The sequence below is a fragment of the Trichocoleus desertorum ATA4-8-CV12 genome (genome assembly GCA_019358975.1).
In the GTDB taxonomy this organism is placed as follows: Bacteria; Cyanobacteriota; Cyanobacteriia; order FACHB-46; family FACHB-46; genus Trichocoleus; species Trichocoleus desertorum_A.
Map to the genome: position 1 here is coordinate 1 of JAHHIL010000002.1, position 115343 is coordinate 115343.

General features: G+C 50.3%; 107 protein-coding genes. 71 read left to right on the forward strand and 36 right to left on the reverse strand.

The features are described 5' to 3' along the window. Nucleotides 1–108: 108 nt before the first annotated feature. Nucleotides 109–360: a hypothetical protein gene (locus tag KME12_02555; protein ID MBW4486651.1), complete on the reverse strand. Its 252-nt coding sequence runs from the start codon at nt 358–360 to the stop codon at nt 109–111. Between the two features lie 36 nt (nt 361–396). Between KME12_02555 and KME12_02560 the strand changes: the two genes are divergently transcribed. Further along, complete coding sequence (locus KME12_02560; GenBank protein ID MBW4486652.1) at nt 397–660, forward strand: pentapeptide repeat-containing protein; 264 nt, start codon at nt 397–399, stop codon at nt 658–660. A gap of 122 nt (nt 661–782) precedes the next feature. On the opposite strand, the gene KME12_02565 is transcribed toward KME12_02560, so the two are convergent. After that, nucleotides 783–5672 carry a translocation/assembly module TamB domain-containing protein gene (locus KME12_02565; protein MBW4486653.1) on the reverse strand — a complete coding sequence of 1630 codons (4890 nt, stop codon included), beginning with the start codon at nt 5670–5672 and terminating at the stop codon, nt 783–785. Between the two features lie 161 nt (nt 5673–5833). Here KME12_02565 and KME12_02570 point away from each other — a divergent pair, with 161 nt between their 5' ends. The 6 genes from KME12_02570 to KME12_02595 all read left to right on the forward strand — a co-directional run bounded on the left by KME12_02570 (nt 5834) and on the right by KME12_02595 (nt 11697). Further along, nucleotides 5834–6007, forward strand: a complete 174-nt coding sequence (locus tag KME12_02570; GenBank protein ID MBW4486654.1) for a hypothetical protein — start codon at nt 5834–5836, stop codon at nt 6005–6007. Between the two features lie 38 nt (nt 6008–6045). Then, nucleotides 6046–6429, forward strand: a complete 384-nt coding sequence (locus KME12_02575) for a DUF3110 domain-containing protein (protein ID MBW4486655.1) — start codon at nt 6046–6048, stop codon at nt 6427–6429. A gap of 6 nt (nt 6430–6435) precedes the next feature. After that, a complete protein-coding gene (gene murQ / locus KME12_02580; protein MBW4486656.1) occupies nt 6436–7413 on the forward strand; it encodes an N-acetylmuramic acid 6-phosphate etherase in 978 nt (325 codons plus the stop codon). 162 nt (nt 7414–7575) lie between these two features. After that, nucleotides 7576–9099 (forward strand): site-2 protease family protein, encoded by a 1524-nt coding sequence (locus KME12_02585; protein MBW4486657.1) that lies wholly within the window; start codon nt 7576–7578, stop codon nt 9097–9099. Between the two features lie 107 nt (nt 9100–9206). Then, nucleotides 9207–10028: a hypothetical protein gene (locus KME12_02590; GenBank protein MBW4486658.1), complete on the forward strand. Its 822-nt coding sequence runs from the start codon at nt 9207–9209 to the stop codon at nt 10026–10028. A 154-nt stretch (nt 10029–10182) separates the two neighbouring features. Beyond that, nucleotides 10183–11697 carry a hypothetical protein gene (locus KME12_02595; GenBank protein ID MBW4486659.1) on the forward strand — a complete coding sequence of 505 codons (1515 nt, stop codon included), beginning with the start codon at nt 10183–10185 and terminating at the stop codon, nt 11695–11697. Here the strand turns inward: KME12_02595 and KME12_02600 are convergent. From KME12_02600 to KME12_02615, 4 genes are all read right to left on the reverse strand, one after another. Beyond that, the gene (locus tag KME12_02600) at nt 11650–12594 is read right to left on the reverse strand and encodes an alkaline phosphatase family protein (protein ID MBW4486660.1); all 945 of its coding nucleotides are present in this window, start codon (nt 12592–12594) and stop codon (nt 11650–11652) included. The two genes, KME12_02595 and KME12_02600, sit on opposite strands and share 48 nt — an antisense overlap. Nucleotides 12595–12599: 5 nt before the next feature. Beyond that, complete coding sequence (locus KME12_02605) at nt 12600–13382, reverse strand: ABC transporter permease (protein MBW4486661.1); 783 nt, start codon at nt 13380–13382, stop codon at nt 12600–12602. 167 nt (nt 13383–13549) lie between these two features. After that, the gene (locus KME12_02610; GenBank protein MBW4486662.1) at nt 13550–14338 is read right to left on the reverse strand and encodes an ABC-2 family transporter protein; all 789 of its coding nucleotides are present in this window, start codon (nt 14336–14338) and stop codon (nt 13550–13552) included. Next, complete coding sequence (locus KME12_02615; GenBank protein MBW4486663.1) at nt 14335–15318, reverse strand: ATP-binding cassette domain-containing protein; 984 nt, start codon at nt 15316–15318, stop codon at nt 14335–14337. The genes KME12_02610 and KME12_02615 overlap by 4 nt, the downstream gene beginning before the upstream one ends. Before the next feature lie 179 nt (nt 15319–15497). Here KME12_02615 and KME12_02620 point away from each other — a divergent pair, with 179 nt between their 5' ends. After that, a complete protein-coding gene (locus tag KME12_02620) occupies nt 15498–16085 on the forward strand; it encodes a hypothetical protein (protein ID MBW4486664.1) in 588 nt (195 codons plus the stop codon). 298 nt (nt 16086–16383) lie between these two features. Here KME12_02620 and KME12_02625 read toward each other — a convergent pair whose 3' ends face one another. Both KME12_02625 and KME12_02630 read right to left on the reverse strand, forming a co-directional pair. Next, nucleotides 16384–17256 (reverse strand): aldo/keto reductase, encoded by an 873-nt coding sequence (locus KME12_02625; GenBank protein MBW4486665.1) that lies wholly within the window; start codon nt 17254–17256, stop codon nt 16384–16386. 192 nt (nt 17257–17448) lie between these two features. Beyond that, entirely contained in the window at nt 17449–17709 is a 261-nt protein-coding gene (locus tag KME12_02630) for a TIGR02450 family Trp-rich protein (protein MBW4486666.1), read from the reverse strand. Nucleotides 17710–17891: 182 nt separating this feature from the next. On the opposite strand from KME12_02630, the gene KME12_02635 reads away from it, so the two are divergent. The 4 genes from KME12_02635 to KME12_02650 all read left to right on the forward strand — a co-directional run bounded on the left by KME12_02635 (nt 17892) and on the right by KME12_02650 (nt 20975). Beyond that, entirely contained in the window at nt 17892–18347 is a 456-nt protein-coding gene (locus KME12_02635) for an NAD(P)H-quinone oxidoreductase subunit N (protein MBW4486667.1), read from the forward strand. 247 nt (nt 18348–18594) lie between these two features. After that, nucleotides 18595–19806: a transposase gene (locus KME12_02640; GenBank protein ID MBW4486668.1), complete on the forward strand. Its 1212-nt coding sequence runs from the start codon at nt 18595–18597 to the stop codon at nt 19804–19806. Between the two features lie 135 nt (nt 19807–19941). After that, nucleotides 19942–20544 carry a VWA domain-containing protein gene (locus KME12_02645; protein ID MBW4486669.1) on the forward strand — a complete coding sequence of 201 codons (603 nt, stop codon included), beginning with the start codon at nt 19942–19944 and terminating at the stop codon, nt 20542–20544. 14 nt (nt 20545–20558) lie between these two features. Beyond that, complete coding sequence (locus tag KME12_02650; GenBank protein ID MBW4486670.1) at nt 20559–20975, forward strand: hypothetical protein; 417 nt, start codon at nt 20559–20561, stop codon at nt 20973–20975. Nucleotides 20976–21025: 50 nt separating this feature from the next. Here KME12_02650 and KME12_02655 read toward each other — a convergent pair whose 3' ends face one another. The 3 genes from KME12_02655 to KME12_02665 form a co-directional block, all read right to left on the reverse strand. Beyond that, on the reverse strand, nt 21026–22759 hold the full coding sequence (locus tag KME12_02655) for a diguanylate cyclase (protein ID MBW4486671.1): 1734 nt from the start codon (nt 22757–22759) through the stop codon (nt 21026–21028). 28 nt (nt 22760–22787) lie between these two features. After that, nucleotides 22788–24173, reverse strand: a complete 1386-nt coding sequence (locus KME12_02660) for a TIGR03279 family radical SAM protein (GenBank protein ID MBW4486672.1) — start codon at nt 24171–24173, stop codon at nt 22788–22790. A 101-nt stretch (nt 24174–24274) separates the two neighbouring features. Continuing rightward, a complete protein-coding gene (locus KME12_02665; protein ID MBW4486673.1) occupies nt 24275–25102 on the reverse strand; it encodes an undecaprenyl-diphosphate phosphatase in 828 nt (275 codons plus the stop codon). A gap of 518 nt (nt 25103–25620) precedes the next feature. Here KME12_02665 and KME12_02670 point away from each other — a divergent pair. From KME12_02670 to nadB, 4 genes are all read left to right on the forward strand, one after another. After that, nucleotides 25621–26307 (forward strand): DUF3120 domain-containing protein, encoded by a 687-nt coding sequence (locus tag KME12_02670; protein MBW4486674.1) that lies wholly within the window; start codon nt 25621–25623, stop codon nt 26305–26307. 202 nt (nt 26308–26509) lie between these two features. Then, on the forward strand, nt 26510–27529 hold the full coding sequence (locus KME12_02675) for an adenylate/guanylate cyclase domain-containing protein (GenBank protein ID MBW4486675.1): 1020 nt from the start codon (nt 26510–26512) through the stop codon (nt 27527–27529). A gap of 282 nt (nt 27530–27811) precedes the next feature. After that, complete coding sequence (gene psbU / locus KME12_02680; protein ID MBW4486676.1) at nt 27812–28243, forward strand: photosystem II complex extrinsic protein PsbU; 432 nt, start codon at nt 27812–27814, stop codon at nt 28241–28243. A 173-nt stretch (nt 28244–28416) separates the two neighbouring features. Then, a complete protein-coding gene (nadB, locus tag KME12_02685; GenBank protein ID MBW4486677.1) occupies nt 28417–30174 on the forward strand; it encodes an L-aspartate oxidase in 1758 nt (585 codons plus the stop codon). Nucleotides 30175–30262: 88 nt separating this feature from the next. Here nadB and KME12_02690 read toward each other — a convergent pair whose 3' ends face one another. Together KME12_02690 and KME12_02695 are read right to left on the reverse strand one after the other, a co-directional pair. Then, nucleotides 30263–30727 (reverse strand): hypothetical protein, encoded by a 465-nt coding sequence (locus KME12_02690; protein MBW4486678.1) that lies wholly within the window; start codon nt 30725–30727, stop codon nt 30263–30265. 219 nt (nt 30728–30946) lie between these two features. Continuing rightward, entirely contained in the window at nt 30947–32194 is a 1248-nt protein-coding gene (locus KME12_02695) for a transposase (GenBank protein ID MBW4486679.1), read from the reverse strand. Between the two features lie 29 nt (nt 32195–32223). Between KME12_02695 and KME12_02700 the strand changes: the two genes are divergently transcribed. Next, a complete protein-coding gene (locus tag KME12_02700; GenBank protein ID MBW4486680.1) occupies nt 32224–32364 on the forward strand; it encodes a ribbon-helix-helix protein, CopG family in 141 nt (46 codons plus the stop codon). A gap of 288 nt (nt 32365–32652) precedes the next feature. Continuing rightward, nucleotides 32653–33450, forward strand: a complete 798-nt coding sequence (locus tag KME12_02705) for a tetratricopeptide repeat protein (protein ID MBW4486681.1) — start codon at nt 32653–32655, stop codon at nt 33448–33450. Nucleotides 33451–33543: 93 nt separating this feature from the next. Here the strand turns inward: KME12_02705 and KME12_02710 are convergent, their stop codons facing one another. Continuing rightward, on the reverse strand, nt 33544–33945 hold the full coding sequence (locus tag KME12_02710) for a hypothetical protein (protein MBW4486682.1): 402 nt from the start codon (nt 33943–33945) through the stop codon (nt 33544–33546). 251 nt (nt 33946–34196) lie between these two features. Beyond that, entirely contained in the window at nt 34197–34292 is a 96-nt protein-coding gene (locus tag KME12_02715; GenBank protein MBW4486683.1) for a photosystem I reaction center subunit XII, read from the reverse strand. Between the two features lie 800 nt (nt 34293–35092). Here KME12_02715 and phoU point away from each other — a divergent pair. The 5 genes from phoU (at nt 35093) to KME12_02740 (ending at nt 40959) form a co-directional block, all read left to right on the forward strand. Next, nucleotides 35093–35749 carry a phosphate signaling complex protein PhoU gene (gene phoU / locus KME12_02720; GenBank protein ID MBW4486684.1) on the forward strand — a complete coding sequence of 219 codons (657 nt, stop codon included), beginning with the start codon at nt 35093–35095 and terminating at the stop codon, nt 35747–35749. Nucleotides 35750–36462: 713 nt separating this feature from the next. Then, nucleotides 36463–38814, forward strand: coding sequence for a ribonuclease R (locus KME12_02725; GenBank protein ID MBW4486685.1), 2352 nt, complete (start codon nt 36463–36465; stop codon nt 38812–38814). An 18-nt stretch (nt 38815–38832) separates the two neighbouring features. Continuing rightward, nucleotides 38833–39465 (forward strand): UbiX family flavin prenyltransferase, encoded by a 633-nt coding sequence (locus KME12_02730; GenBank protein MBW4486686.1) that lies wholly within the window; start codon nt 38833–38835, stop codon nt 39463–39465. 132 nt (nt 39466–39597) lie between these two features. Next, nucleotides 39598–40407, forward strand: coding sequence for a hypothetical protein (locus KME12_02735; GenBank protein MBW4486687.1), 810 nt, complete (start codon nt 39598–39600; stop codon nt 40405–40407). 120 nt (nt 40408–40527) lie between these two features. Beyond that, complete coding sequence (locus KME12_02740) at nt 40528–40959, forward strand: hypothetical protein (protein ID MBW4486688.1); 432 nt, start codon at nt 40528–40530, stop codon at nt 40957–40959. Between the two features lie 289 nt (nt 40960–41248). Here KME12_02740 and KME12_02745 read toward each other — a convergent pair whose 3' ends face one another. Then, complete coding sequence (locus KME12_02745) at nt 41249–42454, reverse strand: hypothetical protein (GenBank protein MBW4486689.1); 1206 nt, start codon at nt 42452–42454, stop codon at nt 41249–41251. Between the two features lie 235 nt (nt 42455–42689). Between KME12_02745 and KME12_02750 the strand changes: the two genes are divergently transcribed. From KME12_02750 to KME12_02765, 4 genes are all read left to right on the forward strand, one after another. Then, complete coding sequence (locus tag KME12_02750; GenBank protein MBW4486690.1) at nt 42690–43265, forward strand: shikimate kinase; 576 nt, start codon at nt 42690–42692, stop codon at nt 43263–43265. 133 nt (nt 43266–43398) lie between these two features. Then, nucleotides 43399–44292, forward strand: coding sequence for an acetylglutamate kinase (argB, locus tag KME12_02755; GenBank protein MBW4486691.1), 894 nt, complete (start codon nt 43399–43401; stop codon nt 44290–44292). 4 nt (nt 44293–44296) lie between these two features. Further along, nucleotides 44297–45316 carry a lysophospholipase gene (locus KME12_02760; protein MBW4486692.1) on the forward strand — a complete coding sequence of 340 codons (1020 nt, stop codon included), beginning with the start codon at nt 44297–44299 and terminating at the stop codon, nt 45314–45316. 22 nt (nt 45317–45338) lie between these two features. After that, on the forward strand, nt 45339–46367 hold the full coding sequence (locus KME12_02765; protein MBW4486693.1) for an alpha/beta fold hydrolase: 1029 nt from the start codon (nt 45339–45341) through the stop codon (nt 46365–46367). Here the strand turns inward: KME12_02765 and KME12_02770 are convergent. Beyond that, entirely contained in the window at nt 46364–46840 is a 477-nt protein-coding gene (locus KME12_02770; GenBank protein MBW4486694.1) for a hypothetical protein, read from the reverse strand. The genes KME12_02765 and KME12_02770 overlap by 4 nt on opposite strands. 307 nt (nt 46841–47147) lie before the next feature. Here KME12_02770 and KME12_02775 point away from each other — a divergent pair, with 307 nt between their 5' ends. From KME12_02775 to KME12_02800, 6 genes are all read left to right on the forward strand, one after another. Beyond that, nucleotides 47148–47675: a hypothetical protein gene (locus tag KME12_02775; protein MBW4486695.1), complete on the forward strand. Its 528-nt coding sequence runs from the start codon at nt 47148–47150 to the stop codon at nt 47673–47675. Nucleotides 47676–47740: 65 nt separating this feature from the next. Further along, nucleotides 47741–48640 (forward strand): DUF3153 domain-containing protein, encoded by a 900-nt coding sequence (locus KME12_02780; protein MBW4486696.1) that lies wholly within the window; start codon nt 47741–47743, stop codon nt 48638–48640. 38 nt (nt 48641–48678) lie between these two features. Then, a complete protein-coding gene (locus KME12_02785) occupies nt 48679–49767 on the forward strand; it encodes an AI-2E family transporter (GenBank protein ID MBW4486697.1) in 1089 nt (362 codons plus the stop codon). 174 nt (nt 49768–49941) lie between these two features. Then, nucleotides 49942–50292, forward strand: a complete 351-nt coding sequence (locus KME12_02790; GenBank protein ID MBW4486698.1) for a LapA family protein — start codon at nt 49942–49944, stop codon at nt 50290–50292. Between the two features lie 137 nt (nt 50293–50429). Next, on the forward strand, nt 50430–51260 hold the full coding sequence (locus KME12_02795; protein ID MBW4486699.1) for a segregation/condensation protein A: 831 nt from the start codon (nt 50430–50432) through the stop codon (nt 51258–51260). A 344-nt stretch (nt 51261–51604) separates the two neighbouring features. Further along, on the forward strand, nt 51605–52804 hold the full coding sequence (locus KME12_02800; protein MBW4486700.1) for an NDP-sugar synthase: 1200 nt from the start codon (nt 51605–51607) through the stop codon (nt 52802–52804). A gap of 112 nt (nt 52805–52916) precedes the next feature. Here the strand turns inward: KME12_02800 and KME12_02805 are convergent, their stop codons facing one another. Continuing rightward, a complete protein-coding gene (locus tag KME12_02805; GenBank protein MBW4486701.1) occupies nt 52917–53345 on the reverse strand; it encodes a hypothetical protein in 429 nt (142 codons plus the stop codon). 404 nt (nt 53346–53749) lie between these two features. On the opposite strand from KME12_02805, the gene KME12_02810 reads away from it, so the two are divergent. Continuing rightward, nucleotides 53750–55540 (forward strand): alpha/beta hydrolase, encoded by a 1791-nt coding sequence (locus KME12_02810; GenBank protein MBW4486702.1) that lies wholly within the window; start codon nt 53750–53752, stop codon nt 55538–55540. Between the two features lie 84 nt (nt 55541–55624). On the opposite strand, the gene KME12_02815 is transcribed toward KME12_02810, so the two are convergent. Beyond that, complete coding sequence (locus tag KME12_02815; protein ID MBW4486703.1) at nt 55625–56749, reverse strand: transposase; 1125 nt, start codon at nt 56747–56749, stop codon at nt 55625–55627. A 415-nt stretch (nt 56750–57164) separates the two neighbouring features. On the opposite strand from KME12_02815, the gene KME12_02820 reads away from it, so the two are divergent. After that, entirely contained in the window at nt 57165–57917 is a 753-nt protein-coding gene (locus tag KME12_02820) for a class I SAM-dependent methyltransferase (GenBank protein MBW4486704.1), read from the forward strand. Between the two features lie 19 nt (nt 57918–57936). Next, nucleotides 57937–58863, forward strand: coding sequence for a tRNA pseudouridine(55) synthase TruB (gene truB, locus KME12_02825; protein MBW4486705.1), 927 nt, complete (start codon nt 57937–57939; stop codon nt 58861–58863). Here the strand turns inward: truB and KME12_02830 are convergent. After that, on the reverse strand, nt 58836–59189 hold the full coding sequence (locus tag KME12_02830) for a hypothetical protein (protein ID MBW4486706.1): 354 nt from the start codon (nt 59187–59189) through the stop codon (nt 58836–58838). The two genes, truB and KME12_02830, sit on opposite strands and share 28 nt — an antisense overlap. A 113-nt stretch (nt 59190–59302) precedes the next feature. Here KME12_02830 and KME12_02835 point away from each other — a divergent pair, with 113 nt between their 5' ends. The 4 genes from KME12_02835 (at nt 59303) to KME12_02850 (ending at nt 63198) form a co-directional block, all read left to right on the forward strand. Next, on the forward strand, nt 59303–61243 hold the full coding sequence (locus KME12_02835; GenBank protein MBW4486707.1) for a S9 family peptidase: 1941 nt from the start codon (nt 59303–59305) through the stop codon (nt 61241–61243). A gap of 69 nt (nt 61244–61312) precedes the next feature. Further along, on the forward strand, nt 61313–62164 hold the full coding sequence (locus KME12_02840; GenBank protein MBW4486708.1) for an ABC transporter ATP-binding protein: 852 nt from the start codon (nt 61313–61315) through the stop codon (nt 62162–62164). Next, entirely contained in the window at nt 62161–62706 is a 546-nt protein-coding gene (scpB, locus tag KME12_02845; GenBank protein ID MBW4486709.1) for an SMC-Scp complex subunit ScpB, read from the forward strand. Before KME12_02840 ends, scpB begins: the two co-directional genes overlap by 4 nt. Before the next feature lie 135 nt (nt 62707–62841). Next, nucleotides 62842–63198, forward strand: coding sequence for a DUF760 domain-containing protein (locus KME12_02850; protein MBW4486710.1), 357 nt, complete (start codon nt 62842–62844; stop codon nt 63196–63198). 101 nt (nt 63199–63299) lie between these two features. Here the strand turns inward: KME12_02850 and KME12_02855 are convergent, their stop codons facing one another. Continuing rightward, nucleotides 63300–64508, reverse strand: coding sequence for a trypsin-like peptidase domain-containing protein (locus tag KME12_02855; protein MBW4486711.1), 1209 nt, complete (start codon nt 64506–64508; stop codon nt 63300–63302). 428 nt (nt 64509–64936) lie between these two features. On the opposite strand from KME12_02855, the gene KME12_02860 reads away from it, so the two are divergent. From KME12_02860 to KME12_02910, 11 genes are all read left to right on the forward strand, one after another. After that, nucleotides 64937–65707: a M23 family metallopeptidase gene (locus KME12_02860; GenBank protein MBW4486712.1), complete on the forward strand. Its 771-nt coding sequence runs from the start codon at nt 64937–64939 to the stop codon at nt 65705–65707. 45 nt (nt 65708–65752) lie between these two features. Further along, nucleotides 65753–66619, forward strand: a complete 867-nt coding sequence (locus KME12_02865; protein ID MBW4486713.1) for an inositol monophosphatase — start codon at nt 65753–65755, stop codon at nt 66617–66619. 68 nt (nt 66620–66687) lie between these two features. After that, nucleotides 66688–67635, forward strand: a complete 948-nt coding sequence (locus KME12_02870; protein ID MBW4486714.1) for a DnaJ domain-containing protein — start codon at nt 66688–66690, stop codon at nt 67633–67635. Then, a complete protein-coding gene (locus KME12_02875; protein ID MBW4486715.1) occupies nt 67635–68864 on the forward strand; it encodes an ATP phosphoribosyltransferase regulatory subunit in 1230 nt (409 codons plus the stop codon). Before KME12_02870 ends, KME12_02875 begins: the two co-directional genes overlap by 1 nt. Before the next feature lie 85 nt (nt 68865–68949). Beyond that, nucleotides 68950–69174: a ferredoxin family protein gene (locus KME12_02880; GenBank protein ID MBW4486716.1), complete on the forward strand. Its 225-nt coding sequence runs from the start codon at nt 68950–68952 to the stop codon at nt 69172–69174. A gap of 202 nt (nt 69175–69376) precedes the next feature. Further along, nucleotides 69377–70108: an ABC transporter ATP-binding protein gene (locus KME12_02885; GenBank protein MBW4486717.1), complete on the forward strand. Its 732-nt coding sequence runs from the start codon at nt 69377–69379 to the stop codon at nt 70106–70108. An 82-nt stretch (nt 70109–70190) separates the two neighbouring features. Next, nucleotides 70191–70682, forward strand: coding sequence for a M67 family metallopeptidase (locus KME12_02890; protein ID MBW4486718.1), 492 nt, complete (start codon nt 70191–70193; stop codon nt 70680–70682). A gap of 54 nt (nt 70683–70736) precedes the next feature. After that, nucleotides 70737–71909, forward strand: coding sequence for a molybdopterin-synthase adenylyltransferase MoeB (gene moeB, locus KME12_02895; GenBank protein MBW4486719.1), 1173 nt, complete (start codon nt 70737–70739; stop codon nt 71907–71909). Nucleotides 71910–72687: 778 nt separating this feature from the next. Continuing rightward, a complete protein-coding gene (locus KME12_02900; GenBank protein MBW4486720.1) occupies nt 72688–72885 on the forward strand; it encodes a hypothetical protein in 198 nt (65 codons plus the stop codon). Nucleotides 72886–73053: 168 nt separating this feature from the next. Beyond that, nucleotides 73054–74079, forward strand: coding sequence for a zinc-binding dehydrogenase (locus KME12_02905; GenBank protein MBW4486721.1), 1026 nt, complete (start codon nt 73054–73056; stop codon nt 74077–74079). 89 nt (nt 74080–74168) lie between these two features. Beyond that, a complete protein-coding gene (locus KME12_02910; GenBank protein ID MBW4486722.1) occupies nt 74169–74759 on the forward strand; it encodes a hypothetical protein in 591 nt (196 codons plus the stop codon). A 25-nt stretch (nt 74760–74784) separates the two neighbouring features. On the opposite strand, the gene KME12_02915 is transcribed toward KME12_02910, so the two are convergent. Continuing rightward, complete coding sequence (locus KME12_02915) at nt 74785–75129, reverse strand: Dethiobiotin synthetase (protein MBW4486723.1); 345 nt, start codon at nt 75127–75129, stop codon at nt 74785–74787. Nucleotides 75130–75454: 325 nt separating this feature from the next. Here KME12_02915 and KME12_02920 point away from each other — a divergent pair, with 325 nt between their 5' ends. The 7 genes from KME12_02920 to glmU all read left to right on the forward strand — a co-directional run bounded on the left by KME12_02920 (nt 75455) and on the right by glmU (nt 85022). Next, nucleotides 75455–76642, forward strand: coding sequence for a DegT/DnrJ/EryC1/StrS family aminotransferase (locus tag KME12_02920; protein ID MBW4486724.1), 1188 nt, complete (start codon nt 75455–75457; stop codon nt 76640–76642). A 4-nt stretch (nt 76643–76646) separates the two neighbouring features. Then, nucleotides 76647–77561, forward strand: coding sequence for a cyanoexosortase B (crtB, locus tag KME12_02925; protein MBW4486725.1), 915 nt, complete (start codon nt 76647–76649; stop codon nt 77559–77561). A 56-nt stretch (nt 77562–77617) separates the two neighbouring features. After that, nucleotides 77618–78421, forward strand: coding sequence for a cyanoexosortase B system-associated protein (locus tag KME12_02930; GenBank protein MBW4486726.1), 804 nt, complete (start codon nt 77618–77620; stop codon nt 78419–78421). Between the two features lie 187 nt (nt 78422–78608). Then, entirely contained in the window at nt 78609–79904 is a 1296-nt protein-coding gene (locus KME12_02935; GenBank protein MBW4486727.1) for a polysaccharide export protein, read from the forward strand. Nucleotides 79905–80032: 128 nt separating this feature from the next. Next, a complete protein-coding gene (locus KME12_02940) occupies nt 80033–82228 on the forward strand; it encodes a polysaccharide biosynthesis tyrosine autokinase (GenBank protein ID MBW4486728.1) in 2196 nt (731 codons plus the stop codon). A gap of 327 nt (nt 82229–82555) precedes the next feature. Further along, nucleotides 82556–83602, forward strand: coding sequence for a two-component system response regulator (locus tag KME12_02945; GenBank protein ID MBW4486729.1), 1047 nt, complete (start codon nt 82556–82558; stop codon nt 83600–83602). A 52-nt stretch (nt 83603–83654) separates the two neighbouring features. After that, nucleotides 83655–85022, forward strand: a complete 1368-nt coding sequence (gene glmU / locus KME12_02950) for a bifunctional UDP-N-acetylglucosamine diphosphorylase/glucosamine-1-phosphate N-acetyltransferase GlmU (protein MBW4486730.1) — start codon at nt 83655–83657, stop codon at nt 85020–85022. A gap of 47 nt (nt 85023–85069) precedes the next feature. Here the strand turns inward: glmU and KME12_02955 are convergent, their stop codons facing one another. Together KME12_02955 and KME12_02960 are read right to left on the reverse strand one after the other, a co-directional pair. After that, the gene (locus tag KME12_02955) at nt 85070–85369 is read right to left on the reverse strand and encodes a hypothetical protein (protein ID MBW4486731.1); all 300 of its coding nucleotides are present in this window, start codon (nt 85367–85369) and stop codon (nt 85070–85072) included. A gap of 188 nt (nt 85370–85557) precedes the next feature. Then, on the reverse strand, nt 85558–87336 hold the full coding sequence (locus KME12_02960) for an NAD+ synthase (protein ID MBW4486732.1): 1779 nt from the start codon (nt 87334–87336) through the stop codon (nt 85558–85560). A gap of 163 nt (nt 87337–87499) precedes the next feature. On the opposite strand from KME12_02960, the gene KME12_02965 reads away from it, so the two are divergent. After that, on the forward strand, nt 87500–87988 hold the full coding sequence (locus tag KME12_02965) for a hypothetical protein (protein ID MBW4486733.1): 489 nt from the start codon (nt 87500–87502) through the stop codon (nt 87986–87988). A gap of 19 nt (nt 87989–88007) precedes the next feature. On the opposite strand, the gene priA is transcribed toward KME12_02965, so the two are convergent. Beyond that, entirely contained in the window at nt 88008–90524 is a 2517-nt protein-coding gene (gene priA, locus KME12_02970; protein ID MBW4486734.1) for a primosomal protein N', read from the reverse strand. An 825-nt stretch (nt 90525–91349) separates the two neighbouring features. Between priA and KME12_02975 the strand changes: the two genes are divergently transcribed. The 4 genes from KME12_02975 (at nt 91350) to KME12_02990 (ending at nt 94370) form a co-directional block, all read left to right on the forward strand. Then, nucleotides 91350–92534, forward strand: coding sequence for an RNA polymerase sigma factor, RpoD/SigA family (locus KME12_02975; GenBank protein MBW4486735.1), 1185 nt, complete (start codon nt 91350–91352; stop codon nt 92532–92534). Between the two features lie 117 nt (nt 92535–92651). Then, nucleotides 92652–93170: a GNAT family N-acetyltransferase gene (locus KME12_02980; GenBank protein ID MBW4486736.1), complete on the forward strand. Its 519-nt coding sequence runs from the start codon at nt 92652–92654 to the stop codon at nt 93168–93170. A gap of 142 nt (nt 93171–93312) precedes the next feature. Further along, complete coding sequence (locus KME12_02985) at nt 93313–93519, forward strand: glycogen debranching protein (GenBank protein ID MBW4486737.1); 207 nt, start codon at nt 93313–93315, stop codon at nt 93517–93519. 83 nt (nt 93520–93602) lie between these two features. Next, a complete protein-coding gene (locus KME12_02990; protein ID MBW4486738.1) occupies nt 93603–94370 on the forward strand; it encodes a proteasome-type protease in 768 nt (255 codons plus the stop codon). Nucleotides 94371–94377: 7 nt separating this feature from the next. Here KME12_02990 and KME12_02995 read toward each other — a convergent pair whose 3' ends face one another. Genes KME12_02995 through KME12_03005 form a run of 3 tightly spaced genes read right to left on the reverse strand, consistent with a single transcriptional unit; the run spans nt 94378 to nt 97728 of the window. Next, on the reverse strand, nt 94378–95280 hold the full coding sequence (locus KME12_02995) for a transglutaminase family protein (GenBank protein MBW4486739.1): 903 nt from the start codon (nt 95278–95280) through the stop codon (nt 94378–94380). Between the two features lie 50 nt (nt 95281–95330). Next, on the reverse strand, nt 95331–96281 hold the full coding sequence (locus tag KME12_03000; protein ID MBW4486740.1) for an alpha-E domain-containing protein: 951 nt from the start codon (nt 96279–96281) through the stop codon (nt 95331–95333). A gap of 13 nt (nt 96282–96294) precedes the next feature. Then, nucleotides 96295–97728, reverse strand: a complete 1434-nt coding sequence (locus KME12_03005; GenBank protein MBW4486741.1) for a circularly permuted type 2 ATP-grasp protein — start codon at nt 97726–97728, stop codon at nt 96295–96297. A gap of 34 nt (nt 97729–97762) precedes the next feature. Between KME12_03005 and KME12_03010 the strand changes: the two genes are divergently transcribed. Beyond that, entirely contained in the window at nt 97763–98485 is a 723-nt protein-coding gene (locus KME12_03010; protein MBW4486742.1) for a zinc-ribbon domain-containing protein, read from the forward strand. A gap of 22 nt (nt 98486–98507) precedes the next feature. Here KME12_03010 and KME12_03015 read toward each other — a convergent pair whose 3' ends face one another. Further along, nucleotides 98508–99596, reverse strand: a complete 1089-nt coding sequence (locus KME12_03015; GenBank protein MBW4486743.1) for a potassium channel protein — start codon at nt 99594–99596, stop codon at nt 98508–98510. 163 nt (nt 99597–99759) lie between these two features. Between KME12_03015 and KME12_03020 the strand changes: the two genes are divergently transcribed. Beyond that, complete coding sequence (locus KME12_03020) at nt 99760–100437, forward strand: TrkA family potassium uptake protein (GenBank protein ID MBW4486744.1); 678 nt, start codon at nt 99760–99762, stop codon at nt 100435–100437. Here KME12_03020 and KME12_03025 read toward each other — a convergent pair. Next, nucleotides 100434–102083: a sodium:proton antiporter gene (locus tag KME12_03025; protein MBW4486745.1), complete on the reverse strand. Its 1650-nt coding sequence runs from the start codon at nt 102081–102083 to the stop codon at nt 100434–100436. The two genes, KME12_03020 and KME12_03025, sit on opposite strands and share 4 nt — an antisense overlap. A gap of 270 nt (nt 102084–102353) precedes the next feature. Here KME12_03025 and KME12_03030 point away from each other — a divergent pair, with 270 nt between their 5' ends. Continuing rightward, nucleotides 102354–103538, forward strand: a complete 1185-nt coding sequence (locus tag KME12_03030) for an aspartate aminotransferase family protein (GenBank protein ID MBW4486746.1) — start codon at nt 102354–102356, stop codon at nt 103536–103538. Nucleotides 103539–103842: 304 nt separating this feature from the next. On the opposite strand, the gene cax is transcribed toward KME12_03030, so the two are convergent. Further along, complete coding sequence (cax, locus tag KME12_03035; protein MBW4486747.1) at nt 103843–104937, reverse strand: calcium/proton exchanger; 1095 nt, start codon at nt 104935–104937, stop codon at nt 103843–103845. A gap of 102 nt (nt 104938–105039) precedes the next feature. On the opposite strand from cax, the gene KME12_03040 reads away from it, so the two are divergent. The 3 genes from KME12_03040 (at nt 105040) to KME12_03050 (ending at nt 107531) form a co-directional block, all read left to right on the forward strand. After that, nucleotides 105040–106074, forward strand: coding sequence for a VOC family protein (locus KME12_03040; GenBank protein ID MBW4486748.1), 1035 nt, complete (start codon nt 105040–105042; stop codon nt 106072–106074). Nucleotides 106075–106085: 11 nt separating this feature from the next. After that, nucleotides 106086–106547, forward strand: coding sequence for a hypothetical protein (locus tag KME12_03045; protein ID MBW4486749.1), 462 nt, complete (start codon nt 106086–106088; stop codon nt 106545–106547). An 84-nt stretch (nt 106548–106631) separates the two neighbouring features. Beyond that, nucleotides 106632–107531 (forward strand): sugar ABC transporter permease, encoded by a 900-nt coding sequence (locus KME12_03050; GenBank protein ID MBW4486750.1) that lies wholly within the window; start codon nt 106632–106634, stop codon nt 107529–107531. 3 nt (nt 107532–107534) lie between these two features. Here the strand turns inward: KME12_03050 and KME12_03055 are convergent, their stop codons facing one another. Beyond that, entirely contained in the window at nt 107535–108224 is a 690-nt protein-coding gene (locus KME12_03055) for a DUF2834 domain-containing protein (protein ID MBW4486751.1), read from the reverse strand. Between the two features lie 129 nt (nt 108225–108353). Between KME12_03055 and KME12_03060 the strand changes: the two genes are divergently transcribed. After that, nucleotides 108354–108686 (forward strand): divalent-cation tolerance protein CutA, encoded by a 333-nt coding sequence (locus KME12_03060; GenBank protein ID MBW4486752.1) that lies wholly within the window; start codon nt 108354–108356, stop codon nt 108684–108686. 132 nt (nt 108687–108818) lie between these two features. Here KME12_03060 and KME12_03065 read toward each other — a convergent pair whose 3' ends face one another. Continuing rightward, nucleotides 108819–109538 carry a PEP-CTERM sorting domain-containing protein gene (locus KME12_03065; GenBank protein MBW4486753.1) on the reverse strand — a complete coding sequence of 240 codons (720 nt, stop codon included), beginning with the start codon at nt 109536–109538 and terminating at the stop codon, nt 108819–108821. A 720-nt stretch (nt 109539–110258) separates the two neighbouring features. Here KME12_03065 and KME12_03070 point away from each other — a divergent pair. Then, complete coding sequence (locus tag KME12_03070) at nt 110259–110600, forward strand: hypothetical protein (GenBank protein ID MBW4486754.1); 342 nt, start codon at nt 110259–110261, stop codon at nt 110598–110600. Between the two features lie 46 nt (nt 110601–110646). Here the strand turns inward: KME12_03070 and KME12_03075 are convergent, their stop codons facing one another. From KME12_03075 to KME12_03085, 3 genes are all read right to left on the reverse strand, one after another. Beyond that, nucleotides 110647–111915 (reverse strand): inorganic phosphate transporter, encoded by a 1269-nt coding sequence (locus tag KME12_03075; GenBank protein ID MBW4486755.1) that lies wholly within the window; start codon nt 111913–111915, stop codon nt 110647–110649. Between the two features lie 47 nt (nt 111916–111962). After that, nucleotides 111963–113840 carry an EamA family transporter gene (locus KME12_03080; protein ID MBW4486756.1) on the reverse strand — a complete coding sequence of 626 codons (1878 nt, stop codon included), beginning with the start codon at nt 113838–113840 and terminating at the stop codon, nt 111963–111965. Nucleotides 113841–114194: 354 nt separating this feature from the next. Further along, entirely contained in the window at nt 114195–115232 is a 1038-nt protein-coding gene (locus tag KME12_03085; protein ID MBW4486757.1) for a diguanylate cyclase, read from the reverse strand. Nucleotides 115233–115343 lie beyond the last annotated feature (111 nt).

Sequence of the window (115343 nt, forward strand, 5' to 3'; positions counted from 1 at the left end):
ACGTTGCTTTAATCGTGTCATTGAACATCGTTGGAGGATTTCCTTCACTAGCAAGCTTGAGCAAGGGAGGGAACTCCCGGCTCCATTCTTGCTAGTGTGACTGGTATCTTATTTATTGGCAAGCCCCCAAGCAGGAATTTTTTGCATTCTGCCGTCGATCAGCAGCAAGCAACTGTAGATCATTGGCCAGATGCCCATGATATTGAACAAAGCAATAATCAAGGGGTTAATGCCATTCCAATCGCCTGTAGACAGCTTTTGAATCAAGTTCAGCGTGTCTGGTTGGTTGGGAGGCGCTAGCAAAAACGCATAGGCGATCGCCCCACCCCAAAGCAGCCAAAGTCCTAGTTTTCTACCCATGCCTGATCTCAAAGTTACACATTATTAAGTAAATCAATTTTAAGGAGGGAACCTGAGAAGCCGCCTCTATATCATCTTAGTGGCGTCAATCTCAGTGAGGCGAAGTTGAGTGGCGCTGATTTGCAGGAGGCGAATCTGTCCACCGCAAATTTTACTAAAGCCAAGCTTCGGGGCGTCAATCTGACCGGAGCCGACTTGACGGGGGCGAACCTAAATCGGGCTTACCTCGGTCGCGCCGAACTGGATTGGAGCCAAGCAGATTTGAGTGATGCCAGTCAGTGTTTTAGGCGTCAAGATTGAGGGCACAGAATTTAGTGGGGTTACCCTGCCCGAAATGACTCGCCGCTACCTGTGTTTGGTCGCCAGTGGCCATACGCCTTGGAGTCAAAAAAAACTCAAGAAACCTTGAACTGTGAGCAGGACTAGAAGCGAGTTTCGTATTCTAGGACTGCTCGGCTGTCTCCCGAAAGATCTGTAGAGCCGCGCAACAGAAATTCCTCGCTGAGACGATAGCGCAAACCAAACTGGGTAGGCTGGTCTGCGGTTAGCACCCGAAGCACCGAAGCGGAAACGTTTTGAGTGATGTCCACACTTGCCTCTGCTGCTAGGCCCAAGGTTGAGGAACGTGATTCTTCGGAAGTGACGATGGTCGGGAACAGTCGAAATTCACTCAGTCCTAGGGCGTTACCAATGACCCCTTGAATGTTGGTCAGTAGGGCTGAGCCCGCCAAGTTCGCTAGACCTAGAGTGCTATCGCCGCGTCCCAGGGTATTGACGAAACCACCCCCTAAGAGTCCAATGATTTCGTTGCGGCTCCGTGAAGGGCTACTAGTGAGTTCTAAGTTGTCAAACAGTTCGCTTGCAGGCCCGGTGGCTGTCGCTTCGATGCGAACCGTTTGCAGTGCCCCTAAACTGGTCGCTGGCACATCTTCCACTTCGGAAGGCGACAAGGTAGAAACTGTGCGGCTGCGGGTCACTTCGGGTACAGAAGTAATCAACTGGATATCTAAAGTAGGGTCTAAACCTTGGTCTGGCGTAAATACTGCGGTTTGGGGATAACCTCGGGCTAAAGTAAAGCGAGTGGTAAAGAGATTGACTTGACCTGTACGCAGGCGAATCGTGCCATCGGGCCGCAAGTTGTTTAAGGTGCCGTTGAGGGTAATGTCACCGGAAGCAATAAAGTTCAAGATGGGCTGACGGACAATTCGCAGATCATTGCCTAAGGTGAGCCGGAGATCGTTAAAGCGGGGGACAGTAGCGGATTCAGTTTCGCTATTCAGGTTAGTCGTGGTGGCCGTAGCTGTGGTTGTGTCACTTGTGTCTGGTAGTTGAACTTGGCCATTGGCCAGTCTAATTTCACCGCCAATTCTCGGTTCTAGAGCGTTACCAGTCACGATGACCTGACCTTCTACGCCCCCTCGGTATAGGCCTTTGAGATTGAGAGAAATTCTGTCGAGGTTGGCGGTTAGGGGAGTGGCGGCATCTGGGCTACCGGGGCGGAAGTCTTCAAAGATGGGGAGAATGCCTTGAGCGACGACTTGCCCTTGGCTAAATTGTCCTTGAATTCCTTCGACAAGGATGCGATCGCGATCGAAGCGAATTGTGCCATTGACATTGGTTAAAGGTTCGGGGAGGGCTTGAGCCGTAAAGGTGGCATCTTGGAAGGTGGCAATCCCAGTCGCGATCGGTTGCTCTAAAGTGCCCCGGACTTGTAAGTTCACCTGTCCTTGGCCATCCACCCAGGCGGCTTGAGGCGTGAGTGCGTTTAAGAGTGCTAAACCCTCATTTCTCACATCTACATTTAAGCTAATTTCGTTGCTGGTGGGTGGAGTGCTGAAGGGGAGTGCTACCGGAATACTACCAGAAACGGTAAGAGGCTCTGGGCCGTTGACAAGCACAGTACTGCCAAAGTTGAGGCGGGCATTGTTGTAATTAAAACTGCCCCTAGCGGTCTCGATGGAAGTACCGTTTAGGGTGCCCTCCGCTAAACTCAGCTCTCCCACTGCTTGCGGATTCATCAAGCTGCCTGCCAACGTGGCAGTTGCATTGAGTTCTCCGGTGATGTCCAAAGGCAAAGTAACAAATTGATCCAGCGTTTCTAGAGACAAGTTCTCAATCTGTAATTGACCTGACTGAGTTTGGCCGCCAACTTGTCCGGAGAAGGCAACTAAGGTGTCTCCAGATTGGAATCGCAGCGGTAACAGGGTCAGGACGCCGTTCTCAAAGTTGCCGTTTAGTAACACTAAGTCGGCGGTGTACTCGTCCCACTGCCAGTCTTGCCCTTGAACATCAAAATTAAGTGAGATTCCAGCTTCGGGAGAACCAGCGAAGCTAATGTTGCCTGTGAAATCACCTTCTAGATCAGCTAAGTCAGGCAGAGGAGATGCAGCGTCACGCAGAGCTACTTGCTGGCTGAGTAACGTCTCGATTTCGGAGAACCGCCGGAGTTGGGTTTGCAAAGGTGTTTCTGGTAAACCAACTGCTACGGTCTGGACATCAGCTGCCCTAGCATAGGTCGGTGCGCCTAAGCCACGGGTAATGTCTTGCAGCTCAAACCATTGAAGGGTAGCCAATATATCTTGTAGGGACCCTTGGGCGACATCTATCTGACCCTTGAACTGTGGGCCTGCAGCCGTTTGCAGCACGTTGCCTGCGAGGAGATACTGGCTTTGACCGATCCGGAGTTCGCCACCTGTCAGGGCAGCAATGCCATTGGCGTAGCGGAAGCGGCCCCGGAACTCATCGCCTACAATCGTGCCGAGCGCAGGTTTGGCGATCGCAACTTCACCCACGACCGTCGATTGCTTCAAGTTGACATCAAAGTTACCGCTGAGCAGCCCTGCGACATTTCCTAAACCTAGCTGGGCACCTGGAGCCAAATTCAACGCCGCCAGTGGGAAGCTCTGGACATTCACGAGCAACTGATCGCCTTGGGCTTTGCCTTGAGCGATCGCCTCATCTCGCTGGATAAAGAAAGCTCTGGGTTGGTTGTTGGGATCGAGGGCTAGTTCTACGCGATCGCGATCGCCTGCCACGGCTAGATTCACCCCTTGTCCCGTCACCATCACGTTGCCCGTCAGAACAGGTTCAAAGGGCACACCATTGAGAGCAAACTGATTGAAGCGCAAGTTGCCTGCGACGTTGGGAGCTGTAGGGGTGCCTGTCAAGCGTCCCGTAAAGTCGGCTCGGCCTGCCAACTGCAAAGTCTCAGGAACTTCAAAGGGTAAAGCATTGAGCGCATAGTCACGCGCTTGCACATTCAAGTTTAGGCTGGTAACTTCTGGGGCATTCTCGCCTTCTGTGCGTACGGCAATGATGCCACTAGCACTGACGTTAGGAGCGGTTGCTTCTTGTACCAGTAAGTTTTCTCCTGTCCAACGTACGGTCGCAAGCAGCGGTTGTTGCACGATCGCCAGCCCTTCAGAGAGGCGTACCCGACCTGCTGCCTGAATCGCACTCAGATCAAAGGCTTCTGTGGTACCTGCCAACTGCAAAGCCCCACTCAACTGCCCCCGCAAGTCAGGCGAAAGACGCGGGAGCTGAATTTGTGACACATCTGCCAATGCCTGCCAACGGCCTTGATTCAAACTAATGTTATTGAGCGCAACGGTGCCCCCAACCACATTCAGAAACGCTTTGCCCGCTGCTTGAATCGCATTTGCCTGAGTATTATCGGTCGTCCCTGAGAGGGCAATTTCGCCCCTAAGTTGGCCGCGAAACTGGGAAGGGACTTGCTCAAACCAACTCAGTTGAACGTCCTGGGCTTTGACCAAAGCTTGCCAGCGGCCTTCTGCAAACTGGGCGTTGGCGCTGACGATGCCACCTGCGGCGTTGGGAGCTTGAGCCTGTACCACCGTTTGCAGATTGCCACCCAAAGGCCCATAAATCTGGGCTTTGCCGCTGACCAGGCCAATACTGGTAGGCAGTTCAGTGCCATAAGTTTGGGCGATCGCATCTCCAGGTAAGTTCTGGCCTGCAAAATCTAAAACTAGGCCGCCTTCTTCCCCAAACTTAATGCCACCGCTGCCCGTGACTGTACCGCCAACTTCTGGCGTGGCCTTAATTTGGTCGAAGATGACCTTGGACTCTGCTGTGACCAAAGCAAAGTTAGTGCTGATGCGACTGAAATCAACTTTGTCAATGCGAGCAGTTTTGGTGGTGACGACCGTTCCTGCGAGGACAGGCTTCTCGATCGGGCCACTCAACCGGAAAGCCCCCCGCACTTCTCCCGCTGTGGCAAAGGGCAACTCCTCCACTTTGAGGGTGTCGAGCAAATTAGCCACACTCACTGGGTTGAGACGTCCCCGCAAATCGTAGTTAGACTGCGTGTTGAGCGTGCCCACCACCTGGATCGGCAGTTTGCCATAGAACGTGCTGACGTTTTCTAGAGCAATTTGCTGTCCTTGGAAGCGCACAAAGCCTTTAGCCTGCCGAAACGGTTGGGGGACTTGCCTCACCTGAGCCGTGACGGTTTTTAGTTCCGCACGGCCCTCTAGTTTTACAGGCTCATCTGGGTTAGCCTGCACAGCGATCGTGCCATCTACGCGACCGCCTTGAAAATCCAGGGGTAGGTCAAGAATGCGGCTGATATCGGATGCCAGGAGATCTTGCGCCCGAATTTGTAGCTTTGTCTGCTGAACTCGCAACTGAGATTCGCCCTTCAGCCTCAGGTTGCCTCCGCGCAACGGTTGGCCGCTAGCCTCAAAAGCAATGCGCTGGTTTTGGTCAAAAAAGTTAGCTGCACCATTAACTTGCTGAAAGGCGATCGCCACTTTGTCCCGCTTAGTAGCTGGGTAGGGAATCAGGACGATGCCCGCATCCCGAAACCGAATTACATCTAGATCAGTTTTGATCAGCCCCGCTTCTTCTTGAGCTTTAACGCGCGTAGAAATCCACTCGCCACTTTTTGCTTGCTCTACATAAATGGTGGGTTTGACTAAAGTAATGCTGGGCTTTAGGGTTCGGGTAAACAATAGCTGTAAAAGATTGAATTCAACCTCTACCGCCGCAACGCCGAGGCGATCGGGATCAGTGGGTGTGGCAGGAACCGCAGAAGCACCAAAGCGAATGCTATTGAGATCAAAGCGATCGACTTCTCCTAGCTCTACAGGGCGGCTCAACGTTTGACTGAGGTTTTTTTCAATTAAAGGCGCGAGGTCATTGTGGACAAAATTCCAAGCCCACCAAGCACCACCCGCAATGCCAGCAAGCAAAAGAACTCCTACGGTAGCGCTGGAACGACTGAATAACAGTAGCCACAGGCGTCGGTTAGGAGGAGTAGGTTCGTTACCCGAAGGGGGAGTTTGGGTCATCTCATCTGCAACATCAGCAAGCTGGGGAATGCCAATAAGAATCTATCCCACGATGCTCAAATTCCCAAGCAGAAACCAAAGTTGAGTTACAAAAACCAATACATTCCTTTAGAAGTAATTTCGGCAAGTCAGCAGGATAAAGTGGCATTCCCCAAGCCAGCATGACTCAGATTTGTCGGCGCAAGTTTCACAAGTTGGTAATTCTCTCGTTGCGCTCTGCAAGCCGATCGGGTGGTTCTCTAGCTCACAAGGCCAATAGTCAAGATCCCGGTGACGTAGCCCTCGCTGGATTGGCTGGAGCTATCTCAACATGCACAGGGCGCGATCGCCTCTAAGATAGGAAAGAACTGTGGTCACAAAATGCTTAAAGCCCATGCGTGTGTTCGTTCTACTTTTTAATGCCCGGACGGAAAACGAAGGAATTCACACGATTCAGATCCAAGACCCGGAGCGGGGTGAACGGAATGTGGTTCTGATGTTTGAATCGGAAGATGATGCCACTCGATTTGGCTTGTTATTGGAAGCCCAGGACTTTCCAACTCCAATGGTGGAGACGTTTGAACTAGAAGAAATTGAAGAATTTTGCCGAGGAGCTGATTACGACTGTAATTTAGTGCCAGAAGACACCTTGGCGATGCCACCAGAATCTAATGTGGATCAAACCGATTGGCAAGAAGAAGGGGCAGAACCCCCGGTTCTAGAAGCTCCAGATTCGGAGATCGAGCGCATTCGTCGTCGTTTGGAAGGACTTCTGTAAGTAATCATGTCTCAAGACTCCCACCCTGCCAACGCCGTCAATGGCGAACAGCTCCCCCATCATTTTCCCGATGAGCGCGGCTACTTGCTAACGGAACAAGTGAATCCTAACAGCCAAAATCTGGATCAATTAAGTGCTCTAGAGTTGGTGGAGTTGTTTAATCGCGAAGATGCTCAAACGATTGCAGCGATCGCGTCAGCTCGGCAAGAACTAGCTCTAGCAATTGAGCAAACCGCTGTGGCATTGCGGCAAGGGGGACGGCTGTTTTACATCGGTGCAGGTACCAGTGGTCGTCTAGGAGTCTTGGATGCTGCTGAATGTCCTCCCACTTTTTGTACACCGCCCGAATTGGTGCAAGGCATCATTGCGGGTGGAGCGGGGGCTTTGGTGCGGAGTTCGGAAGACTTAGAAGACTGCGCTGAAGATGGAGCAGAGGCGATCGCCCATCGTCATGTCACCGAACTAGATGTGGTAGTAGGAATTACAGCGGGGGGCACGACACCCTACGTTCACGGCGCTTTACAAGCGGCGCGGCAACGGGGAGCGACGACGATTTTTATGGCTTGTGTGCCAGCGGAGCAAGTCTCCGTCAAAGCAGACATTGACATTCGCTTGATCGTAGGGCCAGAGGTATTAGCAGGCTCTACTCGCCTTAAGTCTGGTACGGTTACCAAGCTAGCGCTCAATATTTTGTCTACTGGGGTGATGGTGCAACTGGGCAAGGTCTACGGCAATCGTATGATCGATGTTTCCGTCACTAACAAAAAGCTGCACGATCGCGCTTTGCGAATTCTTCAAGACCTAACTGATCTCAGCCGGGAAGAAGCAGGCTGGTTGCTAGAGCGCAGCGGTCGCTCGGTGAAGTTGGCGCTGTTGATGTATTGGACGGGTTTATCGCGCGAAGAAGGCGATCGCCTTTTAGTCCAACACCAGGGCAACTTGCGCCAAGCGGTGTTGGGCTACCAGCAATCTCTCAAATCGTAATTCGGGGTACAGGCTCAGCTACAGTAGTATTTATACGTACCTGCTCCCTTTTTGAAAAATTTTTAGCTAAACCGAGAATAGCTCTCGATTCCTTTCAGCAGGAGCAGCGTGTAAGCTACTGCCTGACTCTGTCGGGTTCTGTCTCAGGAGCAAACGATAACTATGACTACTGCTGCGTCAGAAGCCTCTGCCATCATCTTAATGGTCCTAGCCACTCTAGGAATTTTGGGTTGGGGATTTTACCGAGCCAAACCTTTTGGCAAGCTGGGGATTCTGGCTTGGCTACAGTCTGTGGTGCTGATGTCACCTTGGCTGCTGTTCTTTGGACTATTTGCCGCTGGCATTTACCTCAACTTAGTCGGCATTTTGTTTTTGATCGTGGCCTCGACTGGGCTGTATGTTCTCTTAGGGAAGCAATTGCGGGCGGCAGGCCAAGACACGGTCCTGCGGGAACGAGCCGCTGCCATGCTAAAGGCGCGTCAGGACGCCAATGCTGGGCCTACTAGTCATGAAGGTCATGAACCTGGGCAACCCGGAGCCGAATCTACGCTGACTCCGCTAGAGACAGAAGCGTTGCCGATTCCAGCCGAAGATCTCAAAGCAATTCAAGGCATTTTCGGGATTGATACCTTCTTTGCAACTGAAACGATTCCTTATCAAGAGGGAGCCGTTTTCAAGGGTAATCTGCGCGGGGACGTGGATGGCGTGTATACGCGCCTAACTGAGAGTTTGCAGGAACGCTTGGGCGATCGCTATCGCTTATTTTTGGTGGAAAACCAAGAGGGTCGGCCAGTAGTAATCGTGCTGCCGAGTCGCAACGATCCCAAGCCCACCACGTTACCGCAGAAGCTTTTGGCTTTGTCGCTGGCGATCGCAACGGTTGCCACTTGTTTAGAAACAGGCGGCATTCTCCTAGGTTTCGATTTCTTTAGCGCTCCGGAACGCTTCCGCGAAGTTTTACCAATCGGGGGCGGAATTCTGGCAGTGTTGGCAGCTCACGAAATCGGTCATCGGGTTCTAGCGCGCCGTCACCAAGTTCGGCTCAGTCTCCCGTTCTTCTTTCCGACCGCACAATTAGGCTCTTTCGGAGCTTTAACCCGATTTGAATCGATTGTGCCGAACCGTACGGCTCTGTTTGATGTCGCGTTTGCGGGGCCAGCCGCAGGGGGTTTGCTTTCTTTGTTGATGCTAGTCACGGGGCTGGTGTTGTCCCATCCGGGTAGTTTGTTTCAGGTGCCAGCAGACTTCTTCAAGGGTTCTATTTTGGTTGGCACTTTGGCCAAAGTCATCTTGGGATCTGCGTTGCAAAACTCGCTAGTAGATGTCCATCCCTTAACCGTGATTGGCTGGCTGGGCTTAGTGGTGAGCGCGCTAAACTTGATGCCTGCTGGCCAATTGGATGGTGGTCGTGTCGTGCAAGCTATTTACGGTCGTAAAACTGCGGGTCGAGCCACGGTTGCGACTTTAGTTCTTTTGGCGATCGCCGCTTTTGCCAATGCACTGGCTTTGTATTGGGCGATCATCATTTTGTTTCTCCAGCGAGATTTAGAACGACCCAGCCTGAATGAACTATCTGAACCCGACGATGCCCGTGCAGGTCTAGGGTTGCTGGCCTTGTTTTTGATGATTGCCACGCTCTTACCCCTCACGCCTAGCTTGGCAGGTCGCTTGGGAATTGGTGGCTAAACTCATCAAAAAGCCTGTTATTCTAACTGACATCATCCATAATTTGAATAGGGTGCTCCTAAATTAGTTCCTGCATCTGCATCCCTAAGGTATGACACCGAATCGCTATGGCCGCACCACATCCGATTTTAGTAATTTTAGACTTCAATGCTCTGGAAGTCGGAAAAACTAGAGAGTGGCAGGAATTCTCGCGGGTAGGCGAGTGTTTTATTCCACAAGTGGTTTTTGACGAAATCCGTTATCTCCATGACCGGGCACCAGAGGCAAGCTTGGAGCAAACGGCCAGAGAGTTTATCCGTTTCTTTCCAGATAGTGGTTGGCATATGACCGCTATCAGTGCTACTCATGCTTCGCTCAAGCCTGCTAGTGGTGAGTCTTTTAGCAAAAAGGCTAGGCTGTCTTTAGCGGTAGCCCAAGCGGCTTATGGGTTGTCTCGCAACCATCCTGGTTCGTTGGTCGTTTTAGTGACAACTGACCAGTCTTTGTTGCAACGGGTGCAGGGAGTAGAAGCTCCCAATCTTTGTGGGATTACAGCGGCAGCTCTGCGACAATGGTGCCGAACTGAACGACAACCTTTGGCCGTGGCTCAGCAGTTGCGCCAAATGGCGACGACATCGGTGGTAGGTGCAGGCAAAGTGGGTGCAGACAACGTCAGCACTTCCTCGAACAAATCTGCTACTGCCACGACTCCCAAATCGCGATCGCATAACGTAGTCAGAATGAGCCCAAACCCATCTCGTCGTCAGCCTACTTTCTCGAATGCACCCGGCGCGATCGCCCAGGTGTTTTCCACAATGTTGATGTTAGGAGCGCTGGTTCTCGCGGGCTCAACCGCTTGGTATCTCCTCCAACCCGCAGGCTTTAATCAGTTTTTGCAGAAAGCAGGGTTGCCCACTCTGCCTAATCAAATCACTCCTCCTAAAAAATAGAAACCTCCAACGGAACTCATCTAGGCGATCGCTGTCTGAAATTTTGTCAGGCTAGCGTAGATTGTTATGGCAGCGTCTTAAAATTGCCGAGTCAGTCATGCTCATTGGTGCTGCATCGTCAGCGTGAGTTTGGTGAGTTCTTTTGAGGTTTTCTATGCGACCCCCGACCCCACATCGTTTTGCACCACATCGCCGTACAGAAGTGACGACTGGTCAACCACGGACATCTCCGCGCCTTGCCGCTGTGCTTTTGTGGGCAGGCATATGGACGGTTGGTTCTGGTGTTAGTTGCTTGAGTGCCGCGATCGCCGCTGATGCTTCCCCTCGGTCTTCCCGCCAGCCGAAGCCGACGTTGAGTCAGCCAGATCCAACGGTTTTACTAGCCCAGCGAGGGCGAGGACGAGGGCGAGGCGGGGATAACGAACTTTTACCTAGCACCCCATTTCCGCTTCCTGTCGCTAACTTGATTCGCCAAGACTTAGCTCGTCGCGTGAATGTCCCGCCTGGTCAGTTGCGAGTGACTTTAGCTGAGCCCAAAGTCTGGAAGGATAGCTGTTTAGAATTAGCTGCTGCTAATGAAATTTGCCCCCCAGCTCAAGTTCCCGGTTGGCAAGTTACTGTTTCAGATGCTCGGCAAACTTGGGTCTACCATAGCGATCTGAATGGACAAATCTTGCGTCTAGACACTGATACTTCTAAGGCCGATTTACCCCAGGCGATCGCAGCTAGCGTGACTCAAGCAGCGGCTCAGCAATTGGGAATTGCAGCGACTCAAGTTCAGATTGCCAATTTTGCCAAGCAAACCTGGAGTAATGGTTGCTTAGGTTTGGCGACCTCTGGTGAGTTTTGCACTCAAGCCGAAACTCCAGGCTGGCAAGTCATAGTCGCAGGGCGATCGCAGCAGTTGGTTTATCGCACGAATGAATCTGGTTCAGTGATCAAGTTAGATACAGCGGCCAGTGGTCTTTACCCAGCGAATTTACCCCAAAGTGTTTCTAGAGCAGTCTTGCAGGCTGCGGCTCAGCAATTGCGGGTACCTAATACCCAGTTGCAAATTGTGCAGTCCGAAAAAACGACTTGGCCTAATTCCTGCCTAGGTTTGTCTGAACCAGGAGTATTTTGTGCCGCCGCTACCGTTCCTGGCTGGATCGTCGCCGTAGAGAGTGGGGGACAACGCTTAACCTATCGCACCAATGACTCTGGCTCTCTGGTGAAGTTCGATCGCCAAGCTAGTAATGTTAGTCGCCCGACCGGACTGCAACCAAATCTGATGGGTGGCAGTGAATTCATTCCCCCCTTAACTACAGGAGTGGTCTTCCGAGTGGTCACCAGTGGCGGCATTGCAGGGCAAACGTCTGCGATCGCTTTGCAAGCGAATGGTCAGCTGATCCAAGGTCAACTACAACCCAATGGTGCTGTCACTCCGGTGAAAGTAGTGCAAGTCTCTCCGGCTGAGGTGCAACGCTTTCGGCGATTACTCGAACAGCAAAACTTTGCTCAATTCAATCGACACAGCTACCCCGCTCCTCAGGGAACCGCTGACTATTTCACTGTGACGCTGTCTGGGCCTACTGTAACGGCTCGTTATGCCGACATGGTGCAAAATCAATTGCCAGCAGAGTTACAAAACGTGGTGCAAGCTTGGAGCCGCATTGCCGCTAAGCTGTAGCAACTCCATAATTTTAGGCGTAATGCCTGTAATGTCCTGCACAGGCTGAAAGGCGATCGCTTGAGGGCCAATCACAATCAGCGGCACCGGATTTGCGGTGTGATGCGGATGGGATAAGTCCTCAATATTGCCGTGGTCACTGCTAATCACCAGGTTGACGTGAGGTTGTAGATGCGCCACGACACTCTCAACAAATGCATCTACTAATCGCAAAACTTGAGTGATTTGGGCTTTGTCCTGACTATGGCCTGCGTAATCAGGGAGATAGCACTCAAACAACGTTAAATGGTGTTGGCTCCCAATCGCAGCCAATCTTTGTCCTGCTGTCGTGGGTGTGAGGGGAGGAACATGACCGCCCCGCTGATTCACATACTCGCCCGTAATATCCCAAGAAATTGCCATTTGGCGATCGCCCCTTCCCCCCATGCGAAAAGGCACCCCAGCCGTCAGGGCTAAAAGCGTACCTACCGAATAACGTCGCCGTCGTTGGGCGATCGCCTCAAAATAAGCGGGTGAATACAGATTGGCATGGGTCACAGATCCGCCCCAGTTCAGCACCTGCTTAAACATGCCGTGGGCTTCGATCAAGGTTCGTAAAGAGCCATTGGCAAAGGCGCTGAGATGGCGTCCCATAAAAGCGGGCGCATTACAACCTGTAAATAAAGCAGTTTGTCCTGTAGCACTCTGAGGCAGCCCTGGCACTCCGAGGATGGCATCAATGGGTTGCAACAATAGCCCTGCTCGGCAAGCCGTTTGTCCAGTCAATAACGGCCCGCCTAAAAGCTGCGTTAAAAATGGCATTGCCGCGATCGCCGCCAAGGGATTAGTTGCTTGTGCTTCTCCCAACCCCACTCCATCTAAAAATAGAAAAATAAATCGCGCTGCTGAGTCATCCATGCCGCTTAACTAGATGCACTGGTGTAAAAGCGCAGAGCAAACTGCCAAAACAGGCGAGAGGCCAGGAACAGAGCTACAGCTAACAGACCTGCTCCGAGCAACCATACCAGTTCGACTCGACCCAACAAAGCTTCTGAAGGAATAGTGGTTAAAAAGGCCACAGGCACAATGAAAGTGAAGAAAAACCGATAGGCGACCGGATAAGCGACCATGGGATACCGACCCGCTTCTAACAAGCCGCGCAAAACCTCGGTGACGTTATAGATTTTGACAAACCAGATACTGGTAGCTCCCAACATGAACCACAAGCTGTAGAGGCTGATAAACCCAAACAGTAACGGCACAGCACCCAATAAATAAGCCGAGAGGCCAATTCCTAGTTGTTGCCCAGCATACCCAATTACTAAGCAGCCAAAAACCACATCTGGCAATCCCCAGGGAGAAACGGTGCGAGTCGAGAGCCAAAATTGACTATTAATCGGCTTCAACAGCACAAAATCCAGTGTGCCCTGCTGCACATGCTGCACAATGTGATTTAAGTTCGGGCCGAGAAAGGTACTCGAAAAGCCCTGAAACACAGTGAACACCCCCAACACCACCAAGGCTTCCGCCCAAGACCAGCCTTCAAAGGTGTAGCCTGTCCGATAAAACAAAAACAGCCCAAACAAGCTGCCCGCTAAGTTGCCCAAACTCGTAAAAGCTGACAGCACAAAGTTGAGCCGATACTCCATCTCCGCCGCGATCGCCGTTCCCCAAAACAACCGCAACACCCGCCCATAACGTTGTATCCCTTTCTCCCTCATCCTTCATCCCTCATCCTTCATCCTTCATCCCTCTTTCTCTCATCCCTCTTTCTCCGATCCCTCATCCTTCATCCCTCATTCTTCCTTCTGACTCCTCACCCGTCTCTCCTCACCCTTTTCATCCCTCATCCTTCCTCCCTCATCCTCCCTCCTCAAGCTCCCATCCCCGAATATTGCTTCAGTCCTTGCCGCCAGAGCCAACGATTTAGCCCCAAAAACAGCAAGCTCCAACCTGCCATGACTAGACATCCTTGGCCGAAATTAACAGGTAAACCTATGAGCAAGCTAGCGGGAAAATGAATCATGTAAGGAAACGGAGTCCACAGAACCACATTGCGAACTGCGGGTGGAAACATCTCTAGCGGTGCTACCAAACCGGATAAAAAGAGATAAAGCAAAAACCAGAACTGCTCGATCGCACTGGCCCGCTCGATCCAAAAGGCGCAGAGGGCAAAGGTATGTTGGATCAGAAAACGCAGGGCAAAGGCGATCGCAGTTGCCAACAAAAACAGCAAAATATTGCTCAGAGGTGGAATCCAGGCCGCTTGCGGATACAGCAGAAAAAACAAAATAATTAGCCCCAACACAAAGGGCAGACGCGCCAATCGTTCTGCCACATGAGAGGTGACGTGATGCCAAACCGGATCGAGCGGTTGTAGGAGTCGTGGAGATAGCTTGCCTTCTACTACTTCTTTCTCAAATTCCCAAATTACCCAAACGACCGTAATCTGTCGCACGATAAACACGGCCAAAAAATAGCGCACAAAATCGAGCGGAGACAAACTCAACTGTCCGCCTTGGGCAGCTTGAATCCAAACTCCCATCAAAATCAGGGGTAAGGAACCCGACAAAGCCCACAACAGCAGCTCCGCTCGGTACTCCAACATATAGGCGTAGTAAACCGAGAGCAAAGCTTGAGCAATTTTCCAGGCTCTCCTCATACCGCTGCTCCTGCCCGGAATAACTGACCGATCACTTCTTCTATCGGGGGGTCTGTGACCGCTAGGTCTACCACCTCTAGTTCTGCGAGAATGCGAGCCACTGTACGGGTTAAAGATTCCTGGGGCACAACAAAGCGCACCATGCGGCCATCTACCGCCTCGATGTCTCCGTAAGCCAACAACTCCGCTTTAGATTTGGGCTGGGCTAACTCTACTTTGACCTCACGGCAGGGGGCAAAGCGCTCTGACAAGCCGTCTAAGCTACCGTCATAAATTAACTGTCCTTGATGGATCACTAGCACCCGCTTACATAGTGCTGTGATGTCTGCCATGTAGTGACTCGTCAGCAGGACAGTCGCTCCATAGCGCTGGTTATATTCCCGCAAAAAGTCCCGCACACTCACCTGAGCGTTGACATCCAAGCCTAGGGTGGGTTCGTCTAAAAATAAAACTTGAGGATGGTGGAGCAAAGCTGCCAAAAGTTCTGCCTTCATCCGTTCGCCGAGAGATAGCTTCCGTACAGGTTGGGTTAACTTGGCTTGGAGGGACAGCATTTCGGCCAATTCGCCAATCCGATACTGAAGTTCTTTGTCAGAAATGCCATAGACCGCAGCATTGATTCTCAAAGAATCTAATGTGGGCAAGTCCCAAATCAGTTGTTGTTTTTGGCCCATGACCAGCGTGATGTTTTGTAGAAAGCTGGCCTCACGCCGAAAAGGGATCTGCCCTGCCACTCGCACTTGCCCCGATGAAGGGTGAATTAGCCCAGTCAGCATTTTGAGTGTAGTGGTTTTGCCCGCACCGTTAGCTCCCAAAAAACCAACCACTTCACCCGCTTCTATCTGGAAAGAAACTTGCTGAACTGCTTGCACTAAGCGGTAGTTACGTCGTACGAAGTGAAGCAATGTTCCCTTCAGACCTGGCTCTTTGACCGCTACAGGATAGACCTTGCTCAGGTCTTCAGCCACGATGATAGACATACCCGATTTAATACCCAAAGGAACGCCTTTTCCCATTGTGCCTTGGACGCGGGAGTGCGATCGCCCTACCTCTGACCTAACCTTTGGCTTAACCTCCGGCAAGTACCTTCTGATTTTTCCTTCTGGCTAGGGAACCCTATAAGAATTCTCATTCGCCATTTCTCAATCTACCTAGCACCATGTTGCAACTCATTCGCCCGACGGCAGTCTCACTGATTTTGGCTTTAGGGTTTGCTGCTCCTAGCTTTGCTAATCCATCGCCAACCCAGCAATTTGGGTATCCGTTAGCAAAACCTAGTAGGGAGCCGAGCTTGGCTTGCTACATGAAGACTGATTCAGGGCGATTGATTAACTTAGACGAGTTTTGTGTAACTGGGGGCCAAGAACCAGAACTGGGTACTGGCGATATTCAGGCCACATTGCGCTGGGAAACGGTGGATGACTTAGACTTGGCTGTCACTGACCCCAGTGGTCAGACGGTATTTTACAGAAATCCCCGCGTTCGCTCAGGGGGACAGCAGGATGTAGATGCCAATGCTGACTGCATTGAACCTGTAGCCAGACCTGTCGAGAATATTTTCTGGCTCCCAGGTGGGGCTCCAGCAGGTAAGTACACCGTCGAGGCGCGGCTATACCGCCGTTGTGCGCCTTCAGGCCCAGTGCCTTTTAATTTGACGGTGCTAGTCCAGGGAGAAACCAAAGAGCTGACTGGATCAGTCGATGATCGCAAGCCAGCGGTGCGATTTCCCTTTGCGGTAACCCGTTAGTAGACGCAAACCAAAGAGCCTAACCCGATTTTTGAGTGGTGTGGCAGCAGTGAGTTTGAACAAAGATTGCTGCTGCTGCTGGATCCATTGGCTTCGCGAAGAAGTAACCTTGCCCCGCTTCACACTTAAGGGCTTTCAATATGGGGAAGCTCAGCAGCCTCATTACCATCGTTTCACTGCGCTTAGCCTGAGAACAACAGCGTTTGCTGCGGAATACTGCCGTATTCTGGCTGAAATCAGCACTCTACTGACCTGAAAGTTAGAAATAGCACTGTAATCGAACTCGAATGTACTTAGGTTAACTGGCGGTGGCGCGATCGATGGCGGCTATATCTGCCTCTGACAGTTGCACCTCAATCGCATGGACAGAATCTTCAATACTAGAAGGCTTGCTTGCACCAGGAATGGGAACTACGCAGGGAGACTTGGCGCGTAACCAGGCCAATACAATGCAATAGACAGAAGTACCGTATGACTGAGCGAGTTGCGCGATCGCCGGAATATCTGCTAATTTCCCAAAGCGCCGACTACCGCCCAAAGGGCTCCAAGGGATAAAGGTAAGACGCTCTTGTTCGCAGTACTCCAAAACCCCATCCGTCTCTGGCTGGCGATACCAGGGGTTGTACTGGTTCTGCACCGAAACCACATCCACAACTTCACGGGCTTGTTTGATTTGCTCGACTGAGAAATTAGAAACCCCAACGCAACGGATCAAGCCTTGCTCCACCGCTTCTTTGGCAGGTGCCAGCGATGCCTCAATGGTGTAGTTGGGGTCAGGGGCATGGTACTGCCAGAGGTCAATCGGTTGCTCACCGCCTAACGCCTCAAAACTAACTTGGATTGTCTCCCGAAGGTGCTCTGGGTTACCATTGTGAGCCCAAGACCCATTGGGGCGCATTAGCCCACCTTTTGTCGCGACTTTGACGTGGCCCACATTGCCGTCATATTGCTGGAGAGCTTTGTGAATCAACCGCTCATTATGATGCTTGTCAGATTCATCTTTGCAGTAAGAGTCAGCCGTATCAATTAAAGTGACTCCCAAATCCAAGGCGCGATGAATGGTGGCAATCGCTTGCTCTTCAGAGGGGCGATCGCTTAAAGACATCGGCATTCCACCCAAAGCGATCGCACTAATCGTGATATCTGTATTTCCGAGTCGTTTGGTTTCCACGCTTTACTTTCTCTAACGGCTACCGTAATTTTGTTGGCCCCTATGAACAATGAGACTTTCAGGTTCACACCAAGGCCATTTCTCAGCCTAAAGAAATTTTAGTCAAGCTGGATCTGTCGAACGATGGGGAGACAGGCGATCGCCAACCTAAACCCAAAACCAAGGGTAAAACTAAGTGGAAGTAGTCATAGCCTATAAGAACTCGGCTTCGCTGGCTTCAAGTGCTTGTTCCTGTAAAGATTGCCAGCCTGCTTGCCACATGGAGCGATTTTTCAGTTGTTTGGCATTTAACCACAAGCGTACATTGGGGTCACAGGCAGCCACCATCTCCGCAAACACCCATTGACCTTCATTTTTGCGATTGACGACCTGAAAGTGCCGCCATCCCATCATGGTTTGTCGAGCTGTCCATTTGGAGCCGACTAAATGAGGAAACTTTTGCTTCTTGGACATAACCAACCTAAATCTTGCATAGTTTCTGGTGTAGGCAGCATAAGTACCTACCTACAGGATAAAATGAACAGGCGGACGAGAGATTGATGCAGTTTCTCTACCAAACTAAGGGCGCGATCGCAGCCACAGATGTGGTGGAGTGAGTCAAAATAGGACTTTGAGCGGGGTAAAGCATAAAACTTATGGGACTTATCGCAAATGGCAGCAAACTGGTTCGCGATTTAGAGAAGTCAGGCGCTTTAGGGTTCTATGTGCCTTTAGAAGGTGGCTTTGAAGGCCGCTATCAACGCCGTCTCCGGGCCGCTGGTTATGTGACGGTACATATGAGTGCTAAAGGTCTAGGCGACTTGTCCAGCTACTTGACTGGAGTTCATGGAGTCCGTCCGGCTCACCTTGGCAAGAAAGATATTCGGGTTCACTTTGCGCCACCAATTCTGACCTATCAGCTAGAGAATCTGCCCACCCATGCCAAGGGCTTAGTGCTGTGGTTGATTGAAGGCCATATTTTGTCGCGTGAGGAAGTTGAATTTCTAGCCCTACTACCCACCCTAGAGCCGCGAGTCAGGATAGTGGTAGAGCGCGGAGGCGATCGCGTTTGTCGTTGGCAACCGTTGCAAGAAACCTTGATTCCGGCGTAGCTTTCTCAGCCCTTAGCGGTAACCCAAATATCATCACTTAGCTTTTAGCCGCTAGCGGGGAAGCCCCGTGCTATACCTGTACTCAGGTTAGCGTCGGGATGAGAAGCGCGTGACTGAGGGTGCGTTGCCTGACTGATTCCGTAGGCCAGGGAAGGCAACAGCGCCCGTTGGCATAGCCTGCCGAAGGCATAGGAACACACTATCTATAATGCTTATCATAAATCTAGAAATACGCTAAGCTGAGGGTGTGATCAAAGCAACAAAGGTGCGAATTTATCCGACTGACGAGCAGGTCATTCAGCTGTCCAAAGATTTTGGCGCAACTCGATGGCTCTGGAATCAGTCGCTTTCCTTAATGTCTGCGACCTACAAGGAAACGGGTAAAGGCGTATCTGCTTACGACATGAAGAAGCGGATACCAGAACTAAAGAAAGAGTTTGAATGGCTGAAGGAAACCTATTCCCAGTGTCTCCAGCAATCGATCTTGAACCTCTCTCAAGCGTTTATCAACTTCTTTGAGGGGCGGGCAAAATACCCCACATTCAAAAGCAAGTTTGATAGGCAGTCGGTTCAATATCCTGCCAACGTAAAACTTCAGGGTGATGATGCGATTAAGTTCCCTGGGAATCTAGGCACCGTAAAAGCTAAAATCCATCGCATTTTACCTACAGGCAAGATTAAGACCGTTACGGTATCTAAGACCCCTGAAGGGCGCTATTTTGCCTCTTTATTGATTGATGACGCTACCGCTCAGCCTGAAATTACCAGTGATGGTAAAGCCGTTGGGATTGACTTAGGGCTCATTGATTTTGCCGTCACTTCTGATGGCTCAAAGTTCAGCAATCCTAAGCATCTTAAGAAACATGCTAAGAACTTAAAGCGTAAGCAGCAAAAGCTATCCAGAAAAACCAAGGGTAGTAAGACTCGCATGAAAGCGCGTCGCCTGGTCGCTAAAGTTCACGGCAAAATTGCCAGAGTCAGAGAAGATTTTCTCCACAAACTATCTCGCAAGCTAGTCAACGAAAACCAAGTTGTGGTGGTGGAAAATCTGGCAGTCAAAAACATGGTGAAGCATCACACCCTAGCTAAGGCTATCAGTGATGCTGGATGGGGTAAGTTCTGCACGATGCTCAACTACAAGGCAGAGTTTGATGGCAAGACCTATCTTGAAATAGACAGGTTCTTCCCTTCGTCACACCTTTGCTCAAACACGCTGCTACCGATTCACAAGATGAATCTCTCTGTACGATTCTTTGATTGCCTTCATTGCCCGCAACGGCATGAGCGAGACGTGAATGCGGCAATCAATATCAGGAATGAAGGCTTGCGATTATTGGCGTTGGGAATCAGCGCTACTGCCAATCGAGGGAGTGTAAATCCGAAGGGTTCTGGACGTAAAAAATCCATGAATTCGGAGGTAACTCCCGTTGAAGTTGGAAGCCCGCGCTCTATCGCCTAGCGATGAGCGTCGGGTAATTCACCAATTAGGGCTTAGCCACCGACTAATTGCTAATTTTCCCATGCTTACTCGTGACACCCAGCGGTTTCATCCTCTAGACTGGACGAAAAATAAGGATGTACTGAGGTTTGCGTCGTGAAAGATCGGGACTATACGCTCATCATTGATAAAAGTGGTAGCATGTCCACTCCAGATCAGCGCGGCGGTCGTAGCCGTTGGCTGGAAGTGCAAGAGTCCAGTTTGGCATTGGCGCGAAAGTGTGAGCAGTTCGATCCAGATGGCATTACGGTTTATCTGTTCTCAGGCCGCTTCAAGCGCTATGACGATGTCACCTCGGCTAAGGTAGAACAGATTTTTCAGGAAAATGACCCCGCTGGAACCACTAATCTGGCTGCGGTGCTGCAAGATGCCACCAATTCCTACTTTCAGCGCAAAGCTGCTGGGAAAGCTAAGCCTGCTGGGGAAACCATTTTAGTGATTACAGATGGGGAACCAGACGATCGCCGAGCTGTGATGGAAGTGATTGTCGATGCCTCCCGAAAAATGGAGCGAGATGAAGAATTGGCCATTTCGTTTATTCAAATCGGAGCTGACCCCCAAGCCACCAAGTTTCTTCAAGCTTTAGATGACCAACTCGCAGGAGTGGGAGCTAAGTTTGATATTTGTGATGCCATTACCTTTGCCGACATTGAGGACATGAGCTTGAGTGAAGTGTTGCTCAATGCCATTAGCGACTAGAAGTGCAGAACGATATGGACTCAATTGACCAGTTGCTAGCGCAGGTCAGAGCTCAGTACAGCGAAACCGCTCCGCCACCAGCCCCAGCCTCTGAGATCTCTCTGCCAAACTCTCCCCCGCCGAAACCAGCTTCTTCGCGGCAGCATCAAGACCCGATCGATAGCTTGTTGACGGAGGTCAAAGGACAGTATAAGGCTCAAGATGCTGCTGCCCAGGAAGCCCAACAACAGCTGTTAGTTGCGGAACAACAACGGCAAGCTCAATTGCAACAAGCCCGCCGAGCCGCTTTGGCTCGTACTGCTCAAGATTGGTTAAAGAACTTAGACCCATTGTCTACCGAAGGACTTTGGTTCCACCAGTTTGCTGAGCAATATTCCTCCCAGTTAGAGGCAGCGATCGATTATCTAGCCGCTTTAGACGCAGATCACTAGACTTCCTACACGAATGGGAAAGCGGTATGTCAAAAGCACCCTGAAAGATATCAATAAACCTGCTCCTCAGCATCTGGAGCTAGAAAACTGACAACTGATGTCTCATCGGCTACCATAACGCGATCGCGCCCAGCAGCCTTAGCGCGGTACAAAGCGGTATCTGCCATCCGGATTACCGCCTCTCCGGTAGGCCCATGAATCGGAAAAGCAGCAACCCCGGCTGAAAGCGTAATCATGCCGAGAGCTTGGCGGTGATAATGCACACTCAGGTGGGCGATCGCCTCTCGGATTTGTTCGGCTCGTTGGCGCGTGATTTCTATAGAAGCATCCGGTAGGAGCAGCATTAGTTCTTCGCCACCGTAGCGACAAGCAATATCTGAAGCTCGAATCGAGTTTTTGATCAGCAAGCCTACCTCGCGCAGGACTACATCTCCTGCTTCGTGACCAAAGGTATCATTGAAGCGCTTAAAGTGGTCAATATCCAGCATCACGATACCAAGGGGTTGTTGGTTACGTTCTGCCCGTCGCACTTCTCGCTCCAGCGATTCTTCCATATAGCGCCGATTAAATAGGCTAGTCAGAGGGTCGCGAATGCTTTGGTTTCGCAGGCTTTCACGCAGCTTGAGATTAGCAAAAGCTAGGGCAATATGTTCTGCGACTGTCGATGTCAGTAGTCGTTTTGTAGGCGTAAGGTCGCCTTGGTTGCCTGTCGCTAGATATAAGGTTCCTAAAGCTTCTCCCTGCGCCAGCATAGGGATACAACAGGACTCATTAGGCAAAGGAGCTTGGAGATGTTGGCAACGCAAGCTGCTATGACCGTTATCTATAAAATAAGCTCGGCCCCGACGGAGTGCCCAGCAGTCTGTAGGGTCAAACATGGCTGGTGGCGCGGGTAGTGGTCCCCAAGAGGCGATCGCCTCCACTAAATTGCGAGATTCACTAGTGATATAAATCGCCCCAGACATACCGGGAAACAAAGGCTGCACCAACTCAGCTACTACAGCATAAGCCTCATCTAAAGTGAAGCAGGCTTGTAAAACATCGCTTAACTCTCCCAAGAGCGTAATTTCACGACTGCGTTGTTCTAGTTCTCCTACCCAACCTTTCAGCTTGGTTTCACTCTCTTGCAAAGCTAACCCGATGGTTTTACGTTGTCTAATGTCTCGGTTGATGGCAATGGCTGCAATTGGTAGCAGCGCAAATGCGAGGAATCCACCCAGGCCGACGATTAGCGTTGTGTTGCGAGCTGCTAATTCTGCCTGACGCGATCGCTGCTGCAGTAAGCGATTTTCCTCAGTGACCATCTCCTCAATGAGGCGACGAATTGCGTCCATCACCTCACGGCCTCGAGCTTCACGGATTGCTTGCTGAGCTGCTGTAAATCCCTGCTCCTGACGAATGTCTAAGACTGCTTCCAGCTTGTCTAGGCGCAGCTGGAGCAGAGGACGCAAGCTGTTAAGGCGCTCCTGCTGCCTAGGATTATCAGCGGTGAGCGCCTGAAGCGTGTCAACTTGGGCATTAATGGTGTTAATGGAGATGTAATAAGGTTCTAAATACTCTTCTTGTCCTGTAATGATGTATCCCCGCTGCCCAGTTTCAGCGTTGGCAATGTGGGAGAGTAAACTTTCTTCTGCCTCCAGCACCTGATAGGTATGATTTACCAAGCTTGCAGTGGCAACGAGTTGGGTGGTATTCCAATAAGCGAGGCCACCAATTAAGCCCAGTACTAGAAAGGCGATACCAAAGCCAGTAGTAATACTTTTCTCGATCGACCACTTCATCATAGGGGGGTACACCTAGAAAAGACTGGCACTAGACGCAGGAAGGAGCCTTTGGGGTTCCAGAAATGCAGGGTTGGGCAGCTGCATCGAGCAGGAGGCAAGTCTCCATAAATTCTTCGACGTTGCCAATTAGCCAAATTTTGGTTTGGAGTTGGCGAGCTAAGTCCTCAACGGTGGTGTCATCCAAGAAACAAGACTCTCCGTGCTTCAGCATTACCGTTGGCAGGAGAATTCCCTCGCCCAAATCCTTGTCTTGGAGCGCAGGTAATAAATCGTGCCCAGTGAGCAAGCCTGTCACAGTGATCGATTGGCCCCAGTAGTCGCTGCAAAGTGCTACCAGTTCCACCGTGAGTCCTTCGACTTGGTTGAGGCGTTGGAGCAACGGTTGAAACGCATGCTCAACGGCATTTCCTACGATCCAAGTTAGCTTGCGGGGAGGAGAAATTTGCTGGGGTAAACGAGCGGCTGCGGCAGCAAAGGTTTGGAGAAATTGCTGAATTGAGCCGACGCCATTACCCAGTTGGGGGTAGTCTTCGTAATGCGATTCAGGTGGGAGGGGTTGGCCCCCAATCAAAAACCACTCATCCGCTAACCAGGCGAAGGTGGAGTTAAAGCGCTGTTGAAATTGGGCTTGAAGCGTCTGAACTTGGGTAATCACTTCTTGCGCTTTTTCTGGCGTGACAGGCACCAACTCATCTTGCTCAGGCCGAAAGCGAGTCAGTCCCACTGGCACCACCGCGACAGAAGCGATCGCAGGCATTTCGCCTGCGTGAAACTCAGCTAAGTCCAGCAAGGTTCGCTCGAGGTGCACCCCATCATTAATGCCTGGGCAAACCACCACCTGAGCATGAATCTGCAATCGACGCTCTTGGAACCATTGCAACTGCGATCGCAACTGTCCCGCTCTGGGGTTCTTCAGCAGCCGAGTTCTAATCTCTGGCTCGGTGGCATGGACTGAGACATAAAGCGGAGAGAGCCGCATCTGCTCAATGCGATCCCATTCTCGCTGAGTCAGGTTGGTGAGGGTTAAGTAGCTGCCATACAGAAAGCTGAGGCGATAGTCGTCGTCCTTGAGATACAGCGTTTGGCGCATCCCAGGCGGTTGCTGATCAATAAAGCAAAACGGACAGCGGTTATTACACTGGATTAGACCATCAAATAGAGCGGTGTCAAACTCCAGTCCCAGATCTTCATCAAAATCTTTTTCGATCTCGATCTCATGGCTTTTCCCTTTGGCATCTAGAACTTCTAGCTCTAGGACTTCATCAGCACAGAGAAACTGATAGTCGATTAGGTCGCGGGGTTTCTGGCCGTTGATGGACACTAAGCGATCGCCTGGTTCAAATCCAATCTCAGCCGCAATTGAGTCAGGGAGAACCTTGGTAATTAAAGCTGGACGGATAGAAACTTCGCTCATGAATTTGTCAGCGCTCGAAAAGCTTCAGGGAGGGTAGTGAATGCAAAAAATGACTGAAAATTTTACATTTACAGTACCTCACTATTCTAGAGAGTCCCGCTTCAGGTGTTACGTAAAACACCAGCGGCGAGCGCTGCTAAAATGGTTGCCCCAAATCCTAACCGATACCAAACAAAGATCCAGGTGTTGCAGTTTTGCAGATAGCGCAATAACCAGGCGATAGACAGGTAAGAAAAGACAAAGGCTGAAATGGTGCCTACTAAGACCAAAGACAAATCCATTTGGCCCAGCGCTTCCTTAAAAAACTGATATAAGGTCGCGATCGCTAAAGTGGGCAACCCCAGTAAAAAAGAGAATCTAGCAGCCGCTTGCCGCTCCAAACCTAAAAATAGCGCTGTGGTTAAGGTAGAGCCTGAGCGAGAAACACCGGGTACTAAAGCTAGCATTTGTCCCAAACCAATCAGAATCCCGTCTTGAATTTGCAAAGACTCAAAACTGCGCTTCCGACTCCCAAACTTCTCCGCCGCTCCTAGCAGTAGGGACATAACAATCGAAGCGATCGCGATCGTCGCCATACTATTGATCAAAGAACCGTTGTCGTTTAGTGCCTTTTTGAGCAAATAGCCACCTGCTATGGCTGGAATAGTGCCCACCACAATCCCGACCAAGAGCTTCCATTCCTCCCGTTGCCAGTCCCGCTTTTGGGCCGCTTGCCATCCCCCAACAAAAATGCTGCTGACATCAGACCAGAAGTAGATCAAGACTGCAATCACACTGCCAAACTGAATCGTCGCGACAAACGGTTTAGCTCCTACCGTTGACCAACCCATCGCTTTGGTGAAGACCTGGAGGTGGGCGGTACTACTAATGGGTAAGAACTCTGTAACGCCTTGCACAATGCCTAAGATGAAGGCTTGAAACAGCTCCATCAACCAGTTGGCGGAACTGGCTTCTGGGGTGGCAATTGCCCAGAGAGAGGGAAGTTCTGCTAGCTGTCCCATCCTGTCCCAGGGAATCAATGCTGCTTCTAAGGAACAGCTGAGCCACACCAAACTGCTTACGCCAATTGCCATGCATATACTCCAGGAAAATAATCAGCTCGGTATCAAGTTTTTACTAGGGTTCCCGCTCTTTAGCGGGACAAGTTAACTAAAAGTTCTTGTAGCCATCAGCCGCCCACAACCCATTGGACTCACTCAAAAACAACCAGCAAAGTCAGACTTTCACCTGCTCTGGTATAGCGTAATTGAATGTTACAAAGTTGTGAAAGTTTCAATGAGCACATGGCAGAAAATTGATTGCAGCCTCTTGCAAGAGAAAAACAAAGTTATGATGAATGGGATACCCCCCAGGGGGATTTGCTTGTGTTATGTTAAAAAAAGTAAATTAAATAAGAAAAATTAAAAATACTTTGTCTTCCTTTACTCCCTTCTCCCCATCCTCTCGCATGGTTGATTCAGCCTCAGAAAGGTCATCTACCCCAATTTGGCAGTTACGACTGGGTCAAACCTGGGCCATGCTTCTGGCGGCTGTATTTCTAGTAGCAGTCCCAGTGTTTGTTCAGGCTCCTTTGGTACGCTGGTTTCCAGAATTAAGTTTGCTCATGACTGGGGGGTGGCTTGGTCTCAGTTTAATTCTGATGGCTCGCGATCGCACTCAGCTTTGGGGAGATTTGCTCTTCGGATTTACCTGGAGTTGGCTGGCAGGCTCGATTTACTGGGGATGGTTTCGTTGGGAGCCGTTGCTGCACCTACCCATCGAAGCAATTGGTTTGCCTGTGGCCATTTGGTGCTTGCTGCGCCAGTGGGGAAAAGTAGGAAACTTTTTTTATTTAGGATCTCTATTTGGCACGGTTGTTACCGACCTTTATTTCTATATCGTGGATCTAATTCCCCATTGGCGGCAGTTGATGCAGGTTGATCCCGCGTTAGCATTACCAATTTTCCAGAATGCGATCGCCCAGATGCGCACACCCTGGGGAGCAGGTTGGGCAGCGGTGTTGGGGATCACCTTGTTGGTGGTGGGATTATTGCCACTCCGCTCTCAGAAACCCCATTGGTGGGCTTTTGGCGGAGCTGTGCTGAGCACAATCTTAGTAGATGGTTTATTCTGGTTGGTAGCTTCTGCGGCTTAAGCACCTGAGTTGCTGCTAGTCAGCATTCTGAGGATTAACCCCTCTGAACTTCGGGTGAGCACTTCAATCGTAGAAAGATTTTGCTTACAATTCTTAGTTAATTTTCCGACAGCATTCACTGGCATAAGTAGATGTGTCATGGATAGTCATAGATAGATGTGTCAGGATGCATCATAGGGAAAGATGCAGTGATTCTTAGCCTGTGGTGACTTTTCAATCCACTCCTCATTTAGTGCTCCGTTCAGATGCAGGTGATCGCTATCTTCCATTAGTCGGCAGTAGTTGCTGGACTGTTGGTCGAAGCGATGACAACAATTTTGTGCTGCCCGATCGCTGGATCTCCCGGAACCATGCGATGCTTCAATGCATGGAAACGGGCGAGTTCTATCTCATTGACCTGGGAAGCCGTAATGGCTCATTTGTAAATGGCCGCCGAGTTAGTGTTCCCGTGACGCTACAAAACGGCGACCAGCTTACCTTTGGTCAGACAGAATTAGAGTTTTACTGTCCCTCGCCAGAGCACCTCACTGATCCCTCCATGGGGTTGGACTCAAAAGAATTTACCGCGACTGCGACCTTGCATGTCCGACGTCTGATCTCCGTTCTGGTAGTGGATATTCGTGACTTTACAGGGCTGACTCGCCAACTAGATGAAAAAATTCTCTCTGAGGTGATTGGAACTTGGTTCCGTCGGGCCGGAGAAATTATTCGCGAACACGGCAGTTGGGTAGATAAATACATCGGGGATGCGGTGATGGCGGTCTGGATTCATGGAACTCAAGGCATCAGCCCTGAGGAGATGCTCCGCATTTTTAGTGCGCTAAGTGCCCTCCACAAGATGACGAGTGAGCTGTACGACCAATATCCCCTGCCATTTCCACTGCGAATTGGGGCTGGCATTAATACTGGCTTTGCAATGGTTGGCAATACAGGCAGCGGCGATCGCCCCGACTACACAGCTCTGGGAGATACAGTGAATGCCGCCTTCCGCCTAGAATCAGCTACTAAGGAAATTCGCTTGGATGTAGCTTTGGGAGAGACCACTTACAAACATGTACCCCTCTCTCCCACGCATCCAGCCCCTTTCCAAGAACATACTGTGCATTTAAAGGGCTATGATGTGCCGACCCTAACCCATGCCTGTTCTTTTGCAGATCTCAATCAGTTTTTGCAGATGCAAGAGCAAAGTTTGGTGCCAGACAACGAAGGTTCTGAAGTTTAGACGTTCTCCAGGGTACCGGGGTACGCTACCCTAGACTTTAGAAAATTTGTGGCATGTGCTGCTCTGCACAACCTTAGAAAGCATCTCGCTTGTCCAGGGGTGAGTATTTCTGTGCCGATTCTATAGCTGTCGCCATAAAGGTTAGGACATCAGAATGAAGGTGGTATGGGGGCTTCGCCCCTAGCCAGGGGTTCCACCCCTGCACCCCGCCCTAACCCTAATGACCATTGCTATATAAATGCTGTGTGTGGATTTTATCTGCTCAGAGGAAGGTATAAATCGATGAAACGCTTTGTTCGCTGGCTATCAGTTCTCAGTTTATTAGTGGGTTGCCTGGGATGGCTAGGGCTACCCCAACAAGCGATCGCTGCAGATTTAAGCCGTTTAGCTTTGCAACCTATTCCGGTTTTAGCTGCTGAGGTTGCTCCCCGTAATGCCGTAGATGACAAGCGGGCCGCTGTGGGTGACAAGATTGACCTCAACAACACGAATGTTCGGGCCTTCTTGCAATATCCTGGTTTGTATCCCACCTTGGCTCGCGCAATCGTCAAGAACGCACCTTATGAGAAGGTAGAAAATGTGCTCGATCTACCTGGCTTAAGCGAGCGTCAGAAAGAGACCTTGCAGGCGAATTTCAAGAACTTCACTGTGACCGAACCAGATTTTGCTTTGACCGAGGGCGACGATCGCTTCAACAACGGTATCTATCGCTAAATTTGGCGCTAAATTTGGTGCCAGCTTGGGCGCTGAATCTGTCGTTGGTCACTGAGTTTGTAGAGTGCGGTGCCGCCCTTGCCCTCCGTCTCTACAGCCTCGTGATCAAAAGTGCGTGTTTAAACGCTGCAATAAAATCTTTGCTCTCTGTACAGTAAGGTTAATCCTTACGCATGATTGACGACAGGGAGCAATTTTTATTGGATACTTCGTTACCTCCTCAAGCTGCGGCTCCAGCTCAAATTCCTGACTTTACTCAACAATTTGATGTCCTAGTCGTTGGTGCAGGGGCAGCGGGACTCTACTCCGCCCTTTGCCTACCAGCGGCGTTCCAAGTGGGCTTAATCACCAAAGATACCTTGTCCCTGTCGGCAAGTGATTGGGCACAAGGGGGCATTGCTGCCGCGATCGCGCCGGATGATTCGACTGCCCTCCACATTGCAGATACCATCCAGGCAGGAGCAGGACTGTGTGATCCCCAAGCAGTAGAATTTTTGACTGAGAATGCCTCGGATTGCATTCGGTCCTTGGTAGAGATGGGAGTGGCCTTCGATCGCCATGACGGAGAACTCGCTTTGACCCTGGAAGCAGCCCATTCCCGGCGACGAGTCTTGCACGCGGCAGACACTACAGGACGCGCAGTCGTCAACACACTTACGGCAAAAGTACTAGAGCGCAAAAATATTCAAGTCTTTCCACAAACGTTTGCTCTGAGCTTGTGGATTGATCCCCAGACTCAACGCTGCCAGGGAATTAGCCTGATCCACCAAGGGCAAGTGATTTGGGTGCGAGCCGCTGCTGTAGTTTTGGCAACAGGTGGCGGTGGGCAGGTGTTTGCCCAAACGACCAATCCTGACTTGAGTACGGGGGATGGAGTGGCGATCGCTTGGCGTGCGGGTGCTGTGCTGCGAGATTTAGAATTTGTCCAGTTTCACCCCACAGCCCTAACGAAGCCTGGAGCCCCCCGATTTTTGATTAGTGAAGCGGTTCGAGGGGAAGGGGCGCACCTAGTAGATACACAAGGCCATCGGTTTGCTTTTGAGTACCATCCTGCGGGAGAACTGGCTCCTAGAGATGTGGTCAGTCGCGCCATTTTTAATCACTTACAACAGACCGAATCAGACCCCGCTAGTGCTCACGTGTTGCTTGATTTAAGACCCATTCCCGACGCAACCATACGGCATCGGTTTCCTAACATCATTCAGGTCTGCCAGCAGTGGGGTGTCGATGTGTTTCAGGAGCCTATTCCTGTGACCCCTGCGGCCCATTACTGGATGGGTGGAGTGGTAACCGATACAATGAGCCACACCTCGATTACAGGGCTATATGCGGTGGGGGAAACGACTAGTACAGGGGTGCATGGAGCCAATCGTTTGGCAAGCAACTCACTGTTAGAGTGCCTAGTCTACGGGGCGCAATTGGCCCATATTGAGTTGAATGCAATAGAGCTTGATCTCCACAGGGAGAAGCTTGTGACGACCGACCTAGCTCGCTACAACCCCGACCCAACCGATTGGCAGCGTCAGCAAGCCGCGATCGCCACGATTCGCCAAGAGTTACCCCGTTGCATGTGGCAAAGCGCCGGAATCTGCCGCGAGGAAAACACGCTGCTGGCTGCGATCGCGCAAGTCGAAGCATGGCAAGCAGAATTTGCCGCCTTGCCCTTAAGCCAATTCTTGCTGAACTTACCACCTGCTCAAACTGCGAGCTTGGGGTTGCCAGAGGCCGATTTAGCCATACGGACTTGGAGCGAAACCCAAAATCTCTTGGATGTGGGCTACTTGATTCTAAAAAGTGCTCTGTTTCGCACCGAGAGCCGAGGGGGACACTATCGAGTTGACTTTCCGCAACCTGACCCGCATTGGCAAGTTCAGACTTTAGTCCAAGCTCACCGCTGGTGGATTGCCCCAATTTCAGCCGCCTCAGACTAGCTCAGAGATAGGCCCAGTTCTACACCGTTCGCCGAGAAACTCTGAGCCGAGAAACCTTGAGCCCAGAAATCCTGAGTCGAGCACCCCGTTAGAGAACTTCGTGCGTGTACTTATGCTGTTTCACATTGTCTTCTGTTCTGATAATGCGCTGAGAGTTTAGCACCCGCTTGCGTTCGGTGGAGTAGTTAAAGTCTTGACGAGTGGTTCCTGGGGGAACATGGGCTTGTGCTGCTGTCTTGGCTTTGTAGGTACGAGCGGCAGCAATAGCGCGTTGGACAAACTCATCAGAGAATTGGGCATCTTCCGGAAATCCCTCTGGCTTTTGTAGAGTTTCTCCGGCTAGAACCGCACCTAAAGTCGTGGCAAGGGCCATTTCGTAAGAGGTAGGTACTCCTTTCACGATGGCTTCGATCGCCGCTGAAGGGATCGGCTCCAAAATTCTAACTTCGTGCAATTTGCCGTCTTCTTTGAGAAAGCAAGTGGCTAAACCAATCAGCAAATATTCATCTGTAGAGAGATCGGGGGCTTGAGGGAGAGAAGTCGCGGTTGTCATGGAAGGTTTGGATTGGCAGTGCCAATTTCAACGGAGTTGAAGAAATGCAAAGAGCCACTGCGTCACAGTTCGTTAAATTGCGATCGCAGGGAATCTCCATAGGAATTTTAGCTCGGTTAAGCCCTATGGCTACGTTAATCCCTGAGCCATGTGGAACACTTCGAGTCTTAGCTGCTAATGCTGAATTAAAGCAAAGCCTACGTATGAACTACCGCGCCGCTACAGAGCGGCGGGTTTCTGACGCTTCATCTGAGCTAGTTGCCTCATGCTTCCGCAATCGGTAGAGCTAGGCTCATCAGCGACTAGCGAGGACAGTTCCTGCCCCCGGGCCCAAATCAAATTGACCTGAGCTGCGTTAACGTCTCTGTCTGCGATATGACCGCATTCAGGGTTAGCGCAAATATGGACTCTAGTGGCTAGCGGTTTTGGCGTTAGCTCCCAACACTTAGCACAACGCTGTGTAGGCTTGAGCTGGCGGGTAGGAGACTCAACATAGAAACCGTTTGCCTCAACCAACTTATAACTCAACATCTGCCCAATCATGCCAAACCCAACCTCAAGGATTGAACGGTTTAGCCCTGTCTTTTGAGCCTTGCGCTGGCTCCCCTTTTTGGCTTTGCGAGTCATGCCTTTGACGTTCAACTCTTCACCTGCAACTAGGCTGTTACTGCTGACTATGTGGCTGGTGGTCTTGTGCAACCAATCTCCACGCTGACGGGTGACTTTGCGTTGTAGCTTTGCTACAGCCTGACGCTGTTTTTTCCATCGACGCGAAGCTTTGATTTTTTTGTTACGGTTAGGTGCACGTTTGCGGCGTAGCTTTTTGGATGCCGCTTTAACCTGGCGTTGTCCCTCCTGGATGAACTCTGGCTTGGAGATCTGCTCTCCCGTCGAGAGCGTGATCGCCTCCTTGCACCCCAGATCTATCCCTACAGCACCATCACCCCCTGAGCGCACGGGCTCACATTTGACGGTGATTGAGGCGTACCATTTTCCGTAGCGACACAGAAGCGTGCAAGTCGTTGGCTGACCCCAAGTCCGAGACTGCCCCCGCATCTGAACCCTTCCCAAACGGGAAAGATTGAGATAGCCGTTGCCGCCATCAGACTCAGCTTTCCAGCCCGATTTGCACGGGTAAGTCCATCCTGAGTAATGACGAGAAGCCTTGAACTTGGGATAGCCGCCCCATCCCTGAAAGAAGCGCTGAAAAGCGAAATCTACTCGCTTCAAGGTTGCCTGCAACGCATGAGAGCCAAGTTCTTGATATTCAGGCCAAACTTGCTTAAAAGCAGGGAGACTGTTCTGTTGCTCGAAATAGTCAACGGAATGACCCAATTTCTGATACTGAGTTTTGCGATGACTCACAGCGGCATTATACAAACTGCAATTCAGTCGCTTCCAGTAATGAAGCTGAACTTCTTGCCTGCTGGATGGATAGAGTCTGTAAGTAATGCGACGTGTTAGCATATCTGTATTGTACGTTACTTGTACGGAATATGCCAAAAGAAAAGCGATTAGAAATTAGGTTGAATGATGAAGATTTTGCCAGGCTTGAGGCTTATGCAAAAGGAAAAGATGTCAGCATGGCTCAAATACTGCGCGAATACATTAAACGATTGCCTAAGCCTGTAGATTGATTGGCAATTCCGCTACGCGCTATTGTTCAGTTCAGAAATTGACTGCGTGGTGCTTGTAGTTTTGCTATGAGTTCTCGGTGTTGGGAGTGTCTATTCTGTCACTTTCTCGGCATCAGTCTTAAGAGGCAGCTTCCAAGCTAGAGTTTGCGAGTCTAACGTCTGGAAATCATGACTTAAGACACATCGGTAAGTGACACACCGATAGATCCGCAAAGATGGCCGACTGGATATTGTAAGTCTACAAGCCCAGAAATACCAGAGACACGGTCACTGATTCAGGAGAAGAGTATGAGTAGTCGTTCGGCTTCTAACCCTCAAGGTAGCACTCAGCGTCGGCGTCACGGCTCCATTCTAGCTTCTGTGGCTGGGCAAGCAAACATTGAAAAATCTGGGGTCGCGCAGGCTGGCTTTCATAAACAGCGAGGCAGCCAACTGCGTCTAACTGAGTCTTCATCTCCTCGCTCCAGCGCGAACCCTGAGTTGCACTCCCACGAGCAGGATCAACAACTGCGACAGCAAGCGATCGCCGCTGCTCAGCAAGGTTACTACGAAGTAGCAATTGATCTACTGAGCAAATTGTTGGAGCGACACCAAGCCAGCGCCACAGATTACAACAACCGGGGCTTGGCCTACTTTCAAAGTGGAGAAGATGAAAAAGCGATCGCCGATTACAACCAAGCGATCGCGCTTAATCCCAAGTTAACCAGCGTTTACAACAATCGAGCTAACTACTATGCGGCTCAAGGCCAATTAGCCGAGGCGATCGCCGACTACGGAGTTGCCATCGACCTAAATCCGGGCAATACCCGCGCTTGGATCAATCAAGGAATTACGTTTCGGCAGTTAGAGATGTATGAGCAAGCCATTGGCAACTTTGAGCTAGCGCTACACTTTGGTCAGCTCGAAGGCCACATTTACGCCGAGCGAGGCCGCACGTTTCATGTCATGGGCGACTGGAACTGTGCGATCGCTGATTACCAAAAAGCTCTACAAATTCTGCTTTTGACTCATACAGAATCAGCCCAACGACTCCGCCAACAAGTAGAAACTTGGCTCCACGACCTTCTCAGCCCCTTAAGGGCTTAGTTTGACCCACTTGCACAGCTTGAAAACTCTAAGCTGAGAACACCTGAGCTGTAGCATTGAGCAGGTCAAGAAAATTTTGTTAGTAACTTTAATCTAAGGAGTTGCCTCATCGGTATCAGCCAAGTCAGCAATGTCAGTCCAAACAACTTGAAGCTGCTTTGGATCAACTCGATTACTTTGCTCCTGCATGATCGACTTGGTTTGCTGCGGATCAAAATGATGACTAAACTCGTCACGTAGACGATTGACCCGCCCTTCCGTTACATTCACTTCAGCCCGAATTTCTTGTAACTTCTCTTGCTGCGACAACTGGTAGGGCAAGATTCGCGTCAAGGTAGAAACGGCTGCAACGGATAACGTCACATTAACGGCTAACTTAAGCGTTGTTTCAACCACAAGACCAACCGGGAGCTTAGTTGATGATTTTGTAGCTTTGGAGGGGCGACGCTGGGGAGGTGGAGGGGCCAGCCGTAGGTGTGTGTTGGTTCGGCGCAGGGGGCTTGAGGGTTGAATCGCGTTCATAGGAGGTGGAGTGATGGAGAACCATTAAATGTGACGCACCTTTGCTACCTAGACTCAATGGCAGGTTCTAATCAACCCATTCCATAACACTCAAGAGCTTGAAGTGGAGCCTATCTCAGCAGCAAAGCCTAATTGCTATCAGACAATCTACACTAAATTCTTCAGATTGCCCGGAGGTCTTGCCCCCACCCCTAAGATAGGCTCCGATCGCTCAATTTGCGAGCTTACTTATACAGTTCGGTGGCTAGACGGAAAGCCATAATCCCTGGGATCAAGGCAACGACTAGAGCGACATAGATTTGAGTATCTGATAAAGACATGTTTGAAAACTCCATATTTTGGGGTTGCTAGTTCACCAATTTCGGCCAAATTCTTGGCTTCTGGAACAACTTGTTACATGATGTAACAAAAAACATGGCTGAAACATGACTGAACTCTGCGATCGCCGCTGTTTTACTTGACTAAAAGCCTGTCTGGCTGCTCAACTGAGCTAAGCGGCAGAACCCAATCTAGTTCTAGGGGTTCGTCAATCTTTCATAGCAGGCCAACCGGAGCAGGGCTGTTTCATACAACGAAAGCGTTCCGAAGCAGGCCCCCCTAGCCCCCCAAATTTGGGGGGAATCAAGACTCAAAGTCCCCCAGAATTGGGGGATTTAGGGGGCAGTGCAGGGAGTTAAACCACATTTCAATTTTTCCTCTTGTAACATGAAACAGCCCTGGGCCAACCGGAGGGCGATCGGAGAGCAACTGATTGATTGTCAAAACTTAACTCGCTAAAAAAGAGTTCTCAATGAACAGTTGACACTCAACAAAAGTTGCATGCTTAGAAACTGCATGCTTAGAACATAGTGCTTGTAGCTCCTCAGGAGTTGGGCTACCTAAAGACTTCCTGCCCTAAGTTGGGAGATTTATGCAGTTCACTCTAGCAACTACCCAGTTCGTACGAGTGAGTAGTGGAAATGTTTTAAAGGTAAGCGATCGCCGTTACATCCTTCCAGGCTTAAGGTGGCTATACTTAAGCTATTTCAATGGTGAAGCTTGGCTTTGAAACCTTCAAAAGTACAGCCTTTAATTCAAACTTTACTAAGATATACACTTTTTAAGATTGGTAACTGTTTCGTTGGAAAGTCAAAGATCCGTCCGAACCCACTTCGATCGCCAGCTTAAGCGCCTGCAACGCGATGTTCTTCGCATGGGTGCCTTGGTAGAACAATCTTGTCGGTTAGCCCGTCAAGCGTTGTTTGAGCGAGATTTAGAAGCGGCTGAACGTATTAGCCAGCAAGATAAACAAATTGACCAGCTCTACCGTCAAATAGAGCTAGATTGTGTCAGCATGATGGCGCTACAAGCTCCTGTGAGTCAAGACTTGCGTTTAATCAGTGCCTTAATGCAGCTGGTGCGAGACCTGGAGCGAATTGGCGATTATGCAGAAGATTTGGGGGAAATCGCAGTCAAGCTCTTTCCTTACCCTGTTCACCCCTGCATGGAACGAGTACAGTTGATGCTAGACCGCTGTCAAGCAATGCTTGCCATGAGTTTAGCGGCTCTATCTGATCTAGACGCTGAGTCAGGTTTGGATCTCAAATCCAAAGACGATGCGGTGGACTCAGATTACCAAGACTTATACGACCTCCTTGCTCATCAAACCAATATTCCTGGGGTACTAGAGCCTACGGTTTTACTCGTGCTCGTGATTCGCCATCTAGAGCGCATGGCCGATCATGCAACCAACATTGGTAAGCGAGTGGCTTATATTGTGACAGGACAGCGCTATTAAGCAGGTTGGCATGCTCCCAATCCAGCGCCCTGTCGGATAAAACAACGTCTATAAATTAATCCTAGAGACGTAATTCTGATGAGAGATTTGACGAATAGCGTTTGACAGGTTTACATTCAGTGCGAAAGTATTAAATAGAGTGTGTCCAGTGCAAAGGTAGATGTAATTGCGGTGCTGGAACACTGTCAACCCAAATCTAGCGTTCGTTGCTTCTGCCTCCTCAAACGTCTCGCTGTACTATGACTGATCTTTTCGTCTGTGATGTAGCTATAGAAACGTAACTCTAGGGCACCCAGAGACGCAGAAGAGATGGTATCCCTCGGACAACTGTCTGCAAGCAAGCTCGTGCTGTTGTGGCTGTAATGTCTAGTGCAGGATCGAGGTTCATCAGCTGTGGATGACCTAGAGCGTAGTGAATGCAAGGAATGGAAAGGAGCAACTGGCATACCTGAGCTGCAAGGCATGGGTTGGCGTGCGGGGTAGCCTGTAGTGCTTGGATGGATGCGAAGCGTTGTATTCGTGCAGGTTCACGGCAAGCTACATCCCTAGATGCCTATCCGAACGCTCTCCTTGAGTTTTCGGAGTTTAAAGTCCCTCTGGGTCTTTGGGATAGCTTCTAGGTAACCGGAGATAACGCAGGCTAAGCGATGCCTGGGTCGTCACAGCAAGGGTGAAAAAACCGAATCAACAGAAATTTAAGGATCTATCGCTACATGGAATTTTCGATCGCGGCACTGTTAGCAAATTTCACGGATGACAAACTAATCGCCCCCAAAGTCTTGGAAAAGAAGCTGAACTGCCAAGATGATGCGAGTCTGCGGAAGCTCCAAATTGCCTTGGATGCTCTAGAAAAGGTGGGGATTTTGGTAAAGGAGCGGGGTAAATACCGCCGAGTCTCGGAAGAAGGTGTGGTAGAGGGCAAACTGCGTTGCTCTAGCAAAGGGTTTTGCTTCGCGATTCAAGATGAAGAGGGAGCAGAGGATATTTACATCCGGGAAAGCCAACTGAGTAATGCTTGGAATGGCGATCGCGTCTTGGTTAGAGTCACCAAGGAAGGGAGTCGTCGTCGTAGCCCTGAAGGAGAAGTACGGTTAATTTTGGAGCGGGCTAACAGTTCTGTGCTGGCGCGGGTGAAGCAATCTGAAAAAGGCTTTCAAGCGGTTCCACTCGACGATCGCTTGTTGTTTGAGCTGCAACTAAAGACCAACGGGGTTGATTTAGAAGCCGCCCTCGATCATTTAGTGCATGTGGAGGTACAACGCTACCCCCTAGGTCAGCAACCGCCTCTAGGGAAAGTGACTCAGGTGCTGGGCAGTGATGCTCAGTCAGCGGCAGATACGGATATTGTCAGCTGCAAGTATGATTTGCGCCGGGAGTTCCCGCCTGCTGTCCTCAAAGCCGCTGAAGCGCTCCCCAAGAAACTCAAAGCTGCCGACCTAAAAAATCGTCTTGATTTGCGCGATCGCCTCAGCCTCGCTCTCAAGGCCGACAGCACTCAGCAACCTGTCGATGGCTGTGACGATGCCGTAACCCTAGAAAAAACGGAGGAAGGCAACTGGCGCTTAGGGGTGCATATTGCGGATGTCTCTCACTATATTCAGACTGGTTCGCCGCTGGATATAGAAGCTCAGAAGCGAGGCATTTCAGTCTATTTGGGAGAGGTGGTGCTACCGATGTTGCCTGATGCAGTAGCGCAACTGTGCTGCTTGGTGCCAGGGCAAGACCGCCTCGCGATCTCCTTACTGTTTACTGTTAATTCTGAAGGTCAGGTTGTTGAGTATGAGTTGCAGCCCACGGTCATTCAGGTTGATCATCAACTCAGCTACCCACAAGTTCAAGCCATTTTAGAACGGCAGCAACCGCAGGCTGAGGCTCTAGAGAGCGAAATGGCAGCTTTTGTTGAGTCGTTGTCTGATGATGTGAAGGCAACGGTTGACCAACTGGCATTGCTCAGTCAAGCGCTAAAAGCTCAGCGTCGTCAGCGGGGTGCCTTTGAACTCAATCTGCCGCAAACCCGCTTCCACTACGACGATGAGGGAGCTTTGGGGGCAGTTGTGGTTTCTTCTGACCTCTCGGCACGGGCAATGGTTGTCGAGTTTATGCTGCTGGCGAACCAAGTCGTAGCGGCTCACTTACAAGCGCTGGGGGTGCCCGGAATTTATCGAGTGCATCCCACACCCAATGTAGGCGAAGTCCAAGAGCTGATGAAGTTAGTCAGCAACATGGGCATTAACCTGCGTCTGGAGCAAGAAGATACGATTCAACCCCAGGACTACCAAAACTTTACCCAGCAGTTTGCGGAGTCACGAGCGGAAAAGGTGCTGACTTACCTGCTGCTGTCTACGCTGAAGCCTGCGATTTACACTACCCATCCCAGAGCGCATTTTGGGCTGGCGCTAGAGCAAGGGTATACACACTTCACCTCACCGATGCGGCGCTATCCTGACTTACTAGTGCATCGCATTCTACAGGCTGTCTTTGAGAAAGGTCGCGATCGCCGCTCTACCCGCGCTAAAGACAGCGTCAACCTACGAGATGGTTCCTGTTACGGCCAAATCAACTGGAACGTGCTGCCACCAGAACTTCACCAAGACCTCGAAACTCATATCGCCACCATCGTCAACAACTTGAGCGAGCGTGAAAAAGTAGCTCAGGAAGCAGAAGAAGACCTGGAAGGCCTGAAGAAAGCTGGGTTCATGAAGGAACACACCGGAGAAATCTTCCAAGGACTCATTACCGGGGTGCAGTCCTACGGTTTCTTTGTCGAAATCGAAGATTTGCTGGTAGAAGGATTGGTGCATGTCAGCTCGCTCAAAGATGACTGGTATGAGTACCGCTCACGCCAACAGAAGCTTGTGGGTCGGAAGAACCGGAAGCAATATCGCTTGGGCGATCGCGTCGAAGTCCAAGTCAAGAGCGTCGATTACTATCGCCAGCAAATTGATCTGATTGCTGTGGGTGGCGGAAGTGAAGCCTCAGAAGATGATTCGGATGAACCTGGAACTGTAATGCTTGATTCGGGTTACGATGCTGACGCTCGCTCTCGTCATGCTCAAGAAGAGTAACTCTAGGCGGCAAAATCTGTGTCTAATTTTCTAGCTGTAGCGCCGCCTCGGCCTCTGATTTTGGGTGTGTCAGGGGCGTCGGGTTTAATTTATGCTGTGCGGGCGCTCAAGTTTCTCTTGGCGGCAGACTACGCGATTGAGCTAGTTGCTTCTAAGGCCACCTACATGGTGTGGCAGGCAGAGCAAAACATTCGGATGCCCCCTGAACCTGGGTTGCAAGAACAGTTTTGGCGGCAGCAAGCGGGCGTTTTGACAGGTGGAAAACTCACTTGTCACCCCGCAGGAGATGTGGGCGCTAATATTGCTAGCGGTTCTTTTCGGACTTTAGGCATGTTAGTGATGCCTTGCAGCATGAGTACTGTCGCCAAACTCGCGGGTGGGTTAAGTTCGGATTTGCTAGAACGAGCCGCCGATGTGCAACTCAAGGAAGGGCGCAAATTGGTGGTGGTGCCTCGCGAAACGCCACTCAGCTTAATTCACCTCCGCAACTTGACCACCTTAGCCGAGGCAGGCGCTAGGATTGTGCCAGCCATTCCTGCCTGGTATCACCACCCTCAAACCATTGAGGACTTGGTGGATTTTGTGGTGGCTCGTGCCTTAGACCAGTTTGAGCTAGACTGTGTACCGCTACAGCGTTGGGAGGGGCGCTAACATCACCCTTGTTGGCGATCGCCAAGGTGTAAGGTGTAAGGTGTAGGTCAATCTTGTAATACTGACCCGTAAAAGACTGACCCGTAAAAGACTGACCCGTAAAAGACAATTTAGAGCTGAGTGCTGAATCGCATGCCTGTCATTCGCCTTTTGCTACTGCTGTTAATTTTGGTAGGGCTAGCTGCATTTACCCTCCAAAATTGGGCTTTCCAAATTCCGCTTGTGTTTCTCGGCAAGCAAACTTTGGTATTGCCCTTGTCAGTATGGGTTTTAGGGGCGATCGCGGCTGGAGCACTCACCACGCTACTCCTGACAGCGCTGTTTCAGCTATCCAATACCCTAGCTGTGAAAAGGGTTCGTGCCCGTGTGGCTACTGCGTCTCGGCTAGAAACAGAAGCCGCCGCTTCCCGCTCGAGTTGGGACAGTAGCGCTAGCCGTTCAGCCAATGATCAAACTAACTACACCAAATCTGCTGCTGATCCCTTTTCTGATGAATCAGACTTCGGTACTGAGGAAGAAGCAGACCCCGTAGACCGCGCTGGCTATGACACGGGTTATGAGCGCGATCGCACCAGCTACGAAGTGCCACAAGAACCAACCTCTAGTTACCGTTCTGGTTCGTCTTACTCCTACAGCTACAAAGAACCGAACACTTCTGGTGTTGGCAGATCTGAATCCGTATACGACGCTGATTACCGGGTCATTATTCCGCCACCTCAACCCCTGGAAGAACCAGAGGACGATGACTACGGCTTTGAAGATGACGAGGATTTTGAGGATGAAACACCTCGTGATTCTGACCGTAGCGACTGGGGCGATCGCCCTGACTGGCAAGACCGCCCGGACCGTCCAGAGCGTCCGGATCGGCAAGGCGACAATTGGGGCGACCAAAGTTGGCGTGATAAAGGCTGGGGCGATCGCTCCCAATCTGATGACTGGTAGGGCTATTTCGCCCAATCAACCCAGCGGCTACTTTTACTCCAGCCAGTTTATATCGCCAGATTGATGTTCCACCTCTATAAACAAGCAACACTGATGACGTTGCTCTATATGAGGGTGTTTATGATTCGAGCTATTCATCGTTTACAACAAATTCAGCTACGTCAAGTTCTCAGTGCATTTCTCGTTGGAATGACTCTATTCTTGAGTGCTGCTCTAGGTCAATTGAGCTATATTCCTTCCGCTCAGGCTGCTGCGACTCCTGAAGCCACTCGATACAACCCAGATGGCAACAGCACTCGGACAACTAGCGGCATCCAAATTGATACCAAAAACGCTAAAAAGAATCTTCAAGAGAATACCGGAGATGCCGGGGGTTTTGTTGGCGCGCTCAAAGATGCGGCTGAAAACGTGACCGAAAAACTAAATCTCAATGAACCTCTACCTGAAAGCACCAAAGAGTTTTTAGATTCCGTGACGAATGATCCAGCGGAAGCGACGCAAAACGGCTTAAAAGATGCGGCAGCTTTCCCTCAAGGTGGTTATAGCCACTAACGGAATTTGATCTGAGATTAAAGGCATTCACTAGGCGATCGCTCTTGGTTTTAATTCAGGGGCGATCGCTCTACTGTCTCTAGCATGGTGCAATCCTACCTGTCATCGAACTCAGCTTACCCTGATAGGATGCTTCAAAAAAGTTGGCTTCAACATCACTCTAAGGTTGTTTAAGGTCGATGACTAACCTGACAAAAGTCTTAATGCCGCAATTGCCCGTAGCACTCCGACCCTGAAGCGATCCGCCTTTTCCCATCTAATTTCGAGGTACTTCAACAGGCTAAATGACTTAACCTAGCAAAAATGTCCCAAACCTGTTGTTTGCTTCCACTGATAGCGTGGCCCCATAGCCTTCTACAGTCCCGACTAAATCACCAGAGTTTGTCAATATATTCAAACTACCGTTAACAACTACTTGAGCGTAGTCTTCTATAGAGCCTGGTAACTCAATATAGTCGGTACTGGCATCAAAGTTACGGATTAGTGCATAGTCGTCATTGCCCTGTCCAACATAGTATCGGATCGGCTGGTAGCCACCAGTGATGCCAAACACGGTTCCACGACCGTACCCAAGCTCAAAGATATCAGTGGTGTCGCCTCCAATCAAATAATCGATCTCACCAACTCCTAAGCTTACGGAGTCCACCCCAATTATTCGAGACTTAAAACCAAAGCTGACAATAGTATCGTCTCCATTCGTTCCTGTGAAGTAACCTGTTCGCTGTGGCTCGAATTGACCGAAGAGGCGATAGTGGTCCTCACCAGAATTCAATAAACCAGCTTGGATCGCATTATTAACATCAGGATTGGAGAAGCGATAGATGCCTTCGTCAAAACTATTACCAGAACGCTGTTCTTTTTCACCAACTTGGGCAAAGTGAGCCAGTCCAGAACTGAAAAAGCCAGCTTCAACTGCATCTGCAACGTCAGGGTTGTCACGCAGGTAAAAGCCTTCATCGAAGAGAGTGCCTCCAGAGCGATTCTCTCCCAAACCATGTTTCAGGTAATGCTGTAATCCGGAGCTGAAGACGCCTACGGCAACAGCATTCGCTACATCTGGGTATTTTTGTAGATAATATTGCTCGTTATACAAGGCACCGAAGCGGCCTTCATCGAAGCCAAGTTTCTCAAAGTGACTGAACCCGGAACTAAAGACACCTGCGGCAACGGCATTCGCTACATCGGGATATCTGGTTAAGTAAGCCTGTTCGTTGAATGTGCCATACAAGCCAAAGCGCCCTTCGTCTGCACCATGATCAATGTAATGCTGAAGGCCAGAGCTAAAGGAGTCCACAGCCACAGCATTCGCTACATCTGGGTTTGCTTGCAGGTACAAGCCCTCGTCATATAGTGGAGAGACAGAAACGCGCCCTTCAGCGTAGCCATTTTTTATGAAGTGGTCAAAGCCAGATTCAAAGAAGCCCGCAGCCACGGCATTTGCTACATCTGGGTTAGTGGCAAGGTAATATCTCTCATCAAAGATGTCGAAGTTCATGATGTCACCTGAAAGGATTGGTTTAAACATCAAAGCTAGATACGTGGGTTTTGGAATCTACTTAGGAGTCTTACAAAATTTTGTGATTTTCTTTATTTAGCATAGGAATATTGCTAGCTACTCTTACCTTCTAAGTAGGGTATAGATTAACAGCTTGTAATTCAGTGAAAGCAGTAAGCTACATAAAGAACCTTAAAAATAGCTCCGATAAGGCTGTTCTAAGGCGGATCTTGCTATCTCTAGTTCATCCATGAATCAGCTACTAAAAGGGGTCAACCTTTACCTCGTCGGTATGATGGGGTCTGGTAAAACGACAGTAGGACGTTTGCTCGCCAAAGAATTGGGCTATCACTTCTTTGATACGGATGCTGTGATTGAGCAGTCACAGAAAAAATCGATCAACGAAATTTTTGCTGAGGCAGGTGAAACGGCATTTCGAGACTTAGAGACGGAAGTATTAGCGCAACTCTCGTCTTGTGTCAGATTGGCGATCGCGACAGGTGGTGGCATTGTCCTCAAACGCAAAAACTGGAGCTACCTACGACATGGCTTAATCGTCTGGTTGGATGCTCCGGTAGAGCTACTCCAGGCGCGGCTGCAAAACGATGCCACTCGTCCTTTGTTAAGAGAATCTGATTTAAGCGCCAAGTTGCAAAGCCTGCTAGAACAACGTCAATCGCTCTATGCTCAAGCGGATTTGCGGATTTCTTTACAGCCTGGGGAAACCCCCGAACAGATTGCTAGCAGGGTAATCGCTGAAATCCCGACAGTGCTTTGTCCAGAGCGTACTCCTGTAACTGAACTGAATTAGTTATGTAATAGAGTCCGCGATCGCCTTCCATCCCCTAGATCTGCCTAGATTTAATTGTTTCCAAGTTAATCTCACCCTTGGGGATATCAAGCTCTACTAGACTAAACCTAGCTTTTCGCCCAATCCAGCCCTCATGGTTAACGACAGCGAATATTTTCAGCAAGAGGAAGCAACCCGCGTTCGCGTCCTTAGTGAAGCCTTACCTTACATCCAACAATTTGCCGGACGCACCATCGTCATTAAGTATGGTGGGGCCGCGATGAAAGACAGCAGCCTGAAAGAGAAGGTGATGCGGGACATCGTGTTCATGGCCTGCGTCGGGATTCGGCCCGTCGTGGTGCATGGTGGTGGCCCGGAAATTAACACTTGGCTCGATAAACTCGGCATTGAGCCCCAGTTTAAGAATGGTTTGCGAGTCACCGATGCCGCCACCATGGATGTGGTGGAAATGGTCTTAGTCGGTCGGGTCAACAAAGAAATTGTCTCCTTGATTAACCAAGCGGGAGGCAGTGCGGTTGGACTTTGTGGCAAAGACGGCAACCTAGTCAAGGCTCGTCCAGAAGGCCAAGAAGGGATTGGCTTTGTCGGTGAGGTGAATACCGTTAACGTTCGGTTGCTAGAATCTCTGCTGAAGGCGGGGCATATCCCAGTCATCTCTAGCGTGGCAGCAGACGACACGGGGCAAGCCTACAACATTAATGCGGATACAGTGGCAGGAGAGTTGGCGGCAGCTCTAGGAGCCGAGAAGCTGATTTTGCTGACCGATACAGCCGGGATCTTGCGCGACTATCACAATCCTTCCACCTTGATTGACAAGTTGGATATTCAAGAAGCGCGGCAGCTAATTGCTACGGAGGTAGTTGCTGGCGGGATGATTCCTAAAGTGAATTGTTGTGTGCGATCGCTAGCTCAAGGCGTGAAAGCGGCCCACATTATTGATGGTCGTCTTCCCCACGCCTTGTTGCTAGAAATTTTTACTGACTCTGGCATTGGCTCCATGATCGTCGCCTCCGAGTTTATGAAGTAAACACATGATCACTTATTCTGAGCAAATTAGAGCGATCGCTCAGCGAGCAAAAGCACGGGAAGATGCTTTGCCAGTTAGCGATCCAGCTTGCCGGTCGCGATTTTGGTTCCACCCACGACCCACCGCTAAAGTCTGTTTGTTTTTCCACGGCTTTACCGCAGGCCCTTACCAGTTTGAGCCGATGGGAGAAGCGTTTTATCAAGCAGGCTACAACGTGCTAGTGCCACTGCAACCAGGGCACGGCATTGCGGGCGACTGGAATCGCGACCATCCGCCACCGCTCCCTACAGATATCTTCACCTATCAAGAATTTGCCCTAGCCTGGTTCCAGCAAGCCCAATCTTTAGGGAGGCAAGTTGTTGTAGGCGGATTGTCTAGTGGTGCCACCTTAGCCGCTTGGTTAGCAACAGAGTGTCCCCAGGCAATCGTTCGCACACTACTATTTGCGCCTTATCTCAGTGGCAATAACCGTTTGGTCGATTTTCTAGTCGAAACGTTGCCTGTTTACTTTGAGTGGTTAAACAAAGATGATCCTGGGCATCATGGGTATGACGGTTTTCGGATTCCGGCTCTGCGGCTGTTCTTGGACATGGGCCAGGAATTAATTGATCAAGCTGCCCAGCGTTTGGCTGCACCCATGTTTGTAATTTCTAGCGCCAGCGATCGCGCCACTAATCCGCAGGATCACCAAGCTTTGTTTAAGGCAGCCTTGAAGCATCAACCGCAAACTTGGTACCACTGCCTAGACGAAGCCCTGGATATTCCGCACACAATGATGACCCAAGCGGAGGGGAATCATTACCAAAACTTGCTGATCACCTTGGCAAGAGCTTTTGTGGAAAGCAACTTAACTTGGGCTGAGGTGTTGGCAATTGGCGATCGCCTGTTGCACGGAAACACGTTTGACGAAGCTGTAGCTGCTCTCAACTTACAGCAACGGACTGCACCGGAACTGTCTGTCATGATGGCGATGCTTGACCCCAAAGCCATTATTTCATCGCCCCAGGCTGACCACAAACCCTAAAAGAAGGTGAACTGGCTGTTTTATGCCTAACTACTCTGCCACGATTGCCGCGATCGCCAAGCAAGCCAAAGTGCGGGAAGATGCTCTACCCCTGCGTCATGAAGCTTGCCGTTCCAGGTTTTGGTTTCAGCCTCAGCCCACTCAACGGGTCTGCCTCTTCTTTCATGGCTTTACCGCTGCGCCCTACCAATTCCAGCCCATCGCAGAGGCCTTTTACAAATTGGGTTACAACGTGCTGGTTCCTTTGCTGCCAGGTCACGGAGTTACTGGCAATTGGGGCCGTGACAACCCACCCCCGTTACCCAGCGATCCAACAGTTTACAAGCAGTTCGGTTTGCAGTGGTTGCAGCAGGCGCAAGCTCTGGGCCAACAAGTGGTTGTAGGGGGTCTCTCAGGGGGAGGAACACTCGCAAATTGGCTTGCTTTCGAACAGCCTCAGCAGATTGACCGCACATTGCTGTTTGCTCCCTACCTGAGCAGCAGTAGCAAAGTCATCGATTTATTCGTGCAAAAGTCGAGTTCTTACTTTCAGTGGGAACGCAAACCAGGGGACATTCCCGTTGGTTACTCTGGCTTTGTGTTACCCAACTTACGAGCTTTTCTCAGCATGGGCCAAGAGGTCTTAGCTCGCTCTCAGTCTTCCGCACCCGTGGCTCCGATGCTGATCATTTCCAGCGAAAGCGATCGCGCAGTCGGCAATAACGACCACAGATCTATGTTTCGTGCTGTCTTGTCGCGACAACCCAAAACCTGGTATCACCGTTTCGATCGCGTCCTTGACATCCCTCACACCATGATGACCAAGCAGGAAGGTAACGATTACCAAAACCTGCTAATTACGATGGCTAAGGCTTATACCGAAAGCGATCTAGCTTGGCGTGAGGTTGAGGAAATCGGCTATCGCATGACCCAAGGTAAAACTTTTAACTCAGTCGTGGCGGAGTTGAATTTGCAGAAGCGAGTCTCCCCAGACATGCCTGCGATGATGACAATGGTCGATAAGCGAGAAATTGTCATGGCTCGCAATGCCAATGCCCAACCCAACTCCTAAAATGAAATACTGAAAGACCCACGAATGCCAGGACGATATCGCGGTCTTTGGATAATCACTGGATTAACCAGGGTAGAGTTGTAAATTGGTGAGTTGAGCACCAACGGATTCACTAAGGTCGAATTCACCACGCTGCCATTGATCACGTTGTGGCCTCCACCCACAGCGGGGTAGGGTGTGATGCAGGGATGAAAACACCCAGAACTCCCGTACCCCCCATAGCCATAGTTATTCGAAAAATTAGGAGGGGCGATCGCCGGACTCAAGAATAATGAGTCAACTTGGGATGGAGCGTAAATCACCGCATTAGGATAATTAGGAGCCTGGTTTAGCAAAATCACGCGCCTAATAGTCACTTTTTGACCTGCTGCTGCCGGAGCGGCATTAAGCAAAGAGCTACCAGTGGTTGCTAAAGCTACGGCTAAAATTAAGGTGAGCTGAAGAGGAGACTGTAGCCGAGAACGCTGAGACATAAGGGTTACCTGGAAATTAGGAACGAAAGGCTGCTAAGTCGAACCTAAACCTAAATCTTGAGTATGGTGGCACCCTACATAGATTACGAATTTCTCAAAGCCACGGACTTGCTAGCCTTTAGATCTAGACTAACTCGCTTTGCTAGGATCTTGGAAGGTGCTTTACCGTAGCTTTAGACGGTAGAAAAAGCATTGAAGTTGCTCCAAAATGCAGCAGCTCCTATGATTCATAGTTTGATTTAAGCGGACTGGTTACGCATTCCCATGTGCGACCCAGTTCCAGTAATAATCTAAATTTATAAGCAGCGTGAGTTCAGAAAACCTAGAAATTGTTGAGACTGAATACGAGGCTGGCAAAGCAACCTTTGAACGAGGCTTGTATCGCCAGTCAGTGCAGCATTTAGAAAAAGCCAGTGCTTTGGTCAACCGAACTTCTCCCTTGGGTGGGGAAGTGCAAATGTGGTTGGTGACAGCCTATGAAGCCGCAGACCAGCGCCCCGAAGCGATCGCCCTCTGCCAGCAGTTGACTCGGCACCCCGATTGGGAAACTCGCACCCAAAGCAAGCGCTTACTCTATATCCTAGAAGCCCCCAAACTGAATACTCGGCCTGAATGGCTAACCCAAATCCCCGATTTGGTCACCTTGGCAGAAAGCGATCCGAAAGATCGACGAGGGAGCGCGGGAACGGCACCACCGCGATCGCCGAGCAAAGCAGCCGAAGAACCCGAATCTCCATTTAATCTCGGCCAAGCGAGCGCCAAAAATGATCGTTTTTTCTGGGTAGCCTTGGGACTGATGGCGCTGATCTTAGGGAGTTTGTGGTGGTTTAGCTAGAAATTGTTGAGTCCCGCTGCTATAGACTAGTGCCGCTACGACAGAACAGATTAGGATGAGCAAGTATGGGAATCAACCTGGGAGTCAAGCCAGTGGGTAGAACGATTAAGCAGTCATCGCTCACACCTCGCCAATCAAGTCGGGCCACGAAACCAATCGCAGCTGCGATCGCCCAAAAGGTGAGACAGCAACTAGGGCGCTTTCGCGTGGTTTGGATGATGCTGTTGGCCTCCTTACTGCTTTCTGGTTGCGTTCAGTATGATGTCGGGATTAATTTTGAGAGCCCTAATCGTGGCGAAATTGTTCAGCACATCAAACTGGGCGATCGCTTAACTAGCTTGAGTGGAGCGACCGCCCAGCAGTGGCTAAATACAGTAGAACAGCGGACTCGACGCTTAGGCGGCAGAATTCGGCGGAGTTCCAATCAAGAAGTGGCAGTAACCATTCCCTTTAGTAGTGGCGCTGACCTAAACACCAAATTTAACGAATTCTTGAATCCATCCACTCAAAAAGGCGCAGCAAAACGAGCTGAACCTGTTCTGCCTGAGATCAAGTCAGACTTCCACCTGTCTCAAAGTAACTTTTTGCTCTTACTACGGAATCGCCTGAGCTATACCCTCGACTTGCGATCGCTGGGCGTCACCAGTGCCAATGGCGATTTGTTGGTGAGTCCTAGCTCATTGCTAGATCTGGAATTTCGGCTTAACACGCCTTGGGGAGCGCGTAGTGTCAATACCGCAGCGAACGCGATTAGCGCTGTCCAGGGTCAGCAAGGCCATCAATTGGTCTGGACGCTGGAACCAGGTCAGATCAACCATTTAGAAGCCGTATTTTGGCTACCGAGTCCTTTAGGAATTGGAACCGTGGTCATCGTTCTTTTGGTGCTGGGGGGTTGGTATTTGAAATATCAAACTTTGCCAGGGCTAAGCGCAGGCTCGACCCAAGTCTCGACATCGGAAGGTTAGTCTAGCTCTGCTAGCTGCTGAATCATGGGTTGCCTAAAATGCGCCGTTCAACCAATCTCCAACGCCTGTTTCTACTGGGTTTGAGCGGCCCAATCCTAGCTTTAAATGTCTGGATTCTGTCGCAAGTTTTTCGCTACTTTGAGCATTCAATCACCCTCCTCGTCGTAGCGGCAATTTTGGCGTTTCTGCTCAACTATCCGGTGCAGTTCTTAGAGCGGGCTCAGATTACCCGTTCTCAAGCTGTGATCGTGGTCCTACTGCTGGCCCTAGCGCTGTTGGTGGTGCTGGGAGTGACTTTGGTTCCAGTTTTAGTTGAGCAAGCAGCTCAGTTTGTGGACAAGCTACCTGCCTCCCTAGCTGCCAGTCAGCGTCATTTGGCATCGTTGGATGTTTGGGCGAAAGCGCATCGCCTGCCTCTAGACCTACAAGGTTTTAGCACCCGGATCAACAATCAAATCGAAAATCAGTTGCAGACTTTGGTCAGCCAAGCGTTAGGCGTGGCGCTGGTAACAGTTTCTGGGCTATTCGATTTGGTTTTAGTGGTGGTACTGGCCTTTTATATGCTGCTCTACGGCGATCGCATGTGGCAGGGGCTAGTGCACTTGTTGCCACCGAGCATTGGCTTGCCGCTCAGCGTTTCTTTACGCCTAAACTTTCAAAACTTTTTCATCAGCCAGATGCTGTTAGGGTTGTTTATGTTCGCCATCCTAACGCCCATTTTTATGGGGCTGAGAGTACCATTTGCCCTACTATTTGCGCTGCTGATTGGCATAGCTGAGCTGATTCCCTTTATTGGAGCCACGTTAGGAATTGGCTTAGTGATTCTGCTCGTGATGTTTCAAAACTTTTGGCTCTCGCTACAGGTGGCCTTTGTTGCAATTTTGATGCAGCAAATCAAAGACAACGTTTTCGCCCCCAGACTCATGGGCAATTTCACCGGGTTAAATCCCATTTGGATTTTTATTGCTATTTTAATGGGGGCACAAATCGCAGGGCTCCTAGGAGTTGTGGTGGCCGTCCCCATTGCAGGCACCATCAAGAGTACCATTGACGCGATCCGCGAGATGAATCGCCCCAAAGTAGTTACCACGGAAGTGCTGCCTGGAGAGAAACCAGCCCATTACTAATCACGCCATGCCATCAAGTCATGCCATCAAGCCATGCCATTCAGCCATTCTATTAAGCAAGTGGGCTGGTAAGCTTTTCTTCAGGTCCAGAATCGGGGATTTGAGCTAGAGTCCTGATGGCAACCCGATCACTCTGTGAACTTAGCTAGACCTATGCAATCAAGGAGTTAGTGAATGCGCCAGGTTAACTTTTTAATTATCTTTGTCATTGCGCTGGCTCTGGTTTTATTCAGTTTAGAAAACACGGAACCTGCCACGATTCATATTGTCAGAGATATCCAGGTTCAAGCTCCACTGGCGGTGGAACTCATTTTGGCTCTAGGTGTGGGAGCAGTACTGGCCTGGGTATTTAGCGTTTGGACCCAATTGCAACACATGATAGAAATCCGCAAAGGCTTGCAACAGATTCAAGAGCGTGAGCAACGGATTGAAGAGTTAGAGCAAGACCTCGATCGCTACAAAGCAGAACTGCAAGAACAGCAACCCCTCTTGCCTGCGGTTGATTCTATGGCCCAAGAAGTCTAGACTGCTGGCATGTCTGCTGCTGATTTGACCAACCCTCATAGTCTTTGGAGTCTAGTAGTGCCACTGTTTCTGCTGGGCTTGATTGTAGTAGCGGCTGTTGTCTTTGTTCGAGTTAACAGCAAGTAGGAATAGGTTGCATGGTTCTGTCTCTGGCCCAAAGCGCGATCGCCTTACTGTCTGAGTTGGCAGAGCGAGGTGAAATTGACCCTTGGGATGTCCAAGTGATTGAGGTGATCGATCGCTTTTTGAGTGAATTAACTCCCAGTGATACGGTAGAAATCAGCCGCGCCACTTACCAATCTGACCTGTCTCGTTCTGGGCAGGCTTTTTTGTATGCCTCCATGCTGGTGCTGCTTAAAGCCGACACGTTGGTCCGGGCCGAATCTTCTGAAGTAGAGGTTTTAGATGAGGGGGAGTTTCTAGAGACGGATGGGTTTATGGAGGCTCAGATGCCCCTACATTTAGAGCGGCGCTTGCGACGACGAGCCGTGGCAAAACCACCCCAAAACCGTCGGGTGACCTTGCAAGAGTTGATTGAGCAGCTGGAACTGATGGCTGACACCATGAAAGAAGCAGTGCCCCGCACCCGTCCCCGTCGGCCTCGGCCTCAATCGCGCAGCCAAGCAGTCCGGGCGATCGCGCAACTGGCGCACCAAGAAAACCTTTCGGAAGTAGCAGCGGCCCTAGAGCGGTTTCTCGCGACCCAAGGGCTAAAAATCTCCCAAGGAGAAGATTGGCTAGACTTTGATTTGCTGTTAGAACTATGGTCTGGTGCTGGTCAGCAAGAATTAAATCTTCCTGGCTTGTCTCATGGCTCGCATCACAATACTGGCGATCGCGTTACCATCTTCTGGGCACTCTTGTTTTTGTCCGCTCAGTCCAAAGTAGAGTTATCGCAGGAGGAGTTTTACCAAGATCTGAAGGTGCGGAGCCTCACAGAGTTACCGATTTTTGCGGTATCTGAATAGACTGCATCATCCAGTCGGGACACCACCCGTATGACAAAGCCAGTTTGACCAAGAATGTAAAAGATCTGTTAGCATCTTGGCGACCCTCAGTCGGTTTTGTCTGGTAGCTGTAAATTTTGCCTAGTTGGTACAGCGCGATCGAGATCAATTGAGACAATGGTTGATAGATGATCTACAACCAAACAGGTTGCATCAATACGAATGTTCAGCGGCTACTTGAACGCATGTTCAGCAGCTACTTAAGCCGTCTGGCCCTGAGAGCTAGTGTAAGCATTGGAACTCAGCCGCCAAACAATGGATCGATTATTGACAGTGTAGTGGTCTAGGGTGAGAGATAAATATTTATGAAAGCCATGATCCTGGCAGCTGGTAAAGGTACGCGCGTTCGTCCGATTACCTACACCATTCCCAAGCCCATGATTCCAATCCTGCAAAAGCCAGTGATGGAATTTCTTTTAGAACTTCTGCGCCAGCATGGTTTTGACCAGATTATGGTCAATGTCAGCCACCTAGCCCATGAAATTGAAAACTACTTCCGGGATGGGCAGAAGTTTGGTGTCCAGATTGCCTACTCCTTTGAAGGGCGAATTGTAGATGGTGAGCTAGTTGGTGAAGCGCTCGGCTCGGCAGGAGGCATGCGCCGAATTCAAGACTTTTCTCCTTTCTTTGACGGCACCTTTGTGGTGATGTGCGGTGATGCCCTGATTGACCTAGATTTGAGCGAAGCGGTGAAATGGCACCGAGAAAAAGGCTCGATCGCCACTGTGATCATGAAATCGGTGCCCCGGGAAGAAGTTTCTAGCTACGGAGTTGTGGTCACCGATGAGACGGGTCGGATTCAGGCCTTCCAAGAAAAACCCTCTGTAGAGGAAGCGCTCAGCACCAGCATCAACACAGGGATTTACATTTTTGAGCCAGAAGTTTTAGATTACATTCCCTCTGGCTGCGAGTTTGATATTGGTGGAGATCTGTTTCCGAAGCTAGTAGAAATGGCTGCGCCTTTCTATGGCGTCACAATGGACTTTGAGTGGGTAGACATTGGTAAGGTGCCCGACTACTGGCGCGCCGTACGCGGTGTCTTGCAAGGCGAAATCAAAAATGTGCAGATTCCAGGCCACGAAGTCGCACCGGGGATCTATACCGGGTTGAATGTGGCTGTGAACTGGGACAAGGTAGATATCCAAGGCCCAGTCTACATCGGCGGCATGACCCGAATTGAAGATGGAGCCAAGATTGTTGGCCCCACCTACATTGGCCCTAACTGCCGCATTTGTGGAGGTGCCACGGTCGATAATAGCGTCATCTTTGAATACTCCCGCCTCGGCCCAGGAGTGCGCCTAGTAGATAAGTTGGTATTTGGTCGCTATTGCGTAGACAAGACAGGGGCCACAATCGACGTCCAAGCCGCAGCCTTGGATTGGCTAATCACCGATGCGCGTCAAGAGGTTCCTACCCAGCCTCCTCTAGAACGGCAGGCGATCGCCCAACTCTTAGGCAAGGACATTAGCGAGATCGGCAAAGATAGTCGAGCGATTCTTTCCTAAAAGCTTCTTTAAAATCAACGCTGAGCCACGCTAAACTTTAGCCAAGATCAAAATCCGACCCTTGTCTACTTCCTATGAGACGCTTAAGGGTCGGATTTTTGTTGTCTCAAGGTTACCGCAACACTAAAGTGCCTTGGACATTCACTCGATAGGCTGTACCCACATAGCCAGTTCGCTCGTACAGAACTTGATGGATATGTTGATCGAGCTTTACCTCGTCGGAAATGCGGGAGCGATAAAAGCCCTTCATTTGGTCTTCAATACCCATTTCGCTGAGGCGATCGTGCACTCCGGTACTGTTGCCCTCAAAATAAGCAGTTCTGGCAGTATCGTCTTGGAGAAAGCTGACAATTACTGAGAAGGGTACGCCTCCAACCGTGACATACTCCCCCACTACCAAGACCACCCAAAGCCCCAAAGATAGCAGGACGCCTGAGCCAGCCAAGGCGACAATTTGCTGCGGCGATCGCGACGGCCTAGAACCCGGAGGTTTAGCTTGTTTCTGTAGGGCTTGCTTCGATTGAGGTGTAAAAGCACCCATGATCTCAGACCTCTAGCGATCGCTCCTAATCTAGCCTAGAGGGTGAGAAATTAGGGAAAACTTGCTGGATTCTTGGCAGTTGGGCCTGTATAAGATTGCAGGTGCTTCACATCTAGATTTGGTCTGGCATGACACCCTGCCCAGGGGGATGTTAAATCACTGCGCACTAGTTACCTTGAGATAACTGATGCAATTAGCTGCTCTCAGGAGTGGTGTGACGAGGAGATCTGAGTACAACCTTCATGAATTTGTCTCTGTTTGGTTTTGTAGCCCTGGCCCGCCACTGGCGGCGATTTCAATCTGTTTCTTGGACCCGTGAAGCTTCTTGTGCCCATGAAGCTTCTTATGCTCATGATGGTGCTCATACTCAGCAATTGAGCCGCTGGGTCAGATTCAGTCTAGGAATGCTGGGTGGTTCGTTGTTGCTCCCTGCTGTGGCAACTCAGCCTGTGGCTGCGGCAGAACGCATTTATGTGTCCTATGGCGCTATTGAACGCTCCATTGCAGTAGACACCCTAGAAGCTTATGCCAGAAGCGGCACCATCAATGATGACTTAGCTGCCTACGCGCAATATGCTGACCCCAAACAGCTACAAGATTTGCGAAAGTTTCTACTCGTGCCGATTCAGCTCTCTCCGGTGGCGGTTTCTCAATTTCTCTACACGCCCTCAGGAGAAGCTTTGTTGTCTCGCTTAGGCCAGGTCATTCAAACAGAGGCTCGGCAACCTGGGTTCTACGCCATTCGCTCGGCTTTAATCTTGGCGGCAGCTCAACCAGAGGGCTTGACTTTACTCAATGTCCTCCGGCAATTTCCGACGGATGGCCTGCGGGTGAACTTGGGTCGTAGCTTAGAAATTGCTAGAGCCCTAGATGAGTTTGTGGAGCAAACACAAGAAGCAAGCACAGCAATTGGCCAGCAAGCCAGGACAGAAGCCGCATTCGCTCCTGTGACCGATTTTTCAGCATTGCCAGATCTGCGGCAATCGGGAGGGTTTAAGTGGGAAAAAACCACGATCACTTTGAGCGATCGCACCCGGAAGACCATTCAACGGTTTCCCAATCGCCCACCTATCGAAGTTCCCAGGGAGCGGATATTTCCAGTTGACGTTTACCTACCTGTGGCAAACGCGACAAAGCCTCAGCAGGCTCCACTCTACCCAGCGCCAGTGATTGTAATTTCTCATGGCCTCGGTTCCGATCGCACAGTCTTTGATTATTTAGCCAAACATCTCGCTTCCTATGGCTTTGCCGTGGCCTTACCAGAGCACCTAGGGAGTAATGCGGGGCGGTTGCAGGCGCTGTTGAGTGGCAGATCTACAGATGTGGCTGAATCCTTTGAGTTTGTCGATCGCCCCCTGGATGTTAAGTATTTACTAGATGAACTAGAGCGGCGATCGAAATCAGATCCCTTAATGCGCGGACGGCTCAACTTACAGCAGGTTGGCGTCGTAGGGCAGTCTTTTGGTGGCTACACAGCTCTTTCTTTAGCGGGGGCAACACTGAATTTTGAGCAACTCGCGCAGAACTGTGTGCGGATCAATGAATCTTTGAATCTATCGTTGTTGCTGCAATGTCGGGCGTTGGAATTGGCGGGGCAACAATACAAGTTACAAGACCCTCGCATTAAGGCGGCGATCGCAATTAATCCAGTTGATAGTAGTCTCTTGGGCGAAGCAGGGTTGAGCCAAATTCAAGTGCCTCTGATGATGATTACTGCTGATGCTGACACGGTGGCACCAGCCCTACCAGAACAGATTCGCCCTTTCACTTGGTTGACAACGCCAGAAAAATATTTGGTGTTGATGAAGGGGGGAACGCACTTCTCGGCCATTGGCGATTCTGCCACGAATAGTGAGGTGGTGCCCATTCCTCCTCAAGTGATTGGTGAAGCCCCAACGTTGGCTTATCGCTATGTGCAAGCTTTAAGCGTGGCTTTCTTTAAAACTCATGTCACCGATCAACAGCAATTCCGACCCTACTTAACTTCTGCCTATGCCGCTGAAATTAGCCGAGAACCCTTGGAGCTAAATTTGGTGCAGTCTTTTAGCGCAGCTCAGTTGACCCAAGCCCTAGATGGCGAAATGACAGAGCCCAGAGTGTCACCGGAGGCTGCTCCTCCTCCCACACCAACCTCCCCTGATGACCCACTACCCACTCCGGTGCCCTTAGAGAACCTAGCCCCCACAACCCCTTAGAACTTGTAATCCTGAGCCGCTCCTGAGCCAATGTGTCAATCCTGATTGATCTACTCCCCGCTCTAAAGAACGGGGATTCGAGACTCAGGCAGAGATTGCAGGCTGAGCCTGACTGACATCTCCTACTCCCCAGGTTGAGATCCCAACCTGTTTGATATTCACAGCCGCGTTGTCATCGCGGTCATTCACCGACTGGCACGAAGGGCAACGCCATTGTCTGGTGGAGAGTGCCAAAGACCCTAGAACATGCCCACACTTTGAGCAAGCCTTGGAACTGGGGAACCAGCGCTCAATATAGCTGATGTGCTTTCCCTTTTTAGTGGCGACCCATTCGAGAATTTGTAGAAACTCGCGGAACCCTAAATCACTCACCTTTCGTCCCCAAAGGCGCTGCATCCCTTTGAGGTTCAACGTCTCGAAGTACAGCACATCAAATTGCTCAGTCAGCTTGTGTGCCAGCTTCCAGAACCAGTCCCGTCTACGATTGGCGATGTCCTCATGCCTGCGGGCCAAGGTGAGCCGAGCTTTTTCACGGCCATGAGAGCCTTTGCATTTACGGGAGTGATGGCGGTTGGCTTTTTGAATGGCAGCTAGCGACTGCTTGAAGAACTGCGGTGATTCAATACTGAAGCCTTCAGAGCAGGTGAGGAAGGTTTTGAGGCCGAAGTCAAATCCAGCGATTCTACTCGTCTCGAACTTGTTTTCTGGCTTAGATTCAGTCTCGACCACAACCACCATGAACAACTCCCCTAACGGAGTGCGCTTGACGGTCAGGGTCTTGACTTTGCCCTCAATCTCTCTAGAGTGCCAATACTGATAGATCCGCTCTCCAATCTTTACCCGATTGCCGCCGAGAAATTTGTACCCTGCCTGTTTCAGGGTGAATGATTTGTATCGCCTAACTTTCTTGAACCCTGGTGGTCTGACTCCTTTCTGGTGATGACTAAAGAACAGTTTGTACGCCTTCTCAATGCGTTGGCAGATATCCTGCACCGCTTGAGAGCCGACCGACTGCCAGAACACTTTACGCTTTCGCAGCTTGGCAATCTGAGACTGAAGTTTGGCACAACTCAAATGCTTACCCCACATGCGGTAGTACCGCTTATGGAGAGCAATGCAGTGGTTGTAGATCACTCCAGCAGCATTAATCATCCGCTTGAGATGACGGTTGCGCTTGTGCGGGTAGAGCTTAAACTTCAGAGTCTTCATGAGTTTATGATAGCCTATTTGTATAGGCATTGCATAGACACCAAATGAAAAAGACGCTCAATGTTAGGGTTGAAGAGTCAAGGCTTCAGAAACTACGGCAGGTGGCAAAAGTGAGGAGGAAAACCATGACTCAGTTGGTTGAGGACTGGATTGATCGGCTACCCAATCCCCAGAAGGAGGACACTGCCGAATAAATTCGGCTATTCGCTTATATCCCCCGGTTGAAACACGGGGGCTTTACGCATCAAACTCGTAAACCATCTAGGGCCAATCATGGATGGATGCTGGATTGATTAAGGGCGATCGCGCTGTTCAAGACTTGACCAAAGCGCCTACAGTTCTAAAGGAACCAATTTTTTAGCTGTCTTGAGATAATTTATCCGTGCCACTGCCTGAGCCTAATCATCAACGAATTATGGGGGAATTAATTGCACTGCAAGCCCAGGATCGTCAGTGTAATTTATCCCAATTTAGAAGCATCACAAGTGCCGAGCAGTATCAAAAGCTTTATCAGTTATTGCAGCAATATGTAGCACCAAGGAGCGCAGTTTTAGATTGGGGTTGTGGCAATGGTCATTTCTCCTATTTCTTAGCCCGCTCCGATTACCAAGCTTATGGTTATGCCTTTGAAGACTTTTACTTACGAGAGCAATTAAATCAGTTTGGTTACAAATTTAAGCGAGGCACTCCCACGGATGCGATCGCCATCCCCTACGAAGATCAACAGTTTGATGCGGTTGTTTCGGTTGGGGTTCTAGAGCATGTGCGAGAAACCGGGGGGGATGAGATCGCTAGCCTAAAAGAAATTTTTCGCCTACTCAAACCGGGGGGCTATTTCATTTGCTATCACTTGCCGAATCAATCTAGTTGGATCGATCCGATCGCCGCGCTAGTTCCTAATAAACACCACCATCTTTATCGGTACACTCGCGCCTCAATTCAAACTCTATGCCAGACGGCAGGATTGGCACTGCTAGACGTGCAGCGTTACGGCGTTTTGCCACGTAATTTCTGGGGTAACTTGCCTACAAGTATTCGCACTTCGACGGCGATCGCTCGTAGCTGGAATTTAGCTGACACAACTTTGAGCACCATTTTCTCCCCGTTCTGTCAGAATTATTGGTTTGTGGCGCAAAAACCAAGCAACAGCCACCTTCCCACCGCGTAGAGAGATTTAAACTGAGACTGTGCAAGGGTTTTTGAACTTAAACAAACCAGCGGGCATGACATCCCATGATTGCGTGGCTAAGCTGCGCCGCCTGCTGAAGACAAAGCGAGTGGGACATGGCGGCACCCTCGACCCCGCAGCTACCGGAGTGCTGCCTGTGGCGATCGGACGAGTTACCCGCTTACTGCAGTTTCTGCGATCGGATAAGGCGTATCGTGCCACTGTGCGATTGGGAGTTAGAACTGCAACCGATGATTTGGAGGGAGAAACGCTATCGACTCAAGCCGCACCAGACTTAACTTTGGAGATGGTAAAAGCAGCTCTACCGCAGTTTCAGGGGCCGTTGCAGCAAATTCCGCCTGCTTACAGTGCCATCCAGGTAGAAGGGCGGCGGCTATATAGCTTGGCTCGTGCGGGTGAAGCCATCGAGGTACAACCCCGTGCTGTTGAGGTGTATGGAATCGAAGTGCTGGATTGGCGATCGGGCGACTTTCCCGAACTCGATTTGGCGATCGCTTGTGGCCCTGGCACCTATATCCGGGCGATCGCGCGAGACTTAGGCGAGGTGTTAGGGGTGGGGGGCACGTTAGCCGCTTTGACTCGCACCGAAAGTTGTGGCCTCACGTTAGCGGATAGCCTCACCTTTGCCGATTTAGAAGCGCAGTTACAGGCGGGTAAGTTTGAAGCGATCGCTCCTCTGAGTGTTCTAGACCACCTACCGATGATTAGTCTCTCCCCGGAATTAGCGCAGCGTTGGTGCTGGGGACAACGAGTGTTTCAGTCGCTGGATCAGCCTTTATTTCAAGCGGTCACGTCCCCAGATGCTGCAAGCTTGGCGGTGCGGATTCACCATGAAGATGGACGACTTTTAGGTGTGTCTCAGCAAATTCAAGAACCAGAAGGCACATTACTAGCGCCTCAGATGGTGCTTGAACCGAATTTATAAAGCTCATCTTCTGGCTCATCGGGCAACTCGGTTTGCCAGGTGGAAACCGGACGCAGCACCGCCGGAAGTTCACCTTGGTCTAGGGGAAACTCCAAAATAGTTTCTTGTAAGCCTAAATAGCCAGATTCACTAAATGAGATGAGCATCCGTTGGAGGGCAGGCCAGATTTCCGCTTCGTATTCCCAGTCGCGATCGCGGTTGGCTCTCCCGGCGATCGAGCGTAAGGCCCAGAAGTAACTATTCCGCACCATCGACCCACCTTTTTTGTAAGGAGGGACATCCTCATGGTGTAGGAACAGAATGTCATCAACGATTTTGGCTCTCATAGTTGTTTCTGGGGCTGATTCTGGGGGCTGATTCTGCGTTAAGGCGATCCGGAGGGCGAAAAAGCTTCTATCCTCAATTTTAGGAATCGCTGACCCGCCTTTGGAGAATACTCATGCCCTCATCCCAAGTTGCCGCTTACGGTACCTGGAAGTCCCCCATCACTTCAGATTTGATTGTTACAGGTACGATTGGCCTCAGTCAGGCAACCTTGGACGGAGAGGACATCTACTGGCTGGAGCTACGACCCACCGAGGCAGGCCGAACCGTACTGGTGCGTCGGACTCCCGATGGGCAAACTTCAGATGTGACCCCTGCGCCGTTCAATGTGCGAACCCGAGTGCATGAATATGGCGGTGGAGCTTATACCGTCTACAAAGGCACCATTTACTTCACTCACTTTGCCGATCAACGCCTTTACCGCCAAACGCTAGGCTCAGAACCTCAAGCCCTGACACCAGAAGGCAACTGGCGCTATGCCGACGGTGTGGTAGATGAATCACGACAGCGCTTTATCTGTGTGAGAGAAGACCACACGGCTGGTGAGCAGGAACCCATTAACACAATTGTTAGCCTAAGTTTAGAGGCAGACCAAGAAGCGCAGATTTTGGTAGCGGGCAGTGATTTCTACTCCTCCCCACGTCTCAGCCCGGATGGCTCACACTTGGCTTGGTTGACCTGGAACCACCCCAACATGCCTTGGGATGGCACAGAACTCTGGGTCGCTGCTTTTAACTCCGATGGTTCTCTAGGACAGCCCGAAAAAGTGGCAGGCGGCATTGCAGAATCGCTCTTTCAGCCCGAATGGTCTCCAAGCGGCATTTTGCACTTTATCTGCGATCGCACAGGTTGGTGGAATCTGTACCGCTGGCAGCAGGATCAAGTAGAAGCGTTATGCGATCGCGCTGCTGAGTTTGGCGAACCGCAGTGGGTGTTTGGTCAGTCTACCTATGGATTTGATACGAGTGGCAGCAGCGAGCAAATTATCTGCACTTATGTTGAGCAGGGAACGACCCATCTCGCTCGGTTAGACCCAACTACCAAACAACTAGAACCGATCGCTATTCCCTATACGGTGGTGCGGGGGCTACAAGTGGCCGCAGGGCAAGCTGTTTTCTTGACAGGCTCCCCCACAGAATCACTGGCGATCGCCCGGCTCGATCTAGCTACAGGCGAAACTTCTGTTTTACAACGCGCCAGCCACCTGACGGTTAATCCAAGTTATTTGTCAGAACCACAAGCGATCGAGTTTCCCACCGAGAATGGTTTGACTGCATACGCTTTCTTCTATCCGCCTAAAAACCAAGACTACACCGCACCCGATGGGGAAAAGCCGCCTTTACTGGTCAAGAGTCATGGTGGCCCTACTGCTAGCACTTCCACGCTTTTAAGCTTGAGCATTCAGTATTGGACGAGCCGGGGCATTGCTGTTTTAGATGTCGATTACGGTGGTAGCACTGGATATGGTCGCGCCTATCGGGAACGGCTAAAAGGTCAGTGGGGCATTGTGGATGTGGATGATTGTGTGAATGGAGCCCGCTATTTAGCCGAGCAAGGACTGGTGGATGGCGATCGCCTAGTGATTGATGGGGGCAGCGCGGGTGGCTATACGACGCTTTGTGCTTTGGTGTTTCGGGATGTGTTTAAGGCAGGTGCAAGCTACTACGGCGTCAGCGATTTAGAGGCGCTCGCCAGAGACACTCACAAATTTGAATCGCGCTACCTGGATGGCTTAATTGGCCCTTATCCCGAACGGCAAGACCTTTATCAAGCGCGATCGCCCGTCCATTTTTGCGATCAGCTTGCCTGCCCAGTGATTTTCTTCCAGGGCTTAGAAGACAAAATTGTGCCGCCTAGCCAAGCCGAAGCAATGGTAGAAGTGCTGCAATCGAAGGGCTTACCCGTAGCCTACATTGCGTTTGAGGGCGAGCAACATGGTTTCCGCAAAGCCGAAAATATTAAGCGATCGCTGGACGGCGAACTCTATTTCTACTCGCGTGTATTTGGTTTTGAGCTAGCCGATGCGGTCGAACCCGTTGCGATCGCCAATCTATAGCAGGGAAGCTGAGGACAGGCTATATCGGTGTTAGTGTAAAGAGCGGTTACATTTTCGCCTCGCTTATTCATGTCTGCTGCCATCTCCCTGCAAAACGTCTATAAAACCTATAGCGATCGCCCGGTCGTTCAGGATCTTTCACTGACAATTCCATCAGGGGAGATGTTTGGCTTGCTCGGCCCCAACGGGGCAGGGAAATCTACCACGATCCGCATGTTGACGACGCTGACCAAGCCTAGTCAAGGTCAGATTCAGGTTACTAATTTTGATGTGGTGCGTCAGCCTGCTCAGGTGAAGCAACGGATTGGGGTGGTGTTGCAGCAAACCAGCGTGGATGGCGACCTTACCGTTTGGGAGAACATGGAATTTCATGGCCGCTTGCACCATATCCCTAACCGAGTGCGGCAGGAGCGGATCGATCGCTGGTTAGATTATGTAGAACTGAGCGATCGCCGGAAGGATTTGGTCAAAACCTTATCAGGAGGGATGAAGCGGCGTTTACAGATTGCCCGCGCCCTGCTGCATGAGCCAGAAATTCTGTTTCTGGATGAGCCGACTGTCGGTCTAGATCCCCAAACTCGCCGCCGCCTCTGGGAAATCATCCGCGATTTGAACAAGCAGGGCATGACCATGTTGCTAACCACGCACTACATGGATGAAGTGGAGTATCTGTGCGATCGCATTGGCGTGATGGATGCGGGCAAGCTGATTGAGTTGGGCACGCTCTCCGAACTAAAACAGAAATATGGCAAAGGCTTGGTGATGACGCAGAAAGGCGACAAATGGGATTATCAGTTTTTCCCTGACTTGGAGCAAGCCAATGCCTATCTGGATCAGCAACCAAACAAGACTGGTATGATGGTGCGACCTTCCAACTTAGAAGACATTTTTGTTGAACTGACAGGACGTAATCTGGATTGAGCGATCAACCAACGCTTTGGGAAGAACCGCCAAAACAGACGGGACTCGCCAGCACCATCGAAGCGATTCTTTACTTAAAAGCCCAACCGCTGGCGCTCAGTGAGATTGCCAAATATGCAGGCTGCGATCGCGCCACGGCAGAAGAAGGCTTGATCGAGCTTATGAACGACTATGCCCACCGCGACAGTGCCTTAGAAGTAGTAGAAACCCCAGAGGGCTACAGCTTGCAACTGCGACCTGCCTTTCATAAGTTAGTCCAAACCTTGATTCCGGTGGATTTGGGGGTGGGGGCTTTACGAACTTTAGCGGCGATCGCCTTGCGCGGCCCGATCGCCCAAGCAGATTTGGTCAACTTGCGGGGGTCCGGTGCCTATCAGCATGTTCCGGAACTAGTCGAGCAAGGTTTTGTGCGGAAACGGCGACAATCGGATGGTCGATCCTATTGGTTACAAGTGACTGAAAAGTTCCACCAGTACTTCCAGGTAGACAAACTGCCGATCGCTCTAGAGCCGCAAAACTCAGAGTCTGCTGACGAGCCGTAAATTTTGTCTTTCACAGAAGCCCACTGATTACCCGTCCCTCAAGGTTCGGAATTTTCACCCTTTTAAGACTAGTCTTAGGGGTGGGTGGAAGTGCCACAATAGTACAAATAAGCAAGCAAACCCTTTAGCGTCCTTATGGTCTTTAACCCTGAAAGTGCTAAGTTCCTTGGCTCTGACCCCGAAAATGCTCAAGCTAATCCGTTGCTGAAATATCTGCAACATCAGTCGCCTGAGGTGCTAGCGCGGGTTGCCAAGTCAGTCACGCCTGAGGTGAAACAAATTATTTCCCACAACGTTCAGGGTTTGGTGGGAATGTTACCCAGTGAAGGCTTTAACGTTCAAATTACGACCGATCGTGACAATCTAGCGGGTCTGCTCGCCTCTGCCATGATGACGGGCTATTTCCTGCGTCAAATGGAGCAACGTATGGAACTAGAAGGTGTTTTGGCGGGTTCGATGTCACTGTACGAAGATCCAAGCACCAACCCATAACCTAGAAGCTTTCTAATCTCTAAAAAGAATTTTTCAGGATCGCGAAGATTGACCTAACCCCTAGCCCCTTCCCTGCCAGGGAAGGGGAATAAGATAGCAGATTAGCCCATTTCTTCGCTGGGAAAAGCGCTGGGCTGAACTCGCAGGCGTTGAGCTTTGCCGTTGCGGTTAATTTCTAAATTGAGCTGTGCTCCTACAACACTCGCCTCAACCATCTCTTGCACTTCAGAAGCGGTTCTAACGGGCTTATTATTGATTTTTTGAATCACATCTCCCTGCTGCAAACCTGCCTTGTCAGCGGGTGAGCCGTCTAAAACTTTGACAATCAAGACGCCTTGATCTTGCGTCACCTTAATGCCTAACTCGCGATCGCGATTGATTTCCTCTTTAATCTCGCCTGTTAGGTCAACCATTTGGATGCCCAGGTACGGATGCTCGGCGCGACCACTCCGAAACAGTTGCTCGGCAATGCGCTCAGCCGTCTCAATCGGAATGGCAAAGCCTAGCCCTTGAGCATCAGCCCGAATGGCTGTGTTGATGCCAATGACTTCTCCTTGCTCATTCAGCAAAGGCCCACCAGAGTTGCCCGGATTAATCGCCGCATCAGTTTGGATAAATTGCACCCGCTTGTTGGGGACTCCCACTTGAGAACTAGAGCGGCCAATGGCGCTGATGATGCCAGCGGTGACGGTGTTATCTAGACCTAAAGGATTGCCGATCGCGATCGCCCATTGTCCTGGCACTAATGATTGAGACTTGCCTAACTTAACGATAGGCAAGCTAGAAGCACTAATTTTGACCACCGCTACATCTGTCACCGGATCGGTTCCAACCACTTTGCCGTCAAAGCTTCGACCATCCTTCAGCGTCACTTTAACGGTATCCGCGTTAGCGACAACATGAGCATTTGTCATCAGTCGGCCATCAGCACTGAGAATAAATCCAGAACCCGTACCTCGCTCCATTCGCTCCTCTGGGAGGGGAGCACCATTGCCAAAAAAGCGTTTGAACATGGGGTTCCTAAACGCCTCCGGCACATTATCCGCCACGGTCCGCGCCGAATCAATCCGCACTACCGCAGGCCCGACTCTTTCGACGGCGGCAGCAATAAAGTTAGAGCTCGTGTTAGGGATGGGCAGGTTGGTGGAGCGAGTTTCTGGCTCCTGCACAGGTTGCTGCAAAAAAGGCACTAGTCTGCTGGTTGCAGAGGTTCGATCAACGTTGAGGTAGCGGGTACCCCACGCTCCTGCACCACCACCAATGGCTAATAAAGCTAGGTAAATCGTTAGTTGTTTGAACGACAAACTCATAGTCTCAACACTGATTGGCAGTGACGCAGGAAAACATACCTCTACTGTAATCGATGGGGCTTCTAAGCAGGAGAGTCAGCTAGAGCTAGGCGATTGCTGTGGATTGCGATTCAATGAAGTTAGGAACTAGGAGCCAGAAGACAGGAGTCAGGAGCTAGGGGTATAGAAGACAGAATGCATAGATCTAAACCCTTGACTTACAATTTCTACTTTCTGGCTTCTGTCTCTCGACTTCCGTCTCTCGACTTCTGTCTCCTCAAGATGTGATGCTCATGAGTTTTTCTCGCTGGTTTTCTCTGCCAACTCTGTTCTGGCTCACTTTGTTTTCGCTTAGCAGTGGTGCTGTAACGCCGGAAGTGAGGTCGCAGGTGCTGCCAGGGGCGATCGCTCAAACCTCCAATCTATGTCCAAAGCCTGCCTTAGAGCGTTTGACTCGCCACACGATCAAGTCCGGTGAAACGCTAGAGAGTATTGGTCAGAAGTACAATGTGATTCCTGCCACCTTAATGGGGTTTAATCCTAGCCTCAGAAGCGGCAAGGTTACCTCTGGTGCAGAAATTGTGGTTCCGCCTTACAACGGGGTGCAGGTGAGCGTTCCAGCGGGGCAAACTTGGCGAGATGTCGCAGCTACCTACAAAGTACGGGCTGATGTATTGTTTGAAATCAATGGTTGCGCAGCTAAGCCCACCACTGTTTTTGTCCCCGGTGTGAATTGGTCTCCAGTCGGCTCCGCTCCGCCTAGTATTAGTCCCAAAGATCGCGATAACTACGGCTTAACAGGCTACCCTCTGCCCACCACTGCGACAGTGTTGCTCGGCTACGGTTGGCGGTTACAACCCGCGATCGCTCAAGTAGCCTTTCACAGTGGCATTGACCTAGCTGCTCCCCTAGGCACCAATGCGCTAGCCGCTGGAGATGGGGTCGTGGCTTTTGCAGATCAGCAAGGCAGCTATGGCAATTTAGTCGTGATTAACCATGCGGGTGGACGCCAAAGTCGGTACGCCCAGTTAGGCAGCATCAAAGTTAAGGCGGGCCAAACCCTAAAAAAAGGCACTGTGGTAGGTACGATTGGTAGGACTGGAACGCCTAGCTCAACAGCGGCTCACTTGCATTTCGAGGTACGCTACACCTCCAATTTGGGTTGGGTTGCCGAAGATCCAGAGCCTTATATTCAAGGCATGAAGGTGGCAAAACAATGATTCAATAAAAGACTATGAATAGATATTTATAAATAAATATTAAAAATGAGCCACCCAACGCCCGAACAACTCCAAATCTTTTTAGATGTTGCCACGGAAGCAGTGCTGGCCGCAGGAGTCATCTTGCAAGACTACTGGGGCCATCTAGAGGCGATTGAAGAGAAAGGCCGTCCCGGAGATTTAGTCACAGAAGCAGACAAGGCGGCAGAAGCGGCAATTTTACAGGTGCTACGCCGCCACGTTCCCGACCATCCCATTTTGGCTGAAGAATCGGGTCAGCTCAACAACAAGGCCAGTGAGTATTTGTGGGCGATCGATCCTCTAGATGGCACCACGAATTATGCTCATCAATATCCCGTGGCCGCCGTTTCAGTCGGGCTGTTGATTGAGGGAGTCCCTCACGTCGGCGCTATTTTTGATCCCTTTCGCCAAGAACTGTTTCGAGCCGCTACGGGTCTAGGGGCAACTCGCGATCGCCGTCCGATTCAAGTCTCAAAAACGGCTGAACTCGGTAAGAGCATCTTAGTGAGTGGTTTTGCCTACGATCGCCGCGAAACCTCAGACAATAACTATGCCGAATTTTGCCATCTGACTCACCTGACCCAAGGGGTTCGTCGTAGTGGCTCTGCTGCCCTAGATCTAGCTTATGTGGCCTGTGGTCGTTTCGATGGCTATTGGGAGCGGGGGCTATCTCCTTGGGATATGGCAGCGGGCATCGTGTTAGTCCGGGAAGCGGGTGGGCAGGTTACAGCTTACGACCAAAGCCCTTTAGTCATTCCTTCCGGTCGCATTTTAGCCACTAATCAGCAAATTCATAACGCTTTGAGCCGCGAACTGTTACAGGTGAGCGCTGCATCAGCCGCAAGAAATGATAACAATGTATTAAGTCAGGATGCTGGCCACCACTACTAAGGCATGCATCCCCTGTGCGCAAAGTAAACTAGAAAGAATTTAGTAGTAGGAAAGTGAGACCACAAAACATGTCTTTTCAACTTGACCGAGGGCTATTTAAGCTGGATTTCACTGACCACTACGCTATCCTAGGAGTTCCAATCAATTCGGACGCCAAGGAGATTCGAAAACGCTATCTCAAAATCGCGCGTAGTCTGCACCCAGATAGTTTTTCATCTGATTCTGAAGAACACAAACAGCAAGCGACCGAATGGTTGTCAAAGCTCGTCAATCCAGCCTATGAGAAGTTGTCGCAAGACAGAGAACGAGCTGAGTACGAGGTGCTAGTGCGGCTAAAAGGCCAACAGGCTGTTAAAGAGAAGGATTCTGTTCAGATCTTGAGTGAAGTAGCGAACCAACTCTCTAAAGCCAGTGATGTCGATCATGCTTATAAAACTACACTGCATGAATTGGCGACTAAACAATATCAATCTCCAGATCAAATGCTGGAGCTGACGGGTCAAATTAGTGAACTGAATTTTGTGTATCTACTTCGTAAAGGTGGAGCAGGGATTCCGTCTTCGCAATCTAAAAATCCAGTGGGGGGAGGTGCTACCACTTCTGATCAAGCAGGCAAGCCCCCTACCCCAGCGGCTCCTGCGACTCCGCAACCCAAACTGACTGCTGTAGAACAATATTGCCGTCGGGCCGAAGAATTGATTCTTAGAAATGCTTTTGCTCAAGCTATTTTAGAACTCCGGGATGGTTTGAAATTAGAACCAAATAACAGCCGCTGTCATGGTTTATTGGGCATGGTGTATTTGAAGCAAAACCAAGCCAAAATGGCTAAGATTCATATTGAGCGGGCACTACAGCTAAATCCGAAAGATGAAGTAGCTTTGGAAGCGAAGCAAAAATTAGATAAGCTGTCTGCGGGGACTGACAGTAAGGGCAAAACAGCCAAGGCTGCTCAGTCGGAGAAGCCCCGTGATTCAGGTGGGGGTTTGTTTGGTTTGTTTGGTGGAAAGAAAAAATAATGGTTTATCAACCACCTGCTGGAGCTAGGGACCTCCTGCCACTGGATGTGGCTCAAAAGCGCTGGATTGAGAAGCACCTACAGCAGGTGTTTCATCGCTGGGGCTATCACCGCATCATTACTTCAACCTTAGAGCGGCTAGATACCCTGATGGCGGGGGGGGCGGTGCAGCGCTCTACGGTGATCCAAGTCCAAGATGCCGAAAATGAAGTGTTGGGACTGCGTCCGGAGCTGACTGCTTCGATCGCACGGGCAGCGGTAACTCGGATGGCAGGTGCCACGTATCCCCAGCGGCTTTATTACAACGCCAATGTCTTCCGGCGAGCGGCCCAAGCCAATCACAACCGTCAGCAGGAGTTTTACCAGGCGGGCGTGGAGTTGTTGGGCGGTGGTGGCCTTGTAGCGGATGCAGAGATTTTGCTTTTGCTAGCTGAGTGCCTAAAAACTCTCGGTATCGCTCAGTGGCACTTGGTACTAGGGGAAGCAGGACTGACGCGATCGCTCCTGTCGCCTTTTCCCAGCCACTTGCAAGACACAGTGCGACAGGCGATCGCTCATTTAGACCGCATTGCTCTAGAAACTTTGCCCCTCTCGCTAGAATTGCGGGAACGAGCGCTTTTCTTAGTGGATCTGCGGGGTCGCCCTACTGATGTGCTGCAAAAGGTGTCGAGTTTAGATCTGGATGCGACTCAACGGCAAGCGGTGAATAACCTCAAGTCTTTGGTAGAGCTACTCAGCGATAGTTTTGCTGAACAGCCAGAGCAATCTCCGCTGATTCTCGACCTTAGCTTAATCCAAACTTTTGACTACTACACAGGCATTGTGTTTGAAGTGGTGAGTGAGGCGGAAGCGGGACAGCGCGTTCTGGGTCAAGGGGGGCGCTATGATCAGTTGTTGGGTCTTTATCATCCTCAGGGAGAAAGTTATCCGGGGATTGGCTTCTCGCTCAATATTGAGGATTTGCATCAAGTCCTGTTGCCGACTGATCAGTTGCCTCAAGAAACGCCTCACAGTGATTGGTTGGTAGTGCCAGAGAGCGCTCAAGCTTATACGGCGGCGTTTGCCTATGCCCAAAAGTTGCGGGAATCGGCTGAGTTGGTGCGAGTAGAGGTAGACTTGGGCGATCGCGAAACTTCGGAGGCGGTGCGGGAATATGCTCGCGATCGCCGAATTGCTCAGTTGGTGTGGATCAAGGCGGATGGTTCTGCGGAAGTAGAATCTCTCACCTAGCCTTCCCCTGAAGATTTAGGTTAATCCTGATAGCTTAGAAGAAGCAGTCAGATTGATTTGTTTTGCGTTTCTGAGAGAGAACACTGTGCCACATACGATTGTTACGAATACTTGTGAAGGCGTTGCCGATTGTGTAGATGCTTGCCCGGTGGCCTGTATTCACGAAGGTCCTGGTAAGAATACGAAAGGTACTGATTGGTATTGGATTGATTTCACGACCTGCATTGATTGTGGGATTTGTTTGCAGGTTTGTCCGGTGGAGGGGGCGATCGTGCCGGAGGAGCGGCCTGATTTGCAAAAGACTCCTTAAGACTGGAAACCTAACCCCCAACCCCTTCCCTACTAGTTAATGACCTAACCCCCAACCCCTTCCCTGATAGGGAAGGGGAGCAAGACAACTTCAAAGCCCCTCGCCTCCTAGGAGAGGGGTTTGGGGAGAGGTCAACTCCAGAACTTGGAAGTTATTTACTCCACGCCGCTAAACACTAACTGCCAATCGCTAATCCCCCACTATGACTCATTCTGCTCCCTTGCTTGAAGTTGAAGATGTCTATGCAGGTTATGTGCAGGACTTGAATATTCTGCAAGGCATCAATATGAAGGTGTATCCGGGGGAGTTAGTGGCGGTGATTGGCCCAAATGGGGCGGGTAAGTCAACGCTGGCGAAGACGGTTTTTGGGTTGTTGACACCGAATCGCGGCAAGATTACGTTTAACGGGGATAACCTTGCGGGTTTGAAGTCGAACCAGATTGTGCAGCGAGGCATGTGCTATGTGCCGCAAATCTCTAATGTGTTTCGATCGCTGAGTGTGGATGAAAACCTGGAAATGGGGGCTTTTATTCGCAATGAGCCATTAGAGTCAACCAAGGATCGTATCTACACGATGTTTCCTGATCTGGCGGGTCGGCGGCGACAGCGGGCGGGCACTTTGTCGGGTGGGCAACGACAAATGCTGGCGATGGGACGAGCGTTGATGCTGCAACCGAAGCTGATGTTGCTGGATGAGCCTTCGGCAGCGTTATCACCGATTTTGGTGAACAATGTGCTGGAACAAATTAAACAAATCAATCAAAACGGTACGGCAATCGTATTAGTAGAGCAAAATGCTCGTAAAGCGCTGGAAATGGCCGATCGCGGTTATGTACTAGAGGCAGGACGCGATCGCTTTGAAGGCCCAGGGCGTGACTTACTTTATGATCCCAAGGTGGGTGAGCTGTATTTAGGGGCAGGCAAAGCGCATTAAATCTCACTTCATTACTCAGGTGGGGTTGATTCTGACGTAGAATAGATAATCTAGCTCAGCAAAAATTTTTGACGATCCGTTCGTGATTCTGCAACTCGACTCTCACCACATTCAAGCGATCGCGGCTCAGGCTGAGCGCACTTACCCAGAAGAGTGCTGCGGTTTGCTATTGGGAAAAGTGAGTTCAGGTTCTATCGCATCAAGAACTGAATCAAGAACTGTGGTGGAAGTTCGCGCCACTGAAAATGTTTGGACTCAGGATTTAGGTGACGCGATCGAGTTGCCAAACGATTGGGATGTGACCCAACACAAGCATTTCTGGATTGATCCCCGCGAGATATTGCAAGTCCAGCGGGAAGCACGCGATCGCCACCTCGACATTATTGGTGTGTACCACTCCCATCCCGATCATCCCGCCACACCTTCGGAGATGGACCGAATGTGCGCCTGGGCGCACTACTCGTATGTTATTGTTTCCGTTCAACACGGTAAAGTTATAGATCTGCGTAGCTGGAGCCTGACCGAAGACCATCGGTTCCAGCCAGAAGATATTTTGATTGCTGAGGCTGTTTAGTTTTAGCGATTTCTCCGAACTCGCCTATCCCATCATCTCTTTGCATTCATTGCCATGCTCAATCCCAATTTGGATGAGATCCAACTCACAAAAGACGAATACGAACGGTATTCTCGCCACTTGATTCTGCCAGAGGTCAGTCTGGAAGGGCAAAAGCGCCTGAAAGCGGCTAGTGTCCTCTGCATTGGCACCGGCGGTTTGGGTGCACCTTTGCTGCTCTATTTAGCGGCAGCGGGTATCGGACGCATCGGTATTGTAGACTTCGATGTGGTCGATCACTCCAACCTCCAGCGCCAAGTGATTCACGGCACTTCTTGGGTGGGTAAGCCCAAGATCGAGTCGGCTAAGAACCGGATTCTCGAAATCAATCCCAACTGTCAAGTTGATCTGTACGAGACTCGCCTCAGTTCCGAAAACGCTCTCGATATCGTTGCGCCTTACGACATTGTGGTGGATGGCACCGACAACTTCCCCACTCGTTATCTGGTCAACGATGCTTGCGTGCTGCTGAACAAACCCAACGTCTACGGCTCCATCTATCGCTTTGAAGGCCAAGCAACGGTCTTTAACTACGAAGGTGGTCCTAACTACCGCGACCTCTACCCCGAACCCCCACCGCCAGGGCTGGTGCCTTCCTGTGCTGAGGGTGGTGTGCTAGGCATTCTGCCAGGAATTATCGGCGTAATTCAAGCCACCGAAACAGTCAAAATCATTCTGGGTAAAGGGACAACGTTGAGCGGTCGTTTGTTGCTTTACAACGCCTTGGAGATGAAATTCCGGGAGTTGAAGCTGCGGCCCAACCCAGTACGGCCTGTGATTGAAAAGCTGGTGGACTACGAAGAGTTCTGTGGCATTCCTCAAGCTAAAGCTGCCGAAGCCCAGCAACAAGCCGAAATCCCTGAGATGACGGTGCTAGAGCTGAAGCAACTGCTCGACAGTGGTGCCAATGACTTTGTGCTGCTCGATGTTCGTAACCCCAACGAGTACGAGATTGCCCAAATTCCAGGTTCGATTTTAGTGCCCCTACCCGACATTGAAAGCGGCGAAGGTGTAGCTAAGGTCAAAGAAGCACTCAACGGCCATCGTCTGATCGCTCACTGCAAGATGGGCGGACGCTCTGCCAAGGCTCTTGGCATCCTGAAGCAAGCAGGTATTGCCGGAACCAATGTCAAAGGTGGTATCCAAGCTTGGAGCCGAGAAGTCGATCCTTCTGTGCCTGAGTACTAAATCCCTGAGCCCTAATCGCATTTCAGATTAGTTCTCATCGCCCCCTCACTTTTGTTATCCCCCTCTCCTCTGTTGAGTCGTTGGGTTGGCAAGGTGTAGGGGGCGATCGCGTTGATCCGAGCTATTTATAATTGATCCCCAGCTATCTTTTCCTTTTTTGTGTAGCTTAATCCGCTGGTGATGGTCGTTACTTTCCCCGCGTTAAACTCATGCATTAATGTTGTTAGCTATTGCGCTTTGCTTTTTTGGACTGGGATGTAACAGCTACTGCATTCTTGAACGCGATCGGATTTTGATTAACCGCTCTGGGGATCGATCCCTAAACTAGACATTTAGATTGCATTTGTCGGGTTTATTACCACCATAAAAAACAAAGTTTTTGTATCCAAAAAATGCTGTGTTACTGCTCGCAATGCAATTTGTCTCCCAAGACGGATGCTGGGGATCGCCCACTAGCTCTACCTTAGAGTTTAAGGAGCATAGGTCTTCAGTATTTGCTTAAGACATTTTTGAAGCCAGGTCTGGTAAGTCCCTAAGTCAACGAATCATACTTACGCTTCTTAGGAGGCTTAGTTTCATTCTCAACTGATCCATTGCTTAGCAGGTCGTTTCCTAGCCAGAGTGCTCTAACGTGACTCTAAAGGTGAACAATTGTAAAGCGATTGATCGATAGAAGTATCAGACCGAATTGCCAAGAACAATCGAGTGCATCAAATAAACTCGGCTCTTGAATCCCTATTAATTAACAAGTTTTAAACTGTTTGGAGAGCTAAGTGCCATGAATAGCGATGTTAATAAATGCCCTTATTGCGATAGCCCTTTACTACGGCATGCTCGTCAGAAAGGAGTGTACTGGTTCTGCACTTCCTGTTGGCAAGAAGTGCCCTCACTCTCTAGCGCCGTACTGCGGAGTGAGACCCCTATGACCGCTTTAACCCCCAATAAAGCCACTTCTGCCTATCGTTCTAAGCAATAAGAGAGCTTTGTTTTAGCCAGATTGTTTTAGCCAGATCAAGTTTGAGTTGCATAAAGCCATGACCCTGTCTCTAGTCGAGATGGGGCTTTTTTATGGAGCTAGAGGTGCAACTTAGCGTAGCCCTATCTTGATAAGATTGAGAGAATTCAAGGGTTTTGGGCAATTCCTGTGCTAGCAGCGCTCCTGTACGGTCAAGAAGATTTACGGTTAGAACAAGTTGCTGATCCTACTCCTGCTCCGGGCGAAGTGGTGATTCAAGTAGCAACCGCAACGACTTGTGGCACAGACCTCAAAGTCTGGCGACGTGGGGGCCATGCCAAAATGCTGCGTCCTCCTACCTTGTTTGGGCACGAAGCGGCGGGCCCAATTGTCGCGATCGCGGCAGATGTGACTGGATGGAAAATTGGCGATCGCGTGGTGGCCAATAACTCCGCCCCTTGTCTCAACTGTTTTTTCTGCCACCGACAAGAATATTCGCTCTGCCCCAACTTAACGTTTAACAATGGCACCTTTGCGGAGTATCTAAGAATTCCCGCGCCGATTGTCCAACAAAATTTGCTACCCATCCCCGAAGATTTGCCAGCAGAATTGGCAGCCATGACCGAACCCTTGGCTTGTGTCTTGCATGGGGTGGCTCGCTCCAACGTGAAACCTGGCGATCGCGTCGTGCTGCTGGGGGATGGGGCGATCGGATTGATGTTTGTGGCCGCATTAGTTAACCAAGGTGCAGAAGTATTTTTATTTGGAGGTAGCGACTCACGCTTACAGGTTGGCTCTAAGTTTGGGGCAGCTCAAACCTTTAACTATCGGCAAGTGCCTGACCTGCCAACGAGAGTGCGAGAGCTAACCGATGGCTGGGGCGCTGACGTGGTGATTGAAGCAACAGGAGTTCCGGCGGCTTGGGAAACTGCGATCGCCTGTGCTCGTCCGGGAGCGACCGTAAATCTATTTGGCGGTTGTCCTCGTGATACCACCATTACCGTCAATACCGAACAACTCCACTACAGCGAACTGACGCTGAAAGGCGTTTTTCACAACACGCCTCACTATGTCCGTGCTGCTTTGGCCCTGCTAGCCAGCCGAACCGTGCCGTTCGAGTTGTTAATTAGCGATCGCCAACCACTCGAACAGTTAGAGCAAGTGTTTCAAGACATGAAGGACCGCAAAGTCATCAAAGTTGCGATCACAAACTGATATATTTAGGGCGCAAATCGCCAATACTAGGGCATTGCTAATTCCCAATACCTAGGTGGCGGTTGTCATGTGTCAACAAGAGGCTTGTGATGAGTAGAGTGCAACTGGGAGCGGTTCTGTCTTTTGGATTGATGCTAATGCTAGGGGGCGGGCAGGCGAATGCTCTACCTGGCCAAACAACTGAAGAGGTGGGGGCTTGGATTCAAGCGCATCCGACTCTGCGGCCTGCCAGTGGTGAAAGACTCCTGGTGCGTAAAAGCGATAGTGCTGCCCAGCGATTTATTTTTCAAGCCTCTGTGCTCGCTCCTGGCAAAGTGATTCCCTCGAGAGATTCCAGCACGATCCGCTCCGAGCGCCTATCAATCTTTGACATGATTAATGGGGTAACACGCGATCGCCTAGAAGAATCGCTCCGGGTCATCTATGGTCTAGACGTCTATCAAGACTATGAACGAGCCAATCTGGTGTACAGCTATCCCGGAGAAGCGACCGCTTACCAAGCCCGACGGCGAGCCACTCCCTTGATGACAGCTTTACAGGGAGAACTCCGTATGGGCAATCGTTATGCTTATTGGACAGAAGTTGCTGAGAATCGCAACGGCCAGGCTTATGCAGGTCACGTTGCGGTGTTTTTTAAAAGCGACCTCACCAAATTAGAAACTGAGTTGCGCAATCGCTAAGCCCGCAGCTCAAGGTAAAACTTGGCTAAGCTGACTTCCATTCATCCGCAAAAATATTTTTGACGGCAGTTGCAATTCGCGTGATGTCTTCATCAAGTAGGGGTGGCCAAACCACTCCTGACTTGCGCTGCGATTCATACTGTTGGCGACTTTCTAGAGACAGTATGTGCAAAGTGTAAATCAATTCTCGGTCTATACTAGGCGCAGCTCGCAGGGCTTCAAATACAACTTTCAAAGCCAACAATACGGAGGTAACTTGCCCTGGAATGGGAGGTTTACCTTGCCTAAGACGGAGTAGAAACGCATCTTGATTTGCGTTGGTCAATTGAGCTTGATTGATCAGAAAACTGCGAGCGGTTTCGTAATCCATGCCATTTGAGAACAGTGGAATTGCTGTAAAGCTACCGTATATACCGAAGAATGCCAAGGTTGCATCCGCAAGCACAACTTAAAAAGTTGGTAAAGCGGTTCTAAAGTTAGCGTAATTTTTCGGGTTCTTAATCTCTATTTCATCAACGCTATCCAGGATGTTATTGGAAGTTTATTAATTATGCGGGCACATTCATAGACTCTTCACCGTTTCACTATGTTCAAAATTCAGTAATTCGCCCATAACTAGATTAGGCCCCAATCAATACCCCTCTGTTTTTAACTTCTGTCTCTGCTGTAACTCCTGTTTTGAACATTTTTTGTCTATGAATATCGCTGCTGAAACGATTCCATTTGTTGATCTCACACTGCAACATCAACCCATTCAAACTCAAATTGAACAAGCAATTCAGTCGGTATTACAGCAGGGAGATTATGTATTAGGCCAAGCACTGACAGAGTTTGAATTGGCCTTTGCCAGTGCTTGCCAGACAGAACATGGCATTGGAGTTGCTTGTGGCACGGATGCGATCGCTTTGGGTTTGCAAGCTTGCGGGGTTGGCCCTGGGGATGAAGTGATTCTGCCAGCGAATACCTTTGTGGCCACCTTGATCGGCGTTCTACGGGCAGGGGCAACCCCAGTCCTCGTAGACTGCGAACTGGAAACAGGGCTAATGGATTTAGCTGCCGCTGCCAAAGCGATCACACCGAAAACTAAAGTGCTGTTGCCTGTGCATCTCTACGGCCAAATGGTGCCCCCACGCCAGCTTTTAGAGCTCGCCAACGCTCATAATTTGCTGATTTTTGAAGATGCCGCTCAAGCTCACTTAGCAGAACGGGATGGCTACCGAGCTGGTTCTGTGGGCATTGCTGCCGCCTTTAGTTTCTACCCCAGTAAGAACTTGGGGGCAGTAGGAGATGGTGGTATGGTAGTGACGCGAGATGCTGAGGTGGCTCAAACGGTGCGATCGCTACGCAACTACGGTGCATCCCGCAAATATTTCCATACGGAATATGGCACCAACAGTCGCTTAGACACGTTGCAAGCCGCTGTCCTGAATGTGAAATTACCCCATGTAGCTGGGTGGAACCGCGATCGCAATCAAACTGCTCAATACTATGATGCGTTGTTGCAGCCACTCCACTCTGAGGGTTTGGTACCCATCGTCAACCAGAGTGGCGGTGGGCATGTGTACCACCTCTATGTCTTGCGGGTGCAAGATCTGTGTCCCTTAGAGCGCAAACTCATCCAAGAAAAATTATCTGCCCAAGGAATTCAAAGCGGCATTCACTATCCGATTCCTTGCCACCTACAACCTGCTTTTCAAAACTTAGGCTATGAGAAAGGCGACTTTCCTCAAGCAGAAAGGCTTTGCCAGGAAATTCTCTCTCTACCCATGTATCCTGGCTTGCAACCCGCTCAAGTAGAGCGAGTGGTGGCTTGCTTGCGGAGCCTGGTCAAAGCGTATCCCCCCGCTGTCAGCGTCCAGTTATGTACTCCGGTAGTGGCTTAAAACCATGCTAATTAGGCGAAAAGTTCCAATTGCGATCGAGCGATATTTGCTCAGTGGAGCAATTCTAAGTTTACTGGGGCTGCTCTACGCTCCTTTGCTGTGGCATTGGGTCGATGGCTGGCTCAACAAGAGTATCAGTACCGAGCATGAATACTTCAGCCACGGACTGATTGGCCTACCCTTTGCCGCTTATATTGCTTGGAACCAGCGAAAAGAGTGGTGGTGTTTACCTGAAGTCAACCATCCTCTAGGAATGGGTCTCTTAAGTTTAGGAGCCGTTTTCTACCTCAGTGGTCTCTCGGATCTAGTCAACTTATCTTTGCCAGCTATTTTGGTTGGCTTGTGTTTGTGGCTGAAAGGAATTCCAGGTCTGAAGCTACAAGGTTTTCCCCTCCTTTTGGTGTTTCTGGCCACTCCTACGGAGCTACCTTATCTAATTGCCCCCTATACCTTGCCACTACAGCATTTTATTGCCGCGATCGCAGGGTTTATTCTCAATCAGTTCGGTATGGATGTGACTGTTGAGCAAATCTACTTGTATGTAGGCGATCGCATCGTAGAAGTTGCGCCTTATTGTGCTGGCTTAAAAATGTTGTTCACCAGCCTCTATGTGGGCTTGATGCTGGTTTATTGGACAGGCACGTGGACTTCGCGAACTAAAACCAGCTTGTTTTTCCTCGGCACCGTCGTGATTAGCATCAGCGCCAATATTCTCCGCAACACCATATTGACCTTCTTTCACGGCACTGGGCAGGAGAAAGCTTTTGAATGGTTGCATGCAGGTTGGGGAGGTGACTTGTACTCTGCTTGTATGTTGGGGCTGACGGTCTTTTTATTGACTGTGATTGATCAATACTTCTCCAGTAGCCCTGAGTTTAGTAGCTCTGAGCCTAGTAACTCTGAACTGAGTGGCTCTTGAAGGGTTACTAAATAAAGCTTTATCCATTCCTTGAATAATTTCGAGTAATTGCAAAAGTGACCCGTTCCCCTACCATCATGTGGTCTTTACCTAAATCCTGGCAGCAGTTGCAGTTACCTAAAATAGCTGTACTGCTGCTGTTGCTGTTGCTACTAGGAGTTGGGGCAGCCCCCAGCTACTTCACAGGGCACTGGCGTTGGGCCCATCCACCCGAAAACTTAGCCTTTAAGCAACTGCGAAACTTGCAGAAAACGGAATTAGCGTTACCTGGTTGGAAAACAACTAAGCGGCAAACGGTACCGATTGGAGGGCATAAATGGCTGTTACAGGAGCTGCAAGCTCAATCTCTGACCGTACCGAGCAGTTTGTCTAAGACTGAACCCGCACGAGCAGTACTTCTCCTGACTAGCCCTAGTGGGGACAATAGCCAGCCAGAAGTCGAGTGGATGGATATCAATGGCTTTCAGCGCTGGAATACAGATTCTGCTCGTCTGTCAAAGTTTACGGTAGACGTAGGAGATGCTTTTACAAGCAGTATAGGCCCGGATAACAGCTCTCAAACGTGGTCTCCTGTACAGGTGAAAGCTCGCTTTCTACGAGGCTGGAATCAGCAACAAACCTTTGCCGTCTTGCAATGGTATTCTTGGCCCACAGGTGGTAGCCCAGCCCCGAGTGATTGGTTTTGGGCAGATCGTAAGGCCCAACTGCAGAACACCCGCCAGCCTTGGGTAGCAGTCTGTCTACTGATTCCTATAGAACCTCTAGGCGATATCGAATCTGCATGGCCTATCGCTCAGTCACTGGCCCAAAGAGTGCAAGCTGCCTTAATTACAGGCCCACTCACAGCCCCACTGAAATAGTTGAGTAGATAGTCATAAATACTCTACGGGTAGGAACTGAAAGGATTTTACTTCGTCGTCCTGTCCTAAACTGAGTCCTACTTCGGTTTCAATCAATAACCAAAAGTTAGATTTCGCCTTACTCTAAGGTTTTTAACCGACTTGCTCCCCTAGAAGTATAGAACCGCTCGCAACTCTTTCAATCCTTATGTCCCAAGCTTCTCGGATACGTCAGTTTCGTGTCTTCTCACTAACCAGCTTGTATTCGGTGGCATCCACAGCCTCGTTTACGACTCTGATTTGGGCAGCTAATGCTAGATTTTTGCCAGAAGCAGCTGTTGGGCAGACGGAACTGCAGTCTTTAACTATTGGTCAGAATCCCCCTAATTCTAATCAGCCAGTTGGCGATCGCCAGCCGCTACCCCTCGTTGTCCCAGCAAGCCCTGTTGCACCAGCCGTACAGCCACTGCCTAGCACTTTTCCCACAGCACCACTGCCTAATTCCTTCCCTGCCAATCCACCCAATGCCCGAACTCAGTTCGATCTCTATCGACTAGGACCTGGAGATGCAATCGGTGTAATTGTTAATCGTTTTCCTGATTTAAGTTTTACAGCCAACGTCAATCCCGAAGGCAACATTACAGCACCACTACTAGGAACGATTTCGGTTACAGGTCTCACTTTAGAAGAAGTTCAAGAACGGTTGCGCATCGGCTTTAATCGGTATGTAATCGACCCAATGGTGACAGTCAACCTGGGAGCGCAACGCCCAGTGCAAGTGACCATTCTGGGAGAAGTTACCAAGCCAGGTTTTTACCCTGTGCCCGGAGGGCAACCTCGGATCTCAAATGCTTTGCTAGCAGCGGGCGGCGCTACAAACCGAGCCGACTTAAGAGCAGTTCAGGTGCGTCGTACTTTAATTGATGGCACCGTAATTGAACAAAAAGTTGATTTGTTCACCCCCCTTGCCAACGGTGGCCAACTGCCAAACCTGCGTCTAGAAGATGGAGATGCGATCGTCATACCTAAACTAGATATAGGTATAGAGCAGGACTATGACCGTAATCTAGTTGCCCGCTCGACCCTTTCAAAGCAACAAATTACAGTTCGAGTTTTAAGTTATGCCGGGAATGGCATTGGCAACATCAACCTTGCCAATGGCAGTACCTTCTTAGATGCTTTAACTGCAATTAGCCCCAATTTGGAGAATACCAGACTCAAGAAAATTGCTCTGATCCGCTTCGATCAAGAGCAAGGTAAAGCAATTACCAAAGAATTAAATGCTAAGAAAGCTTTGATGGGCGATGTTTCCCAAAATGTCCCACTCCAAGATAATGATGTCATTGTTGTGGGTCGTAATTTGGTGGGTCGAATTACGTATGCTCTAAATACGTTTACTCAACCATTCCGCGATATTTTAGGATTTTTATTGTTCTTTGACGAAATTTCCGATAGTGCTAGTGACCTCTTCGGCCCTGGTTCTAATGATGACAATGACGATTAAGTGACAAGATACTTAAGTAACAAAGCGTAGCCAAATCTGCAACTAACTAGAAATGCTAGGTTACCTTAGAAGCTAACCTGCTTTATTCCCCCTTTCCCTGTCCCCATCTACTGCATTTTCCTGCTGCTATGACTCCCCCCTTTGTCAAACGTTATCTCATTGCTCTGGATCGACATAAATGGGCTGGACTTGCGGGTTTTGCCCTAATTATGGGTGCCTCTGTATTAGTAGCGGCTCAACCAGAGGAAGCGCCTACCTACGTCGCCCAAGGAGCGCTAGCTAACAATCGCCCCCCTGTGACATTTTCTGAAACAGGGACTCAGATCCAGGCGCAAGGACAAGTTCTCAGTCCAGAAATTCTCCTAGCCGATAATGTGGTTGAGGCTGCAGCCAGCCAGGTCAATGCTGAGCCGAGTGAAGTAAAGCGCAACACCACGGTAGAAGAACCTAAAAAGGGCAAAGATAACAAAGACAATAATGCAGGTGGTTCATTCATCGTTACCTATCGAGATGGTAGTGATCCAACGCGAGCCGCTGAGGCAGCTAAGGCATTGATGAATGGGATGGTGGAACAAAGTCGCCTCATCAATACAGCGCGTTTGCGGGCAATTATTCAGGAGCTCAATCAGCGTTTACCTCAAGCGACTAAAGAGCTGAGAGATGCAGAACAAAAGCTAGAGCAGTATGACCGCCGAGAAGGTCCTGCTTTGGTGGCGGCTCAAAACGGCAATGTAATTACGGCGATTCAAAACGCCGAGGAACAGCAACGGCAACTCCGCCTAGCCATGGAAGGGACAATGGCTCAAATGCGGAGCCTACAGCAAAGATTGGGCTTAAATCCTGAGCAAGCGTACGCATCCTCTGCTCTCAGCGCCGATCCAATTATTGCCAATTTACGAGCCCAAATTTACCAAAACGAATCGCAGATCGCGTTGCTGGCCCAGGACTTACGGTCTGAGCATCCCACAATGATTGATTTGCGCAATAAGCAGCAAGCTTACGAGCAGATGCTACAACAACGCGCTTCTGAAGTGGTGGGTGGAAACCAAGTTGCCGCACCATTGCTTGGTGGCAATCAAATTCGTCGAGACAGTAGCTTAGACCCAGCGAGGCAGCAGTTGGCCAACCAACTGACCGCTTTACAAACCCAATTGGATACCATGCGCCAGCAGATTGCGTCTGCAGCTCGAACTGAGCAAGAAATGCGGCGTGAATATGCCGTACTGCCTAACAAACAATTGGAGCGAACTCGCCTAGAACAGCAGGCAACTCTGAAACGTGCCTTCTATGACCGGATGCAGGCGGCTCTAGTTGATGCCAAGGCCGCAGAGGCAGAAACGGCTAGTAGTTTGACGATCGCGAAGCCCCCAGAGGTTTCGCAAGATGTGAAAGCTCCTAAGAATGCTCCTTTGACGTTGGGAATTGGGGCTCTGGTCGGGTTGTTAGTAGGCGGCGGCTTAATCTTGCTACTAGACTCTCTCGAAGGCAAATTCTACACCTTGGAGGACGTACGAGAAGCACTACGTCAGCGCGAGATCGCCATTCTGGGTGTTTTACCGCTGTTGCCTGGGGCTGATTCTTACAACGGTGAGATTCCAGTTGTAGTCGATCCAGAATCTCCCTACGCCGACTTCTACGAGCGCTTGCGGAGTAATTTACGCCGCGTCGAAGGCAAGATGCTTAAAGTGATCTTGGTGACGAGCGTAGTGGGTCAAGAAGGTAAGACCATTAGTGCTTACAACTTAGCGATCGCCTCGGCCAGAGCAGGCAAGCGGACTTTGATTATTGAAACGGATTTGCGATCGCCCTCTCAAGCGAGATCCCTTAAAATCACTCCAGATCCAGACAGTGTGATTGAACCGCTACGCTACTATGGCCAATTTGGCGACTGCATCCGTCTAGTCCCTGATATAGAAAACCTTTACATTGTCCCTAGCACCGGGCCACAACGTCAGGCTGCTGCGATTTTAGAGTCTAGCGAAATGCGCCGTCTGTTGGAGGATGTGCGAGGACGCTTTGATGTAGTCATTCTCGATACACCTTCGCTCAGCCTTTGCAATGATGCTCTCTTGTTAGAGCCTTATAGCGATGGCATGCTCCTCGTCACCCGACCCGGTTATACCGAGGATAGCTTGTTAGCTGAAGCCACTGACCAGCTGGCTGAATCAGACTTCCGGCTCTTGGGCGCTATCATCAATGGCGTGGACATTCCCGTACAATCTATTGAGCCTTTAGAGGACGACGAACTCATCGTTCAGGCACTAGATGAGCCAGATGCTGAAGACCTAGAGCAAGTAGCCACTGGTGGTAGAGACTACCGTTAGCAACAAGTAGAGCGATCGCGTATTTAGGGCAAGTAAGAGGGGCTGCGATCGCGTAGCAACTTGCTTGCTAGAACTTGAACTAGTAGCTCAACGGACTAGTTCAATCGAATCTTGTCTTGATCTCCGTAAAAAGCCTGATTTCGCAATTGGTACAATTGAACATACTGGTAAACATGGCATTTTACCCTTTCAGCTTTAAATTTTTATAAGCTTGTGGCCATTTAACTCTGAGGCACAACGCGCCCGGAAATAAAGCCCAACCATTAAACTAAGCAAACTAAATGTCCACCAGCTTAACTTGATTGGGTTTCTCTACCACCCTTTAACATGAGGTTCCCAGTGAACGGTCTTGAGCTAGAACGGCCCAAAATTCTGGTAGTAGATGACCACCCAGCCAGCCGGATGACGGCTGTGGCTTTACTTTCTGTGGAAGGATACGATGTTCTAGAAGCAGACAGTGGGCCTGCAGCTTTGACTTGTGTCACTGAGGGCAACCCTGACTTGATTCTCCTAGATGTGATGATGCCAGGAATGGATGGCTTTGAAGTGTGTCGTCGGTTAAAACAAGATGAGCAGACCCGGCTCACTCCAGTCATTTTTATTACCGCATTAAACGATCGACGGGCGAGACTCAAAGGGATTGAGGCAGGGGGAGACGATTTTCTTACGAAACCGTTTGACCAGTTAGAGCTATCGGCTCGTGTGAAGTCTTTGGTGGGCCAAAAACGGCTAAATGAAGACTTAGATCATGCTGAGCAAGTACTTTTTTCCATTGCTCGCACCGTAGAGAGCCGTGACCCCAATACTGGTGATCACTGCGAACGCCTAGTAATGCGGGTTAAAGCTTTTGGAGAATACCTGAATCTATCTCGGAGTGAAGTGCGAGACTTAATGTGGGCAGGGTACCTGCACGACATTGGAAAAGTTGGAATTCCGGATGCTGTCTTGCTAAAAACAGCGGGCTTTACTCCAGAAGAATGGGAAGTAATGAAGCAGCATGTGCTAATTGGGGAAAAGATTTGCCAGCCTCTGAGAACCATGCGGGGCGTGTTGCCAATCATTCGCCATCACCACGAGCGTTGGAATGGTTCGGGATACCCCGATGGGCTAGCTGGCAGTGACATTCCTTCTCTCGTCCAAGTCTTTCAGCTGATTGATATCTACGATGCCCTAACTCATGAGCGGCCTTACAAGCGAGCTTATAGCCCAGAGGAAGCCATCTCTATTTTGCTAGAAGAAACAGACAGGGGCTGGCGAAATCCTAAGCTAGTGAAACAGTTCCAGGATTTTGTTTATCAAAGTGAGATCAAACCGTTGCTCTCAAATCCCCAAGTTGAAACAGTTTCTCACCTGCTAGAATCACCTGTGAGTTAATCGTAGTAGAACCACGGTATACTCCGGTGGAACAGACTGGAATCAGAAGGGAATGGTAGCGGTAGCAATTTTAGCGGCTGGACGTGGAACACGTATGAAGTCGAACTTACCCAAGGTTTTACATGGCTTGGGTGGGCGATCGCTGGTGGAACGGGTTCTTAATAGTTTGTCTGAGATTGAGCCATCTCGACGAATCGTAATCGTCGGCTATCAAGGGCATCTTGTCCAAAAAGCTTTAGCATCTTTTACCGATGTTGAGTTTGTAGAGCAGGCAGAGCAGAAAGGGACAGGGCATGCCATTCAGCAGTTATTGCCTCATTTAGCAGGTTTCCAAGACGATTTGCTAGTGCTGAATGGAGACGTGCCACTCCTGCGGCCAGAAACATTGCAACAGTTGTTAAAAACGCATCAGCAACACCAAAACGCTGCAACCATTTTGACGGCTCAACTGCCCAATCCTAAAGGGTATGGGCGGGTCTTCTGCGATAGCCAAAACATTGTGAAGCAAATTGTGGAAGACCGAGACTGCACTCCTGCCCAGAAGCAAAATCATCGAATTAATGCGGGGGTGTATTGTTTCCGATGGCCTGATTTGGAGCGGGTACTCCCCCAGCTAAAAGCAAACAATGATCAACAAGAGTACTACCTCACAGACACGGTGAACTTCTTAGAGCCAGTCATGTCGGTAGACGTGGAAGATTATCAAGAAATTCTGGGCATTAACGACCGTAAGCAATTGGCGGGTGCTTATGAGATTTTGCAGACTAGGGTAAAAGATGACTGGATGGATGCAGGTGTTACTCTGGTAGACCCAGACAGCATCACGATCGATGAAACCGTCCAAATTGAACCGGATGTGGTGATTGAACCCCAAACTCACTTGCGCGGCAAAACCACGATTCGTGCGGGCGCTCGTATTGGCCCTGGTAGCTTGATCGAGAACAGTGAGATTGGTGAAAAAGTCACCGTTCTTTACTCTGTTGTTACGGACAGTACGGTGAAGTCTGCGGCTCGGATTGGTCCCTATGCTCATCTTCGGGATCATGTAGAGGTAGGCTCTGGCTGCCGCATTGGTAACTTTGTCGAGATCAAGAGCAGTACTTTAGGCGATCGCACCAACGTAGCCCATCTGTCTTACCTCGGCAACGCAACTCTAGGTGAGCGAGTGAATATCGGGGCGGGTACCATCACCGCTAACTACGATGGGGTGAACAAGCATCCGACTGTGATTGGCGATCGCACTAAAACAGGTTCCAATAGCGTACTGGTAGCTCCCGTCACCTTAGGGGCAGATGTCACTGTGGCAGCAGGTTCCGTCGTGACCAAAGATGTCTCCGATGATTCTTTGGTGATTGCTCGTGCCCGTCAGGTGACGAGAGTGGGCTGGCGCATGAAACCGCAGGCTGGAAGTGAGGGGTGAGACTCAGATTTCATCCCTCATCTTTTTCTCCGATTCCTTACGCCCCTCTACGCAACACAGGCCTGAAAAATCAACTGATGCCAAACTTGTTTGAGCACTCTAGCAATTAAGATTCGTTCTTCAATTGAGCAGTGGAACTGGTCGAGTAAAGGCGCAACTCGACTTGCTTCTTCACTTGAGATGCCGTAACGGAGTAGCTCTTGTTCGTAGGCTTGATCTCTCATCTCCTTGACTGGATCTCGCCCCTGAGCTAAAAGCTCTAGGTATTCCTCATCAGACATACCCAAGTCAATAATTTGTGGCTGACAATTTTGTGAATGATGTGGCACAGTTTGGCTCTGTAGCATTGCGTAAGGTGACTCTAAGCACCCAGGCTACTGAGCAGATTGGTTACTGCTGTAATTAAGTAGCCTAATAAGTTGCTTCCATTCAGAGTGCCCGTTTAAGCCCTATAGCACTCAGATCTCAGCCCTTAGTTGTTTATAACCTGCTAATTAGCTGAGAAAGGATGGGTGATTTTTGATGCTACAGAGGCTTACTGCTTTGAGATTTCTGCGATGGCGGCAGAGGTGTTTTCGGGAGTACTAGCTGCAACCCAACGGCTAGCAATGGGCATACGCCATCCCGTACCAAAGGCGCGATCGGTAATTTTGATGCCAGGCGGCGCTTGACGGCGCTTGAACTCAGACCGTGTGACCATTTTGACGACGCGATCGACCACGGCAGCATCGTGCCCCGAAGCCACGATCGCATCAGGGGGTTGGTGCTCATGAATAAAGCGATCGAGAATGTCGTCTAGAACGTCGTAGGGTGGCAAAGAATCCTGGTCTACCTGTCCGGGCTTGAGTTCGGCACTAGGAGGCTTGGTGAGGACGTGAGTAGGGACAACCTCAGCTTGGGAATTTTGGATTTTGGACTTTAAATTGGAGAACTGGTGGGATTCGCAGGGGGAGTTGAGCCACTCACAGAGGGCGTAAACACAGGTTTTGGGGACATCAGCGATCGCCGCCAAACCACCGTTCATGTCGCCGTAGAGGGTACAGTAGCCAACTGCCATTTCGGATTTGTTGCCTGTTGAGAGCAGCAGATGACCAAACTTATTGGCGATCGCCATTAACAAGTTGCCCCGAATCCGGGATTGAATATTTTCTTCAGCAATCCCAGGAGCAGTACCTGTAAATAAGTCGGTTAGACCTTGGTCGTAGTCCTGCATCAAACTACCGATGGGCAGGGTGTGAGTCTTGATCCCTAAGTTGTTAGCTAAATCCAGGGCATCGGTGATCGAGTGGTCGGAACTGTGGGGCGAGGGCATCAGCACGCCCAGGACGTTTTCTGGCCCCAAAGCTTCTGCGGCGATCGCGGCTACCAATGAGGAGTCAATGCCACCACTCAGGCCCAGCACCACTTGAGAAAAGCCACACTTACGCGCATAGTCTTGTACTCCTAGAACTAGAGCAGACCAAATTTCTGCGGTTTCGGAGCTTGGGTTGGAGGCGATCGCCGCAGGTGAATTCAGCGCTCTTAAATCCTGTTGTTCTGGGTCATACTCTAGCAGCACCAAGTCACTGGCAAACGCCTGCGCCTGAGCAATTAGTTCTCCTTGCCGATTCAGAGCAAAGCTGTTGCCATCAAAAATTAAGTCATCATTGCCGCCGACTTGATTGACATAAATAATCGGTTGCTGATAGCGAGTGGCGCTATACCGCAACATAGCAATGCGGGTTTGCTGCTTGCCAACGCTGTAGGGAGAAGCAGAAAGGTTGATGGTGAACGCTACGCCTGCTTGAGCTAAATCGGCGATCGGATTGGTCGTATAGCTGCGCTTGCCCCAAAATTCTTCATCGTTCCAAAGGTCTTCGCAGATGGTCACACCCATAGGCACAGAGTCGAGTTGGAAGTGATTGATCTGGCGACCTGGCTCGAAGTAGCGATCTTCGTCAAAGACATCGTAAGTAGGTAACAGTCGCTTATGAAAAATCTGCTGCACCTGCTGCTGCTCTAGAAGTGCAGTGCTGTTAAATAGAGGTTTGCCGCCTTCTTTTAGCGATCGCGCATTCAACTCTACGGTTCCGACTAAAGCGGCCAATCCGGGTGGTAAATCCTGGGCCAACTGCTGTAGAACTCGCTGCATCGCTGCAATAAAGCTGGGATCTAGCAGCAGATCACGGGGTGGGTAGCCACACAGCGAGAGTTCTGGAGTCAGGAGTAGACGTGCGCCTTGGGCCGCCGCTTGTTGGGCTGCTGCCAGAATTCGCTGAGCATTCCCAGTCAAATCGCCAATGGTGGGATTAAGTTGAGCGATCGCAATTTTCATCTACAGCTTGCTTAAATCTTTTGAGGCTTGGCTGTTTTCAGTTTAAATGAGTTGTCAGATTAGTTCTGGTTTAGGTAGGCAAATCGAGGTGTTGCTCAACTTCGACTCATCCACGCTACAGTTTTAATGAATTTGGTTGGGCTCGTGTCTGAAGCAATAGGTAATGGAACTTAATCGTTTACTCTACGAGAAATCAGTCCCTGACAAAGGCCATTTGATTATTCCATTTGTCTTTGGCATGGCAGACACAGCCTATATCTACTCCTACAGGCTTTTAGCAGAGGCAGGGCATAAAAGTGAGTGGCATCAAGCAGAAAATCCAGCGCAGATGTACTCTAGCTCCCTGAAGGAAATTATCTGTATTGCTCAGGAGCATTTAGCGCGAAACTTCTTCTATGAGACTAGTGCAGAGAGTTTTAAGCATCGCTATACCTACTGTCATAACTTGATTATTGTCTCAGAAATGGCAGGTAAATATTTCTATGATCACTACCCCCCTAGCCGACTCACTAACATCGCTGCCCCCAAGATTTTTGGGAGTGAAGCTGAGTGTATCAACTGGGTACAGCAAGGTTTAGATCACGCTCGCTCTAGCTCCAAACCAGAAAGCCGAACAGAAACTGTAGAGCCTGGTTTGTTGCCGCCCGACTAATGTTTTGGTTGGGCTGAATCTAGAGCAAGTTTAATGGATCGACATCGACGGTCATGCTGACGTTGGGTGGGCAGAGCGATCGCAGCTCATTCCAGTCGGGCAGTTCCACCGCTTGATCCAGCGGCAACTTGAGGAGAACTTGCCAACGATACCGCCGTGCGACCCGTAAAATACTGGCGGGAGCTGGCCCCAACAATTCGTAGCCTGACTCTGCTTGTTGAGGAGCCAACACCGCAGCAATACGTTTGGCAGTTTTCTGCACCGCTAACGGATCAGGACTACTAAACTTCAGTAGCACCAGGCGATTGTGGGGCGGAAACCGCAGGGTTTGACGTTGCAGTAACTCAGCGGCCACAAATGGTTCATATTCATGGTGTTGTACAGCCTCCACCACAAAATGTTCGGGCGAATAAGTTTGAATAATCACTTGTCCGGGTTCATCCCCCCGTCCCGCTCGGCCTGCGACTTGAGTCAGCGTTTGAAAGGCTCGCTCACTGGCGCGGAAATCGGGCAGATGTAACAGCCCATCTGCGGCGATCACCCCGACCAGCGTTACTTGCGGTAGATCAATCCCCTTAGTTAGCATCTGCGTGCCCACCAGCAAATCTGCGTCGCCTTCTGCGAACTGCGTCAACAGCGCTCGGTGCGATCCTTTGGTGCGAGTAGTATCGCTATCAAACCGGAGGCAGCGCAGATCGGGCAGATGCTTCGCGAGTTCTTGCGTTACCCGTTGGGTGCCACTGCCAAAGAACTTTAGGTAAGGGGAGCCACACTCTGGGCATTGAGGCGGGTGGAGGGCCGTGTGGTTGCAGTAGTGACAACGCAGTAACTGAGTTGCCTCAGCGTGGGTGTGATGGTAGGACAAGGAAACATCACAGTTAGGGCAATCCACCACATAGCCGCAACTGCGACAGGAAACAAAAGTGCTGTGCCCCCGGCGATGAATAAATAGAATGCCCTGCTGGCCTCGTTCTTGCAGCCGTTCTAGAGCCACCTGCAAAGCCCGACTGAAGATAGTTCGGTTCCCCTGTTGAAATTCCTGCCGCATATCAACCACTTCAATGGGTGGCAAAGGCCGCGATCGCACTCGACTTGGCAAAGCCAGATAATGCGGCCCAGACGAGTTAGCCTCTACGCTGGCCTTGGCGCTGACCCAAGTTTCAATCGAGGGCGTGGCAGAACCGAGAATCAAAGGACAATCGACTAACTCCGCTCGCCATTGAGCCACGGTGCGCGCATGGTAGCAGGGTGCAGGTTGATCTTGCTTAAAGCTAGAGTCGTGCTCCTCATCCAAAATAATTAGGCCGAGCTGAGGCAACGGCGCAAACACCGCCGATCGCGTCCCAATCACGACTTGTGGGCTACCGCTGAGCATTTGCCGCCAAGTGTCGTACCGCTCCCCCTCAGAGAGGGCACTGTGATACACACAAACCTTGCTGCCAAACCTAGCGCGAAAGCGATCGGTCAGTTGTGGCGTTAAGCCGATTTCTGGCACCAGCACCAGCGCTGACTGCCCCCGTTGTAGGACGGGTGCGATCGCCTGTAAATATACCTCCGTCTTGCCAGAACCCGTCACACCATGCAACAAAACCTGAGCAAAGCCAGAGAGTGAAGTGATAGTCGCTAGGGCTTGAGCTTGGTCAGGGGTGAGTTCTTTGGGTTGGTCGGGAGCGATCGCGACACCTGCTTCGGCCCGCAAAATTTCACGCGGCTGAATGACAATGCAACCTTTTTTGGCTAGGGTTTGCACTGTACCCGAACTAGTTCGACACAGTTGGAGGAGATCGCTGAGCCATAGATCTCCCCCTTCTCGCTGGAGGGTTTGAATGATTTCTTGTTGGCGTGGGCTCAGGCTTGTTTCTAGGTGGGGCGTAGCGACTAAAGTCACGGCTTGGCGTAGCTTGGGCCGCACTGCACTGGGAGGTTCGAGATAGCTCTCCACCAAACGTTGTTTCAGCAGTTCTCTAAGTCCGCGCTCGGCCCCCGGAATTTTTTGTTGTAAGTACTGCCAAGTGTAACTACCTTGTTTTTGGGCTTGAAGCCTGCTGAAAACTTGTTGGGCAACTGGGCTTAATTGACTGAGATCAATTGTATCTAAAGCTTTTAGCTCACTCAGGCGCACTCGTCGTTGCGATCGCCCCAACAACCCGGGGGGAAGTGCTACCCGAATCACCGCCATCAGGGAGGTGCAGTAGTATTCAGCCACTTGATTGAGCAAGGTCCAATAGGTAGCGGGAAAGAAGCCTGTACTCACCACCTCTTCTATCTCTCTAACCTGCGTCAGAGGTAAGTCTGGGGGAAGCTGAGCTAAAAGGTGAATTGCGATCGCTCCCACCTTCTGAGCCCCGAATGGCACCGTCAAGACATCCCCTGGCTGTACCGTCAACCCAGGCGGCAAAGCATAGGTAAAGAGCCCTTGGGCTCCGGGGCAATCTACTAAAACTTCCACCCAAGAGTGTGTAGTAAGGCCACAAGAGTAGCTAATTCCAGACTCAGCCAATACTGGAGTCGCAAGACTAAGACCGGAATCAGACATACCAAAACGCATCCAATGCTTAAAAACTTGAGGCGACCGTCAATTGGCCTTCCTCATTTTCGCCTAACTTGACCCGATCCAGAAATGCAGAGTGTTGAAGTTTCCCTTAAATCATCTCGAAAGAGTAAAACAGTAAGTTTGGCCCTAAAAACGGCAGGTCTAATTGCTGAGTTCGTATTAATCAGCTTCCGCATAAAATTAATATTAAATAAGAAAAATTTTTAACTATTCAGACTTCAATCTAAGGAGCAGAGGGCATTTCTCCCCAACGGTAGAGAAGGATATTTTTGTCAATATGAGATCCTGTTGTTAAAGAAAAGGTGATCAATCCAACTTTAAAACTAAAAAAGCTAAATGATTCTATTGCACCTACTGGGAGATCTTTTAAGTGCTAGTACTTTTTCTAACTAGTTACTACGGGTATGAGCACCTTTCTTGACAGAATGAGTTGCTTGAAGTGGTTGTGAGATAAGGGTGTAGGCCGATTCCCCCATCGGCTTCAGAAGACCCAGTTTGACTTTTTAACACTCGCACTTGGGAAGCAGGCGCTAAAAAATAGCTTTTAGCCAGTTTTGTTCTCAAAGTATCTAATATTTCCGCTGGAGCAACTTAACCCTCTGGTGATTTACGTAACCTATTTCAAAACAGGAATCAGATATCACTTATATGGTTGTCCTTGGATTCAGCCTGAGTGAATGAAGCGCTTTAGCCGCCTAAAAAGCTTAAATCTTAGCCCCCAAAAGAATACTGCTAAGCCAAGTGCCACCTCGTTATATGTATCCACCCAATAGCCTCTCTAACACAGACACCCAGTTAGATTTTGATATGCGCTTTTCTGAGTTTGACCCTAGCAATACCTTACAAATCGGAACAGAACCTGACTTCGTAAGTGTTACAACTTTTGAGGAGTCTCACCTAGCGGGAGGCGAAGTAGAGCCCAATGCTGCCGAACTAGCAACCCCTGATGCGCTGGACTTGGGAGACACTAACCTCTTAGAGCTAGAAGACCCAGACGCCACAGTCCAAATCGCTACTAGACTTTCGGGTTATAACAAAACCGTCTCGGATGATGCGGTCGGTGCCTTCTTCAAGGAGATGGCGCGCTACCCCCTACTCAAGCCGAACGAAGAAATTGAGTTGGCGCGTCGAGTGCAGTATCTAGTCGAAATTGATGAACTGCATGAGCGATTGAAAACTGAATTGGGTCGTCAGCCGACCAAAGCTGACTTGGCAGCAGCCCTTGAATTGACTGAGCGGCAACTAGAACACCGTCTTTACCAAAGCCGAGTTGCCAAACGCAAGATGATCCGCTCGAACTTGCGTTTAGTGGTTTCGATCGCCAAACGATATTTGAACCGGGGCGTGCCTTTCCTGGATTTGATTCAAGAAGGTGCTTTGGGTCTCAACCGCGCCACTGAGAAGTTTGATCCCGACAAAGGCTACAAGTTTTCTACCTACGCTTACTGGTGGATTCGGCAGGGGATTACTCGGACGATCGCCAATGATGCTCGGACGATTCGGCTGCCAGTGCATGTGGTGGAGAAGCTGAATAAGCTGAAAAAAGTCCACCGCGATCTAAAGCGAGAACTAGGTCGTAACCCTAACGAGGAAGAAGTAGCAGAAGCTCTAGAAGTTTCGCCTCGACAGTTACGCGAACTGCAACAGGTGCGTCGGCGATCGCTCTCCCTCAACCACCGCGTGGGTAAAGGGGAAGACACAGAGCTGATGGATCTGCTGGAAGATGGCAACACCCAATCACCAGAAGCTCAAATCAGTGAAGTGATGATGAGCCAAGATATTTGGGAAGTGTTGGCTGATGTGCTGACCCAGCGAGAGAAGGATATTATCTCTTTGCGCTACGGCTTGGCGACCGGAGAGCCTTGTACCCTGGAAGAAGTCGGTGGCTTGTTTAATCTCTCGCGGGAACGGGTGCGACAAATTCAAAGTAAAGCCATGCGAAAACTGCGCCGTCCTCAAGTAGCGGCTCGGCTGAAAGGCTGGTTGAAATAAAACCTAACCCCTAGCCCCTTCCCTACCAGGGAAGGGGAACAAGATTGTAGGCTAGAGCGAGGGCTTTTTAGTTCTGGCTAAATTGCTCTTGAGTTTTCTACCCTGTTTCTTGTGCTTATGGCCGTGTTTGCTTTTCCCTGTGTGGTGCGTCCTGCGATCGCTGCTGACATCCCCACGATTTTCGCATTGATTCAAGCTCTGGCTGAGTACGAAAAGTTATCGCATGAGGTGGTGGGTAGCCCAGAGGCGCTAGAGTCGCATCTGTTTGGCGATCGCCCTTATGCCGAAGCAATTATGGCGGAAGTAGCAGGTCAAGGCGTGGGGTTTGCGCTGTTTTTTCACAACTATTCCACCTTTCTGACTCAGCCAGGAATTTACCTGGAAGACTTGTTTGTGCTGCCAGAGTACCGAGGTCAGGGGATCGGCAAAGCGTTCCTAACATACCTGGCTCAGTTGGCAGTCGCTCGTAATTGTGGTCGTCTGGAATGGAGCGTTTTAGATTGGAATGCTCCGGCGATCGCGTTTTATGAACGGATGGGGGCGGATGTTTTACCCGATTGGCGCACTTGTCGAGTTACACGTCAGTCATTAGCGAATTTAGCGGCGATCGCGCCTGTTACACCTCTGCCCAGCTAGGCGCGATAAGTCTTGGCACCTGCTGTGACGGATTCTTGGGAATTGTAAACAAGGATACGATTTTGCTTGCTCTGAGCCGAGCTGTCCTGTAGAAATTGCTTTTAGGTAGAATAGTAAACCCAAAGCTTGGAGACACAACGCTATGACAATTTGGGTAAACGAACAAATCGATCCCTCTGGCATTCTCTATTCTTGCATCGCCTCTTGCAGCGAGGATCACGCTAAGGATTGCCATGAATCGTTTGAAAGCAACCTCACCGAAACCCAAAAAAAAGCAGGTTGGGTGGCTACGCTGCGAACGGTTAGTTCTTGGGATGAAGTGCCTGCCAGTGCTTTGAAGCTAGACTAGCTCTCCACTGGGTTTGAAGATGTTTTCCACCAGAACGGCTCTGGCTCTACAATCTAGAAAAATTCTTCATCCCCCAACCCACCATGACTTACTGTCTGGGAATCCTGACTAAATTTGGTTTGGTCATGGCTGCGGACTCGCGCACCAATGCTGGAGTTGACTACATCTCCACGTATCAAAAACTGTTTGACTTGTCTCAGCCCGGAGAGCGGATTCTGCTGCTCTGCACCTCAGGCAATCTGTCGGTGACTCAAGGAGCCTTAACCCTCCTGCGGCAAGACCTCCAGTCTGAAGCGGAAGTGAATCTGCATAACTTACCTAACTTCTATGAGATTTCTCGTTACATTGGGGAAAAGCTGCGCCAGATTCAAGAACAAGATCGCTCTTGGTTGCAGCAAGATGGAATTGATGCCAGTTGTACCGTGATTCTTGGCGGTCAGATCAAAGGGCAAGAACCAGAGCTGTACATGATTTACAGTCAGGGCAACTGTATCCACGCCACTAAAGACACCCCATTTCTACAAATTGGCGAAACTAAGTATGGCAAACCGATTCTCGACCGGACGCTAAACTTTGATACGCCCCTAGAATCAGCCGCTAAATGTGCCTTACTGTCGATTGACTCCACCATGAAGTCGAATATTTCGGTAGGGCCACCAATTAGCTTGATCATGTACGAAACCAACACCTTTAGGATCAAGCATGAACTGCGGCTCCGGATTGGCGCGCCTTATTTGGCTCAAATTCGTAGACATTGGGAAGCCTGCTTGCGTCAAGCCTTTGAGTGCATGCCCGATATTGATTGGGAGCACACCCTACAAGACTCCAATGAAGATATCCCAATCGACTAAAAAGCGGTTAAGTATTCGTCGCGAATTGGGAAAATCCAGAGTCCGTGAGAGCTTGAATGGATAAGTGATATTTCAGGCTAGATTGGACTGCGCCCGCTCGATTCAACGTCCCGGAAATGGGTGCAGCGTAACCTGGAGCCGCACTCGCCACCAACGCAATGTGATGATCGGCCACTGCTAAGCCCTGGGTGGGATCATAACCGCGCCAGCCTGCTCCAGGTAAATACACTTCTGCCCAAGCATGGAGATGTCGCTCCGTGGCTTGGCGATCGCCTGCCTCATAACCACTGACAAACCGTGCCGCCAATCCCATCGCCCGACAAGCTTCCATAAACAACACGGTCAAATCGCGACAGGAGCCTAAGCGTTGTGCCCAGGTGATCCCCGGCGCTAGAGGTTCGCCAAATTCGCGAATTGTATGTTTACAGGTTTGGTGGATGCGCTGACTCAGTTCTGAAAGAAAAGCGATCGCGTCTCCCCCAGTAGCTTGATGAATCTCCTGCGCTAACTTCACAGCGACGGGATCAAGAGCAGTGGAATAGTGTAGCGTTTGCCCGCTTAAGTAGGGTTTGAGCTGGGTATGTAGGGAGGCAGGATAATCAATCGGCAACTTCAACGCCCACGCCTCCATCAAATAGTCGAAGGGGTTGCTCCGGAGCGTTTCGACTTGTGACAACACCTGAACTTGCAAGCGATCGGTTAACTCTTGCTGAAACCACAGCTTAACTACTGCATTGCCGTCTAAGTCTGTGATCTGGGAGATACCCAACGGTTTAGGGTCAATCACTAACGAGAACGATTGCAATGATTGGCTGGCATCACAGCGAGGCCGCAGCCTGACCAAGTGGGGAGCCAAGGTCACAGGCTGACTGTAGCTGTAGGTAGTGGTGTGGGCGATTTGGTAATGCAAGGGGAGTTAGGAGGAGAGGGGGAGAATGGAGCGATCGCGTGATCCAGGCTTTATACCGGATTGACGGCGACAAAGGTAGAAAAGACTTTTTCGCCAATGTCATTCAGTTGGCGCTGAATTTTATCTAAAAACTCATGTAACCCTGCTTCAATAATGTCGTCAATCGTCAGGTAGCCCAACTCGGAGCGCAACCGTCCTACTGCCCGCTCCGCTGGGTTACTCCAAGTTCCGGTTGGGGTGCCTGTGATCAGATGCAGCGATCGCTCCGCTTGTAGAATGCAAAACTGAATCGAGCGGGGAAATTCGCGATCGAGAACCAGGAACTCTGCCACTGCAGTTGGGTTAATTCGGTGCCGCTGCCGTTTGCGATACATTTCGTAAGCACTGGCTGACCTCAGGAGCGCCATCCACTGCAACTGATCCAAAGTGGTGCCCACATCTTTAGCCGAGGGGAGCAGGATAAAGTATTTCACATCTAGAATGCGCGCTGTTTTGTCCGCTCTTTCTAGCAAGCGGCCAATTTGCCCAAAGTGCCAACCTTCGCTGTGGGTCATTGTGGCATCCATAATCCCCGCGAACAAATGGCTAGACATTTTTACCTCAGCAAAGAAGTCCTGCCATTCAGGTGTCGCCTCTGCCTCAGCCGCCTCTTTCACCATAAAGTAGAAGGCATTGAGCTGCTGCCACATCTCCGAGGAAATCACCTCTCGCACCGAACGAGCATTCTCGCGGGCTGCGGACAGACAAGAGAGGATCGAATTCGGATACTGGCGATCGAAGGTGAGAAACCGCATCACATTGTCTGCGGTCGCTTCGCCATAGCGCTGCTGAAACAAAGGTAAGTCGCCTGTAGTCAGGATCAGGGGCTCCCACTGCTGGGTGACTCCGGCGGGAGAGTCTAGCAATAAATTCAGATTTACTTCAATGAAACGAGCCACATTCTCGGCCCGCTCTACATACCGATTCAGCCAATAAATTGAATCCGCGACTCGACTGAGCATAATTTCTACCTCCTTACTTGCAGACCACCCAAGTATCTTTGCTGCCGCCGCCCTGAGAGGAGTTGACGACGAGAGAGCCTTTTCTCAGCGCTACCCTGGTTAAGCCGCCAGGACTAACGTAGATGTTTTTGCCGTAGAGAATGTAGGGGCGTAGATCGACGTGACAGCCTTCAATTTGCTCTTCCATTAAGGTGGGCACACGAGAGAGACAGAGCGTCGGTTGGGCGATGTAGTTGCGGGGATTGGCCTTGATTTTTTCGGCAAAAGCTTCACGCTCTGCTGGAGAGGCTTGAGAACCGATCAACATCCCATACCCGCCGGACTCGTTGGCAGCTTTGACCACCAGCTTGTCTAGATTCGCTAAAACATGGCTTTGCTGTTGCGGTTCCCAGCAAAGGTAAGTTGGCACATTGGCCAGAATCGGTTCTTCGCCTAAGTAGTAGCGAATAATCTGCGGCACATAAGCGTAAATGACTTTATCATCAGCTACGCCTGTCCCTAGGGCATTAGCCAAACCCACTCGTCCGGCGCGGTAGACCTCCATCAGCCCTGGAACCCCTAGCAGCGAGTCTGAGCGGAAAGCTTGGGGATCAATAAAATCATCATCAATGCGACGGTAGATCACATCGACTCGCTGCAAACCTTTGGTCGTTCGCATTTGCAAATAGCCATCGGCAACTACTAGATCCCGCCCTTCCACCAGTTGCACGCCCATTTGTTGGGCCAGGAAAGAATGCTCAAAGTAGGCGGAGTTGTAGATACCGGGACTCAGCACCACGACGGTGGGGTCACTAAGATACTCTGGCGCTAAATTTAGCAACGTTTCTAGGAGGTGACTGGGGTAGTCTTCTACGGGTTGAATCGGCATCGTGTTGAAGAGTTGGGGGAAAGTACTCTTCATGACACGCCGATTTTCTAGCACATAGGAGACACCAGAGGGACAGCGGAGATTGTCTTCTAGCACATACCAGCGCCCATCGCGATCGCGCACCAAATCAGTTCCAGTAATGTGACACCAAATGCCTCCCGGTGGATTCAGGCCGAGGCAAGGCTTGAGAAACCCTGTAGCTGAGTAAATCAGTTCTGCTGGAATCACGCTATCCCGCAGAATTTTTTGCTCATTGTAGATGTCATGCAGAAACAAGTTCAGCGCGTAGATACGTTGCTTTAAGCCTTGCTCTAGTTCTTTCCATTCTTGCGCGGAGACAATGCGGGGAATGATATCAAAAGGCATGATGCGTTCTGTGCCTTGCCCGTCGCTATAGACATTGAATGTTACACCTAGTTTCATTAAGGCAATTTGGGCCGATTGCTGACGACGTTTAATTTCACTAGCTGAGAAAGAATTGAACCGTTCGATTAAGAGGGTGGCTTCCGGGCGGGGCTGGCTTTTGGCAGTGAACAACTCGTCATAAAAGCCCTCTGGATCGTAGTGATCAAATCGCACAGCAAACCACCCAACTTGTTGGAGTATTTGATCCTTGATAGAGGCTGAGGGAGTTCAATACTGTAGCAACCGCTACGAAAAACGCCTTGACTTGCACGTTAACCTGCTAGTGAACGCGATCGCCCTGCTTAAAGTTTCTATGGCTTATGTTGGCAATCTCAGCAGTACCGAGCAGCTCCAGGTCGAAAACGTAGGCACCCAGACTGCGATCGCTCTAAGCAGCTTGAGTGGAGGGCAACAGCAGAGCCAGTGGACTAGTCTCACGACCGGACATTGGGCAGTACCGCCCACGCTATTTCGCACGCCAAGCGGATGGATTCTGCGGATTGAGGCCGCTGAAGGTCAGTTCTTTTTGCAAATTGCGGCAGGAAGTATCAATTTGCTACCTGCGCCGCCGACCTTGATGGGGGCAGAAATTTTGCCGCTGCAACCCGTGATTGCAAGCCATGATAATGTTGCTGCTGCGTCATCCCTGCCGCCTATGCCGCCTATCTCTCCGATGCCGCCTATCTCTCCGATGCAGCCAATGTCTTCACTGCCACCCCTGGCTCCACTGCCACCTATGCAGATGGGAGATATGCAGATGCAGCTAGAACCCATGCAGATGCGAATGGGCAATATGCAAATGCAAATTGGCACCCCTCCCCCAACTCCAGGCACCGAAGCAACCCAGCGCTTTTGCTCCCAGTGTGGCAAAGCAGTGAGCCTGGGCGATCGCTTTTGCGCTCAATGTGGCCATCAACTCACGCCCCCGTAGAGCTGACTAGTAGAACTGAGCTTTAAGTGTGCTTGGGTAGACGAGGCACGCGATGGCGAATCGGCCCCAGGACTTGATTGAGTTCGCGCAGTTGCTCAGCAGTTCCTATAGAAATGAGCACATCCCCGCTCATCAAAGTGGTGTCGGCAGTGGGACCTGCAATTAAGCTTCCATCGGCACGGCGAATCGCTAACACTAAGGCTCCCGTTTGCCCACGCAGACGAGCTTCCCGTAAGGTTTGGCCTACATAAGGGCAGGTTCCTGGCTCCAGCAGGCACTCCTCCATGTAGAATGCTCGGTCTGTCCCGGTCAAAATGCCATCGACAAAATCCATCACTTGGGGTCTGAGGGCTGCGGCTGCCATACGTTTCCCCCCGGTGATGTAGGGAGACACGACAGCATCTGCGCCACCGCGTTGCAGCTTTTTCATCGCTTCTTCGGTACTGGCTCTGGCGATCGCCCGAACTTGCGGATTCAGAGTTTTAGCCGAAAGCACTGTATAGAGATTCTCAGCATCGGACGGCAAAGCGGCAACGAGGCAAACCGCTTGCTCAATCCCCACACCAATTAGCACCTCATCGAGCGTGGCATCTCCTTGAATGGCAATATAGCCTAGCTGTTGAGCCTCGTGAACTTGGCTCAGGTCAGAGTCGATGGTAATGAAGGAAATTTCTTCCGCCTGAAACTCTTGGGCAATCTGACGGCCTGTACGCCCAAATCCACAAAGAATATAGTGTTGCGAGAGTGATTCCATGATGCGTCGTCGCTGCTGTAACTGCAGTCCTGCTTGAAAGTACCCTTGAATTAATGCTTCTATGAACCGATTGACGATATAGCCGATCGCCATCACTCCCATAAAGATCAAGATGATGGTGAATAACCGTCCGCGATCGCCCAACTCATGGACTTCCATAAAGCCGACCGTGGAGAGAGTAATCACGGTCATATAGGCGGCATCGGGCCAGCGCCACCCCTCAATCCAGTGATACCAAACCGTACCAATCAGAAACACTCCAGCCAGAGCGATCGCGCCGCCAATCAGCTCAGCTTGGATGCGCCGATATCTTTGCTCAATGGTGGTTTGAGAGTTAAAGAAGTTGTTGGGATTCACACAACAGCGCTGAAGGGTCTATGTTTGCAGCATACCCGCGATCGCAGGGCGTAGCGCAGAAGCGTTATGGGATCATCCCTCAAGGCTGAGTGACTCGTCGTACAGTCGCGAGTTGTCCAAAGTTTGTACAGTAAAGCAAAAGGGCCGTCAACCAGGGAAATCAATGTACGTACTAATTGGTGGAGCAGGGCTGATTGGACTCAACTTAGCCCAGAGATTAGTCGATTTAGGACATACGGTAGCCGTGATTGATATTGACCCGGTTGCTTGTCGCTACGCACGCGAGCAAGTGGGAGTCATGGCTTTCGAGGGCAGCGCTGTCAGCACAGAAGTTTTACTAGAAGCGGGGATTCGCAAAGCCGATGCTCTAACTGCGGTTTTACGAGATGATGCTCTGAATTTAGCCATGGCAACTTTGGGTAAGCACTACGGGGTGCCGCAGATCATGGTGCGGATGCGACATCGAGATTTTGGCGAGCCTTACCGGATTGCAGGTGCGACTCATGTGATTAATGCGATCGAACTAGCGGTCTCGACGATGGTGAATGCGATCGAGTATCCGGAAGTGGAATCGATCATGCACTTTGAGCAAGGCCAAATCGAAGTATTGAAGCTGGCGATTCCGGGTCAATGCCATGTGGTGGGACGGAGTGTGGCGGAAGTGGCGCAAGATCAACGCTTTCCGACTGGATCTCTGATTATTGGCTATCAGCCCCACCCTCAAATGCCTCTGACTATCCCCAATGGCAGCACAGTCCTAGAACCTGGTTCGACCATTTTGATTGCCACTAAGCCAGGAGCCTTGCATGAGGTGATTGATTTTGTGCAGGGTTGTACCTAATCGTCTTCCAATCCTAATAGCTGCTCATCAATGCTACGCAAGCGCGATCGCACGATCTCCGGAGACAGAACCCGTTTCCGCAACGCATCGTTGAGGGCTCCTTTCTCTACTAAGAGTAAGCGTCTACGAATGGCATCAAGCTTGATGCGATCGCCAAACGTTTCTGCCGAGCCATGCCCTACGACCGCTGGATCAGTGCGACGGTTAAACAAGTCGCGTAAGCTTTTCTCCGCCGAAACTACCTGCACCTGATAAGCAGAGCGCATTTCTTCAAAAATTGAGCGAGGTAGTACTCCCGTTTTCAACAACCCATCTAATTCATCTTGAGCGGCTTTGGCGGCAATGAGCTGCGCCTGTAACTCCTCTACCTGCTGGCCTGCATGGGAGATTGGAGACAGTTGCAGCCGCCGTACAATCCAGGGCAAACTGAGACCCTGGGCCACCAGTGACAGCAATACCGCGCCAAACACCAGCACAATTAATTCTCCTCGCCCTGGCAAGCTAGTAGGCAAACTGAGTGCTAAGGCCATTGACAGCGACCCTTTGATGTTGCCGAGAAACAGGACATGCTGCCACCGCAACGGTACAGCGCGATCGAACTTGCCCACAATGGCTAATAAGGGATACACACAGAGCGATCGCCCCACTTGGTAGGCCAAAACTCCCAGTAACACCGCAGGCAGCGTGCGCCACAGCGTTGGCAAATCAATTTCTAAGCCAATCAGCAAAAAGATAAACGTATTAACTCCGAACCCCGCGTAGTCCCAGAAACTCAACAGCGTGATGCGGCTAGAAGCAGACACCCCTCGCGACAAGCCTAAGTTGCCGAGAATTAACCCCGCCACAACTACCGCTACCACCCCAGAGACAGCAATCAGTTGGGAAAGCTGAAAGGCCCCCAGCGCCACTGCTACGGTGAGCAAAATGCTGCTGAGTGGGTCATCCGAGCGCACAAATAGCCCTGTGCTTAAGTACCCTAAAGCAGCTCCGACTAAAGAGCCACCGATCATCACTACGATCAGTTCTTGGATACTCTCGCCCACCGTGAGCGACCCTGTTTCGTAAACCTGCAAAATCAAGCTGAATAAAACCAGGGCCACCCCGTCATTAAATAGGCTCTCGCCCTCTACGATGGTGGACAGTCTCCCTGGAACTGGGACCTCCTTAAACACAGCAATAACCGAAACCGTATCGGTGATTGCCAGAATCACGCCGAGCAAAAGTGCTGGAATCCAAGCTAAGGCCAAACCAAATTTGAGGATAATGGCGGTCACCCCCGACGCGATCGCCACTCCAGGCCCAGCTAACAACACAATTGGCTTCAGCATGCTGCGGAGACGACTGATGTCTGTGTTGATTGCCGCTTCAAACAACAAAATGGGCAGAAACAAATTCAGAATCAGAGAGGAATCTAGGCCGATGCGGCTTGGTAAGAATTCAGCGATCGCTAGTCCTGCCAACACCAACCCAGTCACATAAGGAATCCGGAACCGCCGCGACAACAAAGCAACGACTGTAGCGACCAGCAAAAGAATGATCAGCGTGGGTACTAAGGCTGCAACTGGCCCTTGATTGGAACTAATCAGCAATAACGGTACGTTTTCAAAGAATCCAGTCAGTTGGCTCAAGTGCATGGTTTGGGACATGGGTAGATGCAGACGACGAGATTGATTGGGCAACCTGAAGTTGCCTTACGCTCAGTCCAAAGTTTAAGTCGTTATCAAACCTTGAATAAACTCTGCCTAGAAGCTGCACAGGTTTTTGCAAAATTCGATTAATCTAGGAGTTTGATTAGTTCTTCGCAGTTTAGTACTCGTACAAGGATTAAGTCTGTGAGCCCAGAAACGCTAGTTCCCCATCTTCCTGTAGAGCCCTCAGCGACTGCTTTTAGTGCGGCTGAGTTTGATGAATATGTCATGACCACCTACGGTCGTTTTCCCTTGGCACTAGAGCGAGGATTAGGTTGCCGCGTTTGGGACACAGAAGGCCGAGAGTACCTAGACTTTGTAGCGGGAATTGCCACTTGCACGCTGGGCCATGCTCACCCTGCTTTGGTAGCAGCCGTAACGCAGCAAATCCAAACTCTACATCATGTTTCTAATCTCTACTACATTCCGCAGCAAGGTGAGTTGGCCAAGTGGTTAGTAGAGCATTCTTGTGCCGATCGCGCCTTTTTCTGTAACTCCGGGGCGGAAGCCAATGAAGGGGCGATCAAGCTAGCCCGCAAGTATGCCCATACGGTTTTGCATATTAGTGATCCGGTGATCATCACGGCCCATGCCAGTTTCCACGGGCGCACTTTGGCGGCGATCACAGCCACAGGTCAGCCCAAGTATCAGAAGAACTTTAACCCCTTGGTGCCAGGGTTTCACTATGTGCCCTATAACGACTTGGCAGCGCTAGAAGCGGCGATCGCGGAGTTAGACAGCCAGGAACGGCGCGTGGCAGCAATTCTGCTGGAGCCGTTGCAAGGAGAAGGCGGCGTGAATCCGGGTGATGTGGCTTACTTCCAGCGAATTCGCGAAATTTGTGACCAGAAGGGCATTTTGCTAATTCTGGATGAAGTGCAAGTAGGGATGGGACGCTCTGGCAAGCTCTGGGGCTATGAGAACTTGGGGATTGAACCTGATGTTTTTACGTCTGCCAAAGGTTTGGGTGGTGGCATCCCAATTGGGGCGCTGCTGAGCAAATCGTTCTGTGATGTGTTTGAGGCGGGCGATCATGCCAGCACTTTTGGTGGCAATCCCTTTGTTTGTGGCGTGGCTTTGAGTGTCTGCCATACCCTAGAGCAAGAGAATTTGCTGGCGAATACTCAAGCGAGAGGGGAGCAGTTACGGGCTGGGTTGGAGGCGATCGCTCAGCGTTATCCGACCTTGCTCGCTGAGGTACGGGGTTGGGGGTTGATTAATGGTTTGGTGTTGCGGTCAGAGGTTAGCTTAACTGCTGGGGATATTGTGAAGGCGGCGATGGCGGAGGGGTTGTTGTTGGTTCCGGCAGGGCCGAAGGTGTTGCGGTGGGTGCCACCGTTGATTGTGAGTGAGGCGGAGGTGGATTTGGCTTTGCAGGCGGTGGAGCGGGCGATCGCGAAGTTGACAAGCTAGGCTTTTGGGGTTGGCAGGTTAAAAGGTTGTCTTGTGCTTAACTCTGCTAAATCCGAGCCTTGGGGGCACTCGCCCCCAAACCCCCGCTGAGGGACGGTTGCGTCCCCCAGACCCCCTCCAAACGAAGCTGGGTGTGAGTGTTTCGAGGCTTTGATTGTTACTACTTCTTCATTTCTGACTCCTAACTCCTGGCTTCTGACTCCTGACTCTTCACTCCTCTCTCCTCACCCCTCACCTTCTTCTTTCATCCTTCATCCCTCCTCCTTCATCTTTCATCCTTCATCCCTCCTCCTTCATCCTTCCTCTAAGCTGGATGGAAGTAAAAGGCTGCCCCCAAGACGGTATAGGTTGCGAGCAATAATGCGCCTTCTAGCCAGTTGGATCGCCCGTCTAGGCTGATTAGGTTGGCGACGACGACGGCGATCGCGACGGCGACGATTTCGAAGGGGTTGAAGCTGAGGTCCATCGGTTGACCGATGATTTGTCCGACTAGGACTAAGATGGGGGCGACTAGGAGTGCGACTAGGAGGCTGGACCCCATTGCTACGGAGACGGAGAGGTCCATGTTGTTTTTGATGGCGACACGGACGGCGGTGACGTATTCAGCCGCACCACCGACGAGTGGCAGCAAAATGACGCCAGTAAACAGGGGGGTGAGTCCTAAGCCTGCGGTGGCTTCCTCGACAACGCCAACAAACATTTCTGACTCGAAGGCGACTCCTAGGGTGGCGATGACTAGAACCCCGATCCAGAGAGGTAAGTTGGGTTTATGCTCAGTAGATTCAGCGTGGCTTGTTTGGGACGATTGCTCTTCTAAATCGACTAAACCCACTTCGTAAAGATAGCTATGGGTTTTGAGGGAAAACAGTAAGGTTAAGCCGTAAACAATCACCAGAACGGCGGCAACGGTAACAGAGAGGTGAGTCATCGCGGCTGGTTCCACCCCATCGGAGGTGTAAAGCACAACCGCAGGCAAGACGAGTGCGGTCACCGCTAAGGTCATGGAGGAGCCATTCACCCGCGCCACAATCGGCTGAAAGTCTTGCTCTTTGTAGCGTAAGCCGCCTAAAAACATTGACAGGCCCATCACTAAAAGTAAGTTGCTGATGATGGTGCCAGTGATGCTGGCTTTCACAATATCAATCAGCCCTGCTCGGAGTGCAACCAAGGCAATGATTAACTCGGTGGCATTGCCAAAAACCGCGTTTAACAACCCGCCAATGGAGGGGCCAGTGATCACAGCGACTTCTTCGGTGGCTGTACTCAACCAAATTGCCAAGGGAACGATCGCGATCGCTGAGGTGATAAAGACGGCCAGTGATCCCCAGTGCAGTTGTTCTGCCGCAATGGAAATAGGGATAAAGACTAATAGACCAAGCGAAAACAGTTTTTTTACCATAAAGCCACTTGTGGCGTGGATGAGATAACGGGCATTGCCAATCTAGCAGGCTAGATTAGAATATGCTGCCTATACATTTCAATTTCGTTGGTGGCATTTCCGATGATTTCCAGCCAACCCAAAATTGTTGCAGGCATCTACGAAGTTTGTATCGGTGTGGTGGACCCACTGGCATCGATTCAGTACTGGGAGCAATTTGGCTATCGGATTGGGCAAATTGGCGAGTTAACGTCAGAAACCGCTCAGCAATTGTACGGCGTGAATTCAGCGGTGCGATCGCTGCGGTTGTACCACCAAAACGCCGATCATGGCTTGATTCGTCTTATGGTCTGGGAGTATCCCACCAACGAAGGCTTGGGTTTAGATTCGATGAAGGTGAAAGGTAATCGCTGGGCCACCACCATGACTGCCGATGCCCTTACTTTGTGGAACCATGCCGAGGAAGCTGCTATTGCGGGATGGCCCATCCGTTACATCCAACCGCATTGGGAAGTCATCTACAACAAAGATCGCAAAAGTCAGCCTTTTACAGGAGAGGCGATCGGTGTGCGCGAAATGCTGCTGCTGCAACCTCTAGTTCGCCAAGTCTTGTTTCAGCGATTCGGCTACAGCCTGCCCCACTACGGCACCATTCACGAACATGCCCTCTTCCAAACTAGCCAATTCACCCACATGGGCTTGGTGATTCAAGACGACAGCAAAGCCAGCCTCAAATTTTACGAAGACGTACTGGGCTTAGTGCGAGTCCGTGACGACGTAGAAACCAGCTACGAAAGCTCACCTGCCGGACGCCAGATCTTTGACCTAGAACCTGGAGAGCGCTTCCTCGTCACTGCCTTTGATGAACCCCGCTCATCCCCAACAGATCTCCAAGCTGCCCGCTCTGGTAGACTCTACATCATCCGCTTCCCCGAATCCATCCCACTCCGCGATCGCCACACCGATACCCAGCCCGGAAGCTTAGGCATGTCCCTCTACACTTACCGGGTCCAAGGAATAGAAGCGTTCCGCGATCGGATTCAGGCTAGCTCAGCAGAGCAACTCACCCCCATCCTCTCCAACGAATTCGGCGAACCCAGCTTTTCCTTCACAGCTCCTGATGGCTACGTTTGGACTTTAGTGGGTGAGGAGGAATGAGAGTTAAAGTTATGGCTTCACTTGATTCAGGCCGTAATTTACTGGCTCGCTGGGTTCAACTACCGCTCAAAATTAATAGTTTAGGCTTACGTACTCCGACTTTAAAGATGCGAATCAGTTGGGCGATCGCCGCTTTGATCACAAGTAGTATGAATCTTTTCCTAGCTGCACCTGGAACTGCGGGTGGGCTAGGGGGAGCTTGGTCGGAGTGGTTGCCGTCAGGAACGACTAATCAGAGTGCTTGTTTGAGTAAAGCCCGACAATTTCTGCTAGCTCAGCGCTTAGTCCGAGTGGCATCTGACGGCACTGTGACTTACGGCGATGTCAATTCCAAGTTGAATATCTCCGTGTTTATGATCTGCTCCGATTTGGGCGATCGCGTTTTGCTCTTGCTGAGCAGCCGAGATGTGAACCAAGCTGAGCTACAAAGAATTCGCACCAGCCTAGCCAACAGTTTTCGGACTCAACCTTGATCGGAGGGGACAGGCAGAACTGATAATGGTCGGATAACTATTTCCGCTTCCCTCCCGTTTTCTTCGCCGCATCCTTTGGCCACAATGCAGAAATTAATTTCTAAAGACGGTGCTTTTAGACAACAGCTAACTCCCTACTTATTCCTGTTGCCAGCGCTGATTGTTCTGAGCCTGACCGTTTTTTGGCCTGCTCTACAGGCGTTTTATCTTAGTTTTACCCGCTTTGAATATGACCTGACCCAACCGCCGCAATGGGCAGGATTCAGCAATCTCCAGCGCCTATGGACTGATCCTGTATTTTGGCAAACTCTACGCAACACGGTGCTTTATCTGGTTTGTGTCGTGCCGATTTTAGTCATCGCACCCCTGGGCTTAGCAATCTTAGTTAACCAAAAGCTGCGCGGTATTCGTTGGTTTCGGGTGGCATTCTACACACCTGTCGTGATCTCAATGGTGGTGGCTGGGATTGCTTGGCGCTGGCTCTACGCCGATAACGGCCTCCTGAATCAATTTCTTAAGGCATTGGGGATGACGGAAGGGATTCCTTGGTTGACCAGCCCTCGGTTTGCCCTGTTCAGTGTCATGGCAGTCACCATTTGGAAGGGTTTGGGCTACTACATGGTGATTTATTTGGCAGGACTACAATCGATTCCGGCAGATTTATATGAAGCCGCAGCGATCGATGGCTCCGATGGCATTAAGAAGCATTGGGACATCACCGTTCCCTTGATGCAGCCCTATTTGTTTCTCGTGGCGGTGATCTCCTCTATTTCTGCCACCAAAGTCTTTGAGGAAATTTACATCATGACCCAAGGTGGCCCGCGCAATAGTTCTAAGACGATTGTGTACTACCTCTACGAGCAAGCTTTTCAAAACCTAGAGATGAGTTACGCCTGCACAATTGGGCTAGTGCTGTTTCTAATTATTCTGAGCTTATCCATTGTGCGCTTGTGGATTGGAGGTCAAGAATCAGCGGTGAGCTGAGTCCTAAACAATGCCTGGGGTTGTTGGTGTAGGAGGCGATGTGGTTGGAGCTACTTCTGGCAGGGGAGGTCGCAGGCAGAGGTAGATCAGAGGCCCAAACAAAGGGAGTAGAGCGGCTAGCCAAAAAAGTTGTGGGTTATGCAGACCCCGACGGGCCATGTCATCGTTCAACAAGGTCGATATGGGAAAGATCAGGCACATCAGGCAAAAGTCGATGCTGATTAAATGCACAAAAGACCTTGTTTGCCACTGCTGCACGAAGTCTGTCCAATCCCCCACTATCAAGGCGTAAGCAATCAAAGCGATCGCGCACACAGTTAAGCCAATCCCCATAGAACGGGAATCTAACGTTTGCAGCCAGTTGTCTTTAGGCCCAGCAAAAGATTGGTTCGGTTGTCGTAATCCTAAGTAGGGCAACAAACACAGCACACCTGTCCCGTTAGAACCCAGGAAGTAGGGCCATGCGGGAATCGATTGCATCCGCCCATCCGCAAACATCAAGCAGGCATAGATCATCGGCCATACTCCCATCAGACAGAAGATCACCACAAGATAAGTATTCAAGTCTGCCCACTGGAGGGTGAGCAACTTGCGGGCGATCGCCCAGGTATCGGGTTGATCGAGCGGTGCCAAGCGGATGGTGTATAAGACAAACCCTGCCCAAATCCACCACAGCAATATTTTTCTGATCATGACCGGAAAGCGCCTGAAGTAACGCTCAGTTCATTGATGTCCGCTCAGTCTAAAGTAGAAACGCAGCGTGCTACGTCTGCCTGAAGTCAAATCAGTTAAATCAGCAGTCTAGTTGGATGGAAGTTGAAGATGGAGCCAGAAACTACCCAGCGCTATGGCGTTGTTTTCGTGACAGCCTCCTCCCAAGCAGAAGCCGAGGCGATCGCAGAAGCTTTGATTACCTCGAAGCTAGCAGCTTGTGTCAGTTTCACCCCGATTCATTCGGTTTATACCTGGCAGGGGCAGGTTCACAAAGACCAAGAATGGCAGCTTTTAATCAAAACAGACTTAACGAAATTTGCAGCTTTGGCTGCTAAAGTCCAGGAAGTACATTCCTACGACGTGCCAGAAATTATTGCCTTGCCTATCGTGGCAGGTTCCCCATCATATCTACAGTGGTTAGGTGAGCAAGTAGAGAGATAGCTCAGCTTCCCCCGATGTACTTTAACCAGCTAGAGCGATCGCCTTTTGAAACTCAAGTTAAAAACTGCCGTATCTTTTGATGGCAGAAACGGCAGTAGCTAAACTTTAAAAATAGATTCTGATTTTATTCGCCTATGCTTTGACGACAACCTTCTGTTGCTGTTTGCGCTTCAGTGAACCTGCACCCAAAGTACCTAAAGCTAGAAAACCTAATATAGAGGATGGTTCAGGAACTTTTTCGCTAGTACCATTTAGGTTAAAGGCATGATTGATCCCGTTGTCTTCCCAGTTATCGAAGGTTCCCTGGAAAGATTCTTTGCCAGTTGAACCAAATCCAGCGCTTGTACTCTCCCAATGAATCTCATCTCGATCAAAATCAAAGGAAAGGTGCAAACCTAGCCAATATTTTGTACTGGCTGATAAGGAAATTGAATTTTGAAGATTGAACGAGTACTTGTACTCTTGAAGATTGAACCCGTAGTCATCAAAGGGATTATTAGTATTACCAGTTGCTTGCTTAACTATATTGACTCCATTGCCAGAAACAAAGGGAGTATTGGCAGGTAAACCGCCATTATCATTAAAGAGAAAGTACGAGAGATTTCCATCCCAATTCTTTCCAGAACTGCGTTCAAGAGTCCAGAACTGAACAGCTGTTAGAGATTGAGCGGTACTTAAGATAAAATCGTCAGTCTGCACCCACGCAGTCATCTCACGGCCAGTTTGTGGATTTGGGCCACCGCCATCAAAGATTATACTGTTTGCTTGGGCCGATGTTGCTGCGCCTAAAGCGATTACAGAGGCTCCTAGAGTAGCAAGTGATAATTTTTTCAACACACTTCCAGTAGTCATAGATTTCTTTCTGCACGAAGGTGAGCAGTAATATTAGAGCTAGTTTGACGTTAGCTTTTCGATCCGATCGGTCCAGCTTTACCGAAGCCAAAGCAAATCTTTCCCTATCTCCAACCACTGTTTGGGAGGTAAGGGCGATCGTAAAACTCAATTTACGTAGATGCTTTCAGGGGCTAGCTTGCTTTTGCACTGCTGCGCTTTAGGACGCTTCCCTGTTGAAATCAACCATGCCATCCTCTCTGTAGCGATCGCAAGCAGCCATGCCTACCCTTTACCGAAGAAGTACATACTTTAGATAATAGATGTAATTACTACAAAACTGGCTGCAACTACCCAAAAGTCAAAAACCGCAGGGCTTTCATCTACCTGGATTGACGACCGTAGCTCAGGCGATATTTCATACAAACTATTTACGTATTAGCACCACTTCTCTTAGACTTGAGTACATATTCAAGGGAAGCAAGCTCTCCTCAATTGTCCGCCGACTACTGAAGGCACCAGCTTGGAAGACGCTTGGGTAAAGCTAATTAAAGCTTTTGACGAATCTTTCCTTGGCTAGCGATCGCTTGTAAGTTACTGTCTTAATTTCACTAATGAATTTTGCAGCAATCAAACAAGTGAAAGCAGCAAGAGTTTGGCAAAGGTTGATATTGTCTACTTTTGCAAGAATTTTAGGGGGTGTTCTACCTGTCATCCTTAGCCCCCAAAATTACTTTTGAGATGCCAGAAACAGAGCCTATTGATTCTTTTAGTAGCAAACCTGTTGGTGAAGCTGCGATCGCTTCGAAGTCTTGTTTAGTTCAGCCACGAAGAACGCAAAAAACACATCGCTCCAGCCCCACATTGCTTCAACTTTTTGCCCTTGGCCTTCAGGTAGCGCTCTTCTTGACTGCTAGCGCCAGTGTTGGATACGGCTTGTTCTACTCGCCGTTGTCTCTACTTTCTTCGGCGTTTCACCCAGCTGGAATTCCTTGGCTAACGACCCCAGACAGCTGTGAACAAACTGGACGCACTTGGCATCAAGGCCGTTGTTTCGATTACGACCACAACCCATTGTTTTAATTGGTCTGGTTTAGCCCCTTTTGTTTAGTCACATAGGGTGATCGCTTTACAACCAGAAAAATCGAATACTGGTAAAGATCAAAGCTGATAATGCAGCAGCAACGGGAATCGTTACCAACCAAGCCAAGCCGATCTCCCGGAGGGTGGCAAACTTGATTGAACGCCAACTTTTCACCAATCCCACGCCTACCACGCCACCTACCAGCGCATGAGAAGTAGAAACGGGTAGACCTAAGCGCGAAGCTAGCAGAACGGTGGCAGCGGTGGCTAACTCAGCACAGAATCCTCCACTCGGTTGCAGCGCGGTGATGCCTTCCCCAATCGTCGCGATCACCTTTTTGCCCAAAACCGCCAAACCCGCCACAATGCCAACCCCACCAATCACCAAAATCCATAGAGGAACACTGAAATTTTGGGTTGGCACGAAACCTGTTTGCTGAATGTAGGCGATCGCAGCCAAGGGAGCAACGGCATTCCCAACATCATTAGAGCCATGAGCAAACGCCACAAAGCAAGCACTGAGTACTTGAAATTGCCCAATTTGTCGCTCTACCTGCCTGGGAGCATCCTCTAGCTGTCCTCGCCCTGCCAGTTGTTGCCAGTTCACCCAAGTTAATCCCATTGTGGCGATCGCTCCGATCAGCAAGGGAATATCGTGCTGGGGCAAGGTAATACCGAGGCGAGACACTAAAAACTGCTGAATTGGTTGGCTCAGGGATGGCAAAACAATCACCCCAAACACGCTGAATAGCGCCACACTCAGCCAAGGAATCCATTCATCCAAACATCGAATCGGATCGGCTTGATCCAAAATCCAACGCTTGACCAAACTGTAGAAGCAGGCTGCGATCGCTCCACTAATCAGAGGCGTAATTACCCAGGTCAGAGAAATTAAACCAACCGCTTGCCAATCGACTGCTTGTGATCCAACAGCAACCCAACCAAACCCTGCTAAAGCACCAACCACCGCGTGGGAGGAAGATACAGGCAAACTTAAGCTGGTCGCAATTTGCAGCCACAGACCACAACTGATTAAAACCGCAACCATACCCGCCACTAGTACTTGTGGCCTAGTGGCAAACAGTTCTGGGTTGACGACTCCAGTCGCCAGCGTCCCAGCTACCTCATGTCCAAATAAAACCGCGCCCGTAAACTCCAAAATGCCTGCAATCACCAGTGCTTGCCGCAAGGTGACGGCTTTGGAACCAACCGAGGTGCCCATCGCATTGGCTACATCGTTGGCTCCCAAGTTCCAGGCTAAATAGAGGGCCAGTAAACTCGTCAGTACCAGTGGCAGAGATGCTTGATTCAACATGAATCCTGGGATCAATAACGCACTATCCTAAGCATCCTAGCTCCTAGCTAACTCGCCTTGGGTTTCATCTGTCCTCGCATCCGTTCAAAGTTCAAACCCGCTACTCCCAACGTCACCAACAAAACCCCAAACCACTGGCGACTTTGCAGTTGGTCTTGAATAATCAACCAAGCGAGAATAGCGGTGAATGCGGGTCCTGTGGCACTAATAATGGAGGCGGGAGCCGCACCAATTAAACGAATTCCAATATTGGTAAAGAGATAGCCGAGCAAAGTCGCAGTTCCTAAGACCAAACAACCCAGCATGAAACCAGGCCACATATCTGGCTGGATTTTAACCGTCAACGCTTGGGCGGGGAACATCAAAACCAAGCTGGAGAGCACAAAAATCGTAACAAATTGAATGAGGCTGACTGGCACTGGATGCAGCTTCCGAGTACACAGGCCAGTCAAAATCACATAGCCAGCAAAGGCAAATCCTGAAACAGCAGCAGCTACGCTCCCTAGCCAGAGATTACCCGTTGCAGGCCCCGTGACTTGAGGCAAGGCTAAAATGCCGCCTGAGCAAATCACGGCCATGACGACTAGTCGAAATACGGTGGGGCGATCGCCAAAGATCTTCCAGGCCAAGAACACGGTAATGGTGGGATATATAAAGAAAATGGTAATGGCGGTTCCAGCAGCGATCTGGGCTAGGGCGGTGTAGATCAAAACTTGCGACAGAAACAGAAACGCACCACTCCCTACAACATTGCGTAAAGGACGGCGATCTGGGGCCAGCAAAAACCGTTTAATCTCTTGCCACATGGGTGGATAAAGCACGGGTGCCAGCAAAGCCAACAAAGGCACGACAATCAACATCCGCATCCACAGGATGAGCAACGAGTTGCCCAAACCAGGCGTAATAACTCCCCCCAACTGACCAATGCCAAGGACCATATGGGCCTTAAACAGAACTTTAACCACCACGTTGTGGAATGACAGCGCCACGGATGACAGCAGCACCAAGATCAAACCCACCTGCACTTGCGAGGGTCGCTTGGCTTGGGTCTTAGTTTGGGGAGGAACAGTCGGTGGCTCTTGGGCTCCTTGAGCGCTGGGTAGGGGCGAAGGTAAGGAGGGTTCTGCACTAGAGCCTCTGGGTTCCAGTGGCCGATTGACTGGCTGGGTCGTGCTTTGAGGTAGCGATCGCGCTTCTGTAGTGGGCTCTATAGAGGGAGTAAAGCGATCGCCTGATAGCAGTTGAGCAGGGTTACTTTCTTCTGAGTGAAGTTGTTGGCGCAAACGCTGGACGAGTGCGGCTAAAATTGTTTCTCCCTGTTGCTCCAGACTGTGCATACGATTGAGCTGTTGTGACAACGAGCTTTGGTAGCTGTTTAGCTCCTGCTGCAAAGTTCTGAAGGTAGTACTAAAGGTTGTTTCTAAAGACGCCAGAATTTGGTAAATCTCAGCATTGTTAACACTATTGGCGTTAGCACTATTGGCATTAGCACTATTGGGAGCACCATCAGAATTGGATGAACGGTTGGCATCTGCGATCGTCTGCCCCGAATTCTGCCGAGTACTGATGCCCGATTGATTCAGGCGCTGCATCAAGAAGATTTGCAGATGATCTGCGATCGCCTGAGCCAGTTGCTTCGCCCAAGCCTGCTGTTGAGCTAGTTGACGTTGTTCTAAGGCTTCATGACTTTCAGCCTGCAATTGCTGATGCTGGCCGCGCAGTTGATCAATGTCTTCAATTAAGTGAGATTTTTCGGCTTGAAGGCGGGCAATATCTTGAGCAAATTGCACAATCAAGTCTTGATGCAGGCGCTTGAGTTCCTGCGACACGGCTTTGAGCGTCTGCTCTGTCTGTGGCTCTCCTGCTTCCACGCTTGCCAATGGATCGCGGAGCGGTTCTGATGGAGTGTTATTCAATTGCCCCATGAGCGTTTAACCTCTAACCTCTTAGCCATTGAGCGATCGCCGTCCTTAGAACTGATTCAGCTTCTTTGTCAGTACTCCCAATCAGTATGCCCAAGTCGTTTTTAGAAATGTAAGTTAAGGGTTGCAATGGACTAATTGCTTCGTGATCGAGCTTTTGTCGCCATTTTATTGCAGCAGTGCAGTGGGTGAGTACAAACAAGGCAGTAGGTGCCCCAACCGAAATCCCTTGAGATTATCAGATTCAGGTTCTCTTTTGGTTTATCTCCGGAGTTTTGGCGCGCATCTATAGAAATTTTTAACACCTTGCCGATGCTTGTAGCGCAATGTTGCTTGCTTAAGCAATAAACATGAGCCCTAGCTAAGCGGAGGGGGCTGAATCTGTAAAGATCGAGCGCAAGGCTGAGGCCCGCTCACTGCTCGATTTCTACCTTCAGATTTAGCTTGCAATAAGTTCTGGTCGGCTCGTCGCAACAAGCTAATGCCTTTTGGATCATCATCTGGCTCTAAAGAAGCAACACCAGCACTGATCGTGGCTTGAATTTCTAAGGTGGCGTCAATGCTAAAAGCTTGATCACTTACGAGACGGCAAATGCGTTGCCCGACGATCGGCGCTTCTTGACCATCAGTGTTGCTCAAAATAATCACAAATTCTTCGCCACCATAACGAAACGGTGTGTCATAAAAGCGGAGGTTGTGGCGCAGACGAGCCGAGAGCAGCTTCAACATGCGATCGCCTACTAGATGGCCGTAGGTATCATTGACCGCTTTGAAATAATCCACATCCAACATCACCAAGCTCAAAGGTAGAGAACGAGCACGGGCGTTTTGGATCTGACGCGGTAATTCCCACTCTAAAGCTCGACGATTATTGAGTTCAGTTAGGGGATCGGAAAGGGCGATCGCTGATAACAAGTCATTGGCTCGCATCAGCTCACGATGATTTCGCACCATCCGTAATCCAGCCTGAATCTGAGCCTGTAACAGGTGGTTTTGCAGCGTCATAGATTCAGCCAGCAGCAATTCACTGGTTTGGCAGTTGAGGTTCATTGCCAAATAAGCATCTGCTCCCTGCTCTAGAGCCTCTACTTGTCGTTCCATGCCCCTACTAACAGACATCTCTGTCATCGCATGGCTCGCAGTTGCATCAGGCTCTGCGATCAGGAGGCAGTAAATCCAAGCTAGCCGAGCTTGTTCTTTAATCTGTTGACATAAATAGAGGCTAGCGGCACTAGCCTGTAAGACGAGCAAATCGGGCTGCTGGGCCTGAATCAGTGGAATTGCCTCGCCCGGAGTAGGTGCTGTTTCAACAGTGCAGTCTGCCAGATCGTGGAGCCGATCTAGAAGTGCGTCTAGAAAATAATTTTCCCCAACTATCAGGATCGAAGCAGTCATTGGCGTTTTAGAAGCCTGGTGAAGAAATCAAGGCCGTAACCTTCGCAAATTCCAAAATCTGCTACTGCTGTTAACGCCTAGATCTGGCAAATCCGCATTCGGGGTGAGGCC

Excerpts from the sequence above, each read along its gene's own strand:
- KME12_02555 (MBW4486651.1), bottom strand. The coding sequence starts at position 360 with ATGGGTAGAAAACTAGGACTTTGGCTGCTTTGGGGTGGGGCGATCGCC.
- KME12_02565 (MBW4486653.1), bottom strand. The coding sequence starts at position 5,672 with ATGACCCAAACTCCCCCTTCGGGTAACGAACCTACTCCTCCTAACCGA.
- KME12_02570 (MBW4486654.1), top strand. The coding sequence starts at position 5,834 with ATGACTCAGATTTGTCGGCGCAAGTTTCACAAGTTGGTAATTCTCTCG.
- KME12_02575 (MBW4486655.1), top strand. The coding sequence starts at position 6,046 with ATGCGTGTGTTCGTTCTACTTTTTAATGCCCGGACGGAAAACGAAGGA.
- murQ (MBW4486656.1), top strand. The coding sequence starts at position 6,436 with ATGTCTCAAGACTCCCACCCTGCCAACGCCGTCAATGGCGAACAGCTC.
- KME12_02585 (MBW4486657.1), top strand. The coding sequence starts at position 7,576 with ATGACTACTGCTGCGTCAGAAGCCTCTGCCATCATCTTAATGGTCCTA.
- KME12_02590 (MBW4486658.1), top strand. The coding sequence starts at position 9,207 with ATGGCCGCACCACATCCGATTTTAGTAATTTTAGACTTCAATGCTCTG.
- KME12_02595 (MBW4486659.1), top strand. The coding sequence starts at position 10,183 with ATGCGACCCCCGACCCCACATCGTTTTGCACCACATCGCCGTACAGAA.
- KME12_02600 (MBW4486660.1), bottom strand. The coding sequence starts at position 12,594 with ATGGATGACTCAGCAGCGCGATTTATTTTTCTATTTTTAGATGGAGTG.
- KME12_02610 (MBW4486662.1), bottom strand. The coding sequence starts at position 14,338 with ATGAGGAGAGCCTGGAAAATTGCTCAAGCTTTGCTCTCGGTTTACTAC.
- KME12_02615 (MBW4486663.1), bottom strand. The coding sequence starts at position 15,318 with ATGTCTATCATCGTGGCTGAAGACCTGAGCAAGGTCTATCCTGTAGCG.
- KME12_02620 (MBW4486664.1), top strand. The coding sequence starts at position 15,498 with ATGTTGCAACTCATTCGCCCGACGGCAGTCTCACTGATTTTGGCTTTA.
- KME12_02630 (MBW4486666.1), bottom strand. The coding sequence starts at position 17,709 with ATGTCCAAGAAGCAAAAGTTTCCTCATTTAGTCGGCTCCAAATGGACA.
- KME12_02635 (MBW4486667.1), top strand. The coding sequence starts at position 17,892 with ATGGGACTTATCGCAAATGGCAGCAAACTGGTTCGCGATTTAGAGAAG.
- KME12_02650 (MBW4486670.1), top strand. The coding sequence starts at position 20,559 with ATGGACTCAATTGACCAGTTGCTAGCGCAGGTCAGAGCTCAGTACAGC.
- KME12_02655 (MBW4486671.1), bottom strand. The coding sequence starts at position 22,759 with ATGATGAAGTGGTCGATCGAGAAAAGTATTACTACTGGCTTTGGTATC.
- KME12_02660 (MBW4486672.1), bottom strand. The coding sequence starts at position 24,173 with ATGAGCGAAGTTTCTATCCGTCCAGCTTTAATTACCAAGGTTCTCCCT.
- KME12_02665 (MBW4486673.1), bottom strand. The coding sequence starts at position 25,102 with ATGGAGCTGTTTCAAGCCTTCATCTTAGGCATTGTGCAAGGCGTTACA.
- KME12_02670 (MBW4486674.1), top strand. The coding sequence starts at position 25,621 with ATGGTTGATTCAGCCTCAGAAAGGTCATCTACCCCAATTTGGCAGTTA.
- psbU (MBW4486676.1), top strand. The coding sequence starts at position 27,812 with ATGAAACGCTTTGTTCGCTGGCTATCAGTTCTCAGTTTATTAGTGGGT.
- nadB (MBW4486677.1), top strand. The coding sequence starts at position 28,417 with ATGATTGACGACAGGGAGCAATTTTTATTGGATACTTCGTTACCTCCT.
- KME12_02690 (MBW4486678.1), bottom strand. The coding sequence starts at position 30,727 with ATGACAACCGCGACTTCTCTCCCTCAAGCCCCCGATCTCTCTACAGAT.
- KME12_02695 (MBW4486679.1), bottom strand. The coding sequence starts at position 32,194 with ATGCTAACACGTCGCATTACTTACAGACTCTATCCATCCAGCAGGCAA.
- KME12_02700 (MBW4486680.1), top strand. The coding sequence starts at position 32,224 with ATGCCAAAAGAAAAGCGATTAGAAATTAGGTTGAATGATGAAGATTTT.
- KME12_02705 (MBW4486681.1), top strand. The coding sequence starts at position 32,653 with ATGAGTAGTCGTTCGGCTTCTAACCCTCAAGGTAGCACTCAGCGTCGG.
- KME12_02715 (MBW4486683.1), bottom strand. The coding sequence starts at position 34,292 with ATGTCTTTATCAGATACTCAAATCTATGTCGCTCTAGTCGTTGCCTTG.
- KME12_02725 (MBW4486685.1), top strand. The coding sequence starts at position 36,463 with ATGGAATTTTCGATCGCGGCACTGTTAGCAAATTTCACGGATGACAAA.
- KME12_02735 (MBW4486687.1), top strand. The coding sequence starts at position 39,598 with ATGCCTGTCATTCGCCTTTTGCTACTGCTGTTAATTTTGGTAGGGCTA.
- KME12_02740 (MBW4486688.1), top strand. The coding sequence starts at position 40,528 with ATGATTCGAGCTATTCATCGTTTACAACAAATTCAGCTACGTCAAGTT.
- KME12_02745 (MBW4486689.1), bottom strand. The coding sequence starts at position 42,454 with ATGAACTTCGACATCTTTGATGAGAGATATTACCTTGCCACTAACCCA.
- argB (MBW4486691.1), top strand. The coding sequence starts at position 43,399 with ATGGTTAACGACAGCGAATATTTTCAGCAAGAGGAAGCAACCCGCGTT.
- KME12_02760 (MBW4486692.1), top strand. The coding sequence starts at position 44,297 with ATGATCACTTATTCTGAGCAAATTAGAGCGATCGCTCAGCGAGCAAAA.
- KME12_02765 (MBW4486693.1), top strand. The coding sequence starts at position 45,339 with ATGCCTAACTACTCTGCCACGATTGCCGCGATCGCCAAGCAAGCCAAA.
- KME12_02770 (MBW4486694.1), bottom strand. The coding sequence starts at position 46,840 with ATGTCTCAGCGTTCTCGGCTACAGTCTCCTCTTCAGCTCACCTTAATT.
- KME12_02780 (MBW4486696.1), top strand. The coding sequence starts at position 47,741 with ATGGGAATCAACCTGGGAGTCAAGCCAGTGGGTAGAACGATTAAGCAG.
- KME12_02785 (MBW4486697.1), top strand. The coding sequence starts at position 48,679 with ATGCGCCGTTCAACCAATCTCCAACGCCTGTTTCTACTGGGTTTGAGC.
- KME12_02790 (MBW4486698.1), top strand. The coding sequence starts at position 49,942 with ATGCGCCAGGTTAACTTTTTAATTATCTTTGTCATTGCGCTGGCTCTG.
- KME12_02795 (MBW4486699.1), top strand. The coding sequence starts at position 50,430 with ATGGTTCTGTCTCTGGCCCAAAGCGCGATCGCCTTACTGTCTGAGTTG.
- KME12_02800 (MBW4486700.1), top strand. The coding sequence starts at position 51,605 with ATGAAAGCCATGATCCTGGCAGCTGGTAAAGGTACGCGCGTTCGTCCG.
- KME12_02805 (MBW4486701.1), bottom strand. The coding sequence starts at position 53,345 with ATGGGTGCTTTTACACCTCAATCGAAGCAAGCCCTACAGAAACAAGCT.
- KME12_02810 (MBW4486702.1), top strand. The coding sequence starts at position 53,750 with ATGCTGGGTGGTTCGTTGTTGCTCCCTGCTGTGGCAACTCAGCCTGTG.
- KME12_02815 (MBW4486703.1), bottom strand. The coding sequence starts at position 56,749 with ATGAAGACTCTGAAGTTTAAGCTCTACCCGCACAAGCGCAACCGTCAT.
- KME12_02820 (MBW4486704.1), top strand. The coding sequence starts at position 57,165 with ATGGGGGAATTAATTGCACTGCAAGCCCAGGATCGTCAGTGTAATTTA.
- KME12_02830 (MBW4486706.1), bottom strand. The coding sequence starts at position 59,189 with ATGAGAGCCAAAATCGTTGATGACATTCTGTTCCTACACCATGAGGAT.
- KME12_02835 (MBW4486707.1), top strand. The coding sequence starts at position 59,303 with ATGCCCTCATCCCAAGTTGCCGCTTACGGTACCTGGAAGTCCCCCATC.
- KME12_02840 (MBW4486708.1), top strand. The coding sequence starts at position 61,313 with ATGTCTGCTGCCATCTCCCTGCAAAACGTCTATAAAACCTATAGCGAT.
- KME12_02850 (MBW4486710.1), top strand. The coding sequence starts at position 62,842 with ATGGTCTTTAACCCTGAAAGTGCTAAGTTCCTTGGCTCTGACCCCGAA.
- KME12_02855 (MBW4486711.1), bottom strand. The coding sequence starts at position 64,508 with ATGAGTTTGTCGTTCAAACAACTAACGATTTACCTAGCTTTATTAGCC.
- KME12_02865 (MBW4486713.1), top strand. The coding sequence starts at position 65,753 with ATGAGCCACCCAACGCCCGAACAACTCCAAATCTTTTTAGATGTTGCC.
- KME12_02870 (MBW4486714.1), top strand. The coding sequence starts at position 66,688 with ATGTCTTTTCAACTTGACCGAGGGCTATTTAAGCTGGATTTCACTGAC.
- KME12_02875 (MBW4486715.1), top strand. The coding sequence starts at position 67,635 with ATGGTTTATCAACCACCTGCTGGAGCTAGGGACCTCCTGCCACTGGAT.
- KME12_02885 (MBW4486717.1), top strand. The coding sequence starts at position 69,377 with ATGACTCATTCTGCTCCCTTGCTTGAAGTTGAAGATGTCTATGCAGGT.
- moeB (MBW4486719.1), top strand. The coding sequence starts at position 70,737 with ATGCTCAATCCCAATTTGGATGAGATCCAACTCACAAAAGACGAATAC.
- KME12_02900 (MBW4486720.1), top strand. The coding sequence starts at position 72,688 with ATGAATAGCGATGTTAATAAATGCCCTTATTGCGATAGCCCTTTACTA.
- KME12_02910 (MBW4486722.1), top strand. The coding sequence starts at position 74,169 with ATGAGTAGAGTGCAACTGGGAGCGGTTCTGTCTTTTGGATTGATGCTA.
- KME12_02915 (MBW4486723.1), bottom strand. The coding sequence starts at position 75,129 with ATGGATTACGAAACCGCTCGCAGTTTTCTGATCAATCAAGCTCAATTG.
- KME12_02920 (MBW4486724.1), top strand. The coding sequence starts at position 75,455 with ATGAATATCGCTGCTGAAACGATTCCATTTGTTGATCTCACACTGCAA.
- crtB (MBW4486725.1), top strand. The coding sequence starts at position 76,647 with ATGCTAATTAGGCGAAAAGTTCCAATTGCGATCGAGCGATATTTGCTC.
- KME12_02935 (MBW4486727.1), top strand. The coding sequence starts at position 78,609 with ATGTCCCAAGCTTCTCGGATACGTCAGTTTCGTGTCTTCTCACTAACC.
- KME12_02940 (MBW4486728.1), top strand. The coding sequence starts at position 80,033 with ATGACTCCCCCCTTTGTCAAACGTTATCTCATTGCTCTGGATCGACAT.
- KME12_02945 (MBW4486729.1), top strand. The coding sequence starts at position 82,556 with ATGAGGTTCCCAGTGAACGGTCTTGAGCTAGAACGGCCCAAAATTCTG.
- glmU (MBW4486730.1), top strand. The coding sequence starts at position 83,655 with ATGGTAGCGGTAGCAATTTTAGCGGCTGGACGTGGAACACGTATGAAG.
- KME12_02955 (MBW4486731.1), bottom strand. The coding sequence starts at position 85,369 with ATGCTACAGAGCCAAACTGTGCCACATCATTCACAAAATTGTCAGCCA.
- KME12_02960 (MBW4486732.1), bottom strand. The coding sequence starts at position 87,336 with ATGAAAATTGCGATCGCTCAACTTAATCCCACCATTGGCGATTTGACT.
- KME12_02965 (MBW4486733.1), top strand. The coding sequence starts at position 87,500 with ATGGAACTTAATCGTTTACTCTACGAGAAATCAGTCCCTGACAAAGGC.
- priA (MBW4486734.1), bottom strand. The coding sequence starts at position 90,524 with ATGTCTGATTCCGGTCTTAGTCTTGCGACTCCAGTATTGGCTGAGTCT.
- KME12_02975 (MBW4486735.1), top strand. The coding sequence starts at position 91,350 with ATGCGCTTTTCTGAGTTTGACCCTAGCAATACCTTACAAATCGGAACA.
- KME12_02980 (MBW4486736.1), top strand. The coding sequence starts at position 92,652 with ATGGCCGTGTTTGCTTTTCCCTGTGTGGTGCGTCCTGCGATCGCTGCT.
- KME12_02985 (MBW4486737.1), top strand. The coding sequence starts at position 93,313 with ATGACAATTTGGGTAAACGAACAAATCGATCCCTCTGGCATTCTCTAT.
- KME12_02990 (MBW4486738.1), top strand. The coding sequence starts at position 93,603 with ATGACTTACTGTCTGGGAATCCTGACTAAATTTGGTTTGGTCATGGCT.
- KME12_03000 (MBW4486740.1), bottom strand. The coding sequence starts at position 96,281 with ATGCTCAGTCGAGTCGCGGATTCAATTTATTGGCTGAATCGGTATGTA.
- KME12_03020 (MBW4486744.1), top strand. The coding sequence starts at position 99,760 with ATGTACGTACTAATTGGTGGAGCAGGGCTGATTGGACTCAACTTAGCC.
- KME12_03025 (MBW4486745.1), bottom strand. The coding sequence starts at position 102,083 with ATGTCCCAAACCATGCACTTGAGCCAACTGACTGGATTCTTTGAAAAC.
- KME12_03030 (MBW4486746.1), top strand. The coding sequence starts at position 102,354 with ATGACCACCTACGGTCGTTTTCCCTTGGCACTAGAGCGAGGATTAGGT.
- cax (MBW4486747.1), bottom strand. The coding sequence starts at position 104,937 with ATGGTAAAAAAACTGTTTTCGCTTGGTCTATTAGTCTTTATCCCTATT.
- KME12_03040 (MBW4486748.1), top strand. The coding sequence starts at position 105,040 with ATGATTTCCAGCCAACCCAAAATTGTTGCAGGCATCTACGAAGTTTGT.
- KME12_03045 (MBW4486749.1), top strand. The coding sequence starts at position 106,086 with ATGGCTTCACTTGATTCAGGCCGTAATTTACTGGCTCGCTGGGTTCAA.
- KME12_03050 (MBW4486750.1), top strand. The coding sequence starts at position 106,632 with ATGCAGAAATTAATTTCTAAAGACGGTGCTTTTAGACAACAGCTAACT.
- KME12_03055 (MBW4486751.1), bottom strand. The coding sequence starts at position 108,224 with ATGATCAGAAAAATATTGCTGTGGTGGATTTGGGCAGGGTTTGTCTTA.
- KME12_03060 (MBW4486752.1), top strand. The coding sequence starts at position 108,354 with ATGGAGCCAGAAACTACCCAGCGCTATGGCGTTGTTTTCGTGACAGCC.
- KME12_03065 (MBW4486753.1), bottom strand. The coding sequence starts at position 109,538 with ATGACTACTGGAAGTGTGTTGAAAAAATTATCACTTGCTACTCTAGGA.
- KME12_03070 (MBW4486754.1), top strand. The coding sequence starts at position 110,259 with ATGCCAGAAACAGAGCCTATTGATTCTTTTAGTAGCAAACCTGTTGGT.
- KME12_03075 (MBW4486755.1), bottom strand. The coding sequence starts at position 111,915 with ATGTTGAATCAAGCATCTCTGCCACTGGTACTGACGAGTTTACTGGCC.
- KME12_03080 (MBW4486756.1), bottom strand. The coding sequence starts at position 113,840 with ATGGGGCAATTGAATAACACTCCATCAGAACCGCTCCGCGATCCATTG.
- KME12_03085 (MBW4486757.1), bottom strand. The coding sequence starts at position 115,232 with ATGACTGCTTCGATCCTGATAGTTGGGGAAAATTATTTTCTAGACGCA.